Raw genomic sequence first — 115,343 nt, 5'->3', positions numbered from 1 at the left:
TTGCCCACCATGGGAGGGCAAACTGCCCTAAACTGCGCTTTAGACTTGGTTCGGGAAGGCATTTTAGAAAAATACTCTGTCGAAATGATTGGCGCCACTCGCGAAGCAATTGATAGAGCGGAAGACCGCGATAAATTTCGTCAATTAATGAAAAAAATTGGTTTAGAAATGCCGCGCTCGGCAATTGCACATAGTTTAGAAGAGGCGTTTCAAGTACAAGCACAGTTGGGATATCCTGCCATCATACGTCCTTCCTTTACTATGGGTGGTAGTGGGGGAGGTATCGCTTACAATCGTGAAGAGTTCGAAGAGATTTGTTCTCGTGGTTTAGATTTATCACCGACAAAAGAGTTGCTCATTGATGAATCCGTCTTAGGTTGGAAAGAGTTTGAAATGGAAGTCGTGCGTGATAAAAATGATAACTGCATTATCGTCTGTACTATTGAAAACTTCGACCCCATGGGCATCCATACCGGCGATTCCATTACTGTTGCACCGGCGCAGACCTTAACTGATAAAGAATTCCAACGCATGCGGGATGCAGCCATCAAAGTCTTACGTGCTGTAGGTGTTGATACGGGTGGGTCGAATGTACAGTTTGCGATCAATCCCGAAGATGGCACTATGCTTGTTGTTGAGATGAATCCCCGTGTATCCAGAAGTTCTGCTTTAGCATCTAAAGCCACTGGTTTCCCTATTGCTAAAGTAGCGGCTAAGCTTGCGGTAGGTTATACCTTGGACGAGTTGGATAACGAAATTACTGGTGGTAAGACTCCAGCGTCGTTTGAACCCAGTATTGATTATGTTGTAACGAAGATTCCACGGTTTAATTTTGATAAGTTTCCCCAAACGCCGACCACACTGACTACGCAGATGAAATCAGTGGGTGAGGTTATGGCCATTGGTTCTAATTTTCAAGAATCGCTGCAAAAAGCTATCCGTGGTTTAGAAATTGGCCGCTCGGGTCTAAATCCTTTGTTCAAAGAAGACGAAGACATGGAACGCCTACGAGGTCATTTGCTTGAACCAACTCCCGATAGATTATGGTACATCGCTGATGCCTTCCGCCTTGATCTTTCATTAGAAGAAATTTACCAAGAAACAAAAATTGATCCCTGGTTTCTAGCCCAAATTCAAGAGCTTGTTCTTATCGAGAAGACGGTGATAGGCAAGTCAATTCTTGACATCGATAAGTTGACTATGCGCCAATTGAAGCGCCGAGGATTTGCGGATGTTTATCTTGCCAAATTATTTTATTGTTCCGAGGAACAAGTACGAACCCGTCGTTTGGAATTAGGGATAACCCCAGTTTATAAACGTATCGATTCTTGCGCCGGAGAATTTCCTAGCGATACAGCCTATCTTTATTCTTGTTATGAAACTGCTTGTGAAGCACGGCCAGAAACAGGTAAGAAGAAAATAATGATTTTAGGGGGCGGTCCCAATCGAATTGGTCAAGGAATCGAGTTTGATTATTGCTGTGTTCATGCAGCAATGGCTTTAAGAGAAGCGGGTTATCAAACGATTATGGTCAATTGTAATCCTGAAACAGTTTCTACGGATTTTGATACTTCTGATCGCCTTTATTTTGAACCTTTAACACTTGAAGATGTTTTATCGATTGTTGCCGTAGAAAAACCAGACGGGGTGATTGTTCATTATGGTGGTCAAACGCCTCTTAAATTAGCGCGTCAGTTGGAGGCGAATGGGGTAAACATCATTGGTACCTCTCCCGATGCGATAGATCAAGCAGAAGATCGAGAACGCTTTCAAAAATTAGTCACTGAATTAGGTCTGCACCAACCGGCAAATGGCACGGTACGCAGCGAAGAAGAAGCGATTGCACTCGCTAAACGAATTGGCTATCCCCTAGTTGTTAGACCCTCTTATGTCTTGGGTGGGCGTGCAATGGAAGTGGTTTACCAGGAAGACGACCTTCGTCACTATTTAGCCCATGCTGTCGCAGTGTCTAACGATTCACCTGTTCTCCTAGATAAGTTTTTGAATGATGCCATTGAGGTGGATGTTGATGCGGTTTGTGATGGCGAAGAAGTGATGATTGGCGCAATCATGGAACATATTGAACAGGCAGGGATACATTCAGGGGATTCAGCCTGTACTTTACCTCCTTTTAGCCTGAGTGTGGTGGTACAGCATGATTTAATCGAACAAATTCGGCAGATGGCTTTAAAATTAGGTGTGGTGGGATTAATTAATGCCCAATTTGCTATTCAAGCCGATGATATTTATGTACTTGAAGTAAACCCCCGTGCATCCCGTACTGTTCCCTTTGTGTCTAAGGCGACGGGTTATCCTTTGGCCAAAATTGCGGCTCGCTGTAAAGTGGGCCAAAGTCTGAGGCAACAGGGGCTAAGTCATCATTATCCAATGCCTTCTTTTTATTCAATCAAGCTACCAGTATTCCCATTTATCAAGTTTTCTGGCGTTGATTCTATTTTAGGGCCTGAAATGAAATCGACGGGCGAAGTGATGGGTATTGCGAGACGTTTTGGACAAGCTTATGCTAAAGCTCAGTTAGGAGCAGGTTGTAACATCGTCAAAAGAAGACGTGCTTTCGTTTCAGTTCGTGATGCAGATAAATCGCGAATCGGCGAAATTGCAAAGCGACTCATTCAATTGGGTTTTGAAATTATAGCAACGCGTGGCACTGCTTTAGCACTTCAAGCTGCGGGGATTGATTGTCGTCGCGTATTTAAAGTGGCAGAAGGACGTCCCCATGTTGTTGATTTTATTAAAAACAATGAAATTGATTTCATTGTAAACACCACGGAAGGAAAACAAGCAACGGCTGATTCTTTTGCTATTAGACGCAATGCATTGCAGCATAAGGTTAGCTATACTACAACTTTATCAGGTGCCGAGGCGGCTTGCTTGGCGATGAAATACGAAGATCGGGAAACGGTTACCCGTTTACAAGATTTACATTAGAGGTGGATATGCAAAAGCATCCTATGACGATTCAAGGGGCAGAGGCACTTAAAACAGAATTACACCGTCTAAAAACGGTTGAACGGCCAAGCATTATAGAGGCAATCGCTACAGCTCGCGCACATGGTGATTTGAAGGAAAATGCTGAATATCATGCTGCTCGTGAACAACAAAGTTTTAATGAAGGTCGTATAAAAGAATTAGAAGCTAAACTATCCCACTGCCAGGTAGTGGATATCAGTAAATTACCGAATAATGGAAAAGTCGTTTTTGGTGCCAAAGTGCGATTACTGCACTTACAAAATGAGGCAGAAATTAGTTACCAAATCGTCGGTGAAGATGAAGCGGATATTAAAATAAATAAAATTTCTTACAGCTCCCCAATTGGCCGTGCTTTAATCGGCAAGCAAGTGGATGATACCGTCGTTGTGCAAACACCGGGTGGTTTGGTTGAGTATGAGATTATTGAAGTTAATTATCATCAGACGCAGGAATAAAACGGGCTGAGTCGCTAATTAGGTTGGGCCTTGGCCCAATCTACGTTAGCTATGATCTAGGTTTGGCGGTTTTCTCTCTTGCCGCGAATGGTGATTTTACCGACAAATCCAACCTAATCTAAGGCAGGTAATAATAAGGATTTGGTAACTTAAACCCTTTTTGCGTGTAACCACCTCTAAAATCGCTGTTTTGATCACCAATCGAAGCAATAATCGTATACCCTTGTTGAGTAATTGATTTTCTAGCTTGTAATTTGAAAGGGATAATTGAGGGTTGCTTATAATCATCAGGACGCAGGTAAAGTCCAGCCCAATGATGATAACCGGCGCGAAGCAGATTTTTCCGTGTCGCTTTCATAAGAGCCATCGAGCGACCTGTGACGAAGAATACTTCAATGCCGCGTTTACGGGCACTTTTGTACAAAGATAACATCGGTTGAATTGCTGGCGCATCGGCTGCCAAGATAGCTTGAACAATTTGCTTGTGAGTCGCGCTGAATCGATGTTGAGCAATTTTTTCGTAGTTACTTAGACTCGTTTCATCGATATCAAAGACAATGGCTAATTTCTTTTTATTACCCCCGCGCTCATTAAGGGCCGCTTGTTGCAGAATATAATTTTGAGCTTTTGCTACAACGCAGGATATTTCTTTTAGGTAATGACCAGAATCATGGTAGACCATTAGCTCATTTTTCAAAATACCTATATTAAGGGGTTCAGCATAAGAAAAAGAAGCAATAGAGAGAGCGAGGCCTAAAATAATAGTTCTAAAAGACAGTTTTTTCATCAGTAAACCGGTAAACGAATAAATGGGCATTATAGCGAGAAAAAACTGCTAGTCAATTGCGCAACTTGCTTGGCTATTAGTAAAAAATAGCTTCTTTCTTAGCCTGATTAATTTAGGGCTAAACTTGATTCATTTTCAGGTCAAGACCATTGGATCCAAATTGCAAAATAAGGTATCATTCGTCTTTTGCTTTAAATAGAACCAATTTGGTACTATATTAAAACTAGAGACTTGGTTTCCTAGAAAATGACAGGCAATGAGTAATCAAGACCTATTTGGTACTAGATAATTTGATGTGGGGGTGGTATGCTGCGCATCAGCAAATTGGCCGATTATGGAACAGTTGTTATGGTGTATTTGGCAAAGCGCGGGCAAACACTTTGTAATGCGCGTGATATTGCTTTGCATACCCATCTCACGGTGCCAACGGTCAGTAAGTTATTGAAACGGTTAACTGCCGCAGGATTATTGGCATCGGTACGCGGCGTTAGTGGTGGTTATCGCCTACAACGTTCGGCTGCTGAAATTTCAGTGGCGCAAATCATTTCTGCTCTGGAAGAGCCGCTTGGATTAACCGAATGTAGTTTGCACCCCAATACCTGCTCCTTACAAGAGGTTTGTCATATTCAAGGCAATTGGCGGTTAATCAGCCAAGCGATTGAAACCGCACTGGATAGTGTGAGTTTGGAAGTGCTGGCGAAACCATCTCTCCCGGCGGTAGATATTGACCGTATCAGGCAGTTAGCAAGCGGAGTTAGTCATGGCTAAAAGCAATGAGCAAATTAATTCCCTCCTTGAAAGGGAATATCAACATGGTTTTGTTACCGACATTGAAGTAGAAACATTTGAACCGGGTTTAGACGAAGAGGTTATTCGTCGTTTATCTGCAATAAAAGGTGAACCCGAATTCTTACTTGAATGGCGTTTAAAAGCGTTTCGACATTGGCTTACTATGCCACATCCTGAATGGTCTAGCGTACATTATCCGCCGGTAGATTACCAAACGATCTCTTATTATTCTGCGCCAAAATCAAAGACAGATGCGCCTAAAAGTCTTGATGAGGTGGATCCGGAATTATTACGGACTTATGAAAAATTAGGTATTCCACTCAAAGAACAAGAAATGCTGGCTGGTGTTGCTGTCGATGCGGTGTTTGATAGCGTTTCTGTAGCGACCACATTTAAAGCAAAATTGGCTGAGGTCGGCGTAATTTTCTGTCCTTTTTCAGAGGCAGTTCATAAATATCCTGATTTATTACGCCAATATTTAGGTTCAGTGGTTCCTTATCGTGATAATTTTTATGCGGCGCTCAATTCGGCTGTATTTAGTGATGGTTCGTTTGTCTATATTCCGAAAGGGGTACGTTGTCCAATGGAATTATCCACCTATTTCCGTATCAATGCGGCATCAACAGGGCAATTTGAACGCACGCTCATCATCGCTGATAGTGATAGCTATGTGTCTTATTTAGAAGGATGCACAGCGCCCATGCGAGATGAAAATCAATTGCATGCTGCGGTAGTGGAATTGGTTGCACTAGATGGAGCGCAAATCAAATATTCGACAGTGCAGAACTGGTATCCAGGCGATAAAGAAGGAAAAGGCGGCATTTACAATTTTGTCACCAAACGCGGTGTTTGTCGCGGCAAGCGCTCAAAGATATCTTGGACGCAAATCGAAACAGGGTCAGCGATTACTTGGAAATACCCCAGTGTTATTTTGCAAGGGGATGATTCAGTCGGCGAATTTTATTCAGTTGCACTGACCAATCATTTCCAGCAGGCGGACACAGGAACGAAAATGATTCACTTGGGTAAAAATACCCGTTCAACCATCATTTCTAAAGGAATTAGTGCAGGCCGGGCACACAATGCCTATCGTGGTTTAGTGCGCATAGCACCCACGGCAACGAATGCACGTAATTATACGCAATGCGATTCAATGTTAATGGGATCGGAATGCTCAGCTCATACTTTTCCTTATATCGAAGTAAAAAATCCAACTGCGCAAGTTGAACATGAGGCAACGACCTCAAAAATTAGTGAAGAGCAATTATTTTATTGTCAACAACGAGGTATCGATACGGAAGACGCGGTATCGATGATCGTCAATGGTTTTTGTAAACAAGTATTAAAAGAATTACCTATGGAGTTTGCAGTTGAAGCAACGAAATTATTAGGTATCAGTTTGGAAGGGGCGGTAGGTTAATATGTTAACAATCAATCAATTAAATGTTGCAATTAATGCGCAACCTATTTTAAACGGCATCAATCTACAGGTAAATCCTGGTGAGGTGCATGCGATTATGGGCCCAAATGGTTCTGGAAAAAGTACTTTATCAAAAGTATTAACCGGACACCCTAGCTATGAGGTAACGAGTGGCCAAATCAACTATTTCGGACAAGACCTATTGCCCATGGCACCTGAAGAGCGCGCCCAAGCAGGTATTTTTATGTCCTTTCAATACCCTGTAGAAATTCCAGGGGTGACCAATATTAGTTTTCTCAAATCCTCAGTGAATGCGGTACGTAGAGGGCAGAATAGACAAACGCTTGATGCGATTGAATTTTTAAGTTTTATCCGTGAGAAATGTCAGCTACTGGATATGGATGAAAGTTTTTTGTATCGTGGCATCAATGAAGGCTTTTCTGGTGGTGAGAAAAAGCGTAATGAAATTTTACAAATGATCGCACTTGAACCCAAACTTGCCATTCTTGATGAAACGGATTCAGGTTTAGATATCGATGCACTACGTATTATTTCTCAAGGTGTGAATGCCATGCGTTCGCCGGAACGAGCCATTATTTTAGTCACTCACTATCAACGACTATTGGATTATATTGAGCCTGATTTTGTTCATGTATTGGTTGATGGTCGAATCATTAAGTCAGGGGATAAATCACTGGCTCTTGAGTTAGAGGATAAAGGCTACGGCTGGCTTGAAGAGACGGAGCAAGCATGAGTGAAGTCATTGATTTTTATCAACAGCAAGCAAAACAGGAGTTATCAACGATTCCTTGGTTAGCCGAATTACAGGCAAAAGGCTTGCGTGAATTGTTGCACCGTGGTTTTCCAACGCGTCATCAAGAAGATTGGAAATATACGGTGGTGGATACGCTTTTGCAGCAACGATTTATCCAGCAGGTACAAAATCAAACAAGCGAAGTTAAACCCGATATTCAATCAGATTTTTATTTGACGCTGCAAAATGGTCAAGTCTTCAATGAGAATGAATTAGCGAGCCATTTACCAAAGGGCGTGTTGATTCAATCCTTGGCCACGGCTTTAGAACAGCATGCGGATAAAATAAAACCGTATTTAGGGCAAGTTTTACGCCATGAACATGGATTTCAAGCGTTAAATACCGCCATGTTGCGTTGTGGTGTGGTGATTTATTTACCTGCTGGAGTTTGTGTTGAGCAGCCCATTGTTCTTTCACATTGGCAAGATCAAGAAAATCAGGCTGTTCACAATCGCTTTTTGATTATCGCTGAAGAGGGTAGTCAGGCGACCATTATTGAAGACTATCGTGGTGCCGAGGCTTGTCATTATTTTACAAATACAGTAACTGAAGTCTTTGTCGCCAAAAATGCGAAATTAGTGCATTACAAAATTCAGCGCGAGGCCAAATCAGCTTATCACATTGGCCATCTTTCTGTGAAACAGAACAGTGCCAGCCAATTTGCTAGTCATTTGCTGAGCCTAGGCGGCAAATTGGTGCGCAGCGATATTAGTCTCCATTTGCAAGAAGAAAAAGCACGTTGTTTGCTAAATGGCATTTATGTGCCCACTGAAGGACAGCATATGGATCAGCATACGACGATTCATCATCTTGTTCCTCATTGCGAAAGTGAACAAGATTATAAAGGTATTTTAACTGGCCGTTCTCGTGCAGTGTTTAATGGTAAAGTCTTTGTTGCCAAAGATGCACAGCATACTCAAGCCCATCAGCAAAATAAAAACTTACTTTTATCAGCGCAAGCGGAAATTGATACAAAACCGCAATTGGAAATTTTCGCTGATGATGTCATCTGTTCTCATGGCGCAACAGTAGGGCAGTTGGATGAAGACGCTTTATTTTATTTAGCGACGCGTGGAATCGGTCGTCGTGAAGCAACCAGCTATCTTATCCGTGCTTTCGCTGCTGATAATTTACGTCTTGTGCCCAAGCCTGCGTTGGCTGATTGGATGGCTAATTTATTAAACGAACAATTGAGGTGAAACAACCATGAGTACAATACCAGCCTTAATTGAAACCTTGGATATCGAGACAATTCGTCAAGATTTTCCAGTGCTTAAACAGAAAATAAATGGGTATCCTCTGATTTATCTGGATAACGCGGCTACAACGCAAAAACCACAAGCAGTCATTGATGCAATTACGCATTACTATTCTTTTGATAATTCCAATGTTCATCGCGGGGTTCATGCTTTAAGTGTACGTGCGACTCAACAATATGAAGCAGCTCGTAATAAAGTACAGCGCTTTATTCATGCAAAATCAGCACGTGAATGTATTTTTGTTCGTGGAACAACAGAAGGGATTAACTTGGTAGCTCAGAGCTTTGTAGCGCCAAGGATTCGACCTGGCGAAGAAATTCTTATTACTCATATGGAGCATCATTCAAACATTGTGCCCTGGCAAATGATTTGTAAAAAAACGGGTGCTCATTTAAAAGTTGCGCCAATTTCTTTAGAAGGTGAAGTGCTTTTAGATGAATTTGAAAAATGCCTAAGTGAGAATACCAAATTTGTAGCGATATCCTATGCATCAAACGCGCTAGGAACGATAAATCCTGTAAAACAAATGATTGAGATGGCGCATTCCTATGGTGCCTTGGTTCTTTTAGACGGCGCACAAGCAACAGCTCATTTGCCCGTTGATGTCCAAGCCTTAGATTGTGATTTTTATGCCTTTTCTGGTCATAAAATGTATGCACCAACAGGGATTGGCATTTTGTGGGGTAGAGAACATCTGTTAGATGACATGATGCCCTATCAAGGTGGGGGGGAGATGATCAATTACGTGACTTTTGAAGCCACTGAATACGCCTCTTTACCGCATAAATTCGAAGCAGGCACTCCCAACATTTCGGGTGCGATTGCTTTGGGCGCCGCTATGGATTATCTCTGGTCTTTAGATATGGAAGCGATTGCTGCTTATGAAGCGCATTTGCTGGAGTATGCAACTAACGCCGTGAAATCAGTAAAAGGGTTTAATATCATCGGCACAGCGAAGAACAAAGTGCCGATCGTGTCATTTGTCCATGGTAAAATTCATGCCCATGATATTGGTACTATTCTGGATAGTGAAGGTATTGCGATTCGTAGCGGCCATCATTGCGCGATGCCGTTAATGGATTTCCTAGAGGTTGCCGCGACAACCCGTATTTCAATGTCGTTCTATAATACAACAGAGGAAATCGATCGCTGTGTACAAGCGCTGCAAAAAGTAAAAGAGGTATTTGCATGACGATGGAGTTACGTGAGCTTTATCAAGAAATTATCATTGATCATAATCGCAACCCGCGAAATCATCATACCATGATGGATGCGACTGCGCAGGCAAATGGATTTAATCCACTCTGCGGAGATAAGTTAACGGTTTATTTAAAAGTTGAAGCAAATAAAATTATCGAGATAAGTTTCCTCGGTTGTGGTTGTGCGATTTCGCAGGCCTCTGCTTCGCTAATGACGGAAGCTATCTGTGGTAAAACTGTGGAAGAAGCGCATGAGTTGTTTCAGCGTTTCCATACCATGCTTACTTCGGATGACGAGACGCAAGTATTTTCTCTCGATAAATTGACGGTTCTAGCTGGTGTGAAAGCTTATCCTGCTCGCGTGAAATGCGCGACCTTAGCTTGGCATACCTTAGAAGCTGCGCTTCATAAAGAAGCAGTCATTGTAAGTACGGAGTAATTATTATGTTTGGCTTGAAAAAAAAGCAGGATAATGAAACCTTAAAAGACAGTGTAGTTGCTACACTTCGAACCGTATTTGATCCTGAAATTCCAGTCAATATTTATGATTTGGGTTTGATTTACGATGTTGCTATTAACGACGATAAGCAGGTCCATATTCAAATGACACTGACCACCCCGGGTTGTCCAGTAGCACAAACTTTTCCAGGTACAGTAGAGCAGGCAGTGAATCAATTAGAATGGGTTAGTGATTGCACTGTCGAATTGGTTTGGGAGCCACCTTGGAGTCAAGAGCGAATGACGGAAGCCGCGCGACTTGAACTGGGAATTTTTTATTGATGAATGAAGAGTCACTTTGGCGGCCTTCTGCAACCATTGACACACTGCGTCAGCGAGCCGAGGTATTAGCAAAAATTCGCAGCTTTTTTAATGACCGAGGTTATTTGGAGGTGGAAACACCCTCTCTATCGCGTTTTGGCATCACCGATGTTTATCTAGCCAATATTATCGCAACGTTCAGAGGCCATCCCTATTGCTTGCAAACCTCACCCGAATACCACATGAAGCGTTTATTAGCTGCTGACAGTGGGCCTATTTTTCAATTAGCAAAAGTATTTCGTGATGATGAATTGGGTCGTTGGCATAATCCAGAATTCACCATGCTGGAGTGGTATCAGTTAAATATTGACCATCATGGGCTGATGGATGAAATGGATGCTTTATTGCAAACTATCTTGAAAAGTCCTCCGATGCGTCGAAAAACTTACCAGCAGGTTTTTTTAGAAACTTGTGAGCTAGACCCTCTGACAGCCACCGTGGCAGAACTGCAAAAATCCCTACAGCGGTTTGGGCTAGATAAGGTATTGACACCGGACGAGCCAGATCCTGATCAATATTTATTTTTGCTCATGAGTCATGTAGTGGAGCCAGCGATGGGGAAAGATCCAATACCTCTCGCCGTGTACGATTTTCCCATGTCACAGGCAGCGCTTGCTAAAGTGAACGAGGGCGTTGCAGAGCGTTTTGAAATTTATGTTCAAGGCGTTGAATTAGCGAATGGCTTTCATGAACTAACTGACGCCAACGCCCAAGCGGCTCGATTTCAACAAGATTTAGCGGCGCGTCACCTAAAAGGGTTAGCTGAACCTGCTCCTGATGAATATTTATTACAAGCCTTAGCCCATGGTTTACCCCCTTGTAGCGGGGTTGCTTTGGGGATTGATAGGCTTATAACTCTAGCCTTGAAGCAACCGGAAATTGCTAAAGCTTTGTCTTTTGATTTCGCTCGGGCGTAAATCTTTGCTTTCAAGTTCTACTGGCTAGGTTGAGGCAGATAGAAATTGACTCCCTCGCCCGCGCAATGACAAAATTATGCGCGCTTGAATCAAACTGTAATTAATATGATAATCCCGTTTGTTCAATTATTAATATCTGACTGTGGATTTAGAATGTCTTGGAATGAAAAAGAAAGGCAATTTTTATTGGCTCTCGATGAATATTATGAAGACTCTGCTTATAATAAGCGTTTTTTTAAACCTGAAAATTTCAAAAGAAATAAGTTTCTTCTCAAAGCAAAAAAATTTTTAAAAAGTGTTGATGAATTAAGAAATTTATTAACTCCAGAAAATGAAAAATTATTAGAAGGAATATTGGATAGTGCAATAGAAAGTCTAAATAATTCTTCAGCAGATCCCAGTCAATTGCATAGATGCATTGAGACCTTAAAAACCAAAATAAAAGCACAGGAAAATCTAAAGCCCTGGACGGGGGGTTATAATTTATTACTCCACTCTGCTTTTACAGGTCTTGGTATCACAGTCACAACTTTAGGATTAATCGGCACCTACCAAAGTATTCTAACGCTGGCTGGTAGTGCATTTCTTTTGGCATCTGGACCATGGGGTTGGTTAGCTTTTAGCGTTGGACTGAGTTTAGTAGGTTTTTTCATTGCAGGCATATCGGCTTATAATGCCTACAAGAACTATCGTTTTTATAACGAAACTCAGCTCAAAGAAATCCAAGAGTTCGCCAACCTATTGATTTCTAATGATGCGGAGCATGAGGCAAACACCAACGATTGCCAGATGATTGCTGACAATCTGTCATTGCATTGAAATATAATCACCAAGCTCGATGACTCTAAGGTCATCGAGCTTGGTTGCCTTCACAAGTGATAAGCAAAAGTATCCGAATCATCTTGCGCAGGATCCGTAGATTCCATTTCTGTTTTCTCCGCTGCTGAGCTAGGAGAAGTTGATTCAGAAGCTGCAAGAAGCTCAGCTGTTTCTCGGTCTGAGTTTGTAAATAGGCCGAACCTTCCGGTGGATGGCGAATCTTGCTCTCCTAATTTAGGGGATTTCCTTTCGGATGGTTGCTTTTTAGTAGGCTCGAATTTTCTTTTAGATGATTTTACGTCAGCTTGTTTCGCGCTAGTCATTATCTGTATGTTTAATTGTGCAAAGGTTAAATCTTCCCTACTAAGAGAGGCTTCTTCCAATTTTGCTTCTTTTTCTAATTCAATTTCGAGGCGCAGCTCGGCAGCAATCGACTTTTGTTTTTTTTCCTTTGCTAGAGCCAATACTTGGTCTTTATCAATCGGAGGATTTTTTAGCACCTGATCATTATAATCGATTAGATTTCTAAGATCAGTGATATCGCATTCTTGGCTTAGCAGGTTTTTAATCGCTTCATACATGTTGACATGGGGGAGTAAAGACTCTCTTAAGTCGGGATCGTCTGCATAACAAATCATTGGTCGTTTATAAAAGAGAGAGTTGACTAACTTGGGAGCATTGCTGTAGCCAGCACGATTTAACAATTCTTGAGCTAACATGGAGTCGTTTTTAATGAAAGCGCTATGGAATGAATCGACATCGACCTCTACACCCTGTTTTAATAAAAATCTTACACAAGCCCATCCTCCTGACATAATGCCTTGACAAAGAAAGGAGGTATCTGCCTTTGTTTTAGTGAGCATTTGTGGGTCAATGGCAAATAAGCGCTTAAGAATATCAGCTCTATTTCTGGCAATAACTGTTTGTATTAATTTGGGATTGTTGAGCTTGTTTCTTTCCTCGATAGCTTCTAGAAGGAGGGATATGATTTCGGAATAATCATCCCTTTGTAAAAGAAGATAATCATTAAGTAACCGCAATAGGGCTAATTCCGGATCCGCTTGATTTTTTAATAGAAATTTTATCAACTCGAGTTGTTTAAATTGAACTGCGCGGCATAACAGTGTTTCTTGGTCGGCTGATAATGGCCTATCGATCTCAAAAAAGTTATTCTCTAATACATACCTTAAGATATTCACATGACCGTGTTGAGAGGCTTCCAGCGTCGTTAGGTGTATTTCCCAATCAAATTCGGATTTTGCAGTCTGTTGGGCTTCCCTTTCTGTAGAGAATTGAAAAAGTTCATTTTCATCTTCATCCTTGTCCCTTTTACTGATTGGGGATCTCGAGACGGAATACTCTTGCAATTCAAGGCATTTTTGGTGTAATTGATTAATCCTTGCTTTAAAAATAGTAGCAGAGCCGTATCTAGCCGCAAGAGAAATGGTGCTTGGCAAATCCGCTGCTGCAATCAAGATTCTGAATGCTAAGGTTCTTCTATCCATTGGTTCTAGCACATCCAGCGTATTTATCTCTTGTTGCTCTTTTATAAACGAGTCAAACTCATTGGCCATAGTTAGTTGTCCATTGCGGACGATACGCTGGTGAAATTCTTTAAATTCCTTGTTAAGTTTCCAAGGAATTTTGTTCGGATGAGTAATTAATCCCTTCATTAATGTTAAATGACCCACTTCGGCAGCGAGCATGGCCGCTGTTTTATCTTCTTCAAAAATCGCTTCGTTAATTAAACTAGGTTTTTTTTCTAAAAGGGAATTAACGGTTTCTTGTTGATTACACAAAGTAGCCCAATAGAGCTCGCTTTTATCCCCGTCTTTTTTTAATTGTTGCTGAGAGTAAAAATAATCTAAGATCGCTTGTTGCCTAAATTGGACTGCCGTTTTAATTAAGATAAACTGATCCGCTTGTAAGTCCTGCGAAGTAAAGTTTGCAGCGTAAATATCTTGAACAGCACCTATCGCAATTAAAAAAACGTATCTTCGTGTTTGAGACGTTAAAGAACCGTATTGGTTTCTATAAAGTGTTATAAACTCATTTCGCCAGTCAAACGTGGCTGCAAAAGGACTGGGTAGATCTTCAGGGAAAAAGAGCTTAAATAATTTTTCCCAAATCCAACGGTCCTTTGTTAAGGAGTAAAAATGTGTATTAGTCAATTGTACGCTGCTTAAAAGGGATTCAGGATCGATTAATGAAAAAATACGTATCCAAATCTCTTCGGGTAATTCGATATTTTCTTGTGGCTCGGGAGAGGGTATTTTTTTATCTTTCATGTTAGTTCGTGGCTGCACATCAAAATAAGCAATTGTACTGTTATTTTTCAATTAAGAGGTAGAGTAATTTATGATAGCTGGCCTTGATTGGAGACGTCTCCAAGGCTACTAGTTAAAGTATTGCCTCAGAGCTTAAGGTTAGATTAGCCTATTTGCCAGGATCCATGGACTTCAATGTTAGGTCCTCAGTTTCTGAATCGGGAGAAGTCAATTGAGGAGGCGCAAAGAACAGAGCTGAACTTCTCCTAGCTTGGGCAGAGATGCTTAGTGTTTGCGGTTCCTCTACATCTGAGTAGGTCACCGCTGTTGTAGTTTGAGTCGCCGCTACCGCTGTTTCTCGGTTTGAGTTTGTAAACAGACCAAACCTTCCTGTGGAGGGTTGAGGATTTGGCGAATCATGATCTGCTAATTTAGGCGATTTTCTTTCTTCTTGTTTAATCTGGTTTGTGGGTTCAGTACTTTTCCGCTTACCTAAAAATCGTTTTTTGGTTTCGGGTTGTTTTTCGCTCTGCTCCTCAGTTTCTTCGTTATTTTGACTTGTTTGAACAGGTCTTTTTTTAGATTGTTGTGTTTCAGTATGCTCAGCTTTTCTTTTAGACCGTTGTACTTCAGCCCGTTTCGCATTTTCTTGTGCTAATCCCTTTTTGTAGCTTTGAAGATAAACTTCCCGCAATTGACGTTCTAAAGCAAGTGCTTTTGGAGAGTCGGTGGCAGTTAAACGCTTGAAGGCGGCTAAACCCTCGAGTGTTGAACATGGAAATCTTATACGTTTTGGATGTGCTGATCCCTTGTTGGTTACATGACGAGCGACGTAATCACTACCTCTTTGCAGACCTTTTGCACGTAGCTGAATTGTTAATTGTTCAACAATTAAATCTTCGTTACTAAGAGAGGCTTCTCCCAATTTAGCTTCATGTTCTAATTCAATTTCGATGCACAGCTCGGCGGCAATCAATTTTTTTTTCTTTTGCTTTGCTAGGGCTAACACATGGTTTTTATCAATGGGAGGACGCTTTAGCACCTGATCATTAAAATCAATTAGATTTCTAAGATCAGTGATATCGCATTTTTGGCTTAGAAGTTTTTTAATCTCTTTGTTTATGTTGAGAGATTTGACTAGCTCGGATATATTTTGGGGATCCGCACGATTTAACAATTCTTGAACTAATTCAAGGTCTTTATTACGCAGAGCGACGAGCACAGAATCTACATCTATCTCTACTCCATGGTCTAATAAAATGCTTACACAAGCCTGGTTTCCTAATGTAATAGCTTGACAGAGAAAGAGGGGAGCCCCCTTTGTTTTATTGAGAATTTGCGGATCGATAGCCAATAAGCGCTCAAGAATATCGGTTCTATTGCTGTCAATAGCTGCTTTGATTAATGGAGGATTAAATTTGTTTCTTTTCTCAATCGCTTTGACAAGGAGAAAAATGATTTCGGAATAATCAACCTCCTCTAAGCCCATAGTGCCAGAAAGTAAACTCGTTAGTGTAAATTCGGGATCGGCTTGCTTTTTTAATAAAAATATCACCAATTCCAGTTGGTTATGTTCAACTGCTCGGAACAACAGTGTATTTTGGCCGATTATTGGTTCCTCAATTTCAAAAAAGTTATTATCTAATACATACTTTATGATATTTACATGACCATGTTCTGAGGCCCCCATCATCGCTACCAGCATAACCCAATCAAAATTCGCTTTTGCTTGTTCATAAGATTCCTTCGGGGTCGGTTTGATCTTACTCTCTGTAGATAATTGCAGCGCTTTACTTTCGTCCAGGTCTTCAGTGGTTGCAGATGAGGATTCCGATTCTAAATAATTTTGCAACTGGATGCATTCATGGTGCAATGGAATAATCGATGATTTAAAAATAGCAATAGAACCATAAATAGCCGCAATAGAAATGGTGCTTGGTAAATTTCTTGCCGCATTTTTGATTCTAAACGAAAGCGGAGTAGAGTTATTCGCTTCATGCTCTTTTATAAATGAGTTAAAGCCTTCAACCATATAGCGTTGCCCATTGCGAACGACAAAATGGTAAAGTTCTGTAAATCCTAAAGCCAGAAGGTTATTGTTTGGAATAATTATTAATTTTTTCATTAGTTCTAAATGACCAACCAGGGCTGCGAGCATGGTCACAGTTTTATTTTCTTCAAAAATAGCGGCATTAATTAAATCGGGCTTGATTTTTAAAAGGGAATCAATGGCCTCATGTTGATTACACAAGGTAGCCCAATACAGATGGTCTTTATAGCCGCGTATTATTAATTGCTCCAGAACTTGAGAGTAAAAATAATTTAAGATGGCTTGTCGCTTAAATCGGGCCGCCGTTTTAATTAAAATAAACTGGTCTGCTTCTAAGTGCTGCAGAGGGATCATTGCTGCGCGAATATCTTGGATAGCACCTATAGCAATTAAAAAAATGTATTTGCAGGTTTGAGGCGATAAAGAGCCATATTGCTCTCTATAAAGCGTTATGAACACAGTTCGCCAGTCAAAGGTGGACGGTAAAGGAGCGGGGAGGTCTTCCGAGAAAAAAAGGTTAAATAATTTTTCCCAAACCCAATAGTCGTTTGCTAATCGGTAAAAGAGTTTACTAGTTAATTGCACCTTGCCTAAGAGAGATTCAGGGTCAATAAGGGAAAAAATACGAACCCAAATTTCTTCGGGTAACTCGATATATTCTTGTGGTACTGAAGGGGGTGTTTTTTGAATGAAACTGTACTTAGTTCTCATGGTTGGTTCGAGGGGTGCTTATTAAAATGAGCAATTGTACTATTATTTTTCAATAAAGAAATAGAATAATTACAATCGCTTAAGTCCAAAATGTAATTTATTTTAGAAAGCGGTCTGTCTTTAGGCTATAAGAGTTTCCCACCAAGTTTTCCCCTTCCTGCGAAGAGCAGGATCAATTATTCAGAACCCCGAACTTATTTATACTCATTAGTCAAAGCAGAAGTTAAATCTGGGTAATGAAATTGATAACCAACTTCCACTAATCGTTTGGGTACCACACGTTGTCCCTTGAGCAGTAAATACTCACCCATTTCACCGAATAAAGCTTTTATTAGATAAGCCGGCATTTTTAAAACCAACGGACGATGCATTGCTTTAGCGAGGGTGCGTGCAAATTGCGCTTGGCTGACGGGAATAGGGGCCGTTACATTGAAAGTACCTGTCAAATCAGGATGGTCGAGTAAGAATAAATAGGCGCCAACTACATCATCAAGGTGTACCCAGGAGAGGATTTGCTTACCATCGCCGATAATTGCCCCTAAACCGACATAAAAGCTAGGACTAAGTTTTTTCAACATGCCTTCCCCTTTTTTAAGTACGACACCAAAACGAGTAGTCGTTACTTGCATGCCATAATCTACGGCAGGTTGCAGCGCGCTTTGCCAACGAATGCCAATTTCACTAAGAAAATCAGGATGATTAAAGTTAATCAGACTTGTTTCATCGAAAGCTTGAGGATCGCCATTGTTTTGCGTTCCATAAATTCCAATCGCATTGGCACAGTAAAAATGGGGTTTGGCTTTGTGCTTTATTGCCCAATTAATCAAATCAGAGGTGGTATTGACACGTGAATCAATCAGGAGGCGTTTTACTTTTGGAGTCCAGCGTGACGCGCCAATGCTGTAACCACAGAGATTAATTATTGCATCATAGGAATTAGCATCCAAATCCGCTAGTTTTTCCCAAGTGCAGGTTTTTATTTTTTTTTGCGGAAATCGTTTTCGCAATACTTCATTGTCGCGTCCAAGTACGGTGATCTTATGTTTTAACTGTAGGACGTTGACTAAGTGATGTCCGATAAAACCAGAGGCTCCTGCGATCAATAAATTCATGCTCACTCCCTTAATACATCTTGGCAAATTACCAGAATAACTGTGCTGGTTATTTTTCTCAATCTAAAATGTGGTTAATGGTTTCTTAATAATCACTTTGTATAATAGTTTTAAATCCATTTCGATCTTTATCCCTATGACAATAACTGCTGGTATAGCGGAGATCAATTCTCTAGATGATGCGAAGGCTGCTTGGGAATTGTTTTTGGGGCGTTTTTTCTCCCCAGAGATTCCCAATGAGGTTGATGTCACTTTTAATCCCGAATTGCGAAAATTTACTCCACGACAAAATCATGATGCCAAAAATCAGGATCCTTCCAATGCCGATGGAAGGACAGACCACTCCGATGACTTCGATGATTTCTTGAATGGGAATGAAGTGACGATTCCGGTTGGCATGGTACTTCGACAAAAGTGCCTCGATGATCTTGAGCAAGCAATTAGAGAAGGTGATTACAAACATCGACGGTTTTCATATACCTCTTTACCTTTTTATGCCTTGTGGCTGTTTAAACAAAACAAAATAACACGTCAGCAATTGGCAACTATCTTGGCAAGAGTACAAGTTCTTCAAACTATGCCGATAAAGGAAACATTTAGGATTGTCGATGATCAAGGCCAATTTACCCAAGATGCAAAGGAAAGACTACTTCCTATTCTTAAAAAAAATGCTTATAGCGGAGGCTTAACTGACTGGCATGTGGAGCGCTTTCGTTTGCTTATGCATGCAGCACCTAAGTCAGAGCAAATGTTTTATACCTCAACAGCTAATCCCAAAATTGCACGTAACGGGGGCCTGGGAACTCAACTTGGGGATGCCCTGGCAAGAAATGGCGCTTGGTTTAGAAAAAATTCTCTGTTTACTGAGCATAATGTTGATATTCATATGTCCTTTGGCGCTATTGAAGGGTTGCAAATAGCAATAAAAGGTATTTCTGGAGCGGCGGCTGCTCGTGCAAAATTAGGTAAAGTCAGTATTGACTCAGTCAAAGAAGGGGTTGAGTATAATTACAGACAAACAGCGGTAAGTATTCCTGATAGTGGTGTTGAGGCAATAACGAAAGGTATTCATAATTATTCCTACAGCCCAATGCCTGCAGTCACTGCACATGATGTTTTTCATGCAAGATTACACAATACGATTCCACCTGAGTTTCATATGATGTTAAATCATATGGATTACATTGCTTCCAAACATACTAAGATACCGAAGTCAAAACTGCTCTGGCAGTTAGTTGATCGGGAATTTCACGCCTTTCAATTTCAGTCTATTAATTTAAATTCCCCGCAACAAGGAGCTAGGTTGTTTGTAAATCTGTTTGCTACAGACTTAGAAGAAGAACACCCTCTTTTGAAAAATGACCATTTAACTGATGAAGGCATTGCAATAGTTTGGGACATGGTCAATCAGCCTGAAAAGCCTGAAATATGGCAAAAAATTTATAAAGTAGATATAAATAGCCTAGGTGAACCTTATAAGAAACATATCTTAAAAATGAAAGATTTTGCTCAATCAGGTAGTCTTAAAATGGATGAGCATCCTAAACTTATTAATCTTAAATATCGGTTATTTTGCACGACCTCTCCAGCAGACTATAAACTGCTTTATCAAATAATCGATACAATGAAAGACGATTTATTAACTAATGGCAAAGCGAGATTACTATTTGGAAAAACTAAAACAAACAGAGTAGCTCTTAAATTCGGAGTGCCTAAGCATAGCTTTGTTATCACTGAAGAAAACGTAAAAAAATTCATACCTTTTCTCCTTAATAAATATCTTTTCCAAGGCATTGATAATCAATTTATCCAACAAGAGGCAAGAGCACTATCTGATAAAGGGGTTTTAGGCGTTACAGCAACAGCCCTTAATGAGGAGCTGCAAAAATTTTCTTCTTTTGAAGAAAAACTAGCCTTTCTTGAAAATTGTTGTATTCGAATAGTGAAGTCAGAAGCCTATGAGAGAAAACATCCGCTCGTGGATAGTTACTTTGCTTTCTTAAAAAACCCTTTGACCACCTCGCAACGACATCATGTGAGACTGCTGCAGGAAAAAATGCAAGAGCTGGTTACTGAACGACTGAATGAATTGAAGGAAGAGCCAGAAAAATTAGAGGAATTTAAGTGGCTCATGGTAAATCGAGATTCAAAACTTGCCCATGTAAACACTAAACGGTTTTATTTGCATTTCGATGTGTTATTTGCAAATAACGCCGATAGTCAAAAGTCAGTGCCGCTGAATCCTTAATATCATCGAGTTACTCAATACGACACAAGTTTTGAAAATGACATTGTTGACAAATTGAGGCATTGATAGGTTGCGGGGGGCAGTGACCTTGCCTGAATTCTTCTGCTAATTCAGTTAATTGCGCTTCCCAATGTTGTCGGTAATCAAGCCAATCTTCCTCTTTTTTTATGGGGGCTAAACCGGGTAGGGAATGATTTTCTTCACTTAAGCCTTTACAACTAAATTGCCCTGCTTTTAATTGAGCAAATACGAGCCCATTGATCGTTTGATCAAGCAATGCATAGAGTAACAATTGTGGTTCTTTAGGACGTTCCTCTTTCCATGGCAGACTTTGTGGCAAGCTGCTTTTATAATCAATTACCCATTTTTTGTCTTGCTCAATCCGGTCAAGCCTATCCACGCGAACACGAAAATCAATTCCTGCTAAATGTATCGTAAACGCTTGCTCTAGAGCTTCAACTTCAAAAGCGGGGCGTTGCCGTTCCCATTGAAGGCAAGCATGGACTAAACGCTTGAGCCTTGCTAATTCAACCTCTTGGAACAGGGATGAAAAAGAATGGGTTCGTTGATCAATTAAAGGTTCTAAAGCTGAGCGAATGGCTTGTTCGATATGGTTTTCTAATTCTTCGGCATTAAGTTCTAATAAGGTTTTTTGATTGTGTAATGCTCGCCAGAGTAATTCCATGACCTTATGAATCACCTGTCCCCGTTCTTTGGCATCAGGCCCAACTGAGGTTTCTAAAGTCGTTCTAGCATGTAAGCGATGCTCTGCGAAAGCACGGAATGGACATTTTGCTTGATTGGCTAACATCGCAGTTCCTCCTGCCGTTTTTTCACCATTAATCAAAGGAATTTGATAATTTTCTGCGAAATAAACGACTTGAGAACTAGTATTTGCTTTGTCAATTTCGCTTGCAGGAAAAGCAGGTAAATGAGCAACCAGCGGGCTAGGCATGTTGGGTTTATCATCACTTAAGCGAGGGTAGCTATAAACTACCTGAGAGCTACTATTAGCAAAGCGTTGCAAGACCTTTTTTGCCAAATCTAATTCACGTGCAGGCGAAGCATGCGGCATACAATTATCACGTTGCAATGAGAGTGGAATAAAGGCAGAAAGTCGTGCATTTTGCGGCAAAGATTGATCAGTCAAACCTGTTAACCAGAGGCTATCAAAAGAACAGCCTCCTGCTTCTAATAAGCCAAGAATTTGAATCGGCGCTTCTGCTTTTTTAGCTTGAAAAATGGTTGATTTTGCTAAATAACTGAAGGCATTAAAGGCTTCCTCCTGGGACAGCTCCACAGTGAGTAAATTAAGTTGTTTAAACTCGTCAAATAAGGCTAAAAATCGTTGATAACATTGATAATTAGCAGAACTTAGAGAGTATTCACCTGGAAAGCCTAGAGCTAGTAGGCGATTTTTAAACGCTGTAACCCATTCAGTTGGGGAAGCACTTTGAGGATAAGGGGTGATGGTTTTAACTAACTCAGCCAATTGAGGGGTTGTTTGCTTCAATTCTTTAAGTAATGCGGTTTGTTCAAATTGAAATTCCTTCAGTACCTTGCTTTCCTCCATAAGCTGGGCTCGAGCCAGCATTTCAGTTTGTGAATAAGCCAAATAAGGCGAATGAAGTAATAAACGTGCTTGATAAGTATTGAAATAATTGCCATTGAGCTGAATCCAGCAGATTGCATGGGCAACGAGTGGGTAATCGGACAAGGCTTGGCCAAGAGAAATATTAAATTGTTCTGGCGAAAATTGCTTTTGCAAAAGGCGTTGCAAGGACTGAGATTGAGTTTGTAAACCAGGAACGACAACAGCAATGCGTTTTTCACCTTTGGCGAGACAGGTTTTTATCCAATGCATTAATTGCTGATACTCATCTTGTTTGTCCTGAGCGGCATACAATTGTAGCTGGGTTGTCGTTGTGTTCAGATCATAGTGGTATAGTTGGCAACCTTGCCCGCTGAAATATTCTTGTAACGCACGTTGTTGCGGGGTGTAATCATCAAAACAGGCCCATACAAAGCTCTCTCGCCCGATATCTGTTTTTTGACAGCTTAAATAATTGGCTAATTGAGCTTCCGTAATAGCCTCTATTTGGTGGAGTTGCTGAAGTAATTCTAAAGCCCAGAGTTGGAATTGCCTTGTTTGCGGCGTCGACAAAAAAGAAGGATGGTTAAAATCAATTTGCCAATATTGACAACGAACCCAAGCATCCACCACCGCTTGTAGTAAACCCTCGTTCAAGAGCGGAGTATGATTTTTAAGAGTCTGGCGGCAAAGATAATGGAATTGTGCTGGGGTTAGAACAATAGGGTGCGAATTATTTGGGTCGTTGTGACATAAGAGCTTGAACTGAATTTGCAAAAAAGCAGAATAGGGCAGACAACGAGGTTTATCCTGCACGGATTCGTAATGAGTTTTAAAAAAATCATTCATTAATTCATTGCTTAAACGATTATTAGGAGTAATAACCGTAGCGCCATTTTCCATCAGTTTAAACAAAAGGGCTTTATCATTCATCATTGGGTGCATCAGATTATCCGTGATCTTTAGTTTCAATGCGTTGCTGATCAACGGCAATTAAACCGGGTAAGAAATGTTTGTTGAAATAAATCGCTACAAGCCCGGAAAGAGGAATAAACCAAAGTCCTATCGTCAAGCTGAGTGAAGCTAAGATTGCTCCATAAACAACGAAGTAATCTTTCACGTGGTGCAGCCGACTTACAAATATCGGATCGGAAAAATAATAATGAGCTAAAATCGCTAAACTCCCAAGAATTAGTATCAGAAATGCAAGTAAAATACCGATTAAAAAAGGACGAAACCAATGTGCTTTTTTAGCTAAAGCTTTTCCCAAAAAGCAACCAACTAAAGCGCCAATAATGAGGGCAACGAAGACAGAAGGCAATAGAGGTAGAAGCGCTTTGTCGCGTAAAGATAAGAGGGTGTATTTGGTAAATAAGCTAAATAACAGTAAATACACGGCAAAAAAAACGGCCCCAGCAAATCTGGGGCTTAGTGGAGAATAATTGTTAGCCTTTGAATTCATCATCTTGTCACTTAGTGGTTACATGTTCTCTATTTTGCTCCGCGGGTTTTACTACGGTCTCATCTTTTGTTTCTACGGGATTTTCTTTAAGTGGTTTTAGTTTTTCATGTTTAGAGTGTAGTATGTCGTAAACTAGATGCCCGCGTAAATACATTGCTGCTAAACCGGCAGCAATTGCAAGCCACAAACCTGCGACAAGAAAACAATAGAGTAATATAAATAAATAAGTAACAAACAGGTTATTGAACCCTAAGTCAGCAAAGGCTTCAGGGTGATGGGTCTTAAATAAATAGAAGAAGATTAAAGCATAAATAGGTAAAGCAGCAAGAACCATGGCAAAGCCCCAAAGAAACGCTCTGCGGCGATAGGGTTTTTGAGAATGGATAATACGCTCGCCAAAAATAGCACCAAAACAACTCGCCATGATTACTGCTAGCAGTATGGCTTGGAAAGTAGGTAATATCTGTGCCACCCCGAATGCATAAAAAAAGGCATCAATAATGATGGTTGCCACAATTGATAATAAGCCAAAATAAACTGCGGAAAGCAAGCGAGGGTTTGAAATAGATAAAGCCTCATCAATTTTTTTCATTATTTCTCCTCCAAGCAAGCAATGATTAGATAAGAATCGGTTTCCATCGCTTGTAAAAATCCATTAAGTATAATATTAGACTAAATTACGTGGCTTATTTCACCTTTAATTAAAATTAACGGTCATAAACGTTTGAATAGAGTTAATTATTTGGTAAAATTATGGTCATTGAGTAAATTTGTTGTAAGCTATGACTTTTTTTTATAAAAGTAATGAAATCATTCCAGGAGAACCGAGTCGAGCGGGGCATACTTTTTTTAAAGATGCTCAATACCTTGATGCTGATGGTTCTTTAAGAAAAATTGTTTATAAAAAAAATAAACAAGGCAACCCTCAATTATCTCGCCTTGAATTGGCATTAACTCTCGTAGCTAGGCGTTTTTTAGGGCCTGATTTGACTCCTAAACAGGCCTTAGTAAAAAACGAGGAGCAAGAAATTATTGGCCTTGCATCCGAGCACTTTTCTTACACCGCAAAAAGGCGGGAAGGCTTAGGTGTTTTTGCATCCATTGACAAAGATAATAGGCCCAAACCTGCGAACGATTCGGAAGGTATAAAAAATAACTTTAAAGAATCGTCATCACGCTACTGTATTACTTACAGAACTGTCAGTGAAGGGGAACAAATTCCGATCGCTTTTCTTGATCAATATGATCCAGGTATTTTTAATGTGTTATGGCAATTGAGAAGCAGCGGGCAAATCGAATTCGACATGAATTCCTTAGCTAGTGTGTTAACCAGTTCTTATACCTTAGAAGAAGATGATCTCCACAAAGGGAATTGGGGTTTTTATATAGTAAAAAAATTAATAAAAGGGGAGGAAAAATTTCAAGTTGTATTTTTTAAAATTGATAATGATATGATGATGGTTGATAGTGTGATGTCGCGTTACAATGCTCGTATGACAAGCTGGCTACATAACGAGCATGCTTTCGCAATCACACTACGCGATCTTACTGAATTTCCAAACCTTCTTGATTCAAAAAATTTTTATTGGCCGACTTATTTACGTTTGCTTGCAAATCCACTCGATAACAAAGCGTACTCAAATTCCGAGGAAGTTTGTGCCTTTATTGAATTAGGTAAAGACCCCGAGTTTCAACAGGCAAAATGGCGAGAATTTTATAAACATATTCTTATTCCCCAATCTATTATTGAACAAGATTTAGAAGAATTTTTTGATAAAAATAATCCGGAAGATAGAGCACAAATTGCTTTAATTACTCATGCAGTGCTAGCAAGACAAGCTATGTTAAGGGCTGTACTTTTTTCTAGCTCTCCATTTCGTGATTTTGTGACGACCATGAGTGAAGAAGATTCCCAATCAATTCAGGAAGAAATTATTAGAGATATCAATCCATCAATCCAAGAATATTTAATTAATGATATTGATGCGAATATGAATCGCTATAATTCATTCTGTGCAAATGAATTTATCGAGGGTGATACACCATTGCATCTCGCAATTCGACTAGGGGATTATCGTTATCAAGAAACTTGGCAAGCGTTTAGTGAGTTTGCGGAACAAGAAAATAGTGAAGGCGAAAAACCGTTAGATGTCGCTGTCGCAGCAATTGAAAATGTCCATTCTCATCCTCTCCATGAGGTAAGAAAAAATCCCTTTCTTATCATTCAATCCCTCCTCAAAGAAGGGGTGGAAAAAACAGATTCGTATAAAGAATTAAATAAACAACAAAGGAAAAAAATCAAAAGCTATTATTTAAATTCCACTCATAGGATAAACGCCTGTGAAGTGAGTTCTACTAAAGAATTATTAGAGCTTATGCAAGGCATTGGTGAGGATCATAATTTAAGCTTGAAAATGAAAAAAGAACATTCAGTTATCTGCATGAAAGAATTTATTAGAGCGCATAAAGATGATTCTAATTATGAAGAAATTTTATTAGATATGAAGGAAGCTTTGAACGGTTATAAAAATCCTCCAGCACCAGAGCTTCAATTTATTCGCCAACTACGAAGTCGTTTATGGATTATTCGTAAAATTAGAGGTCTTTTTGGACAAACTTCGACGCAAAGTGAACTCAATGGATTAATCAATCAAGAGTTAAATCGCTTAAATCCCAGCTGCTTTTTTTCCTGTTTTTCCTTCTTTTTCTGTCAATCCGAGACTGATATTGATTCTGAGACAATAATTCCAAATTCTCAAGAAGATGTTCCACTCATTTCTCATGAAACTGTATTAGTTATTTGACTGCTTCTAAAATAGCAGTCACTCCCATGCCCCCTGCTGTACATATAGAAATTAAGCCTCGGCCGCTGCCTTTTTGGTGTAGCATTTTGGCAAGACTTGCAACAATCCGAGCGCCTGTTGCAGCGAAAGGGTGCCCTAGAGCGACAGATCCCCCCTTGATATTTAATTTTGAGCGATCGATGGTTCCCAATGGTGCGTCCCGATGAAGGATGCGTTTGCAATAATCCTCTGATTCCCACGCTTTTAAAGTACATAAAACTTGCCCCTCAAACGCCTCATGAATTTCATAAAAATCGAAATCTTGTAGAGCTAATTTATTACGCTTTAAAAGTTCAGATACAGCAATGGTGGGGGCCATTAACAAGCCTTCACCATGTACGTAATCTACCGCTGCGACTTGAGCATCAACAAAACGGGCAAGTAAAGGATAATTAAATTTTTGAGCTAAATCTTCACTAACCAAATAGACTGCCGAAGAACCATCGGTGAGAGGAGTAGAGTTGCCTGCAGTTAAAGTGCCGGAACCGCTAAAATCAAAAGAGGGTTTTAACTTGGTCAATTTTTCTATCGTCGTATCTTTACGCAAAATGCCGTCGCGTTTTATGCCTTGAAATTCAAAAACCAAATCATCGTAAAAACCCTCATCATAAGCCTTAGCAGCATTTTGATGACTTAAAAAAGCCAATTCATCTTGGGCATTACGAGTAATATGCCATTCTTTCACCATTTTCTCAGTATGTCCCCCCATTGATAAACCTGTCCTGGGCTCCACAACCGCAGGAAATTGCGGTTTTAAATCGCTTGGACGAAAAGAAAATAATAATTTTAATTTTGTGGGAAAATCTTTCGCTTGATGCAAAGCAAGTAATTTTTGAGCAAAGGAACGCTTGAACATAATTGGCATATCGCTATTTGTATCGACACCGCCAGCAATGCCATCATCAATTTGGTAGTTGGCAATTTTAAGGGCGATTTGCAAAGTAGTTTCTAGACTCGTTCCACAAGCTCTTTGCAGCGAATATCCCGGTGTATGAGGATTGAGGTTGGAGCCAAGTACGCATTCTCGTGCGAGATTCCAATTAAAAGAGCTATTCATCACAGCGCCAAGCCCCACGTCACCCAAAACTCTATTTTCAAGGTGCATTTTTTTGACCAGTTCCTGTAAAGAAGCAAGCATCAAATCCTGAGTTGATATTTCATTATAAGTGGTCATTGACTTTACAAAGGGGGTCCTAATGCCTCCTGCGATATAGACTGGTCTTGTTTTCACCTTGAAATCCTCTTCGGGTATATTAGCTAATAATAGCTCAGCTTAAGCGAATTTATTAAGACAATTATTGGCCATCGATTAGAAAATATATTCTTTATGTGCCTATAAAGTTCATAGGAGTTGGGGGACTAAATACAATGATTAATGCATTTATTTTATAGTTGTATAAATGGTTATTGTTCTTTAGACTATTTTTTTCCAGTGCATATTAAGAGACTTCACTAAAAGATAGGATATAACATGACAAAATTAAGGAAATTTAAAACCATAACGAGTGTAGGATTAACTACAACTTTGCTATGCGCAAGTTTTGTATCGAATGCAGATAATATTTGTACTATCAATGGCTCTGGTCCTTCGGGCCCGGGTGTTGAGAATGCAATAACTAGTTCTCCTATTTATCAACATTTATATAATTCATTATACCCAGCGATACCCATTTTCACTCAAAATCTCCTTGATTTACAAAATGCACAGACCGTTCAATCAGGCCAAGACGCTACCTATGCGATACTGAAAGCGAATGCTGATAGCTTTGTTGCCAACTACAGTGCCACTAACCCCTCTGCGCAAGGTGGAAGACTGGTCATTGCAGATCCAGATGGTACTGTGGTCTATGATTCAGCAAAGAATGGAAGCAATTGCTCAGGAGCTGCGGGTCCAGCTAATACTTTCTCTTGTTATTTAGCAAAAGGAATTAATGAAAACCACAATACACGTGTCTCTTTCATGGATTCAGAAATGTGGTCATGTGGCGTTGGTGCTGAAAGAAAATTTAGTACTACGGTTAATCAAACTCAATCTTATGTAGCAGCACGTTTAGGCGCGCATTTAAATGGTGTCGGTGCTATCAGACTTGGCATTAACTCTTAAGTGACCACTACGCATTAGAATAATTATTTAATTAAGGAGTATCAGTGAATCGGAATTCGTGTTTATTCGTCTTATCAGCCACTCTTCTAGCCTCTAATGTCTTTGCAGGTACTATGGGATCTTTAGCTGCTGTACCTTCCTGGTCTTGGGTGGGCGCGGTTAGTGTAGGTCCAGTCTGGGAGAGCAGTGGTCGGACTCAAACATTAGGGTTACCAAGAACCTATATCACTCATAAATCTAACAGAACTTTAGTAGACGGTGAAGTTTTTATAGGTGTGCAAAAGCCGTTTCTCCAACAGCTTCAGGCTCAATTGGGACTTACGGTTGCTGCAACAAGTGATGCTAGGCTTTCTGGTTCAATTTGGTATGATGCAAACCCATTGTTTAATAATTATGCTTATAATTACAAACTGCAACATACTCACGTTGCTGTTAAAGCTAAATTACTAAGAGATAATGGCTATTGGTTAATTCCCTGGGTAAACGGCAGTATAGGTGTGGGTTTTAACGAATCATATTCCTTCAGAAATTCGCCAACGATATTTGAGGCCCTGCCTATTTCCAATCTTGGCTCTCACAGCACAACATCCTTTACCTATACGGTGGGTGCAGGAGTACAAAAAGCGCTGAATTCAAATTGGCAAGTTGGTGTTGGTTATGAATTTGCCGATTGGGGTCGGAGTGAACTTCGAGTGCCCACTTTCGGTCATGGCTTAAAACTCAATCATCTCTATACCAATGGAGTTTTATTTAATTTAACTTATATTGCATAAGGTCTAGGTCATGAAGACACGATTTCTATTGAAAAAAACTGGGGTGGGGTTAAGCATGCTAATGATGACAGCAGCACAGGCCGGGATTCCTGTTTGGACCTTTACTCCTTTAACACCTACCAATATCGTAGTGCCATCAAATGGCACAGCGAATGTCAAATATCAGATTACGAATCAATCCATTCAGCCGCATCTTTTAGCAATGTTGGACGTGCCCTTTGGTATCACTCAGATTAAAAACACTGCTGGAGACTGCGATCCCTTTTTTTATCTGTCAACAATAGGGCAATCTTGTACACTGAATTTAAATATTACGGGTTCTAATATGATAAGTAGTAGTATTCAGGGTGGACCTAAGGTTTGTCAGCTAAACTCTCTTGAATGTTATCAACCCGATCCATTAAGTATTTTAAATATCATTCAAGGCCCTATGACCTTTTGCTCTTTAGGTGGGTTCGGTCCTTCCGCCCCAGGTGTTGATAGCGCAATAGGTGGCTCAGCGCTTTATCAGAATTTATATTATTCATTGCTCCAAATGTCACAAACCTTCACCAATGATTTAACAGCCTTACAGAATGCACAGACTTTTCAGTCTGGTCAGGATGCTACTTATGCAGTATTGAAAGCAGATGCTGATAATTTTGTCGCCAGCTTTAACGCCACAAACCCAAGTTTACAAGGGGGAAGATTGGTCATTGCTGATCCGGATGGTACTGTTGTTTATGATTCTGCAAAGAATGGCAGCAATTGCTCAAAAGCTGCAGGTCCAGCTAATACTTTTTCATGCTATTTAGCAAAAGGAGTTAATGAAAACCACAATACACGCGTCTCTATCATGGATGCAGAAATGTGGCCTTGTGGAGGAGGGGCTGAAAGAAAATTTAGCACTACTGTTAATCAACCTCAATCCTATGTAGCGCTACGTTTAGGTCCACACTTGAATGGAGTTGGTGCTTTCAGGCTTGGTGTTAATTCTTAATGAGGTAATTAAAAGACAAAGGCTTGAGTGCCTTTGTCTTTGATTTGATAATTATTTGTTCTTTATAAGTTTATCTTCAACTTCTTTTTTCATAACAATAATTGAAATACGGCGGTTATTTGGATTTAAGGGATTTGTTTTATCCAATAAAACCGAGGAAGCAAAGCCCGTTACTTCCATGACTTTATCTTCCTGTAAACCCGATTTAAGAAGAACTCGTCTTGCCGCATTGGCTCGTTGTGTAGATAATTCCCAGTTACTTTGTGTCAAATCCTCAGGGTTGTTGTAGGGATTTGCATCCGTATGACCTTGGATACTAATTTTGTTGGGGACAGTTTTTAAAAGCTTGGTGATTTTATCAAGAATGGGTTGCATTTCTGGACTCATTTGATCCGATCCCATTGGAAACATAGGCTTATTCTTATTATCAATAAGCTGAATACGTAAACCCTCCGAAACTTCGTCCATCAATAAGCGATCTTTTAATTCGGCAAGGGCAGGATCTTTATCTACCATGATCAAAATATTTGATTTTAATTCTTTAAGTTTCTCTATTTCCTTTTGTTTCTCGTTAAGCGTTCCTTGTTTCTCCCCATCAGCTGTTTTATCAGCGGAGACTTGCCCGTCATGCTTATCTAATTTATCCCCCCCACCTTTAACTATGTTTGTCCTCGAACCCATGCTATCGCCGCCAATTAAGGCAATGCGTAGCGGCTGTTTGAAATATTCACTTATGCCATCTTTTTGTGCTTTATTTAAAGAGGCGATTAGCCACATCAATAAGAAAAAGGCCATCATTGCCGTGACAAAGTCGGCGTAAGCTATTTTCCATGAGCCACCATGGTAAGGATGGGACTCCCCCGCTTTTCGTTTAATGATAATGATGTTTTTACTTTCAGCCATAATTGCTCCATAAGGTAGAGGCTAAGCATTGAGGATGCATTTTGCACACTAGCGTTATCGATGATTGTTAAGCGGCATCGGCAGTATCTGCTTTTACTGGTTTAATTCCTTCATTAAGTTCATTGAATGATGGTCTTGCGGTTGAGAACAAGACTTTTCTGCCAAATTCAGTGGCGATAAGAGGGGGGTTACCACTCACACTCGCTAAGAGTGTGACTTTGATGCAATTCATCATCAGCAAGGTTTCACCTGAACGTTGTTCAATGGCGGTTGCTATCGGCCCAATGAAGCCATAGCCTAATAAGATCCCAAGGAAAGTTCCTACTAATGCTTGAGCGACTAAAATACCAAGTTCCGCTGGCGGGAGATTGATAGATTCCATTGTGTGCACCACGCCCAAAACCGCAGCTACAATACCAAAGGCGGGCATACCATCGGCAAGTTTAGTAATGGCGTTTACTGGAATAAGTTCTTCTTGATGATAAGTGGCTATTTCACTATCCATGAGCGATTCCAATTGAAAAGGCTGCATGTTGGAAGTGATAATTAAGCGAAAATAATCACAAATGAATTCAATGACATGTTTTTTTGTTAAAAGACGCGGGTAGTTACTAAAAATCGCACTATTCTCGGGGGCATCGATATCAGCTTCTAAAGCCATCATTCCTTCCTGGCGTCCTTTGTTCAACAAAGTATAAAGCAAACCTAATAAATCCATATAAAGTACTTTGTTTGATTTTTGGCTTTTAAAAGCAGTGGGTAAGGCTTTGAAAATGGCTTTTAAAACACTGGACTGATTACCAACGATTAGAGAGCCGATTGCTGCTCCGGTAATAATTAATAATTCAATAGGTTGAATGATTGCTTTCAAATGCCCACCAGCCAGGGCAAATCCACCAAAAACCGATAATACAATTACAATGTAGCCAATCAAGATAAGCATGTAATGTCCCTAAAATGTATATTCCCTATAAATACCCATCCTACCTGCCCTTTTAAGGGCAGATGAATTGACTACTATTTTAGATAATCATGTACAACCCGACCATAAGGTAATACTAGATCAGTGATTATATGTGCAGCTTTAACGACATGTTTTACCGGTAAGAAGGCAATAGGAGCCAGGGCATGATAGTTTAAATCCAATCGTGCAGGTCCTGTCCAGGCCCCTTTAATGACCAAATCTTCCAAATGATATTCCACCAATTCACAAATGCGGGTTGTTCCATCAACATGGGGAATTATTTTCAGTAGATAATTGGGGCCGGACATGGATTTTTTTATAGCCTCTGTCTCGAGTTTTTCATACTTGAAACCCATAGTGGCTGTCGCGACCCGAGAACTACCATAATCTAAAATACCCAGAAGGGTTTCTTTTTCCACTCTGAGGCAGGGTTGTGCTAGCTTTTTGGGAAAGCCCCAAATTTCCCGTCCACCTGAGATCGGAGGTTGGTCATCTAAATACATTGCATGAGTATAAGAGCCTGACTTTCCCTTAAAACGAACAGGGATAACTTGACCCGATTCGGTATAGTCACCAAAGCCAGTTGAATCTGGCATCCGAATCACTTCAAAATTAACTAAGGGTTCAACGACTTCTAGGGGCGCCGGTACTATCTCACGCAGTAAGTCGATATCTGTTTCGTAAGTAATAATAAAGTATTCTCTATTATTAAACTGATAGGGCCCTCGAGGGTAAGAGGGGCATGAAAAAGGCATTGCAAATGCATTCTTCTTAATTTGTGCTTCATCCATTTTAAAATTCTCCTTGACGTATTAAGTTCATTAATACTTAGCCACAATTACTCCATAAACCAACCATGACTGACTACTAATGATTGACCGGTTAAGGCATTGGAGGGGAACGCTGCGAAAAATAAAGCGGTTTGCGCAACATCCTCGACGGTGGTGAATTTTCCGTCTACTGTATCCTTTAGCATAACCTTTTTAACCACGTCTTCTTCACTTATTCCCAATTCTTTTGCTTGTTCAGGGATTTGTTTATCTACCAAAGGAGTGCGGACAAAGCCAGGGCAAATGACATTAGCATGAATTCCATATTCACCTGCTTCTTTAGCAACTACTTTACATAAACCTAATAATCCATGTTTCGCAGTTACGTAGGGTGCTTTTAATTTAGAGGCCAATTTTGAATGGACAGAGCCCATATAGATGATACTGCCGCCTTTTTTTGCTGCGTACATGTGTTTTAGACATGCTTTGGTCGTTAAAAACGCACCGTCTAAATGTATAGAAAGTAATTTTTTCCAATCGGCATAAGCTAATTGATCAATAGGGTCAATAATTTGAATTCCTGCATTACTAACAAGGACATCGATGCCACCAAATTGTTTGGCGACTGCATCAACGCCGGTGTTCACTTGATCTTCGTCAATAACATTCATTTGAACTGCCATTGCTTGACCTTTTTTAGAGTTAATTTCGTCAGCAACAACTTGGGCTTGTTGAAGATTAAGATCGGCAATGGCTACTTTTGCGCCTTCACTTGCATAAAGGAGGGCTATTTCTTTACCTATTCCACTGGCTGCGCCTGTTACAATGGCTACTTTATCTTTTAATCGCATGATTACAGTCCCTGTTTAGATATTGTTTTTACCAGTATAGCAGCGAGTTTTCTATTTTGCTTTAGTACTTAATCGCTAATTTATCAATGACTTCTAAATAAAAACCCCGGTTTTGCGCTTTTCAAACTCAGTATGAGCTAAGAGGGCGCAAAACCAGGGTTTTAACTTCAACAGCTATTAGAAGCTACTGAAAACTCCATTTCTCCAAAAACCATTACCATAACCTAATCCATAGCCATATCCGTTACGATAACCATATCCATTACCATAGCCATATCTATTACCATAGCCATATCCATTACCATAACCATATCTGTTACCATAGTTATAATTGGTATTGTAATAGCCACTTCTCCATGCATGTCGATAATATCTTCTGTCTTGAGATTGACCGATTTGGTTACCAATTAGAGCACCAGCGCCAGCGCCGATAATTGCACCGCCCCCACGGCCAACAGCATAACCAACTCCAGCTCCGGTAGCCCCGCCTGCAACGGTTCCGACTTGAGTATTAGTGCAAGAGCTCAGGGTGATGGTAGATAAACTAGCAAAAATTAAAGTAGAGATGATTGTTCTTTTCATGGTTCTTTTCCTTTTGTTAGTATTGTTGTTTCCCTCAGAAATCATATTAGTACAAAAATAAACAAAATGTTTAATAAAAAAGCAAAATATTTTTTTTAATGTCATGAAAAAACAGGCTAAGTCTTACTGGGACTGTGTTTTAAGCTTGGCTGAGTATTCTGATTGCAAAGATAAATTTTTTGGCTTGAGAAATTATTCATCCCCCAGTAGTATTGGCTTTATCGTTTGGGAAAAAGAGGGCGTAATGTTTCGAGGAAGTATAGTAGCATTGGTGACTCCAATGCATGAGGACAAAGTGGATGTGGCTAAGTTACGCGAACTAGTTGAGTTCCATATCACAGCAGGTACGCATGCTATTGTGGCTGCGGGCACTACTGGAGAAGCAGGAACCCTGTCTCATCAAGAGAAACTTTTAGTCATAAAAACGGTAATAGAACAAACTCGCGAACGCATTCCAGTCATTGCAGGTACTGCAATGAATGCGACTAAAGATTGTATCGAATTGACCAATGAAGCCATGGAATGCGGCGCGCACGCAGCCCTTATCATGACACCAGCTTACATTAAACCGACCCAAGAAGGGCTTTATCAACATTACAGTGCCATTGCCAATTCCGTGGCCATGCCAATCATTCTTTATAATGTACCGGGTCGAACCGCTTGTGATATGTTGCCTGAGACGGTCGTAAGACTTGCTAAGATTTCAAATATCATAGGAATTAAAGAAGCAACTGGTCAAATGTCTCGATTGCAGCAGATTATACGCGCGTCAGAAGGAAGTATTGATGTCTATAGTGGCGATGATCTGACTGCGGCTCAGTGGCTTTTAGCAGGTGCAAAAGGGGTGATTTCCGTCACAGCCAACGTTGCAGCCCGACAAATGGCAAAATTATGTGATGCTGCTTTGGATGATGATCATGCAGGTTGTTTACGAATTAATGAACAATTGATGCCCTTGCATCAATTATTATTTGTAGAGTCTAATCCTATTCCTGCAAAATGGGCCTTAAGTAAAATGGGTTTGATGAGCGATGAGTTGCGATTACCAATGACAACCTTGGCTCAAGAACACCATCAAGCAATGGAGCAAGTACTTCGTAACTTGCAACTTATATAGAAGAGGATAGTTGTAGTGAAAAAAAACGTTGTTCTTTTAATATCGGCGCTGCTTTTAGCGGGTTGTTCTGCTTATACTAGTAATGGTGAAAAGCAATATTTACAAAGTAAAAATGGGGCTACGGTAGCCGTGCCTCCGCCGTTGACCGATTCGAATATTAGTCATTTTTACGATCTGCCACAGCAAAATCAAAATGCTCAAGTGAGCATAACACCACCGTCGGATCCAGAACGTAAAGGTAGCTAGTTAACATACAGGATGATTATGTCAATAGAAGCAGATGGGTTAGCTGTTATCCAAGACTTATCTAGACGTATCGTTGAGGCTCAAAGTCAGATACGTATTTTAGATAGCATAAAATGGGATGAGTCAATCAAGCAGGATTTTTTTAAGCATAAAGGAAAACGCCTACCCGCTGTTGATGAATCATACTATAAAAACAGGCCACTTCCTTTTGATGCTCATGAAAAGCAAGAAGAGTTTCGTTTAATTTTACGAGACGCACAAAATCATCTTGGACAATACACGCCAATCACTCGGCTAATAAAGCGTCAGTGCGAAGAGTATTCGCGGGCTGCGCAGATGCTCAATGTGCGTGGAACGCCCGCTTTTTGTGAATTATCGATGGAATTGTACGGTAGCCCGAATGATGTTTTCTATTCCGGCGGACCGAGATTATCCGAGTTGGGTACCCTTCTTTTTGATGTGCTCAACGCGCTCGATGTGCAATTAAAATCAGAAGCGGATGTAAAACGTTATACTCCGAAACAAGCACAAGAAATGTTGCAGGAACGTTTAAGTCAATTTTTTGATCAGCATCCCGGCAGAGTGACTGTGCAAGTGAGTGATGACATGGTCGCCGATGCTGCAGCAGGTGCTGATACAATTAAGCTCAGCCAAAAAGCAATGTTTAGTGATCGGGATTTAAAATACCTTGAAGTACACGAGGGTTGGGTACATGTTGGCACTACTTTAAATGGTTCGATGCAACCTTATTGTTTCTTTTTATCTAAAGGTTCACCTTCAAGTTCGGTCATGCAAGAAGGTTTGGCTGTCATTACCGAAATAGTCACTTTTTCGTCCTATCCTGCACGCGTGCAAAAAATAACTAATCGGGTTATTGCGCTTGAAAAAGTCAGACAAGGTGCCAATTTTCTTGATATCTATCAATACTTTATAGATTGTGGTTTATCGGAAGAGATTAGTTACAATCAAGCGGTACGTGTTTTCAGAGGGAGCACACCGGAAGGAGGTCCTTTTACTAAGGATCTTTCTTACGCTAAAGGATTTTTGTTGATTTACAATTTTATGCGCTTTGCAATTAGCCAGCGTCGTATCGATACAATTCCTTTATTATTCGCCGGTAAAATAGTCTTAGATGATTTGCCCTTGTTAGGTGAATTAAAAGAGCGTGGCGTGATTTCTCCTCCTGTTTATTTGCCTCCACCATTCCGTGATTTAGCCGCTCTCGGTGCATGGATGAGTTTTTCGCTTTTTCTTAATAAATTTAGCCTTACTGAAATTCAAAAAAATTTCCGTTTTCTTTTAACCTAGATTATTTCAGGGGGAAATGACATGGGGGTGTTAGTTTCTGGTGAATGGACTGATAAGGCATATGAAACAAGCAAAAAGGGGGGATTTAAAAGAGAATCCTCTAAGTTTCATCATGCTATTTCTGAGGACCCCAATGCTAATTTTCCCGCTGAAAAAGGACGGTATCATTTATATGTGTCTCTGGCTTGCCCATGGGCACATCGCACGCTTATTTTTCGACAATTAAAAAAGCTAGACGATTTCATCGATATATCAATCGTCCATCCCCACATGTTAGAAAATGGTTGGGAATTTAAAACAGGAATGGGGGCAACAGGAGATAAGCTTTATGGCTTAGCCTATCTTTATCAACTTTACTGCAAGGCTGATACACATTACAGCGGCAGAGTGACTGTCCCCGTTTTGTGGGATAAAAAAACGAAAACAATGGTCAGTAACGAATCATCAGAAATTATCCGTCAATTTAATCAAGCGTTTAACCATTTAACCGGCGACAAGCAGAATTTTTACCCCAAAGCATTAGCTGAAGAAATCGATGCGATAAACGATAAAATCTATAATACAGTTAACAATGGTGTCTATAAATGTGGTTTTGCGGTCACGCAAAATGCTTATGAAGAAGCATTTAATGAACTTTTTGCAACTTTGGATGAACTTGATAAACATTTAAGCAAGCATCAATATTTAGTGGGTGATCAGTTAACCGAAGCGGATTGGCGTTTGTTTACCACTTTAGTGCGTTTTGATGCGGTTTATTTTGGTCATTTCAAAACGAATAAGCGAAGAATTACTGATTATTCATCCTTACAACCGTATTTGCTGCGGTTATATCACCATCCTGGAGTCAGTGAGACAGTCAATTTGACCCACATTAAGCAGCATTATTATTACAGTCATAAAATGATTAATCCGATGCAAATTGTTCCTTTGGGTCCTGAGCTTAAGTTTTAAAAACACCAAAATAAAAGGAAATAACTCTCATGAATGAGAACAACAATTCAGCGCTTATAAACTTCCGAAAAAATCATTTTTTACCCACAGCTGCACTTTACTATAAAAACCCAGTACAACTGACCAAAGCACAGGGTGTCTATACCTGGGACTCGGAAGGAAAACGTTATTTGGATGCTATCGGTGGCATTGTATGCATTTCTGCTGGCCACAATCATCCAAAGATTAAAAAAGCACTTATTGATGCGATAGAAAATGACACTATTCAACATACTAGTCTACTTTATTTGCATCAAGCACCAGTAGAAGCCGCGAAGCATTTGCTTGAAGAAGCACCAAATGGTATGGACAGAGTATCGTTTACAAATTCTGGTTCAGAGGCGAATGAACTTGCCATCATGGCGGCCCGCCATGCGACAGGAGAAACGATGGTGGTGAATGTACGGCATTCTTATCATGGCGGTACTTCTGCGACCCTCGCTTCCTGTGGGCTCTCAATCTGGCGATTCAAAGCCCAGCCAGTGACCGCTGTAACTTCAGCTCTTGAGCCATATTGTTATCGCTGCCCCTTTAAACAAAAACCTGAAAGTTGCGCTTTAGAATGTGCAAAAAATGTAGAAACGACAATCCAAAATTCAACACATGGCAAGATTGCCGCTTTTATTCTTGAACCAGTGATGGGTGTGGGCGGTTTTATTACTCCGCCTGAGGCCTATTTTTCTGAGGTTTCTCGTATCGTTCATAATTACGGCGGTAAGTATATCAGTGACGAAGTTCAAACCGGCGCTGGTCGTTGTGGCGGAGATTTTTTACTCACAAAAACACTGGGCATCGATGCAGATATGGTGACTATGGCAAAAGGTTTTGGTAATGGCGCAGCAGTTGGGGCAGTATTAATGAAAACAGAGGTCGCTGAAACCATGACTGGCAAAACCTATTTCAATACCTTCGCCGCTGATCCTCTACAAATGATCCAGGCTAAGCTGACTATGGAAATTATTAAAGAAGAACAGTTGGTTGAAAATGCCCGTATCATGGGCAATCTTCTAAAAGATGGTTTGAATCAGCTAGGGAATAAACATTCTCTTATTGGCGATGTTCGCGGTCGTGGGTTGTTGCTAGGGGTTGAATTGGTCAAAGATCGCAAAACAAAGACACCGGCAACGGAGGAAGCCTTGCAGTTAATGGAGCTTTGCAAGGAGAAAGGTTTATTGATTGGCAGAGGAGGTCAGTGGGGTTCTGTCCTAAGGATAGCGCCGCCTTTAACAATTAATCGAGAAGAAGTGAATTTTATGCTTGAAACGATAGACAGGGCTTTATCAGAGTTGCCATCAGCGTAGTTGAATGGGTTGGTATTGGCGGGAAATTCTTGTAGATCGGGCTTTGACTTACAATTTACCATTCTCGAGAAGGTATCATTTAGCAACGCTCTAAAGCTAGCTAGATGCCCAGTAATTATGCTTTAATAAGAGAATATAACCTGAGAATTTAGAGTTTATTATGACTTTTGTGATTACCGAAAGCTGCATCAAATGCAAGTACACTGATTGTGTGGAAGTTTGCCCGGTCGATTGTTTTTATGAAGGTCCAAATTTCTTAGTCATCCATCCTGATGAATGCATCGATTGCGCTTTGTGTGAGCCTGAATGCCCTGTGCAAGCGATTGTCTCCGAAGATGATTTGACTGAAGATCAGATGCAATTCAAAGAGCTTAATGCTGAACTCTCCAAAACTTGGCCCAATATTACGTCTAAAAAGGATGCACCTGAGGACGCTAAAGAATGGGAAACTGTCAAAGATAAACTTCAATATTTGCAAAAAGAGTGGGAGAAGTAATAGAGCTCGTTGATGATGTCGTTGCGCATTGTCAGCGTGTCTTAAGCGACAAAGGAAGACTTGCCACGGCTCTCCCTGGTTTCGTGGCGCGTCAGGCACAAATTGAATTATCGGTAGCTATAGCACAAACAATTACTGAGCGTTCAACTTTAGTCGCTGAGGCTGGAACTGGCACAGGAAAAACATTTGCCTACTTGCTTCCCTGCCTCTTAAATGGCAAAAAAGCGCTAATCTCAACTGCCACAAAAACGCTTCAGGATCAATTATTTCAAAAAGATTTACCAATGCTTGTTCGGGCGCTTGGTTTGTCGCTACGCGTTCAAAATCTTAAAGGCCGAGCGAATTATCTTTGTCGTTATCGTGTGCATTTGCATGCAGAGGAAGGACGGTTTGTTAGTCCTCAATGTGCCCATGAAATTTTGCATGTACGCGAAAAACTGGCGCAATTGACAGAAGGGGAGCGCTCAGAGTTACCGGAAATTAATGAAGACTCACCTGTTTGGCCCTATGTAACTTCTTCCGTGGATAATTGTCTAGGTGGGGACTGCGAATATCATCAAACTTGCTTTTTAGTCAAAGCCCGTAAGCGAGCATTGGAAGCCGATGTCGTGGTGATTAATCATCATTTATTTTTTGCTGATTCGCGCTTAAAAGAAGAAGGGTTTGGCGAGCTTTTACCCGGGGTTGATGTGGTTATTTTTGATGAAGCACATCAACTTACAGAAATTGCAGCGAATTTTAATGGCCAACGAGTTGGGACAAAACAATTTCGTGATTTAATTGATGATTTATTGCGAGAATGGCCAGTACTTGATTTAGCCAATCAGCCGTTGAAGCAATTAAGCGTACAAATGGATAGGGTCAGTGATCAATTATTGCTAGCCTTAACAACAAGCGAAGAACGATTTGCTTGGGATGAACTGAAACGCTTTAAAACCTTTGATTCAGCTTGGAAGGCCTTGCTTGATTTAGTCAATCAGCTTTCAGACTGCCTCGATTCAGCGAGCATTGAAGCGACTTCCGGTTTAGCCCGCTGCCAAAAACGATTAGATGAATTAAAAACGCTGCTACGGAATTTTGAACAGGCAGATAGTCAACAAATCCGTTGGGTAGAGCGATTTAAGCATAGTTTGGTTTTTCATGCGACGCCCTTTGATATTGCTGATGCATTTAGCCAATTATTGCTACGTCAGCAAGCCGCCTATGTTTTTACCTCAGCCACTTTAACGATGGCGTCTTCGTTTGATTGTTTTATTAAACCCTTAGGTTTATTGAAAGCAAAAACCTTAGCATTACCTAGTCCCTTTGATTATCAACAGCAGGCTTTACTTTATTTACCGCGTAATTTGCCTGATCCTAAAAACGCAAATTATTACGAATCATTGGTTGAAAGGGCTCTACCTGTTATTGAGGCCTGTGGAGGACGTTGTTTTTTCTTATTCACCAGTCATCGGGCTTTAAAATTGGTTGCTCATCTACTGGCCAATACTTTAAACTACCCACTATTAATTCAAGGTGATGAAGCAAAACCTATTTTATTAGCCCGTTTTCGTCAACTCGGCAATGCAGTGTTATTGGGCACGGCAACGTTTTGGGAAGGGGTTGATGTGAAGGGGGAAGCCTTATCCTGCGTCATTATTGACAAATTACCTTTTGCAAATCCTGCAGATCCCGTAACTCGCGGAAAGATGGCTTATTTGCAATCGCGTGGCTTGTCTGGTTTTGACGAATTATCGCTACCCAATGCGGTCCTAGCCTTAAAACAGGGTGTGGGTCGTTTGATTCGCGATGCAAGCGATCGTGGTGTTTTAATGATTGCGGACCCTCGTTTAACGGGAAGAGAGTATGGTCGCTATATTTTTGCTAGTCTACCAGCACTCCGTAAAACGCGGGATGAACAAACCGTATTAAATTTTATAGATAGCTTGGCTTTAAGAAATGAACCTGTTAGCAATTGATACTTCAACCGAATGTGCTTCTATCGCTTTACTGCGAAATGGAGAGTTACGCTCCGACGAGCAAGGCGCCCAGCGCAGTCACGCCCGTTTAATTTTGCCTATGGTGGAGAATTTATTGGCTGAGGCTGAATGGAGTTTAAGCCAACTAGACGCCATTGTTTATGGTCGCGGACCTGGCAGTTTTACCGGGCTTCGAATAGCCTGTAGCGTAGCAAAAGGGCTTGCTTATGCGCAAGATCTACCCTTATACCCCGTCAGTAGTCTTGCTGCTATAGCGAATGAAGCCTTGCAGCAAGAATCCAATCTTCAGGAAGCTGCCGTGCTTGCTGTACTTGATGCTCGTATGAATCAGCTCTATTGGGCTTATTTTAATGCTCAATCTTATCAGGTTGACGAGCAGGTTTCTTTCGTTGCAGATATTGGTTTGGAAGATGAGAAACCTTTAATTTTAGCGGGGGTAGGTTATGAATCCTATTTGCCGCAGTTTTCTCCTGCAATCCAAAAGAGAATGGATAAAATGCTTACTATTTATCCTAAGGCTGAAGCGATGATTCGCCTTGTTTTAACCGGCAAAATAGACGCTGTTAGCGCGGCGGATGCTTTACCTGTCTATATTCGCAATCAAATAACTCAAGGAGAACCTCGTGGATAATCGGTTGCTTGAAATTTTAGTATGCCCGCTTTGTAAAGGTAAATTATTGGTTAAGGATAATGAATTAATTTGCCGGTTTGATCGCCTCGCTTATCCGCTTCGTGATGGAATCCCTGTCATGTTGGAACAAGAAGCACGATTGATACCGTTAGAGGAAAAAGAACAATTATGAGTATCGATTTTCATGTGGTTATTCCGGCCCGTTATCAATCTTCTCGATTACCGGGTAAGTTGTTATTAGAACTGGAAGGAAAGACAGTCATTGAGCGAGTCTACAGACAGGTGCTTAAGGCTAAGCCTAAATCCATTATAATCGCTACCGATAGTTTAGAGATTGCAAATCATGCTGCAGATTTTGGTGCGCAAGTTCAAATGACTGCGGTTAGTCATCAAACAGGGACCGATCGCATTGCGGAGGTCATTGCTAGGGGCCAATTTGCAGGACAGGACATCATTGTGAATGTACAAGGTGATGAGCCTTTGATAGCGCCGGAGTTAATCTTTCAGGTAGCGCACAGTCTTTACAATTCACCACACTCAATGGCGAGCTTATGTTGGCCGATTGAGAGTATTGAGCAATTGCATAATCCTAATGTTGTTAAAGTAGTGCGAGATCAACATAATGATGCGCTTTATTTTTCTAGATCTACAATTCCTGCGCATCGCGATAACCCTCAAAGTACTGCTCAGATTTTTCGTCATATTGGTTTATATGCTTATAGAGCAGCTTTTCTACTTGATTTTGTGACCTGGCCGGTTTGTGAACTTGAGGCTTGTGAAGCCTTAGAACAGTTACGAGCGCTTTGGGCCGGGTACAAAATTAGAGTGGATGAAGCTTGTGTGGAACCTTTGCAGGATATTAATACTCAGAATGATCTGTTTTTAGCGCGTAAGTTGCTGAAAAATAGAGTTTGTTAGTAATATTGGTAACGACGAAGATAGCCACTGTCTTGAGGATATCGTCTATTTATCAAAGCGAATCCTCGCGACTTTGACTGCGGAATCCATGGCGCTAGCTTGCTCTGCTTTCTAGCCCTATTGAAATGGACCCCTGGTCAAGCCACGGGGATTCGCCAGTGTAAGTTGGGCCAAGGCTTGAGGTATCGTCACTTTTTTTGAACAAAAATAGGTGTTGTTCCAATCAGTAGCTCGATCCGTTCGGGCTGAGTAAGCCGCGTAGCGCTGTCTCGAAGCCTTGGTGCAAAGCACCTTCGAGTGCCTTAGGACAGGCCCTTCGAGATGTCGCTGGCGCTCCTCCTCAGGCTGAACGGTTCAGTAAAACACTGGATTTGGCTCGAAATATTATTCAAAAAAAAAGTGACGAGCCTCCAGGCCCAAGGCCTAACCAACAATTAGGTAACCCGGTAGAGACTCGACGCTCGGGCTATCAAGCCGCCGCGGCGGCGGCAGCAAATACTGGAAGAACTTCATTGCCCGTTTCTCTCAACAGCTCCTCAGTTTTACAAGCCCAAGGTGTTTTAGGTGTCGGGAAAAAGCGAGCTTTTTCGTTTTCTTCTCCTTTTAAATAGCCCCCGACTTGGTGTTTGAGCGTTTGTAATGGTTTTAAAATATAAATACGAATCCATTGAATAAACTCTGGAATCACACCCTCGGATAAACTTTCCATTTTGGTATGATGAATAGTCTGGTTTACCATGTCGATTTGTTGCAATGCATATTTTTTATCAGCACAGGCAAGTAAGCGCTCATAAGTTTCCTGTGGATTAATGATGACTATACCAGTGGCTGCTTGTTGTTCTTTTTCAGTGAGCATTCCGAGCAACTCGCTACTGATATACATTTGATTAATTTCATCAAACTTTAGTTGCATTTCTAATAATTTAAATAATCGTAGATCCACCTTATTTAAATAATCTTTGTACTCAGCAAGCCGCGCATAGTTAGCTACTGTTCCGGGGATTGCTCTTAATTCTTGAAGCTTTGCTTTTATTTCTTGATCGTCTTGGGCAAACTCATTCTCATCCCCATCTTCGGGATCGGTTTCAAGTGCACTATCTATGTATTTGTCAAGTATACGCCTATATTCTTTTTCCATCGTTTCAATGACATAAAGTGACTTTTGATAGGCGGCTGATTTTAGACGAGTCTCAATGACTTTTGCTTTTTCAAAAACTTGAGCTCGAGCATCTAAGGCCTCTTGAGCCTTGCGAATGTCTTCTTCTAAAAAAAGAATGTGGGCTTTCATTTGAGAGTTATCGGCTCTATCGATGTTTTGATATCTCTCTATAACCTCATTAATGGCTATATGGACTTTCCGATTTTGTTGGTTGAGTTCTATTATAAAAGGATTAATTTCGCTTAATCTATCCCCCAGAGCAGGGCGTTGTCTCATTAAATCAGTCAATTTTTGTTCGTAAAAACGGTTTAATAAGTGCCGTGCTTCTTGTTTATGGCTTTTTAAACCCATTAACAATTTTTCAACCACTCGCTTTACAAGATGGAGATCAGTCTCTTGTTGGGTTGTGTGCCATAATTCCTGAAGTTTAGTAGAATAAGGTTTGAGAATTTCGGCGACTTCTTCAGGTTGGTAGCAACTAGATAAGATGGCTTTAGTATCGTTAATTTCAGCATCAAGTGTCCGTAGTAAGCTATATTTGTCTATGTCATAGGTCTGTTCCAAGGCTAATATTTTTCTTGATATTATTTGTTCAAGGCCATCACTTGCCATGAATTCTTTATCTATTTGTCCCAATTTATTAAGAACTGCCTGTTGTAAATCAGTAAGTTGTGACAAGCGATCAAGTGGTGATTCAATTGATTTTAATTTCTCTTTTTCTTGCTGAAATTTAGTAAACTCCATCTTTAAAGAAGTCTCTAATTCAATCAGCTGAGTAATAATCTCATATCCCTCTTTAACCTCTGCAGACGAGCCGTATTCATTCGAAAATAGCATTAATTTAAGTTGTAAGAGATTTTTATTATAAAAAATCTTGGAAGTTAAACTATTAAATAATTCGTTGATTTTTTCTTCTTGATCAATCTGAATATCTTTTAAAATATGATAGTTTTTTATTTGTGTAATTTGAAATGAAGTTAACTTATTAGCGAGGCTGCGAAGCATAATAAGCTGTTTTCTATCTAATAATTCACTGCTTTCAGCTGAATTGGTATTTAAAAAATCATCAATAAGCTTTTTAGCATCTTTGAAGAAGGGGAGGTTAGTGGCTACAGTCGTTTGCGTTGGTGCAGGAGCGACTGATTTAAATAATTCAGTTAAAAATTCATCAATGCTTGCTTTATCAAGTACCTGTGTTTCAGGTGCATTAATGCTAAACCAATGCGCTTTTTCTCCTAGATGTTGAAGTAATCTAATTCGGAAACTCTGAATTTCGTGAGTGTTTAACGAGAGATCTTTTGCTTGTAAATCGGTGATAATTTCTTCTATAAATGCTGTAAGCTGTTTGGTAAAAAAGAGAGTGTCTCGGTCTTCTTTGTCACCTAATTGAAAGGTAGAGAAGGTTAACAAAAAACATTCGAGGGCGATTTTTGCCTTGTCTTTAGCTATATTTAATTCCTTCTTTAATTCTTCCGGGCTCCTGGCATTTGATTGAAGTATTGCCTGTCTTTCCAAAATTCTTGTTCGTAATCGTTCTTGAGCCTTGGTTAGGTTCATCATTTGCATGAGAGCTTCATTGAGTTGAGCCTGGATGTTCATCTCAGCTGAAAAACTATTAAGAAGCGGATGTGTATTTTTAATTAATTCGAAGGCTGATCGATTGAGTCTTTTAAGCTCCTGTAACCATTTCTTAAGCAGCGGATCTAGTTGAGCCAGCTCAATAAGTACCTCGTTTTCTATAGAAAACCCTTCTTGTAAGCCAGCAAGGTTTTTAAATTTATTTTGTTGCTGCTGGATAACTTCTCTCAGTGCAGCGTACTTTGCTGCTAAATCAGAAATTTCTCTTTCGACACCTGAATAATTCTCGCTAGTCGTAAAAATAACAGGTGCTTTGCGGCCAGATCCTGAATAAAGAGGTCTAATCATTTCTTGAGTTACACAAAGTTTGGAGGGATTTTGAGAAATTTCTTCCATATAGTGTGCAATTTTACCCAGCTTTGCTTCTCTTCTTTTGTCATTTTTAGATTCCCATCCAGACTTGAGTCTGTTGAGATCCGCTAAAAGAGTTTGGTTTGTTTCTTCAACCACTTTTTTGAAATGTTGTATTTGCAGCGTCAATCGCTCGAGAGGCTGAGGATTAATAGGACTGCCACTTTCATTGTATAAAGAGGGGCTCCAACCAAGTCCCTGAGTATTGGCAATTGATTTCAGGAAGGTCTCGCATTGCTGTGCGATATCTGCTTCTAGTTGAGCTAGGCTCTTGCTATATTGGTGAATAAGATGGGGCGTAATATCTTTCTCTTTTTCCCAGAGAGCTCTTAAATCATCAATCTTTTGTTTAAGTGCGGAGTCTAATTCGACCGGTAAATTAACAAGGTGTGCTAACTTTGCAATTTGGTTTTCTATTGCTTGTAAGCCCAGTAAAATTTTTTGTTTCTCTTTACCCATGGAGCACCTTGTTTAAAAATTATTATTTAGGTGCGACAAAGGTATCATTCAAAGCTTAAGAAAATCTTAAAGATATGTATCCAATGTGTAAAGAAATGGAGTCGCTATCCCATTGATTGGGGATAGGAGCCAAGTACAGTCATCATAACCGACATGGAGGTAATCTCATTCAAGGCAAGTTGAATAGGAGGCTCGGATTGATGGCCTTCGAAATCGATAAAAAAGAGGTAGGTCCAATTGCGATGACGATAGGGACGAGATGCAATTGAAGTCATATTAATTTTATATTTTTCAAGTGGAGACAGTAAATTCAATAAAGTACCAGGTTCATGAGGGGTGGAAATAATAATTGATGTTTTATCACAACCACTTGGACCAGGGAGTTGTTTTCCTAGGATAATAAAGCGAGTTGTATTATTTGGATAATCCTCAATATGCTGATGCAATTTTTGCAACTTATGTATTTCTGCAGCATTATCTCCGCAAATTGCGGCAGAATTCGGATCGTTTGCAGCAAGTTGTGCTGCCAAACCATTACTACCTACTTCTTGGAGATTGGCTTTGGGATAATGAACAGCGAGCCAATGCCGACATTGAGCTAAGGTCTGTTGGTGCGCATAAATCGTTTCTAAGGGCTTATCGGGGTCGAGGCGCACAAAATGATGACGAATACGCAAGGAAATTTCGCCACATATTTGCACGTCGGAACTGATTAGATTATCGAGGGTAATATTCACTACCCCTTCAGTACTGTTTTCGATAGGTACGACACCATAATGGACATTACCATTTTCGACCAGTTTAAATACTTCAGTAATAGAGGGCTCGGGAACGAGATTTACACTTTCACCAAAATGCTTGATAACAGCTTGTTGTGAAAAAGTGCCCTCTGGACCTAAATAAGCAATCGATAAAGGTTCTTGCAAAGCAAGGCAAGCACTCATGATGTCACGAAAAATGCGGGCGACTTCGCGATCAGGTAAGAGGCTAGTATTATTGGCAACAATCGAACGGAGAATTTGTGCTTCTCTTTCAGGACGATAATAAACAGGGCTATGTTGCAACTTCTTGATTTTAGCCACTTCTGCTGCAAAAGTTGCACGCTCGCTCAAGAGGTTAAATAGTTGCTGATCGATTTTATCGATTTTATTGCGGATGTTTTTTAGTGCTTCTTCTGTCATGGCCGCGCTGATCCTTTGTTGGGAAAGGGCAGAGAGTCTATGATTAGAATAGCATGTGCAATAATAAAACGAAATGCCAAAATCAAGCTATTTTTTTAAGGTTCTCGCATCTTGCCTTTTTTTACGTAAATACAATAAAAAAGCCGGTAGGATCATAATGATAATGCCACTACCAAAGATAAGTCGAAAATGAGCAGCGCCTCCTATATCCATACTGCTTTCAGGAGGAATAAAACCAATAAATAAAGTAATGGCACAACCTGCCAAGCCTAGTGCGCAGGTTAAATAATAACCAAAGTAGCCGCCTGGAATAACAAAAGGACGATGTAGATTGGCAAATTTGGTTTTCAAACGCCAGGCCGCAATAAACATCAATACATACATTAAGATATATAATTCCGTACTCAAAGCGGTAAATAACCAATAAATTGCGTTAATACTAGGAAATAGCAAGAATCCGCTACATAACAAAGTCACTAATAGGGCTTGCAGAATTAAGATGCGCGATGCAATACCACGATGATTTAAGCGATAAAGCCAATGAGGCAAGAAGCCATTATCTGCAGCTAGTAACAGGCCTTTTGCGGGGGAAATAATCCAATTCACCATGCTTCCTAAGCTACCAAGCAATAGCAAAATAACAATGACTGGCATCAGTGCAGTGAGGTGATAAGCTTGAAAGAAATTGGTAAACGCACGCATCACCCCATCCACCAGGCTAATTTTTTCCTGAGGAAGAACGAAAGCAATGGCGAGAGAGCCGAAAATCATTGTTGTCAAAATGAGGATAACGGACATCAACATAGCTCGAGGAAAATTATGCTGCGGATTGCGCACATTTCGCACGTGCACGGCAGCTAATTCCATACCCAAAAAGGAAGTCATGATCGCTGTCAGTGAGACCCAAGATTGGGTATCGCCCCAATGAGGTATTAAATGATTTAAATGGAGATCAATAGAGATAGGATTTCCCTTAATGAGCCAAATGGCGGCAAGAACAATAATAAAAGCCATCGGTAAAATCATACCAACTACCGCACAAAAGCTTGCAAAAGCAGCAGAGGCGCGCAATCCCGCAAGTCCTAAGAAAGTCAGTGACCAAAAAACAATTAGAATGACGCTAATCAAATAATATTTATTTTGCGCTAATTCAGGATTAATGAGATAAGCCAAAGTACCTGCAATGAAAGAAAGAATAGTAGGATACCAGACCATGGTATTGATCCATTGAAGCCAGATCGTAAAAAAAGCCGCAGTTTCACCAAAAGCATGCTTCACCCAGCTGTAAACACCCCCTTCCTCTTCAGCCCAGGTCGAAGATAACTCCGCAGAGACTAATGCGACGGGAATTAGAAAAATTATAGCGGAAAAAATAAAGAAAAAAATGAGTGAAGAACCAAACAGGGCAGTAGCAGGTAAATTACGGATACTGTCAATAGCCCCAGTAATTAATAATACTAATGCAAATACTGAAATTTTTTCAGAAGACCAGGCTTTCATAGTTGACAGTTCCAAAGAGCCATTTTGGCAAAAAGATATGCATTATAAGGGAATGATTGAATGCATGAAAAGCATTTTTTTCCGTTAGGAATAAGATTGTGGGTTATGATGGATGCAAGCTTAGATCCCATGCACTGTGATAACAATGCGACGCTCGTCTGCATGATTCCGATGTTCGCACAAATAAATCCCTTGCCATTGTCCCAGCGCCAGCTGTCCCTTGCTTATCGGGATTGTCAGGCTAGCTCCAAGTAAGACATTTTTAATATGCGCCGGCATATCATCTGCACCTTCTAAAATATGGCGATACAGTCTCTCATCGTCTGGAATTGCTCGGTTAAAATAAGCTTCCAAATCGATTGGTACATCAGTACAGGTGTTTTCGCTAATGGTGAGTGAAGCAGAGGTATGTTGTAAAAAGAGATGCGCTAAGCCAGTCTGTACAACTGGCATAGTAGTCATGCTTTGTTGGATCTCAGCGGTGATCAGATTAAAGCCGCGTGATTTCCTCGGTAAAGTGCAAAGGTTCTGCCAATAAATCGGAATCATTTTATCCATGACGGTAACCATCGCGACAGGCTGGCGAAGTGGGTAGAGTTTGCCCGCTCGTTTGCCATTCTTCAGGTGTATATAAATGCATACTCAAGGCGTGCATTCCCGTGTCTAATTCTTCAGCTAATAAATTATTAACTAGGCGATGACGAGCAATTTTTGTTAGGCCATTAAATTTTTCAGTAACGACCGTTAATTTGAAATGGGTTTCAGCTCCTTCAGGGACTTGATGTCGATTCGACTCATTAACCACCTCTAAATAATTGGGAATGAGTTCTAGGGTGAGGAGTTGATTAATACGTTCTTGCCGAGACATGATAATGCCATTTATTGGTTGAAAGTTTTTAAAGTATACCTACTGATTAACCGGTTGTCATTTTTTAGTATAGTTGTTAATCTATTTGATCTTATATATATCAGGGAAGATGATGCCAAAACTTCATAAGAAAAAAACAAGTGTTAAAATTAAAGAAGAGCACTTACAGAACTCCGATAGACATCTATGGATAGAGGCTTTAAAGCAAGCTCAGCTACCAAAGTTAATTTTTAAACACTGTCAACTCGAAGCGCTTCCATTAAGTCGTTTATTCTTTGAATTGAGGAATAAATACGAAGCCATTGAATTTATCGACTGTACTATTGTTTCTACTGACATTAATAATTCGATGCAGCTATTACTTGCTAAAATAGCAAATATGCTGAAACAAACTAATCCAATCGAATTTACTGTCATCGATACCCAACAGCACTATGATTTAAAGAAACTGCCCTGGGATGCATTAATTGATAATTTAATGAATACAAATTCGTCTTTAGTCCTTAATGTCCTGGATTTAGAGGGGCATCCTGTCCATTTAGAGATAAAAACAATTAAATGGAGAGAGTTAATTGGTGAAAAGGAAAGCCATCAAGAGTTAGTTATTCCTTTACTTGATGCTCCCCCCTTACTCATTTCTTTTTCTGAGCAAGAAGAAAAGTTAATCGTAAAACAAGGAAAATCTTCCTACAAGAAATCAGAGGATGAGGATTCAATTGAAAAATCCGCCATTAATTCACGGATTATATTTAGTTATTTAACTCAAGTTGCCTGTCTTGCAAAAACTCAGAATTTATCACTAGAGATTAATACTAATCTTGATTCATTTAATGAGTTTGTCTATATCTATGATGCTAAGTCAGGTAGAGGAGATTGCAACGCCTCTTTACACAATGATTATGGCGGTGGATATGGAAAATCCATACAAGAAGCGGCTTTAGCAGAAAGATTACCTAAATTGCTTTCAAACTTACCCCGCGTCACGCGCTTAGAAGTATTTAACTTAAATTCACGCTTGTTAAGCGAAGTAGAATTTGCTAATTCATTGTCCACCTCAGCTTTTGATGCGCTAGAAACGATGGAAATCATTGGTAACGCTGAAACCCAAGAAAGCAAAGCTCAATTTTTCAAAGCTTTAAAGGGCATGGAGCATTTACAAGAATTAGAGCTTCTAGGCCAGGTTTTGTTGGAGGCGGATATGGCTGATATAGCTTACCTTTTAATGTGTAAGGAAAAGCTTCAAAAAGTCACCTTAGGGGGAGCCAATCTTACCAATAGGGCTATTAAATGTTTGGCCCATGAGCTTAGTAGTTTAAGAAAAGCTAAGCATGTTAAAGAACTAAAAAAATTGAATTTAAGTAATAATAGCCGCCTAGATGAAGAGGGATATACGCAAGCCGCGTTAAAAGATTTTTTAAAGATATTAAAATTACTTAGACCTCAAGAAGTTGGGCATGATTTTGCTCCTAGTAAAAAGATAGATGCTTTACTGCGACCAAAAACGGAAAAGGAAGAATCTTTATATAGTAAGAGAGAAGAGTTTTCAGGAAGAGAGAAAGAAGAGTCTTATGGCACAACAGAAGAGCTTTCTTATAGTACGAAAGAAGAGTTGTCTGCCAGAAAAACAGAAGAAACTTCTTATACTGGAAATGAAGAGCCCTCGGGAGTGGAATTTTCTTTCAGCCATCCTGTTTTTGGTAACCATTTAATGCGAGTTAAATCTGATACGGAATCCTCGACCACAGGCGATGAAAGTGGCTATTCACCTCGTCCTGAAATCCAGGGAGAAGTTGAGTATTTATCCCGTGTTGCTATTTTTCGCACAGAATCACAGGTAGAACTCACAAAGAAAAGAGTGACAGAAAAAGAATATGCAAAAGAAAATGCAACGATCCCTGGTCGAATGCTATACCGAAGCCAAGATTTTCCGAGTCTAAAGGGGTCCTCGAATCGAAATGCTACAACAAGTCGATTTAGCTGCAATGTCAACCCAGTACGCCTGAAGAAAAATCCCAAAGTTGAGAGCGAGACTGATGACCCCATTATAAAAATTGATTAGGTGGTTTTTTGATTGTTCAGGGGGCCTAAGACCCCAACTTAACTTAGTGAATCCCTACGGGGATTCGCTTGATTTAAAATAAAAACACCGTGGGCTTGCTAGGCTAAGTGAAAAGTCGTTTTAGTACCTGGTAAAGAATAAAAAGATTCCTTTATGTCTAGACTGAATTTTATGGCATACTTTCGTTTCTTGAGCCTTGGGAGGTGAAGTATGAAACAGAAAGGATTAACCCTGATCGAATTAATGATTGTTATCGCGATTTTAGGAATTTTTATCTCAATTGCTATTCCAGCTTATCAAAATTACACCGTAAGAGCTCGGGTGACAGAAGGATTAAATCTGGCACAAACAGCGAAGCTTGCTGTCTCTGAATCCACAATGGATAACCATGCTTTACCTGCTTCGCAGGAAGCGACAAGTTATAAAGGTCCAGCACCCACTGCAAATGTGCAATCCATTGTCATTGGACCTCAAGGTGTTATAACTATCAGTTTTACAAAACTTGCTGGGGATGGCACCCTCGTACTTGTTCCAACTTTACAACCAACCGGTGAATTAACCTGGACTTGTAATACTGGAACACTAAAAAAAGAATATAGGCCCTCAAATTGTAGGGAATAAGTAGGTTGGCTTTGGCCCAATAAATCCATTTAAATTCCAAGAGTAAGTGGAAATGTTGGGGCAAGGCTAAGCTGGTTTGCTTAAACAGGAAGATTCAATTTGGCCTGAATTAATCAAAAGTGGTACGCAGTGCTCCGCGAATCGGATTGATAATATATCGTCGGAACCACCCTGGGCAAACATTACTATCCTGACAACTCCTAACATAAATTCTCGCGCCCCCTACAACGGAAACGTCGGGTCGGCAACTGGCGCCGTTATACATTGCGTCAGAATTTCCAAAAGAGTCGCCCATAGGATAGCCATTCTTATTCGTTACCGGTCCGCCTCCCTCCCAAGCTACACAAGCGGAACCTAGAACTAAACCTAAAATAAACACAAAACTTTTGTACTTGTTTCGGGTATTCATGCCTATTCCTTATTTAGCGATATCAAAAAAAGTATACTTTAGGATAGATTCACTAAACAACCCGTGCTTTAAATAATTCTGATCCCTGCATTTTGATTTCCTGTTTTTTAGAGATAAACTTAATTATTTCACTAATCGATTGAAATTATGGCTAGGCGATTATGTATGCGTTGTTATGTTTCTGGAAAAGTTCAGGGTGTCTGTTATAGAGCTTCTGCAAAGGAGCAGGCAGATAATCTTGGAATTAATGGGTGGGCGCGTAACTTAGCTGATGGAAGAGTAGAGATTTTTGCTTGCGGCGATGAAGAGCAGATGCAGCTTTTTTATGATTGGCTAAAACAAGGACCTGTATTAGCCAAGGTAACTGAGTCTAGACGTACCGATTTACCTTGGGAAGATTATCAAGGATTTGATACGTTTTAAGTACCCCTTTACACCTCTATTTAAAACAGGATAATCTAAAACGGGTAAGCTTAGTTAGCTTGGCTTGAAATAAGATTACCTCGTTTCTGGGATGCTCTCTTAATTAGTTATTTTAAAGGATTATTACTATGCGCTTGACCAATAATATTGGATTTATTCTTCTAGCTATTTTTTTAATCTTAATCGCAATTTCCTCACTTGTTCCTGGCGTTCCTATTCCACCTGTTCTAACTGGAATATTTGCGTTGCTTGCCGCAATTTTTATTCTCATTGGTAGGTGAAGCTAAGGGTTATTTTGGGGATTCGCCAGACAGAATCGTTGGGTCTTGGCCCTGAGGTATCGTCACATAGGTGTTGCTCCAATCAGTAGCTCGATCCGTTCGGGCTGAGTCCTTCGAGAGCCTCAGGATGCTCGGGTGCGCGTAGCGCTGTCTCGAAGCCTTGGTTGCAAAGCACTCTTCGCGTGCCTCAGGACAGGCCTTCGAGACGTCGCTGGCGCTCCTCCTCAGGCTGAACGGTTCAGTAAAACACTGGATTGGCTCGAAATATTGTTCAAAAAAAAGAGACGATACTTCAGGCCTTGGCCCAACATTGGAGAATCTCCCCTAAATTTCGCAGATCCTTTGAGAGCACTAGATTTCAGAAAGACATTGGCTTTTTGCCGCAAGAATTATCGGATAATTGGAATTGAGTCTGGCCATGTAACGATGATCCAAAAAAAGCGAAAGGTGAAAGTTGGATGAGTTGTCCTGTCGATAAGCAACCATCAGAGGTTATTAGCTCACAGGGTTGAGAATGAATTCGCATATTTTGGAATCGTGATCTTTTTTTAAAGGACTTGGTTATTGGGCGAAAACATAATTGTGCTTCTTCTACTATCTCTGCTTGTTCTTCTTTTATCCTTTTAACTTGAAGGCTAGCATTATTGGGCGTTACAGGGCGTTTTCGTTTTTTATTTTCGTCTGAGAAGGTAGGGATAGGGGGTTCTAATTTCGCACGACGTTGCGCATAAACGTTATTTAAAAAATCATCAAATAGGTCGCTTTTAGATGCGAGTGATTCAAAATAAGTAATGAGCCCTAAATGTAAATTGACACTCTCTTGCTGATTCAAAATTTCTAAGACGTGATCTAAATCTGGATTAACGTTGTAATTCATTTTTATCAGTTGTGTAATTTCTAAATTATTCATATCTTGAACAGCAGTAGTTTTTGAAAAGCCAAGGATTCGTAAATTGTTTGGATCTTTTACAATGTTTTCAAAATCACAAAGATGTATCTTCTCATCATCTGCAGCTTTGGATAAAATAATAGCTAAAGCAAATAACTCACGCGTAAACTGACCAACTGTTATTGAGCCATTTTCTGCATGTTTATACTGATTATACATTTTGTCGACCAGTCCCAAGTATATTTGAGGATGAACAGGCTCAAATCGAGAGGCTTCAAAAATATAATCAAGTTGCGAAATAATTTTGACTAAAAAAGAGTGTGCTGCATAGCGTTTCTGTTCTTCAACCTTAAAAATCAATGCATAAAGAAGTTCGTAATACCACATATAAAAAACCAGTAACAGGGAAGGTAAATATTAATGCAATTTGATTCTAGCGTAACCTTTAAATTTCTTTGTATTGTTTTTATTTATTACTAGTTCTGGAAAGGCTGGAAATTGCGGCGTAATTTTTAGTATTTCTTGTCTAAGCTCAATGGATTTTACACGATTATTTTTTAAAATGAAACGTTTCTTTGCCCTCCGTTTGCGCATAGTGAATTTTAATTTAGCTGATAACCGTTGTTTTTTGGCCTTTTGCCGCGAAGCATTGAATAGATTGAGAAGACTAAGTTCCTCTTTTAAAATGCAAATTTGGAATCTTAGAGTGTTATTTTTTAGATTGCTTTTTAAAAGATTTAAATACTTAATAAGTTGCTGTTTCTCAATAGTTGTTTTTTCCTTAAAAAAACCAAGCTTGCCTAAATACATAATAACCTCCTTGTATTAGAATTAAGCAACTAATAGGTTGAATTTCGGCGGGTATTTATAAGCTAAAGCTAGTAGACGATTTTTTATCTGTCAAACCCGGGGGGCAGTTGGACAAAAAAATTAACTCCAATTTAAATACATAAGAAATTCTTTGCTATTTTTTACATAGATCTATGATTTATAAGTTTATTTAGTGATTTATAACTGGATATCCATCAAAATCTTGTGATAGTCTTGGGGTAAATATTGAAAAAGGGAGTTTTTAATGAAAATAAGGATAGCTACAATTCTTGCTGTGTTAGTTCTTGTTAGTACCGCAGGTCTATTAAGTGCATGCCAAAAAAATACAGATGATCCCACAGTTCACAAAGGTGGAGGCTACGGCGGTGCTGGTGGAGCTGGTGGCGGCCATGGTGGCGGTGGTGCTGGTGGAAGTGGTGGAAGATAATCTTTTCTTTTTTGAAATAGCGCATCTGCAACTGGGAGAAGGTTGGTTAAAACCTCTATCCTGGTTGCAAATTAAGATGTTGTTGCTGTGTCCCGTCCGCAGTATCTAGTTGATATTCTCGATAAACTTGAATTAGATGTAATTAATTGGGTTTTATCCATTACAGAATTTATGTAAAATCAGCCGAATAGTAAAAAGGAAACGAGTTAAAAATGCGATCTCGCTACCATAATAATAAATTATGCAAGCTAATTTTTTATTTCTTCTTGTTGCTCTCCAGCATGTATCTAACCGGATGCATTGATTTAGCCGCGACACAAAGTCTTTCCAAAGATAAAAATTACTTATTTAAAAGTAACGCACGAGTTTTCGTCATGAGAGGTGGTTTGGGCGGTGTCTTTAGCACCGGTATGAACCAACTACAAAGCACCTTAGAAAGTAAATATAGAATTAGGTCAGAAAGCACTGTCTGGTATAAGGTTGACCAACTAACTAAATATATTAGCAAGAATTACGGTACTAAAGAATTGCCTGGGCCAATCATATTAGCAGGGCATTCGTTAGGAGCGAATGAACAGATAAAAGTTGCAAAAAACCTTGCAAAAGCGAATATACCTGTAGAGCTATTAATTACTATTGATGCAGTTTCGCCTCTCGAAGTGCCTCCTAATGTCAGGCATGTAGTTAATATCTACAAGCCATCTTTCGTTCCAATGTTTAGTGGTTTGCGAGTAAAAGCTATCGATCCACGGCGGACAACCATTGAAAATATTAATGTAGAAAGATTTAAAAAGGTCGCTTTAAATCATTTTACTATCGATAAAAGTGAAGAAGTTCAGGATTTAATGATTAATCGCTCGCTGGCTGCCATATCCAATTCGGAGAGACAGCCTACTTAATGAAAGCGAGCGCGGGTAAAAAAACAATAAAATCATCGAAGAAAATCTGTCTAGACTTATGTGAAGTGTATTTATTATTATGAAAAATCCCCCTTATGATTCGCCAAAAATTTGCGTTATTGGTGCTGGACCCTGCGGTATAACTACAGCAAAAAATTTATTACAACAAGGATTAACAAACTTTAGAGTATTTGAAAAACATAATCGCTTGGGTGGTAATTGGGTTTTTGATGTTAATAATGAACACTCTAGTGTTTATGAAACTACGCATATAATCAGTTCCAAACGGCTATCTCAATACGAAGACTATCCAATGCCTTTTGAGTATCCTGATTATCCGTCGCATGAAAAAGTACTCAGCTATTTTGAAGCTTATGCACAGCATTTTGGAGTGAATAAGTACATTCAATTTAATACTCGTGTTGAGCAGGTCCTGCCCTTATCTGACGATGAATGGCAAGTGATTTATGAAAATGAAACAGGCAGACATGAGGAAATTTTTAATTATGTTTTAGTAGCAAATGGCCATCATTGGGATCCAATAATCCCTAAATTTACTGGTGAATTTAATGGCCAAATAATTCATTCTCATCAATACAAAAAAGCGACGCTATTTAAAAATAAAAGAGTACTTGTGGTTGGGGGAGGAAATTCGGCTTGTGATATTGCAGTAGAAACTTCGCGTCACTCGCCGAAAACCTGTGTCAGTATGCGTCGCGGTCAGCATATTTTTCCAAAATTTGTTTTTGGGAAGCCCACCGACATTATGTTTGCATTTGTTAATTGGATGCCTTACTGGCCAAAGCAACTGCTGGCAGCAGCAATCATCCGGATGATTCAAGGCCGATATCCAAAATATCATCTGGAAAAACCCAAATGCAAGCCACAGGAAATTCATCCAACTATCAATTCTGAATTGCTCTATTTTATAAGACACGGTAAAGTTTTACCGCGCCGGGGTATTGATCGGTTAGAAGGTAATACTGTACATTTTGTGGATGGTCGCCAAGATGAGTTTGATGTCATTATTCTAGCCACGGGATATCAAATAAGCTTCCCATTTTTTGATAAAAAACTCATTGATTTTAGTACTCTCGTGAATGTACCTCTATATCACAAGATGATGCACGCTGATTTTAAAAATCTTTATTTTATTGGTTTGTTTCAACCACAGGGTTGTATTTGGCCACTTGCCGATTTTCAGGCTAAAATTGCTGCTAAAATCATTGCCGGTGATTTAGACCGTCCATCCAATCTATCCCATAAAATCAAAAAAGAAATAAAGAAATCTCGCTCGCGATTTAAAGCAAATGTTAGACATGCGTTAGAGGTAGATTATCCTTCTTTTCGACGGCAACTATTGCGAGAATTAAAAAAAGAAAAAAGCACATCATCTCACGATAAAAGCAAGTCTTATTCGACCGATAGCCAATGGGAAAATCAAACAGAACCGTCAGTGAAATTTGATTAAATAGTTCTAACCCCAAAGCCTTTGATGCGGCTTTAAGCTAATTAGACACCGGCGATAGTGTGTAGGAAAAGGGAGTCAATGAATCTGTAAAATTCCTATGATCATAATTCAATATTTCTGATTCATAATGCTCATCATGTTCAATACAAAAAGCATTTTTGAGATTTAAAATCAGAGAATCAATCTCAATTCTAGGTGCGTTGTTTTGCTCTATGATATATTTTCTATGTTCCCACCATTGCATGGCTTTATCGATTAGTTTTAATCCCGTGAAAATTACAACTAGCAGTAAAGGCACACCAACCAAAGGATTGACGAGAGAGGTAGCTGTACTTAGCAAAAGCGAGAGTGCTGAGACCACAAATAAGATACATCCCCAGACTAAGGTGGAGATCGCGTGCTGGCGATAATTCGTTTTTAACACATCTGAGGTAAAAGGCTGATCAAATTTGTCGGAGCTGGTCAGTAGATCTAGATAATTAACGAGAGCCTCGTATTCTCCGACCAAGGTTTTTTTGAAAGCTGTATTTTTGGAGGACATGAGCCTATAACTATAGTACTCGACTATGTAATCGATATCACGGCCTGCTTTCACATAATAACTCTTAGCGCTGCTCTCTTTTTCTAACAACTGTACTTTTATTTGCAATAATTGATTGGTAATACGATAAGTTTGTAAGCCTATACATGAACTGCTTTCGAAAAAGGAGAACATCATCATGAATCTCGTATTTTGGATGTTTGTATTTAACTAGAATGTTTATTTATTGTCAATTAGATAGACTAGCAGCATTAATTAGTGCTTCCGTATTTAATAAGTAAACTCCTAAGCTCTCTTGTAACTAATTAATCAATTAATAACCAATTAGCAAATTATAATCCACAATTAAAATTTGATCCCATAACCTGGATAGTATTAATAAATTATCATTGGATAGTGATAATACCACAACCCGTCCATTTTATAATCGACAGGCCCTGTTAGGCTTAGGCTTAATACGTCTAGATGAGGGGCAGAGCTTGCTTAAGCACATAATGTAGGTTGCCAACCTACGATTCAACCTCGCCGGTCAAGCCAAGTGGATTCGTTAGTTGTTATACCAATACCAACAATTCCAGCTTTATATAAACTGAATCAAAAACTGTCTATAATAAAAGTTTTGCGCTAAGGAGTTGATAATGAATACCATTTTTTCAGTCCAAGATAAGGTTGCACTCATCACTGGTGCATCTTCGGGGATAGGTAGACATTTTGCTATTAGTTTAGCAAAACAGGGCGCTCATGTTATTCTCGTTGGACGAAATGAAGAGCGTTTATTGGTCGTTGAAGACGAATGTAAAAAACAAGGTATTCGCGCTCTCTCTTTCAGCGCTGATGTTAAGAATTCTCATGCTGTTGCTAAACTAATTTCTCAAAGTAAAGACGCTTTTTCTAAAGTAGATATTTTAATCAATGCTGCTGGAATTGGTATGCGTGTTCCGACCATGGAACTGAGCGAACAGCAATGGGATGATGTTATTGATATCAATTTAAAAGGAACTTTTTTGGTGTCGCAAAGCATTGCAAAATGGATGATTGAAACAAAAACGGCCGGTAAAATAATTAATATTTCTTCCTCAGCTGCTTTCTTCTCAACACCAACTCGCGCGGCCTATAGTGCATCTAAAATTGGCGTAGAGAGTTTAACCCGAAGTATGGCTTTGAGTTTGGTTCCACATGGAATTCAAGTCAACTGTATTGCTCCCGGTTTTTTTGTAACTGAATTAACTGAAACTTATTTACAGTCAGAAACAGGAAAAAATGAGTTAGCCGCTTTGCCAATGGGTAGAGCGGCCAGCGTCACTGAACTGGAGGGTGTTTTATTACTTCTCTGCTCGAATGCCTCAAGTTATATGACCGGATCGGTGATACGCGTCGATGGCGGCTATGCTATTTCTAAGGTCTAAAATCTCATTCGTTAATAAAAAACTGCTCACACACAGGTGAGTAGTTTTTTTTAAAATCAAAGTTAGCTCATCATTGATTGAAAAAATAAAAACAACATGTATAATAAATGATCCTATTCCGGAAGGAAAAACACAGTAGCTCCTTAGAGTAAAATGAGGCAATCATGCTTTTTAAAGATTGGTGTTTGAGCCAATACGGAATTATAAATTTTTTAGAAGCTAAAATTCTAAATCGAGTATTTATTCCTCTTATTTATCGCACAATAGATCCACAATTTGTTGCTGATAATAATGGTTATCTAATTAGACTTAATGACGTACTTGGTTTGGTTATTTCTAAAGAAAATTATGATAATTTGATTTTTCATATTTATTCAGAATATCAGCAGTATTGTCCTGAAATTAATGATGAAAAAGATTTCGAAAGATTTAGAGAAATTTTTTTATTTAGACTAGGGCTAGATGCTAAAAAAGCTATAAAATATAAACAACCTTCTAATATCCAAGTCACTTTTTGCGAGGAGTCTCTAAGAGCAGTATTTACAAATCATTTCGCCAGGTATAATCCAAAATTAAAGTTAGACCCTCTAACTAATAACGACGTTGTTGAAATGCCTCCCCATTTTTTGAATGATTTATATGAGTCGTATTATCAAGGTCCTTTCGCAGAAATTAAACGCACTACTGATCTTGCTAAATTAAAAGAACAAGAAACAACTCTAAAAAAATTATTACATGAGGTGAGTCGAAATAAATTTATTTTGGATGGAATTAATAAATTATCATTGGATTATGATAATTTCGTCGATTTGTTACTTTCTAATCGAGAGGCCTGTGAAGCTTATGCACTTTCTCTAAGAGTTTTCGCAGAGGTCAATCGTGATAATTTATCATCGGCGGAATATCAAGTGTTATTAATCACCTCCACTTTTTTAGTGGCGCGTGACAAGAGAGGGGTTTTTCGTCAAAGCCTAATTACCGAGCTTGAATTTTCTGCTTACATCAGAAATCAGCTTTATGGGCAAGCTATAGAGGAAATGCTAGATATTGAGGATAATAATCCCTTACTTCATGAGCTACCTACACCTTATGACAAACAGCTCCCCGAATTAATTCAGAATAATATTCGAGATCTACTAGAAGGTAATCCTAGGGCAGTCCTGAATAAAAATTCTAGCTATGTTAGTTTGCGTTTTCTTTCCGATCAAAAAAATTATTTTGAGACTGACGAGATCCTAATTCGAGGTGGAGCACATAGAAATCATTTTGCTTTGTTTAGTATTATAAAAGTAGGCGTTCTTGAAAATGGTCAGTCAGCAGGACTCGATGATATTCCCCACCATCATGATTATTACAAAGTAGAATTTAATCTTGGTTCTAAATGTCCTGGTGTCGATATTGAAACAAAAACGGGTTGGGGTACTTTTGTGACCAAATTAACTCCCTTTACCTACGATTCTGATGGAAGCTTGATTCCTTTAAATGTGAATCCCTACACCCAACCTGAACATTATAAAGCTGCTATGGAGCAAATTACTATACCAGAATTAATTAGAGTTGAGCGAGAAATTATATTTTATCGTCCAGAGGGACGTAATAACGATGATTCGAAATCGACTCCAAACCCGAAAGAAGCTGATGAATGGGTCAGATTATTTAAATTAAGACAACTTTTAAGTGGTTTTTTCTACCTTCTACCCGTTAAATATTATATTAGGGATCCTATCGATCCTCGTATATCTTACGAACGGGTTGTCCATAATCAGAGAGGCTTTATTCAGGAAGACGGAAGCTGCCCAGCTTTTACACTAAAAAGCTGGTTAGATAGCATGCTAGGGCATGAACTTAATAGTCTTTTTAATCATTATGTGCAGCAACATAATACAAATGAGCAGGCAATTGCAGTGCGAGCCTCTCTATCGAGGGTACAAGGTAGAATAAGAGAGTTGGAGCCGCTAGAAATTAAAGGCAGTAATCGAGAAGTACAAACTTGGTTTAAAGCATTTAAAAAATACCTTGGAGAGGGAGTGCAGATGTCTGGCGTGAAACTTGAAAAAGTTGGACGGGGACCCTCATCATCCTATGTTATTAAAATTAGTAATAGTAGATTTAAAATACTCTGGGATAACTTTTTTGAAGGCTACGATAGTAAACAATATAGCAATAAAAGGAATACTCATCTTTTTTTCCCCCGAGACCTGCAACCGGGTGAAGTTCGTATTGTGAAGCGCTCAGAACATCCAGACACTGTGGTCGAAAATCTAACTATGAGACAGCATTAGATCTTTAGGAATACAAATTGCTTAAAACGACTTGCAGTCCTGCTTCAGTTAATGAAAGGTAATGATAGTTTGGGTCGGCCGTTGTTCGTTCGATCCATTCGTTAGCGATGCAAGTATCAGTTAATTGTTGTGCTTGCTCTAAATTAACTGGCTGCCCCAGTTTGTGTGAAAGTACCTCAGCGGCATCTTCATCAATACTTAAAAAAACAACTTCGCGAGTTTCCCCGCGTGCTTTTATTTCATCATAAAAAAATTTTAAAATATCAATTTCATTCATCTCATCGTCCGTGAAAGCAGTTAGTTAATCTATAGCATAAAATAATCTATTCTGCGTCGCTATGTTGATTGGGCCTTGCTCCAATATTTAAAATAATTTGTTTTAAATTTGAGACTTTATTTTATTTAAGACTTCATTGATATGAGCTTCATTATCATATTTAGTCCTTGGCCAAAAAAATCCCTTTAACCCATCTTGTTTATTTCTTGGCACAATATGAACGTGTAAATGAGGAATACTCTGACTGACGATATTATTCATCGCAATAAAACTTCCACTTGCCTCCATCGCTTTTTCAATCGCTGTGCCAAGCTTTTTGGTTAAAATAAATAAAGGGCTAATCATTGAGTCAGGCAAATCATAAAGAGTTCTAAAATGATCTTTTGGAGCAAGTAATGTATGGCCTGGGAAGAGAGGGCGGTGATCTAAAAAAGCAATAAATTGTTCATCTTCAAAAACGATATAAGCCTTTTCTTTTTTCTCAATAATTAAATCAATGATGCATTCTTGAGTCGGCATCTTGCCCTCTATTTATTTGCATAAGGAATATTGGGCCTTAGCCCAATTAATTTTCAATCTCAGCATACAAATCATAATCATCACTATCAGTAATGACAACCTCAATCCGCTCTCCAACTTTAATATTTTCAGTGGGAGGCAGAAAGACTAATCCATCAATTTCTGGCGCGTCACTTTTGCTCCTCGCAATAATTTGTTCATCATTAATTTCATCCACGAGAACAGTTTGTCTGGAGCCAATTTTTGCTTCTAATTTGTCACGACTAATATCGGCTTGAATTTGCATAAATCGATGATAACGTTCTTCTTTAAGGGCTTCGGGAACTGGATTGGGCAAATCATTTGCTTTAGCCCCTTCAACAGGAGAATATTGAAAGCAACCTACTCGATCTAAGCGTGCGTCTTGAAGGAAATCAAGTAGCTCTTCAAACTCTTCTTCGGTTTCGCCAGGAAAACCGACGATAAACGTTGAGCGGAGAGTAATATCCGGACAGATTTCTCGCCATTTGGCAATACGAGCTAGGGTATTTTCGCTGCTTGCAGGGCGCTTCATTGCTTTTAAAACTCGAGAACTAGCATGTTGCAAGGGGATATCCAGATAAGGAAGGATAAGTCTATCACGCATCAACGGGATGATTTCATCAACATGAGGATAAGGATAGACATAATGTAAACGTACCCAAATGCCAAGTTCCCCAAGCTGCTGACAGAGATCGTAGAATTGCGTTTTGATGGTTTGACCTTGCCATTCAACGGGTTGATAACGTGTATCGACGCCATAGGCACTGGTATCTTGTGAAATAACTAATAATTCTTGTACGCCCGCCTCTTTCAAGCGTTTCGCTTCAGTTAAGACCTGAGTAAGCGGATAACTTTGTAATTTGCCGCGCATGGTAGGGATGATGCAGAAAGTACATTTTTGATTACATCCCTCAGAAATTTTTAAATACGCGTAGTGTCGGGGTGTTAATTTAATTCCTTGAGGAGGGACAAGTTGCGTAAAAGGATCGGCTGGTGGTGGTAAATGTTGATGGACTGCTCGCACCACTTCTTCATAAGCATGAGCACCACTAATGTGTAATACCTCAGGGCAGGCTTCGCGGATAAGGTCAGCTTTTGCACCCAGACAGCCCGTCACAATCACACGACCGTTTTCGGCCATGGCTTCCTTAATCGTATCCAATGACTCAGTTACCGCAGCATCAATAAAACCACAAGTGTTGACTACAACAATACCTGCATCTTGATAGTTTGATACTAAATCGTATCCTTGCGCACGTAATTGAGTAATGATTCGCTCCGAATCAACTAATGCTTTAGGACATCCCAAGCTGACAAAGCCCACTCTATGATTCATAATCTCTTATCTGTAAAAAAAGTGGGCGAATTATAACGCTTCTGGGGTTGGGTTGTCTAATCCGTAAAAGCGGTTATTCCCGTAGCTTGTTCTAATTGATTTAAAAATTCATTGGTTGAGGTTTCCCCAACTAAGCGTAAATGAGGTTGTTCGTCACCTAGCTTGTTTAGAAATAAAAAAGTAGGCGGCGCAACGACATTAAATTGGCTAAGAAGTGCTCTTTCCTGCGCGTTATTGCCAGTGATATCAACTTTTACAACAACAAAATCTTTGAGCGCTTCTGTGACTCGGGGATCTTTAAACACGGTCGCTTCCATAAACTTACAAGAAGTACACCAATCCGCATAGAAATCCAACATAACTGGCCTGCCTTTGGCATTGGCTATTGCTTTTTGTAAACCACTGAGTGTTTTAACCGTTTTTTCCCCTGTTGGAGTGGTGGAATTGGCTAGCTGTAATATCTGTACACCAGCGAGAGGTTGTAGAGGATTAGTGGTGCCCATACTCGCACCGGCTAAGACCAATAAGCCATAGACCAACAATATAATGCCAAAACCTTGACGAAATTTATCGACATTGGTGAGCGACCGAGTCAATGCTCCACAATACACGCCAGAGAAAATCAGTAAACTTGCCCATAAGGCCATAACTAAGGGGCCTGGTAAGATACGTTCTAGGAGGAATATAGCCACAGCAAGGAGTAATATACCGAAAAAAGCTTTGACTAGGTTCATCCATTTTCCGGCTTTTGGTAACCATTTTCCAGCCGACATCCCAATGAGAATCAAGGGGGTTCCTATGCCTAGACCTAGAAAAAATAAAGCCGCGCTGCCTAAAGCAATATTTCCAGTATGAGCGATATAACCTAAAGCACCAATTAGGGGTGCCGTCACACAAGGAGATAAAATAAGTGTTGATAAGCAACCCATAATTGCCGCACTTAAATAATGGCCGCTGGATTGACTTCGACTGGCATGGGCTAATTTTGCTTGCCATGAAGTAGGTAAACGTAATTCATAAAAACCGAACATGGATAATGCTAACAGGACAAACATAAAGCTAAAAAGTCCGATAATCCAGGGCGCTTGCATAACTACTTGTAAATTGCTGCCAATTTTAGCCACCAAGGCGCCAACGATGGCATAGGTAAGTGACATACTCAAAACATAGCTTAGGGAAAGGAAAAAAGCTTTTCGTGTGGAAAGATCTTTACCATGACCAACAATAATGCCAGATATGACAGGAACCATAGGTAATATACAGGGTGTAAACGAGAGTAATAGACCAAAACCAAAGAAACTAAGAATGACCATTGTCCAATGATGAGTAATGAAAACGGCCTCGACTTTATCTACTGGTTGTTCTTGGGTTGCTGGTTGTGCATCTGGTGTTTTTGTCTCCAAATTGACATTATTTAATGCCAAATTCTTATCAATGGTTAATTTTATTTGTCGGGTCTCGGGTGGGTAGCAAAAACCATCATCTGCACAGCCCTGAAATTGGACATCAAGCAAACTTTCCCCAGATTGCTCCCCAAGAATGGGGACCGGGAGTGATAATTGATTGCGATAAACTGAATAGACTCGTCCTTGCTGATCCTTTTTTGTTGTAGCCGCAGGGAAAAGAACAGTTCCTAAACGGGTATTGCTATTAGAGGGTTCGGATAATTTAATGCGATCGCTGTAAAGATAATAACCCGGTTTGATTTGCCAATTGATAACGAAAGTATTGGGATCGACTTGTTTCGTTCCTACCTGAAAGATTTCAGAGGCTGGCAGCGGAATGGCATAGCTCATGAAGGAAGCAAGCCACAATACTGTAAATAAAAAACATTTCTTCATGCTATGCCTATTTGTCTGTAAAATTGTAGACCATTGTAGTTCCAGTCCAAAAAAAACCAAAATTTTTTTTCCATTTACCCTTGAAAGTTGTAATTGTTGTCCCCATCTGCCAGTCATCAGCAATGCATCTAGAGATTATGCAGGGCTAAAAAAGTCAGAGCTTACTCTGAAAATTATAGGCGATTAATTAAATCAGGAGAGAACTAATATGAAAATTCGTCCTTTACACGACCGTGTTGTTGTTCGTCGTTTGGAAGAAGAACGTACCACAGCAGGTGGTATAGTAATTCCAGATAGCGCTACTGAAAAACCAATGCGTGGGGAAGTTGTTGCGATTGGCGCTGGTAAAGTGTTGGATAATGGCGATGTTCGCGCCTTAGCTGTTAAAATAGGTGATGTGGTTCTGTTTGGTAAGTACTCAGGTACCGAAGTCAAGGTATCAGGACAAGAATTAGTAGTGATGCGTGAAGACGACATCATGGGCGTTATTGAGAAGTAATTTAGATTAAAGGAGATTATTAGAATGGCTAAAGAATTACGTTTTGGCGACGATGCTCGTCAACAAATGCTTGCTGGTGTGAACGCATTGGCTGATGCAGTTAAAGCAACTATGGGTCCAAGTGGACGTAACGTTGTTTTGGAACGATCTTTTGGTGCACCCACTGTAACTAAAGATGGTGTTTCTGTAGCAAAAGAAATCGAATTCGAAAACCGCTTCAAAAACATGGGCGCACAAATGGTTAAAGAAGTTGCTGCTAAAACTTCTGATACTGCTGGTGATGGTACTACTACTGCTACTGTTCTAGCTCGCGCTATCGTTGTTGAAGGCCACAAAGCAGTTGCTGCTGGCATGAATCCTATGGATTTGAAACGCGGTATTGATAAAGCGGTTACTGCTGTAACTAAGAAATTGCAATCAATGTCTAAGCCTTGCAAAGATGGTAAATCAATTGCACAAGTTGGTACTATTTCTGCTAACTCTGACCAAGCAATCGGTTCTATCATTGCTGAAGCGATGGAAAAAGTGGGTAAAGAAGGCGTTATCACTGTTGAAGATGGTAATGGACTTGAGAACGAATTATCTGTTGTTGAAGGTATGCAATTTGATCGTGGTTACATTTCTCCATACTTCATCAACAATCAACAAAACATGAGTGCTGAGCTTGAGCATCCTTTCATCCTCTTGGTTGACAAAAAGATTGCTACAATTCGTGACATGTTAACTGTTTTAGAAGCAGTTGCTAAATCAGGTCGTCCTTTATTGATTGTTGCTGAAGACGTTGAAGGCGAAGCTTTAGCGACTCTAGTTGTTAACAACATGCGCGGAATCGTGAAAGTATGTGCTGTTAAAGCACCTGGTTTCGGCGATCGTCGTAAATCAATGTTACAAGATATTGCTATCCTCACTAACGGTGAAGTGATTTCTGAAGAAGTAGGTACTAGCTTAGAAGGCGCTACTCTGGATAGTTTAGGAACTGCAAAACGCGTTGTTGTTACCAAAGAAAACACCACAATTATTGATGGTGAAGGTAAAGCAACTGAGATCAACTCACGTATTGCACAAATTCGCGCGCAAATGGAAGAAACAACTTCCGATTACGATCGTGAAAAATTACAAGAGCGTGTTGCTAAATTAGCTGGTGGTGTTGCAGTAATTAAAGTAGGTGCTGCTACCGAAATCGAAATGAAAGAGAAAAAAGCTCGTGTAGAAGATGCTCTTCACGCAACTCGTGCTGCTGTTGAAGAAGGTATCGTTGCTGGTGGTGGTGTTGCGCTAATCCGTGCTCAAATAGCATTAGATGGTTTGAAAGGCGACAACGCTGATCAAGACATGGGTATCAATATCCTCCGTCGTGCAATCGAGTCTCCTCTACGTCAAATCGTAGCTAATGCTGGCTATGAGTCTTCTGTAATCGTTAATAAAGTTGCTGAAAACAAAGATAATTTTGGTTTCAACGCAGCAACTGGCGAATACGGTGACATGGTTGACATGGGTATTCTTGATCCAACTAAAGTAACTCGTACTGCATTACAAAACGCAGCGTCTGTTGCTAGCTTAATGTTGACCACTGAGTGCATGGTTGCTGACCTACCTAAGAAAGATGAAGGTGCAGGTGGCGCTGGCGACATGGGCGGCATGGGTGGAATGGGCGGTATGGGTGGCATGGGCATGATGTAAGCCTTTTCCCCTCTGTTCAAAAAACCCGCCTTTAGGCGGGTTTTTTATTTTAATTTCTATGCACGACGCGCATAAAAAGCAATGGATAAAATCACGAGAACCATGCCTGCACATTGCAGCGTTGAGAGTTGTTCTCCGAGAATTAACCAAGCGAGAATGACGGTAGCTACTGGCATGACTGCTGTTGAAAGTGACGCCATGATCCCATCCACTTGCTGCACACCACAATACCAAAAAACATAAAATAATCCTGAGCTTAGTCCTAAAGCAACTAATATTAACCAAGTTGAAGGGGTTAGCGTTAAAGAATTTAAGGGGACAAAGGCATTGAAAGGAAGCAAAATTAATGCATTAATCCCATTAATTATAGAGGAGATCAAAAAGACTGGCAGTCGGTTTGAATGGAGCTTACATAAAACATAGTAGGTTGCTTCCGGGAGCAGTGATAATAAAACAATCGCATCGCCAAAAAAGGAATGATTTTCACCAAGGCCCTGCCATTTGTCCCAGGCAATCACTAGAAGCCCGAGAGTCGCAAAAAGGATGCAAAGTCCTTTTTTCGTGGAAATTTTCTCTCGGAGAATCACCCAGGACATCAGCGCGATAATTGCCGGCAAGGCGCTCGTGATAATGCCGGCCAGATTAGCATCCGTGTAATGCAATCCTAAAAGCATAAGACAATTGAATAAAATTCCGGCTGTGAGAGCCTGAGCAAAAATAAAATACCAATCGCGCCGAGTGAGTTCTAATAAATAATGACGCAGACTAAATTGTTTTGCCGAAGTGAGCCAATGCAAAGGGAGAAGAATTAAAGCAGCTAAGCTAAAACGAAGAGTTAACATGAATAAAAGAGGCAGAGAGGAGACAAGGCATTTGGAAAAAACAATGTTGAGGCCGACCATCGTCTGCGCAAGAATAAGAAAACAAATTCCTTGCAGGAAGGAATAGGTTTTATTTGAAGTCATAAAAACCCTTATATTGCTCATTGATAAGCACAAAGAATAGCAGTAATTTCTGCGATTGTTCTTATCTTTTTAGCGCATCTTCTTTGCAGCAAGCGTCATTTCTCGCCATTGAGATGGGCTATAACCAAAAGTTTGAGTAAACCGCCGACTAAAAGCAGAGAGGTTCTCATAACCGAGTTGATAGGCAATCGCTTCAATAGAAAGCTGTTCTGTGCCGAGGAGAATTTGTGCATGGGATAGTTTTTGGGCTCGCCAATATTCAGCAATGGTTTGCCCGGTCATTTTTTTAAATCGTCGCTGGAGTTGACTTGCACTGAGATGGCAAATTTTTGTCAAAGTTTCGATATGAATAGGTAAGACAAAATGATTATCAATCCATTGCTTCACTTGCAATACTCGGGTGTCGACAGTTGGCATTAAGGTTTGAGACAGCAATTTGAGTAACAAATTTTGGACTAGATAATCGGAGGAGTCATCCGTATTTTCTTGAAGTAGATAGCTTTGCACAAAATGCAAAAATTTTAAGGTAGCTGTTGGGAGTTCAAGAAAAGCAGGCGTGAGTTGAGTATTCGCAATAAAGTTTGGCTCTTTAAGATCAAGCACTAAAAATCGATTTCCTCGACTGGCTGCAAAACAATGTATCTCATGAGGAGCGACAAAAGCAGCAGTATTCGTATGCACAAGACCGAAGTGATTACCCGTTTGCAACTCCATAATGCCATTAATTGGAAAGACCAACTGCGCAAAATCATGGCTATGGCTGCAATTGTAAGTTTCGTAAGAACGAAGAGAGAGCAGTGAGCAAGTTGAAGGCATTATTATAATCTTTAAGGTCAAAAAATAAATTTATTGGTCATTATATCACCAAAAATGATTGTAATTATGTTATAGTAGAGCCTTTTAATAATCCAGGGAAATTTTTTATATGTCGTTGTCAGATAAATCGGATTCAAAAGGCAATCCACGAACTTCAGAGGTTGAGATCAATCTAAGACCCAGCGGAGAACAATCTTTTTTCGAAAAAACGGCTGTTCAAAAGGATCAAATTCAGATTCAATTGCCGGAACTGGAAGAAGCGATAAACCGCTAAGACCCCTCTCCAAATTTTCCTGCGAAGAATATCGTCTTTTTAGTTTAATTTCTGTCGTGGGCGAGGGGGTGTAAAGAGACAGGCTCTAATACCTCCTTCTCCATACTCCCTCTCCCGCGTGCGGGCGAGGGCAAATTTCTAAACGACACGCCATAAAGAATCAAGAAAATATTGCTTCGAATCGGTAAAATTCCTGACAATTTCGAAACCTGTCGCCTGGGCCAGTTTGGCGACCTGGGAAAAAGTATATTTATGTGATGATTCGGCGTGAATTGCTTCAAACTCTTTAAAGTTGAACGATTTTTTCAACGCATCAATATAAACAATTTGAGCTTTATTACTGATTAAATAACTTTCCATGGCCTTCAAATACACATTATAAGTCCCGTAATGATAAAAGGAATCAATATTGAAGTTGGCTCCTAGTTCATTGTTCATGCGCCTTAAAAGGTTTAAATTGAATTCACGAGTAATCCCATCTCGGTCGTTATAAGCCCTCATTAATACATCTATATTTTTGAGCAAATCAAAACCAATAAATACATAATCTCCCGGATGAAGAAAACTTTTCATCATTCCTAGAAATTCTTTAGTAGAATTTAAATCAAAATTTCCAATACTTGAGCCCAAAAACAAAACAAAATTTCGTTTTCTCGATGTCGATCCTAGCCATTTTATGCCGTTTAAATAATCTACATTCAAAGCAACGGTTTCAAGAGTGGGTAATTGTTCATTAAATTGATCAATAATTTGAGTAAGATATTTTCTTGAAATATCAATGGTATAATAACTAAAAGATAAATTTTCATCCAAAAAATGATCAATAAGCAGGCGCGTTTTTATCCCTTCCCCAGGGCCTAATTCGATGAGATTAAAATTTTCATTCTTCAGCAAATCGGCCAAGTCGTTTTTGTAATGGTCTAAAATATCTAACTCACAACCAGTTAGATAGTAATCTGGATGATGAGTAATTTGATTAAATAATTCACTCCCATATTCATCATAAAAATACTTTGAATTAACCTCTTTATTTGATTTAGAAAGACCATGAAGAATATCGTGAATAAATTCCTGTTTATCGTTATGACTAACCTTTGCATTATCTAGTGCTGGAGTCTTAAATTTTGCAGACATTTCATCCCCTCCTTAATTTGTTCTCGCTAAGCGAATTCCGCTAAACTGCCAGCGTTTTTCTGGTTGAAAAAAATTACGATAACTTGCTCTTATATGTGATTTCGGAGTGGCACAACTGCCACCTCGCAGCACCATTTGATTCGTCATAAATTTTCCATTGTACTCCCCCAATGCGCCTTTAAGTGGCCTAAATCCGGGATAGGGCGTATAAGGACTGGCTGTCCATTCCCAAAGATCGCCAAAAAATTGCTGCGCCTGTAGCGAGTGTTGAGTCGAAGCGGGTTGAGGATGGTATAAACCATTCTCCATAAAATTGTCGTTTCTCGGTGCTATCCCCGAGGTAACGACAAAATGCTCCCACTCTTCTTCCGACGCTAATCGTGCTCCACGCCATCTTGCATAAGCATCTGCTTCATAGAAACTGATATGACTAACAGGCTCTGCCGGACTTAATGGTATAAGTCCATGTAAGCTAAAAACATGCCATTCATTATTTTGATTGTGCCAATATAAAGGGGCCTGCCAATTATTCTTAAGAACGCAATCCCAACCATCTGCAAGCCACCAGCAAGGTTCTTTGTAACCACCGGCTTCGATGAACTCCAAATATTCTTCATTGGTGGTTAATCGAGAGGCGATTGCATAAGGAATCAGAAATTTTTTATGGTTTGGCAGCTCATTATCAAAACAAAAATCCATCCCACGGTGACCGATTTCCACCAAACCACCTTCCACATCCATAAAAGTTAATTTGGAACTAACCGCAGAAGTAGCATCCTGGACTGCTGCCTGATAGAGCGGAAAATTAGGGTCGTAAGAAAAGTTGTGTTTAACATCCATTAGCAACAGTTCTTGATGTTGTTGTTCGTGATGGAGTCCGAGTGTTAGTAGCGTGTTTATTGCATCAAATTGTGCTTCCGCGATTTCAGTCAAAAGGTCCTGCATATGCTTATCAATATATTTCCTGTAGGCATAGATTTCTTCAACGGTTGGGCGTGACAACAGACCTCGTTTAGCTCGTGGGTAAGGATTGCCTATTCCCTGATAATAGGAGTTAAATAAATGATGAAAAGAAGGGTGAAATGGTTTGTAGCTTTTTAAATAATGACTGAGTATAAAGGTTTCAAAAAACCAACTACAGTGTGCTAGGTGCCATTTCGGTGGACTTACATCTTCAATACTTTGAATGACATAGTCTTCCGTCGCCAATGGTTGACATAAGCGTTCGGTTTGCTGGCGCACTGTTTTATAGGCACCATTAAGATGTTCGGTTTTCATCTGATAACCCTACAAGCCTTCCGTGGATAACTGCGTTAGCTAAATTATAGTCGGGTTTTGAGAACTATTGGTAACCCTAGTTTAGATTGAGCCTTGAACCAACAACAAATTCAGACACCTCAAAGAATGAAAGGTTGTTGGCCCAAGGTCTAATCTACTATACCAAAGCCGCAGTCTTTTCTCGTTCCCATTGTTTTAAAGGAGAGAGAGAGGGATTAGCCATGGCTTTGACAGGTAAATAAAAAGTTTGCTCCAAGAGAAATTGCCCGCTTAAAGCTGCATGAGAGACATGATCAGTAAATACAATCCAGGTACTTTGAGCGGGAAAATCAACTCGTTGCTTTTTAACTGTTTGTTGATATTCATCACTCAATTTCATGTTGTCGTGTAAATTGAGTTGATAATGGTCGTAAGCAGAACGCAAGGTTTTTGTGGCTTTAATTAGATGTAATAGTTTAGCGCGCTTATAATTGTAGTTTCGAATGTCTGGAGCAAAGCGTTGAAGTACCTGAGTAAACGGTTCTCCCAAATGCCAAACTCTAGGTTCATTAAAAGGATTAACATTAGAAAAAACACGCAGGATGCGTCTTCCATTCACAGGCGTTGCCGGAAAAGAGTCAATATGAAGACGCGTATCATCTTTGCGTTTTGAGCTGACGCGTCCTTTGATTTCTGCAGGGCGGTAACTGGTTCTACCCCAAAGTAAACCATCTTGATATTGTGGTAAAACAGTGTCAATTAGTTCTCTTGCGAATTCTGCATAGCGCAGCATGAAGGCTTTCAGGGTATCCGTTAAATTGGCATTTTTTTGAAAACCCCCTAAGCGATTATTGCGGTAATCAAAACTTACATTTTTATGTTTGCCGTCAAGAATTTTATCGGAAACTAATTCAGTTTTTTCATGAGGTTCTAAATGAAAAGGGTAGGACGGGAAATAAATGACCTTCCCTGATTCTAATGAGGCGAGAGCAAATTTTTTGCTGTCAGTGCTTAATGTGTCTAAGTCATCCACATCGATAGTATGTAGCAGTTGGTCCATTAATGCCCTCACCAGTTGTATAAAAAAATCAAGTCTAACAAATTTTGGAAGTAGGGAGAAATTTTGTTAGCACTTTCTTGCTTCTCTACCTTCTCTCGCACAAGGAATTTGTCATGAATCAACTCCTGTCTCTTTAAAGAAGAAAGAAGAACTATTGGATTGAGAATCTAAAACGGTTGCGTTTTGATTTTTAGCTGAATTTTCTTTTCGAGCCGCTTCAAGCAGACCAACAACCCAGGGTTTCCATATGAACCTTAATCGGGCACTATTTTAACCAACGATGAACAGATTGCATTAATTAATGATTTGACACCCCGTATTGATAAGAAAAGACCGAGTGCAGGCTAAAAAAAATCACTAATGTACAATATGAATTTAACTTGCTCTTACTTGGGTCAAAATATATCATCGTGAATATTTCGGGATTCAAAGGAGCATAAATTGAAAAAAAGCGTACTCTTTAATTTTATAAAAAAAGATCAACTTAATCTTCCTGAAGATATTCAATTAAAATCCGATAGAGAAGATCGTCCTTATTGTTTAGTTCAGTTACCTCTGGAAGATATAATTCTTAAGTCCCAGCAAGATTTTTATTCTTTGCAAGAGCATCACATAAGTATTTATGAAGAAATGAGCGAGTCGGAATCGGTCATTAGTCAATATCATTACACGGCTATCTTTAAAAATGGAAACGGAGAAAAATGTAAATTACATGTGTATTACGATAGTAGTGACAGAGTGACAGGAAGGCCTAGTTTTGCTATTCAACGAGATAGTGAATGGGAAAAAATCTCTACCCCTGATTTAGAGGCGGAATTTGAAAAGCTTGCAAGAGAAAAATGTATTCCTTTTATTTCTTTCACGAAAGAAAAATTAGCCCATCACCTAGCTGAACTTGAAGAGCAATACACTCAACAAGAAATGGCGGCAGCAAGATTGTCTAGGGAGCCATCTAAACTGGCAAAATATAGAGAGGCATTATTGACGCTTGAAGACTCATTAAATGCCTTAATTCCTTTATGTAAACATGATAAATACAAGAATGTATTAAAATTAATAAGAAAAATTCGCTCCACAGTTGAAGAGGAATTAAGTACACCACTAGCAAAGCCAGCAATGCCGTCTGTTAAAGCGGTTAATACTGAGCCATCTACTAATTCTGAACCCGATGTTGTCTCTGCAAAAAGTAAAAAGAAGAAAAAGAAAGCGAAGGGACATGCGGGAGAATTTAATCGACAAGTTAATGAATTAAACATGGGCTATAAGCCTTTGGCGGCAATGAAATTTGAAGAAATTTCGCCAAAAGATATCGATGCTTTATTAGCACTTCATGAAAAATCCAGTATGATTTTTTTAGAATTAGATGATAAAAAAGGCCTTAGTATTACTGTCTTAAATAACTTAAGAATCATAGAAGATAAAGTTGAAAAGTTAGGGGGCAAAATGCTTGAGGCTTTACTTGCTAGTAAACGATTTGATGAGGCGAAGAGACTTATTCCCTTTCATCTTAAGCTTCATAAAGAAAAACTTATTGAACAGAGTTTAACTGAAAGTAATTTTGAGCTTTTGAGCTTTTTAGTTGATTATTGCGGAGTAGAACTCAGTCAGCCAGTGACAGTCAATGACAAAAAATATATATCGATTATTGAATTTGCCGCTGCTAATGGCAATGAAAATGGCCTATTCCTGCTAGGTGTTTTGGGGTCCTTTCTTGAAAAGGAGTTCTCTCCAAAAGGAGACGTTAACGAATGGTCTGAATCATTTAAAAATGTTAACAATATGGTGGCTTCGCTCCCCTCAGAACAGGCTGCATTCATTCAGTTTGGAAAAGAATTAGGGAAAATTTTCGTAGCAGAGAATCCAGAATTACTACCGGAGATACACAAGGCAATGGGGCTTCCTCGCCGTCAGAGGAGCAACCATTCTCATCGCCATGCAACCAATAGACATGGCTTCCATCATCATCCTGTGACTCCTCACTCGAGTCGTCCTGCAGTCAGTGACACTTCGACGCCATTAAATATCGATAAAGAGTTAGAAAACTTAGGAGAATGTTTAGTTATGTAGAATTTCCAGATTTATTGTCAAGCTGTCTTTGCTTTAGAATGGAATCCTTATATCGGGCACATCACAGATAGTGTGATGTTATGCCCCTTATTTTTTGAGATTCCGATAGAATTTATGCACACCCTAATGCTAATAGGAGTCGCCTACATAGGTAATGTGGTATCCAGGCCTTGTTTTATAAGCGCAGGCTTAGGAAGCGCGAGCAAGAAATTTGAATATTATGAGTAAGTATTTAGTTATTACTGATAGTGATTTTTTCTTCATCAGTGTCCTTATGCTCAGAAGTGACTTGCGTGGAGTTAAAAATTACTTGTAATTCTTGTTCTATTTCGAGCATATCCCGTACTTAGTTGTAGCATATTCTCATCGTTATTCTCTTTAATCTCCCATTCTTTTTCTTTTTCCTGAGGATTTTCATGAGCGTTTGGATTAGCTCGCATGTCTTCCTCCAGGTCAATTGATTTCATATTTGTATTTAATATGCACATATAAACTAAACTAATTAAGTGGGTATTAATGAACCCAGGGTGAGGAAGGGGAGAAATTTGATTGAAATAGCCACACAACTTTGCAAGATTGTGGAGAATCACATATTATTTTTAAAATACTTGGATAATGTTAATAATGAACTGTAATAATAGAACAGCAATTTTCCGTTTTATAGTCTGGTTTTTTCTAGCTAATACACTCCTCTTTTGGTTATTAGGCTTTGAGTATCTAAAAGCAATTTTACTATCAAAAACCTTATTTATTAATACAGTGGCAAATTTTACCAGCATAGGCGGTAAAATATTCGTCATTTTTTTCGCTATTATAAATTATCTAAGTTACATGATGTTACTAGCTTTTATTCCTGCTACAGTCTTAATTTTGATTGCTTATTGTTTGCCTAATCGTTGGCTCATTTGGGCTTTAAGTATCCTGCTGAGTACAGTCAGTATTGTGTTTTTAATTGCGGATACGCGCATCTATTTGATGTTCAAGTTTCATCTTAATTTTTTGATCCTATCGTTAGCTTTTCATACCCAATGGAATGAAGTTTTTGATTTTTCTGCACGAGAATTAACCTACTGTGCGCTACTTATTGCTGCAGTTTGTCTGATAGAAATCTGCTTAGCGTGGTTGGTTTGGAAGAAAATTGTTTTGGCCGAGCGCTTAAAGGTTGGCCATTCAATTGCTTATATTTGGCTTGGTGGTTTTTTATTTAGCTATTTTACTTTGGTATTATCCATCGCGAAGTATAATAATCTTTTTAGTCAGCAAATCCCTAATTTACCCCTTTATAATCAGATTGTTAGTTATTTAATTCCTGATAAAAATGCTAAGCAAATTTTAAATCGATATAGTGAAAGTAATTTTGCGCAGCCTATCTTTTCTAATGACAAATTAAATTACCCGCTCCACACAATGAGTTGTGATAAACAAATTCATCCTTACAACATTATTTTAATCATGGTGGATTCGCTGCGTTTTGATAGTTTACAAAAAGAATATATGCCAAATGTCGCTCAATTTGCTAAAAAAACTTGGCATTTTCAAAACCATATGAGTGGTGGAAACTCTACTCAACCAGGATTGTTTTCAATTTTTTATTCGATACCAAGTAGCTATTGGACCGCTGCATTAAAGCAACAAGTTCCAGCAATTTTAACGGACTTATTGATTAAATACGGGTATTCAACCCACGTTTTTTGGTCGAGTGTTTTATATAATCCTCCTTTTGATAAAACCATTTTCACTGGGTTTAATGATCTCGATATTAATGGTTCGCATAAAGATAATGTTGGCGACAAGGATAGAGATATCACGCAAAAAGCGATTGATTTTTTAAACACTAAAAATCATAAAAAGCCATTTTTTCTTTATCTTTTCTATGACGCACCTCATGGTTTTTGTCGCCAACAAAAATTTCCCGCACCTTACCAGCCAATCGAAGAGGAATGTTCGCGCATTAACTTAACCAATGAAATTAATCCTTTGCCTTTTTATAATCGTTATTTGAACGCGGTTAATTTTGACGACCAAGAAATTGCGAAGGTATTAAACCGGATTGAGCAACAAGGATATTTAGATAATAGTATCGTTATTTTTACGGCCGATCATGGACAGGAATTTAACGATAATAAACAAAATTATTGGGGTCATGCTGGAAATTTCACTCAAGCACAAATCCATGTGCCCCTTTTTATTCATTGGCCTGGCCAGTCACCGCGTTCAATAGAATACCTTACAACCAGCTATGATATTGTTCCAACTTTAGTGAAGCATTTATTTAATTGCAATAATCCCACACATGACTACAGTATTGGTCAAGATTTGCTGATTGAAAAAGGGCGCTTGCCTTTTTTTATATCAGGTAGTTATATAAACATGGGAGTAGTTGAGCAAGATCGCCTGACCACGTTGCAAGTATCTGGAGACATTACAATTACCAATCCAAGAGCAGAGCCAACCATTAACGCCGAACCGCGGGTGGAGCGTATCAAAAATGCATTGACAATTATGCGTCAGTATTATGCTAAATAAATGAGCTGAATCTGCTGCCTTAGCGAATCTGCAACTTCTAGTTCCTAGCTGAAACACTCTTAAGTTGTACTAATCGATGAGGGCGACCTCATCGGCTTTAAAAGCAACTAATCTAAGCAATATTAAGTTATCTCTCTCTATTTAAAAGTGTAGAAACAAACAATATAAGAAAGTTTTGCTTATAATTGAGAGAAGGAGCTATTCTGGAATAGGTGAGGGACAAGCGATGAAAGGTGCTGAACTCTTGGTTGCTGCTCTTGAAAATGAAGGCGTAACCCACATTTTTGGTATTCCTGGCGAAGAAAATCTTGACGTAGTCGAAGCCATTCGTAAATCGTCTATCAAACTCGTGTTGACTCGACATGAACAAGCGGCGGCTTTTATGGCTGCCACCTATGGTCGATTGACAGGTAAAGCTGGGGTTTGCATGACCACACTAGGCCCAGGCGCACTGAATCTCGCCACAGGCGCGGCTTATGCTCTTCTTGGAGCAATGCCTCTCATCATGATTACTGGTCAGAAGGGGGTTTTATCTTCGCATCAGGCGAGATTCCAGATGGTCAACACGGTAGCTACCATGCATCCCCTCACCAAAATGTCTCGTCAAATTGTTTCGCCTTCCATGATCCCGACTATAGTACGTGAAGCTTTTCATCTAGCACAAGCGGAAATTCCAGGGCCAGTTCATTTGGAGCTGCCCGAAGATATTGCAGCTGAGAAAATTAAAAAGGTTGCTCTCATTCCATCGCATTCTATTGAATATCCAGTAGCGAGTGAGGGAGCTTTAAACCATGCCGCCGAACTGATTAAACAAGCTAAGCGCCCTTTAGTTATGTTAGGTGCCGCAGCTTCGCGGCCAAGAGCCACTAATCATCTATCCCAATTCATTTTACGCACAAAATTGCCGTATTTTACTACACAGATGGGGAAGGGAACCATTTCTGGAGCAACAGAATTTTATATGGGGACAGCAGCACTTTCAGCTCGCGATTATGTCCATGAGGCCATAGAACAAGCCGATCTCATCTTAACTATTGGTCATAGTACAGTAGAAAAACCGCCTTTTATTATGGGCACGTCCAAGCTACAAGTGGTGCATGTCGGGTACGTATCAGCGACGGTTGAACAAGTTTATTGTCCCCAAGCAGAAGTGATCGGTGATTTGGGCCCCTCCTTGCAATTACTTGCGGATAGGCTGGAAGGCAAGCTTCCTCATGCAGATGCTCTCCTTCATTTAAGAGAAGGCATTTTGAGTAAAATTACGGCTAGAGCGACTGAAGATCGTTTCACCCCCCAACGTTTAGTCCATGATGTTCGACTAGTGATGCCCCCTGATGGAATTGTCGCACTAGATAATGGGATGTATAAAATTTGGTTTGCTCGAAATTATCGGACACAAATGGCGAATACGCTTTTACTTGATAATGCGCTTGCCACCATGGGTGCCGGTCTCCCTTCAGCCATTATGGCTGCTTTATTATATCCTAAGCGTCGAGTGATGGCGGTTTGTGGAGATGGTGGTTTTATGATGAATAGCCAAGAATTAGAAACGGCAGTCAGGCTTAAATTAAACTTAGTAATAGTTATTATAGAGGATAATGCTTTCGGAATGATACGTTGGAAACAAGCGGTTGATCATTTCCCAGACTTTGGCATGACTTTTACTAATCCTGATTTCGTAAAATATGCCGAAGCTTATGGCGCACAAGGTGTAAGAGTTGAAACGATTGAAAGTTTTCGCTCCATTCTGGAGAGCGCTTTTAGGGCTGGAGGCGTTCATCTTATTGTTTTTCCAATTGATTATTCAGAAAACAAACGTGTTCTTGTCGATGAATTGCAACAACGATTACCGCCAAGGAAGGGGGAGTGATGAAAAAAACACTGCAGGTAGTACAGGCCTTCGATCGATCTTTGATTGCAGAAATACCTAGTGATGATGCTAAAGCACTTGAAGAAAAGCTTAAGACAGCTGCCCTCACTTTAGGAAATCGAGCTAACTGGCTTAAACCCCATGAGCGTATAGCCATTCTTAAACGTGCTGCGCAATTATTAACATCTGACCAAGCTAAATTTGTAACGCTTATAGTGCAAGAAGGGGGCAAACCTTATACGGATGCGGCAATTGAAGTAACTCGGGCTATAGATAGCTTAAATGATGCGGCTGAGGAATTACGACAGTTTGCCGGTAAAGAAATTCCGATGGGACTCACGCCTGCAAGTGAGCAGCGTTGGGCTTTCACTGTTAAAGAACCCATTGGCGTTGTGGCTGCTATTTCGGCCTTTAACCATCCGCTAAATTTAATTGTTCATCAAATAGCTCCAGCGATCGCTGTAGGTTGTCCAGTGATTATTAAGCCTGCTCCAGTTACCCCTTTATCTTGCCTAGAACTAGTCAAATTGTTACGGCAGGCAGGTCTAGCAAAGGGTTGGTGTCAAACTTTTATCACTGAGGACAATGCCTTAGCTGAACAGTTTGCAACTGATCAACGTATTGCTTTCTTGAGTTTTATTGGCTCAGCTAAGATTGGCTGGCATTTACGCTCTAAACTTGCCCCCGGGGCTCGTTGCGCCTTAGAACACGGTGGTGCTGCACCAGTGATTGTTGATCAAAGCGCTGATTTATCTAAAACCATTCCCTCCCTTGTCAAAGGGGGTTATTACCATGCAGGTCAAGTGTGTGTTTCAGTACAGCGGATCTTTGTTCATAAAACGATTAGAGCTCAATTTATGGATGAGTTTGTTAAACAGGTCAACGCACTTCATGTCGGTGATCCCCATTCAAAGGAAACAGAAGTGGGGCCTCTTATTCATCCGCGAGAAACAGAACGCGTTAGCTCCTGGATTGACGAAGCTGTAGCAGGAGGTGCGAAGCTGTTTGGTGGAGGTCGTCTTTCTGAAACGACTTTAATTCCTGCTGTATTGTTAAATCCACCCGCTGATGCCAAGGTTTCACAATTGGAAATCTTTGGTCCTGTCACCTGTGTTTATGAATTTGAAGACATCGATGAGGCGATTGAAATTGCGAATGCTTTGCCCTTTTCTTTTCAAGCCAGCATCTTTTCTGAGAATTTGACACCGGCCCTAAGAGCCGCAGAATATCTTAACGCTTCGACCGTTCTTATTAACGATCATACCGCTTTCCGTACCGACTGGATGCCTTTTGCTGGGCAAAAACAATCAGGTTATAGAACCGGAGGAATCCCCTGGACTATGAGAGATATGTCTCAAGAAAAAATGATTATTTTTAAAAAGTGATTAGATCAGATTTAGCGTAACTATCCTTGAGAGTTTCTTTCTATATGGTAAAGGGGATTCCCGCGGCTTTGGCCGCGTGGTCCCTGTGCTTGATCACAAGGGGTTTCTAGCCCTATTAAGAGAAACCCTGGGATCGCGCCCGGGGACTCCAAACGCTCTAAGACAAGTAAAAAGAATTGGTTGGATCTCGTTCCTCTTCTTCTTTATCTTGGTTGTGATAAAAGAAAGTATTTTGATATCCATTTGGGGGACAACGAACTAAACCTAATTCAGAAGCTAAGAGAGCGATCGGACTTTTTGTTTTTTTGGCTTCTCTTTCTTGACTCTCAACTTCCTTTTCACCACTTAATACTGTCTCATCAAGGACTTCGCTCTTGCGTTTATTAGAGAGCGGGACGGTTGATGAAAGCAATACATAATGGTCTTTTATAGGGGTGCGGAGGAATTGATCGGGTTCACTTTGAATCTCAGAGCGATTAAGCGAGATGTAATAAGCTTTTAAATGTTTTGGATTCTGTTTAATAATATTTTCTAAAGTTTGCACATGGGTAGGATCGATAAAACCAAAATCAATCCATTGAACAGTTTTTGGCAAGCCCTGTATAGTTTCACTCAACCTTTTCCAAAATCCTGTTTTATTGTGGTTTCTGTCAAAATAGCTATGTACAAAACCTACACAAGTGATGTGGGAAGGTAATGCCTCTAGTTTGCTGCGGGGTACATTATAACCTAGGTCAAGGGTAGTTGCACTCTCAGGTATCTGATTAATTTCCCTGAAGGTGGAAGTTTTCGAAATACTTCCCCCATGAACTTTTGGAATTAAAAAATCTAATAAGGATTTAAGATCCTTATAATCAGTATCTTGTATACCATATCTAGCGACATAAAAATTATCTTTATCAACTTGAACTATCGGGTCTTGTTGTGAAGATCTTTTAATTTCAAATTTACCATGCATGTTTTAAGATCCAAAAGGCTAAAAAAAACACATAATAACACAAAAAAACAAAATACTTATTTTTTTGCAATAAGTCCCATAAAATTTAGAAACACTCAAACAGGCTTTTTCCTTAATGCGCTTATGCTAAATAATTTCTTTAAGCCAATACCTGGCAATATCGATGCGACGGCTTATCCAAATATCTGAGAATTGTTTTATATAATCAATAAATTGCTTTACAGCCATGCAGCGCCCGGGATGACCGCTGAAGCGGGGATGTAAACCAATCGACATCAGTGTTTGTCGATTCTCCTGGTATAAATAATCAAAACTATTTTTTAAATGATGAAAGAAATCATCGCCGTTAGCAAATCCAGCTGAAGTTCCAAAGCGAAAATCATTGCAGTCTAAACTATAAGGAATAATTAAATGATTTCCCACGAAATAAGGATAATCATCAGCATAACTATCTGAATCATAGAGAAAACCACCAAGATCTATTAATAATTCACGTGTGCGTCGGCTGTGACGGCCAGTGTACCAACCCTCAACTTGCTTGCCGGTGAGCTCTTTGATGGTTTCCACACAACGCTTGATGTGATTTTTTTCTTCTTTCATGGAAAGAGACTCATAATCAATCCATCGCCATCCATGTCCCGCTATCTCATGATTTGCGGAACGAAGATAAGTAGAAAAGGTTGGATTGAGCGAGAGCGCTAAGCCAGTGACGAAAAAAGTGAGGGGAATGTTCTCTGAATCAAATAAGCGAATTAAACGCCATAAACCAGCTCTGCTTCCGTACTCAAAAAGTGATTCCATACTTAGACTGCGCATACCCTCAGGTTTTTGCACAAACGGAAATTCACCGCCATAGATCTCGGCGGTTTTATCCCCATTGATAGGAGTTAGCTCTGCCCCTTCTTCATAATTAACAATAAAATTGATGGCTATTCTGGCACGATTTGGCCATTGAATTTCTGGTTTATTGTCGCCATACCCAACTAGCATCCTTGACATGATTTATCCTAATTCAAAAGTAGTAATACCATAGATCTCATCCATAGGAAGAGCAGGTTCGCCCTTTAAATACATGCGTACCGTTTCAAAAACCTTTTCAAATTGGTAGCGCTTAACAAGAGCGAGGGCGTGCCTATTATTTTCTGGAATATCTAAAAAAACGGGGCCTTCTTGGGCATGATTAATTAAAGCAAGGAATAATTCATCGGCAATTTTTTCATTATTGGCAAACAAAGGACCGATTTTATACCCTTCTCGACAGGCTCTCAGCACACCATAGCCACACAATTGATTATCCTGAAGATAACCTAAACTTGCTCCTTCGGGTTGATTAATCCAACACTTGAGAAAATGAGTTCTAGACGCTGGAAAATGTTGGCGATCATAGGCAACCAACGAAGCAAAATGTTTTTTTGTAATGGGAAAAATGGCAGGGAATCTAGTCCTTGTTTTATTTGCCTTGCCGCTATAGCGAGCATTCGAGTGAGCCCATTTATATCCGAGTTGCGCGTATTTGTCGTGCATAGACCTGACCCCGTCAATGCCCGCATTTCGGGATCCGATATAGGCTAGACGTTTTTGGGTGAGTTCTAAGCCATACTGCTGCCCGCGGTAATGCTCATCGACAATATACAAACCACAAAATGCAAAAAATTCGTCATAAATGACTGCGGAACCTACAGCAATGATTTTTCCGTCTAATTTTCCAGCAAAAAAGCCTCTGGGATCGGTTTGGTAGAAATAATCCGCATCATGTAAGCCTGGATTCCATCCTTCTCTAGCAGCCCACTCAATAGCAAGTTTGACTTCCTCCTTGGTCATGCATTCAATGCGATAATGCTTGGGCATGTTAATCCTGAAATCAAGTTTATTAGTAATTATAGTAAGAATGCCGTTATTGTGGATAAACTGAAGTGACTAAACCTATTAATTGGCTCTAAGTTTTTGTTGACAATTGGAATTGATATGTCTTTAATCCGTTCGTGCTGAGAGGCGTGTTAGCGTCGTCTCGAAGCATTATAGTCCAACACTACAAAGGAGCTAACAACATACCAATTCCATTTGTGAGTAAAATGTAGATCCAATCGGTAGGCTTTGATCGCAGGACCCATCGAACTATGTTGTTCACCTGTTTTAATCAAGTGACCTGATCTTTACAAAATAACTTCCCTAGTTTTCCAAGATCAGCCACAATTTACTCATTCTAAAGATTTAACCAATCTGAGCTTTTCAGGACGAATCTGTGATACCGCTTTTATTTTCAATTAACTTATTTTTAAGTGCATTCTTATTATTTGTTATTCAGCCTCTAGTTGCGAAACTGTTGCTACCTATCTATGGTGGAACTCCTGCAGTTTGGACTGTATGCATGTTGTTTTTTCAATTCCTGCTCTTGCTCGCTTATGGCTATGCTTGGCTACTCAGTCGTTTTGCACGTTGGTGGGTTTGGCGTGTTTTACACGGATTATTGGTTTTGCTAAGTTTAATGGCTTTGCCTTTGTCATTTACACCCTCTTCCAATAGTGGCTCACCGGATTTAGCAATCTTAAATTATCTAATCACCCATTTAGGATTACCTTTAATTGTTATCGGTGCTTCAGCGCCATTATTGCAATTTGCTTACAGCCAGACACGCGCTAAGTATGCGAGCGATCCTTATTTTTTGTATGCCCTGTCCAATATTGGCAGTTTACTCGCTTTATTAGCTTATCCTTTTGGGGTTGAACGTTATCTGGGTTTAAAGCTGCAATTTGATTATTGGAAGTTGGGTTTTGCGATTTATGCGATCTTTTTATTTATCCTATTGGTCACTATTCCCAAACAGAAATTGTTAGAGTCGAGCGATGAAAAAAGTCAGTTCTCTTGGAGAATACGACTGTGTTGGATTGGCTACAGCTTTATCCCTTGTAGTTTGATGTTAGGAGTTTCTTTTTATATCTCGACTGATATTGCCGCGACGCCCTTATTTTGGGTTATTCCCTTAGCGATTTATTTATTATCTTTTATCATTAGTTTTGCGCAAAAACCGATTATTTCGCATGAATGGGTGATGAGAAATACCTTATTATTTATTATTTTCCCCGTCCTAGGTTTTATTGTCGGTATTCATATGCTGCTAACTTGGCAGCTTATCCTGTTTCATTTAGCGAGCTTTTTTATGCTCGCCCTTTTATGCCTTGGTGAATTGGTAAGAATAAGACCGTCGACCAGTCAGTTAACCAGTTTTTATTTTTGTATTGCGTTGGGAGGGGCATTAGCCGGTTTATTTAATGGTTTATTAGCACCACGACTTTTCTCTGGATCCTATGAATATCCGTTGATTTTTGCTGCGGCAATGCTTTGTATTTCTTTACCTAAATCGACCGGAGTAGGCAGCACTGTTTTTATTTTATTTGCCCTAGAGCTTATAAATTATTTTTTGCCAAATCAACTTTGGTTGAAGACGAATCATATTCTCGAAATTTTAGCCTTAAGTCTTATTCTGATTTGGCCTAAAAACAGTCTAAACCTGTTTGGGGGCATGGCGATTTTATTTGTCTTTCTATTTAGTCCCTGGTTTAAATCAATGGAAACGCTAACTCAGCAGCGTAATTTTTATGGGGTGAAGCAAGTTCTTTCGGTTAATGGAGCTCATGTGTTAGTGAGTCAGAATATCTTGCATGGTTTTCAATTCACGCAAGATCAACCTGACAATTCTGCAATGGCTTATTATAACCCCGTGCTGTCAGCTGTGCAGCATTTACAAACAAGGCATCCTGCTTTGAATGCGAGTTTAATCGGCTTAGGCACGGGAATGATGGCTTGCCAGTTTCGAGCTAACGATAGGCTTGAGATTATTGATATTGATCGGCAAGTGATTAATATCGCTAGCAATACTAACTATTTTACTTATTTACGTGATTGTCCGCCGAAAATATCAGTCATTGAAGGTGATGGCCGGATTGTTTTGCATGATAATCCAGAGACTAATTTGGATCTTGTTGTTGTCGATGCCTTTTCTTCTGATGCGATTCCCACTCACTTGTTAACCCTGGAAGCCTTTAAATTATATCAACATAAAATTAAGGAGGATGGGGTAATTCTGGTAAATATTAGTAATCGTCATTTACATCTACTTCCCATCATCATTACAGCGAGTCGAGAGCTGGAATTGATTGTATTGCACAAACAACAAGCTGAAAATTATTTTGAAGGGAAATTTCCTGCTGAATGGGTATTATTGACTACTAATCAAGCCATGGCTGTTGAATTAATGCAGAATTCGGGATGGCGTTTTGCTGCGGAAGAAGGCAGTCGTTGGTTGTGGACAGATGATTATTCGAATCTTGCTCCTTTAGTGAATTGGGGGAAGGCTAGGGTGGTCTAATTCGAAGAGCTGTTTCAGTTCATGCGAATTAAGTCTGCGACGGATTCTGTTGCTTTTCATGCTTTGTATAAGATTCCTGTCGCACTTCGAGTTTTATTCGAAAATCTGAGAGTTCTTTTTTAAATTTGAAAAGAGTCACATCTTCCGTATTACCTATACGAGTAATCGCCTTCTCACAAGTTTGGATACTTTCTACTAAACTTTCCTCTGCTTTGAGAAGATTATTATTACCCCTATAGGATCTTTCAAGGTTAGAGTAAATTCTTGCTTTTAAATCATAAAGTTTAACTAGCTCAGTTATGTCAACACTGGGATTTTCCTCGAGTATCTTACAGGCCGAGAGCACTTCCTCATAAGCAAGACAGGCCTTGGCATAATTCTTACTGACAAGAAGGTTATCGGCTAATTTTTTAAATATCCCTATTTGATGAAATACGCCTTTTTTTATAGTTTCATCCTCCGGTGAGGAGGCATGAGCTGCAAAAAAAGTAGCTAATGTTTCTTTGTGAATTTTTATATCGGATAATTTATTTAGTCTGGACTGATAGGCTTGTTTTACCTCCCTGATATGAGCTTCAATCTGGTTTCCTGTAGGTACATAATCAGTCATTGTAGTATAAAAAGCCTGGCTATTTACCTGGATTTTTCCCTCATTAAACCTAGTTGCGTTCACTAAGCCATTAGCACAAACAATACCGTTATATATCCCTGTTCCTTTGCGATACTCTGCACTCATTAAGGCGTCCCCACAAGCAACTACAGGAAAAGGATAAGGGCCTGCTTCTAAAATCGGATTTTCAACTTGATGAGGGTCAACGTAAAAAGAACTAAATTTCAGTGTTGAGCCGCCTTCAATCTCAAAATCAATAGTTTTTCCTGTTTTTAATTTAAGCATTGTGGCTAACCACTCTTTTTTTGGGAGTTCAGGAGCACGAGCTAGCTCATCGGGCATTTCAAAATAACAACAAAAACGTTTTTCTTTTTCACTGTATTCCCAGCGCCTTATATCCCAATGAGGTATATCATTCATAGTCCATCCTTGTTCTCTTAAGGATTCAAATTGCAAAACCGTATTAACAGGATTAGCCTTGCTGTTATAGGAACGTAATAACTCTGCATCCTCATTGCTTAACGTAATAAAAGCAATAAAATTAGTTTTCACCGGATTTGTTGCAATTTTAGAAATTGTAAAAGGGGCTGGGGCCTTGTTTGATATTATATAATTGACGACCTGTCTATTTTCTCCTGTGCAATCAATCAACATATCACAGGGTATCAGGTTTGTAGTTCCTTCCACCTCGACAGCGTTGCTTTTTATACTTTTAAAATTTGCCTTAGTGAATATTACACCTAAGTCTTTCGCTTTTTTATATAAAACTCTCTGAATATCGCTAATATAATAGGTTTCTGGCGAGGAAGCCGCTAAAGGAATTTCCACATCAATTCCAATTCTCTTAAGTTGCCTGGCAATTGTTTCTCCAGCTTGAATTGCCACAACTCCAGGCCTTGTGAAATTATCCACATACTTATCGATGACTTGTACAGGATATCCCTTTTTAGCCAAAAGAATAGCAGTATACAAACCTACAGGCCCGGAACCAGCAATTATAATAGGCATAATCAAAACCAAGTTTGTCAACTTGGTTAAATTATAGACAATGCGTGGGATAGGGTAAGTCGAATAGCTGGTTTTTATCAAGGCAATCAACTATAGTTACATTAGTTAAATAGTCCAAAGATAAGGGGTGTCAATTGTGTTTAAACCGTTGGAAAATAGCATTACCCCTGTTAATAGGGCTGTTTTTTTAAAATTTATTGAAAACGATGCCCCTTTTTATTCAAAATTAGAGCTCTATGATAATGATGATTTAGTATCAGATTGTAGCTTTAAACCTCAAGAGCGAAGTCAGATTAAAGAAAATTTGAGCAGTTTTGAAAGCCTCATGAATGCATTAAAGGAACTTAATAATGAAATAAATAGTGTTCATTTAGGCAAATTCATCGAGCTTATCGAATCCTATAATGAAAACCCACAAAATCGACCTTTTACATAACACCCTGTCTACTTTGTTTAAGCCTAACTATTAGCTAATTTTGCTTTCTTCCACAATTCAATCATAAATTCAGTGGACTGACCTTTCAGGCTTGTTAAACCTTGCTCTTTCGCAATGGTTTTTAAAGCCTCCATTCTGACTCCGAATTTTTTAGCCACTTTCGCCAGGGTTTGTTCAGGATCAAAGCCCGCAAAAAGACATAATGAGATTGCTGTGTGAAGTAAGTCGCCGATTTCTTCTTGAACGCGATGAGACGGCTCATTGTTAGCAATAGCTTCCCTAATTTCATCGCATTCTGAAAGGGCTTGTTCAATAATCATTTCTTCATGCGGCCAATCAAAACCGAAATTTCGTGCATCATTTTCGATGATAATGAGTTCGTGTAAAGGATTATTTAATTGTTTAGCCATGGCGTTGTTCCCTTTATCTGACCGCTAATCTCTAGAAAAACCTGCAATTTCATGAGGCACATAAGGGGCTTCCAGTGAGCGTATTTCTTCTTTAGTTAATTTTATGCCAAGTGCTTGCACCGCATCTTCAAGATGATGAGGTATTGTTGCGCCAATGATCGGTGTGCTTATGGCAGGATTGTTGAAAAGCCAAGCGAGAGCAACCTGGGAAGGGGTAATTTCTCTTTGCTGAGCTATGCGATTCACCTGTTTAATGACCTGATTGTCTGCTTCGCGGCTGTGATCATATAGTTTTTTACCCACCTGATCGGTTTGCGAGCGTATAGTGGCTTGGCTTTCTAACGAACGAGCTAGTCGTCCGCGTGCAAGAGGACTCCAAGGTAAGATAGCAATCTTTTCTTCCTGGCAGAGAGGAAACATTTCACGCTCTTCTTCTCGATAAATCAGATTATAATGAGGCTGCATGGAAATAAACCGCTGCCAATGATGTTGATCAGCAAGATAAAGGCTTTTAGCAAATTGCCAGGCAAACATGGAGGAGGCGCCTATGTATCTTGCCTTTCCCGCTTTGACCACTTCATCCAGGGCCTCCAGCGTTTCTTCAATGGGAGTTTTATAATCCCAGCGATGAATTTGATAGAGATCGATATAATCGGTACCTAGTCGTTTTAGGCTTTGATCAACTTCATAGAAAATAGATTTTCTTGAAAGGCCGCCGCTACTAGGATCTTCTTTAATCATCGGGAAAAAAATTTTTGTAGCAATAACCACTTCACTGCGCTGCGTAAAATCTTTAAGTGCTTTCCCAAGAATACGCTCACTTGCTCCAAAGGAGTACATATTGGCTGTGTCGAAAAAGTTAATTCCCAAGTCCAATGCTTGTTTGATAAAGGGGCGTGAATCTTTCTCATTAAGAACCCAGGAGTAATGACCGCTCGTCGGATCCCCATAACTCATGCATCCGAGACAAAGTTTAGAGACTTTTAGATCCGATTGACCTAATTGCAGGTACTCCATAAGTTCTCCTTGTATATAACTACTTATCCTAGAGAAATGTTGGCCAAGTCCTAGCCTACTAGGGACTTCCGCGAAAGCGGGGAGCTCGCATCAACCAGCGCCGAGCCTTGTCCCAACATTTTTTCATTCAAACCCTTTCTTATATTTCCGCTAAATTCCCTTTCGTTTCCAACCAAGCTTTACGGTCCGAGGCTCTTTTTTTAGCAAGCATCATATCCATCATAGCCATAGTTGTTTCTTCATTGTCAAGAGTCAATTGCACGAGACGTCGTGTGTTGGGATCCATTGTGGTTTCACGCAATTGTATAGGGTTCATTTCGCCCAGTCCTTTGAAGCGTTGGACATTGATTTTTCCTCGTTGGGTTTGCGTGAGGTGGGCGATTATTTTTTCTTTTTCTTCATCATCTAAAGCATAATGCACAATTTTGCCAGCATCTATGCGATACAAGGGGGGCATGGCAACAAAAACGTGACCCGCTTGGACGAGTGGTTTAAAATGTCGCAAAAATAAAGCGCATAACAACGTAGCAATATGAGCTCCGTCAGAATCTGCATCGGCGAGGATGCATAATTTTCCATACCTTAAACCACTTAAATCATCCGAGCCTGGATCAATTCCGACCGCAACGGAAATATCGTGAATTTCTTGCGAAGCAAGAACTTGGGAAGATTCAATTTCCCAGGAGTTCAGGATTTTTCCGCGAAGGGGCAAGATGGCCTGGAAATCCTTATTACGCGCTTGTTTCGCTGAGCCGCCCGCCGAATCTCCTTCAACAAGAAACAACTCAGCTTGACTTAAATCTTGTTGAAGGCAATCAGCCAATTTTCCAGGTAAAGCCGGGCCTTGGCTCACTCGTTTACGAGCGACTTGTTTCGCTTGGCGCAGACGTTTTTGCGCGCGCTCAATCGCAAAAGCGGCAATCGCTTCGCCTTGATTACGATGTTGATTAAGCCAGAGCGCGAAGGCATCTTTTACCACATTACTGACAAACGCCGCTGTTTGTCGTGAACTTAAACGTTCCTTTGTTTGGCCTGCAAATTGAGGCTCTTTCATTTTAACAGATAATACATACTGACAAGGTTCCCAGAGATCATCCGCCGTTAATTTCACACCGCGTGGGAGTAAATTGCGTAACTCACAAAAGGCTGACAAGGCATCATAAAGCCCTGCACGTAAGCCATTAACATGAGTCCCGCCTTGCACAGTGGGGATTAAATTCACATAACTTTCGCTCAAATTACCATTAGGAGTAGATACCCAGGCGAGAGCCCAATCGACTGTGGCTTCTTCGCTTGAAAATTCACCGGTAAAAGGTTCCTCAGGGAAATAATCCGAAGGTAGTGATTGACGCAAATAGTCCGCAAGGCCCTTTTCATAGCACCAATGCAGTTGTTCATTGTTGGTTTTGTTGATAAAAGTCATCGATAAACCAGGACAAAGAACTGCTTTCGCTCGTAATACATGAGTGAGTTGTTTAACCGATATCTTGGTCGTATCAAAATACTTGGCGTTAGGCCAAAAGCGAATTGTTGTTCCCGTATCGCGTTTTTTTGTGACGCCGGTTTCATTGAGTTCTTGTTGCTTGTCGCCGTTGGCAAACGCCATATGATAAATAATGGCATTACGCTTAATCGTCACCTCTACACGTTCTGACAGGGCATTGACCACGGACACGCCAACACCATGCAAACCGCCCGAAAAGCTATAGTTTTTGTCCGAAAACTTTCCGCCGGCATGCAGACGAGTCATAATCACTTCGACGCCGGTTAAACCAAGTTGTGGATGAAGATCCACCGGCATGCCTCGACCATTGTCTTCTACTTCGACTGAGCCATCTTCATGAAGCGTCACGATAATTTGACTTGCGAAGCCTGCAATCACTTCATCAACACTATTATCAATGACTTCCTGAGCTAAGTGATTAGGTCGGGTTGTATCCGTGTACATCCCGGGGCGACGTTGAACTGGTTCTAGGCCACTTAACACCTCAATCGCTTCGGCTGTGTAATTTTCAGACATTGATGAATACTCTTAGTAAAATTCTATTTTAACACGAAAATAAACGGTTCATTAAAGATTGTAAATAAAACAAAATGAATATTTATTGCTCAACTACGATATTTGGAAATTTGTCGGCATAATTTAATGGTTTCTTTGCTAAAGCAATTGCAGTTCTCATAGCAATTTGCATAAATGACTGTGCTAAATCGCCATCAAGATTAGCTGCAGTCGGTTTCCCTTCATCGCATTGGCTACGGATTTGACTATCTAAAGGTAACTGGCCAAGTAGTTGAACATGAAAATTTTCACTCAATTTCTGTCCACCGCCCGCGCCAAAAATCGCTTCTTGATGTCCACATTGACTGCAGCGATGCAGAGACATATTTTCCACCAGACCTAAGACTTCAATATTTGTTCTTTCAAACATTTTAATAGCTTTTTGTGCATCTAAAGTTGCTACATTTTGTGGGGTGGTGACGATGACAGCACCCGTCAAAGGAATTTTTTGTACCAGACTTAATTGAATATCACCTGTACCAGGCGGTAAATCGATAATCAAATAATCTAAGTCATCCCACAAAGTCAGATCAAGCATTTGGATAAGTGATTTAGCAAGCATCGGTCCACGCCAAATCAATGCTTGTTCGCTGTCGGTTAAATAGCCAATCGACATCGCTTGTATGCCATGGGCGGAGACAGGTAAATAATGCTCGCCACTTATTTGCACTGGCTCAGTTTTACCCAGCATGAGGGGAATACTAGGGCCATAAATATCGGCGTCAAGAATCCCTACCTTGGCACCTGCTTTTGCAAGAGCAATCGCTAGATTCACGGCCACTGTCGATTTACCAACACCGCCTTTACCCGAGGCAACGGCAATTGTATTTTTTACACCTCGAAGGCCTTTGCCAACTAATTGCGTACGATGAGCTTTGATAAAAGGTTCAAGGTTTATTTTAATTGAATACTCAGGAAGCGCTTGATTCAAAGCACTGTGCAATACAGGTAATAGAGCAGTTTCAAAGGGTTTTGTCGGAAAGCCGGCGTGCAAGGATAAATTAATTTCCTTTCCTGCTGGGGTTAATTTTGCTTGCATAGCTAGCTGATGGGTATTTAAACCAAGTAATTTATCTGGAGTATTGGCAAGTATTTCAGTGATGCGATTTTCTAAGTTCATTTGTAAGTTCCACTTTTTAGCTGACATTATATAAGTCAATCCAGAAATGAGCTAGCTAGCTAGCATTAACTATCTTCTCTAAAGCCACCTCATACTTCCACGTAACCCAATGACCACTGGATAAATAGTAAAGACCGCAGTGTATAGGTTCTAGCGAATAAGTGGCTAATAATCGCGCATAATGAGTGACTTGTTGATGATGCTCCTTTTGCGTTATTTCGGCTTCATTGCCTGTTTTAAAATCAATAATCCAACGAATGCCATTTTCAATAAATGTGCGATCGATTATTCGTGTGCTTGGCAAACCTTGCTCGTTGATCAGCAGTTCATATTCGTTACGTTCTTCGTGATGCACTTTACTAAGCCATTGACCAATTGGGTCGCTAAACAAATGAGTGATTTGGCGACGAAGTGCGTTAAAGGCTTCTTCTTGCTCCATTTGAGTAAACCCTAAACTTTTAAATTGTTTGGCAATCATTTTCCAAGGTAATTCCTCAATATTGTTGGGATGATGGTTGCAAATCCATTGCAGTAATTCGTGAGCGACAATCCCTATCTGTCGTGCTGTCCCATGAGAAATTAAAGACATTGATTTCTGAGGTTGAAAATCTAAAGTAGGGGCCGGATGAAGATAAAAATCGATGGGTAAGCGATAGAGGGAAGGAAATAATTGTTCCGATTCATGTTCCAGATCTTCTGCGTTTGGAGCTAAAAATTCTTGATTTTTCAGAAAGCTGCGGAAGCTACCTTTGGTTTCTTTATCGTTGTTATCAAAAAGATAAAGACGCTTTTTAGCCCGTGTTGCGGCAACATAAAACAAGCGTTGTAGCTCATATTGATCTTTTTCAGTAGCTAATTTACCCAGATAATCATAGAGTAAACATTGTTCTTGGTGAGCTGCTTTTATGGGCGAAACGAGCAGCAATTCTTCCTGTTGTTGACTGGGTAATTTTAGCCAGCGCAGCAGGGGCTGATCGCTAGTCTGGGATTTCGCACTTAGGCCTGGCAAAATAACGCAGTCGAATTCTAATCCCTTCGATTTATGAATGGTCATCACTTGTAAGCGTGAGGGATTAACGCGCTGGGAATAAAGTTTATCAAATTCAATTTTAAAATAGTCAAAATCGGGGAGTTGGCCCGCTTGGGTAAAGCGTTCAAGTAATAACCAAAATTGTTCTAAATCTTCCAGTTGCAACCCATCAAGAATTTTATCGCCATGTAAGTTTTTAAGCGTTTGAGCTATCCAATCCACTAAAGATTGTTGATGGCGACAAGCAAGTGCATCGCGCATGACTGCATAAATAAATTGAGCACGAGTACGACCGTCTTCAGTTAACTGTGCTAAACATTGTGGTTGCGATAAAGCGTAATAAATCGATTTTTTTCGATCGAAATTAGCCAGTAAGTGAAGATCAGCAAGCGAAAAACCCCCGAAAGGACTACGCAATAAAGCGAGCCAAGAAAGGCGATTAGCTGGTAATAATAGAGCTTGAGCCAATGACCAAAGATCACGTAAATGGGGAAGTTTTGCTAAAAGTTCAATTTCAACGCCTTGAAATGGGATTTGTTGTTCACGCAATAAATGGACAATTTCGCTTAATTGGCGGCGGGAACGCACCAAAATAGCGATTTCATCGTCGGGATAATTTTTCAATTCTTCAGCAATGAATGTCACTAATGCTTGAGCTTCTTGGCGGCGATTGGGGAATTGCCACGCTTTAATATGGCTATTATTGCTGTCAACTTGAACATTCACAGAGTGATGAAAAGAAATGGCCCCTGATTCAATATCGTCGTATTGCGGGAAAATAGTTTTAAATTGTTGATTAACCCAATCAACGATGGTTGCGGTTGAACGAAAATTGCAACATAACTCTAAACTCTCTAAATGGACGGGACCAATTCCCGTTTGCTTCGCTTTTAGGAAAAGACCAACTTCCGCTTGCCGGAAACGATAAATCGATTGCATGGGATCACCCACAACAAATAAAGTACGCCCATCATCAGGCTGCCAGCCTTGTACTAATTTGGCTAGCAATTGAAATTGTTGAATCGAAGTGTCTTGGAATTCATCAATGAGTAAATGCTGAATCGTATTATCAAGATAAAGCGCTAGGTCTGTGGGGTGTTCGTCATCTCCTAAAGCCAACAATGCCTGTTGAGAAATTGCACTAAAATCCACTTCGTTTTGTTCAGAAAAAATCAAATGCAAATGGCCTACTAATAAGGGAAGTAAAATAAATAAAGCTTGTAAAACCTGCCATTGTTCAGGATTGTAATGCGGTGAGGGTAGGTTTTTAATTTTGATTAAAGCCTCAAGAAATCCCTGACTCTCATCGAGTTTGAGCAACAGCGTTTTAGAGTTAGACTTCAGTTTATCGTACAAGGCGTCTTCGCAATTACCTCGTTTTAGTCCAACATGATGGTCAAAGCCTTTTCTCAATTTATCGTCAGAAGTGAGCAGTAAAGCGGCTAAACCTGCTGCAATCTTGCGATCCATCTGATCAAAACTCACCCAGTCACGTAAAAAATATCGAGAATTGTCGGGGTTGGATTCCACACAGGCCATCTGATTTGCGAGCGAGCACAATTCGTTACCTAATTCCAAAGGAATCGTCTGTTGAAAACGCCTCAACTCATGTTGTTCAATGAAAGCGAGCATTTGTTCATAATTCGCTTTATTGTGTTCGCGTGCTGAGTAGAGTGAGCCTAGCCATTGGTCGCGAGTGGCAAGTAATTCGCTGAATAACTGCAGCAGTCGATCTTGGCGATTATCTAAATGTTCCAACAAATGTTTTAAAGGTAAATGAAGGTTTTGATCAGCTACAGCATGCGTAAGGCAAGCTTTAGCGGCGGCTCGGTAATGAGCATCGGGATTGTCACTGATTTCTGCGAAAGGAATTTGTTTCTCGGCTAAGGGAATTGCATGACAAATTGTTTGGCATAAGGAATCAATGGTAATGATACGTAATCGACCCGGATAATCCAATAATTGCCACCCAAGTTTGTTCGATCGAGCAAGGGCTTCGCCAGCGTAACGGTAAGTTTGTTCCTGATGCGGCGAAGTGGCTTTTGTGCCCTTAGCCACTTTTTGTAAGGCCAATAAAATGCGCTCACGCATTTCACTGGCTGCTTTGCGAGTAAAAGTGAGCGCCACAATTTGTTCAGGCGCATTTACCGTACTTAATAGCCGCAAATAACGTTGCGTCAAAATTTCGGTTTTCCCTGATCCTGCTGGCGCTTGTACAATAAACGAGAGCCGAGGATCTGTGGCTTGTGCGCGCTGTTGGCTGTCCTTAAGCATAGTCTGATTAATCCAATACTATTTCTTGTGCAGGGGCTCTAAGATTATAGTTTGAACTCATACTATGTCCGTAAGCACCGGTATTCGCTATTAACAAAATATCTTTTTCCTGCGTTTTAGGCATAAGCCGATCGTAGCCCAAAGTATCTCCAGATTCGCAAATGGGGCCAACAATGTGAGCAAAACCTATTTTCTCATCCTGAAAACGGCTTAAATTGACAATTTCATGATAAGCCCCGTAAAGAGCAGGGCGCATCAGCGTATTCATGCCTGTTTCGATGCCTATAAAATGCGTTTTACCTTTTTCTTTGCACTGAGTCACTTTGGCGAGAATAACACCGCTTTCAGCAACAAAGAAACGACCTGGTTCCAACCAAAACGACAGATGAGCAAAACTGGACTTGACTGCCATTAGCGAGGCATCCAGGGCTGCTAAATCGAGCGCTTGCTGGCCTGGTTTTTCAACGATACCTAAACCGCCGCCTAAATTAATGATGCTAACCTCGGGAAAATGAGGAAGTAGGGAAGTCAGCATCACTGCTGTCTGCTGCCAAAGCTCAGGAGTTAAAATACCGGAGCCAGAATGAGTATGTAACCCAATGACTTTAACCTGGGTTTGCTTTACTAGTTCAGTGAGTTGAGGTAAATCGCTACGAGGTATACCAAATTTTGATTCATTACCACCCGTACAGACATATTTATGATGCCCCGCGCCGCTACCTGGATCAATACGCAATAAAATGCATTGATTTTTAAAGAGTTCAGGCCAATTTTCCAGTGGATATAAATTATCGACCGTTACATAACAGCCTAAAGCTAACGCAAAAGCGTATTCGTCTTTGGCCGCAAAATTAGGAGTGAAGAGAATTCGTTGATTGTCAATGTTTGGAAATAGGGCCATTACATGCCTTAATTCTTCGATAGAAACACATTCAAAGCTAATCCCTTTTTCATATAAAGTTTGTAAAATTGCAGGGTGTGGGTTGGCTTTAATGGCATAAAATAAGCGGTCGATTGATTTTAAGCTGAGTAATTCCTCCGCTTTAGCTGCCTGGGTTTGACGATGATAGACATAGCAGGGGGAGTGAGTACTGGCCAGATTAAGCAAGCGTTCCTGTTCATTTTCCCACCAAGGTTTAGTTTTTGCTCCGTTATTACCAAATTCTTCTTGCCAGCTTTTGGAGTAATAAAAGCTTTGCGGATTATTTTCAATCAATAGCGCATGGAGTTTTTGGCATAATTTATCGGCTTGCCCCTCATCCACCACGAAGGTTAGGTTCAGATCATTTGAGGCTAAAGACATAAGGTAAATTTGTTGAGCATCAAAAACCTCAAGCGTCGGACCTAATTGTGGAAGAACAGTACGAATATGATGGCCTACTAAACTGACGGCGCTACAAGCTTCAATGAGTTTTGCCCGACCGAAGCGATTTAGATCTGCTAATAAAGCGTCTAGAGAAGCTCGATCGCGAAGTCTTGCACTAGTATCTAATGAAAGAGTTACGTTAAATTCGGATGAAGAGAGCAGGTCAACGGAAAACCCATGCAATTTAAATGCACCAAAGATATCCGCTAAAAAACCTACCTGCTGCCACATGTTGAGTGTATCAATCGAAATCAAGATAATGCTATTTTTGACTTGGATGGATTTAATGGGTGGTGCTTTGTCGTCACTTTCTTTTGAAATGCGGGTTCCAGAATGTTCTGGTAGACGAGTGAATTTAACCACCATGGGAATTCCCGCTTTACGTACCGGCGGTATGCAATTGGGATGCAAAACCTTTGCACCCATAGTGGCAATTTCCTGGGCTTCATCATAATTTAATTGTTTAAGAAGGCGCGCATGGGGTAGCTGATGGGGGTTTGCAGTATAAATTCCTGGGACATCAGTCCAAATTTCACAAGCACTTGCTTCTAACAGTGCAGCGAGTAAACCTGCTGTAGTATCCGATCCTCCACGGCCTAGCAATACGGTATCGCCATGAGGATTCGCGGCGAAAAAGCCTTGAGTGATAATGACTTCTGCACCGCTAGTAAGTAACTTTTTTCTAAGTGCAGGGTTTGCCTCAGAATTACAACGTGCAGCCAAATAGTTAATTGTATCCCCCCCAGGAATTGGCGTAGAAACTAACGCTTCACGCACATCAAACCACAGACAATTCATTCCTTTATTGGCGATAAAAGCGTGTCCTAAGCGAGTCATCATTAATTCACCGAGACTAAGAATCTGTGCACGGGTTTTAGCAGGCGCTTCTTTTAAGAGAGCGATACCGGTGAGCCATTGCTTTAATTGATTTAAATCAACACTTATCAGATCTGACGGTACTTTTAAGGCTTCGGTTAGCTCGAGATAACCCTGAGTGATTTCTTCTTCTATTTTCTGATGTTGGTTGAGAAGTGCTGCTTCGATTGCTTTTTCTAATTTATTTGAAGCTTGAGTGAGTGCTGAACAAACGATAATAGGCTGAACGCCACTAGCAATATGCTGCTGCGTGATCGCAGCAATATTTTCCCAGGTTTGAAGTGAAGAGACACTGGTTCCACCAAATTTGGTTACGACTTGTTGCATGATAAATCTCGAGCAAAAAAAGAACACATTAACATGGACTAGAAAGCAATTACAAGCAAGTTTTCCAAATAAGAAATGGCATTAAATATCCATCATGAGCTAAATATTTTCATATTGGATTTTATATGAATTGCCAATGATTATATTAACAATTTTTTTCAATAATTGGTTGAAAAGCTATCCAATTCATTTATTATCACTGTCTGTTTTTTTGCAATATTCAGGAATGCATATTTTAATGGTAAGGAGTCTGGAGTGAAGAGCATGCAGAGACCCATAAGAACTATCGCTAGTGCAGCCGTTTTAGCGATGATGGCCAATAGTGCCGCTAATGCAGGGAGCTTTTCCCTGTACACTGAAAGTAGACCGGCTGCAATTGGTAACTACGCTGCAGGTATCGCTGCGGAAGCTGCCGATGCTTCAACAGGTTGGTATAACCCCGCGGGTCTGGCTTTGCTTCACCGACAAGAGATCGTGACCGGTGAGGTAACTGCGTTTGTTTCAGCAAAACTCTCAGGTGCAAGTACCTTTGCAACACAAGGGTTACCAAATTATACACAATCGTTTACAAACTTAAGCGGTGGTAAAATGGGTTATATCCCATCATTCCATTATGCCTTACCATTTGGTCAAAATATGGCCTTTGGTTTAAGCTTTGTTGCGCCATTCGGTTTAGCCACTCAGTGGGATCGTGTAGGACCTGTACGTTATGCGGCAACCTCAAGTAACTTAATCACTGCTAACCTCTCACCGGAGATAGGTGGTCGACTAACTGATCATTTTGCTTTAGGTTTAGGTATCGATCTCCAGTACGCTAGAGTAAGATTTCATAGCGTTCTTGGCGCGCCGACTTCGCTTTTGCAGTTTAATTTACCTTACTTCCTGGATTCATTAAGCTACAACAAAGGTCATTCTTATGGCGTAGGTTTTCATGCAGGCGGTATGTTACTGTTTCAACAAGACCATACTCGTATTGGTTTAAACTACCAATCTCAAATGAGACATCGGTTCAATGGATTTAGCCGTTTACAAGGTCGATTAGCGAGCTTAGGACCTAATCTTACACCATCTGCGGTATTGGCTGCTGATGGTGAGGCAATCTTCTGGAGTGATACTCTAACAAGTAACAATATTATATTCCCAGATGTGACTACCTTAAGTTTTTATCAAGATATTAATCCTAGACTTGCAATTTTAGGTTCTGCTGTTTACACCGGGTGGAATTCGCTAAAAACATTGGAGTTACAACGAGTTGCTGCTTATGCACCTCGATTAGCTCAGACTTTGGTCAATTCGACTACGACTGAAAACTATCGTAACGCTTGGCGTTTTGCTTTAGGGGCTAATTATCAACTGACCGATGTATTAATGTTGAGAGTAGGTGGCGGTTGGGATCAGACTCCGACCAGAAATGAGTTTCGAGATATTCGTATACCTGATACTAACCGTTGGGCTACTTCAGTGGGTGCGCATTATCAATTGCAACCAAACGTTGGTTTCGATTTAGGCTATACCCATCTATTCTCTGCAGGTCGCTATAGTGTTAACCGCACTAATGCCGTGGGAGCGACTAGCACTTATAATGTTGATGCAAGCATTAAAGCGCATGCCGACTTAGTTGGTGTACAAGCAGTTTGGGTTCTTGACCAACCAGCTCCTATGATTGCCCCAACTAAATAACTTGAAGGCAATTAAAAAACCACGCACTAGCGTGGTTTTTTTTTGCAAAGTAGCAACGGGTTTGAATGTAGAATTCCTGACCGTTGCTAGGTTAGGATTAGAATCTCTTCAATAATTTTGCGAGATCCTTGGCAAAATAAGAAATAATAAGATCAGCCCCCGCGCGTTTAATGGCTAACAGGCTCTCAACCATAGCTTGCTCTTCGTTGATTAATCCATGAAGGGCTGCATTTTTTATCATGGAATATTCTCCACTGACTTGATAAGCACATAAAGGTATTTCGGGAAAATGTTGTTTAACTCTGTAGATGACATCAAGGTAGATCATGGCTGGTTTTACCATGAGTAAATCAGCACCCTCTGCTAAATCCAGCGCGGCTTCTCTCAATGCTTCGTTAGAATTGGCAGGATCCATTTGATAGCTTTTGCGGTCACCAAACTGAGGAGTGCCTTGAGCGGCTTCACGGAAAGGACCGTAGAAACTTGAACTGTATTTAACCGCGTAACTCAAAATTGCTGTATTAGTATGACCTGCTTTATCTAAGGCTTGACGAATTGCAGCGACCATTCCATCTGTCATACTGCTGGGAGCTACCCAATCCGCACCTGCATCGGCATGGCTTACTGCTTGTTGAGCCAATAATTCCAAGGTCTTATCGTTATCTAATTTCTGACCCTGTAAAGTGCCGCAATGGCCATGGTCCGTGTATTCGCAAAAACAGACATCAGTAATAATTAAAATATCCTTATTGACTTCACGAATGACCCGCACAGCTCGCTGAATTATGCCATCGGAGTGAAGCGAGGCACTGCCAATCTCATCCTTATGGCTAGGAATGCCAAAAAGTAAAACCGCTCTAATACCTAATTCAGCGAGTTGGTTTATTTCAGCAGCTAAGTCATTGAGACTTAATTGAAATTGCCCTGGCATACTTTTAATTTCTTGTTTGGCTGAAATTGTTTCTGAAATAAATAAGGGCGCAATAAATTGTTGCGGATGTAATCGCGTTTCCTGTATTAAAGCTCTCACAGCAGGACTGCTGCGTAATCGTTTTAAACGTACTGGAAGGTGCAAATCAGTCATTTTATTTCCTCTTCAGGATTGAGTTTTCACCAAAATTGGGCCAAGGTCAAACCAAATGATTAGCAAAACAAAAAATTCCTTAACTCCTAGGCTTCGAATCTTTTGCAGCATCGCGAGTATACAATAAATCGATACCACTAGCTGTGGCACTGGCATTCACTTGGATACTGAAAAATTTATTTAACAAATAAGTTAGGGTAAATACATTCGAATCAGCTTGCGCTAAACCAAAATTATAACTCACATAAATGCGTTTAGTTACCGATTTACCAACTACCACAGTATCGGATTCCGTGATTTCATTGGTTTGCTGATTATACTTGGTATTGCTTTTTATATTCAAATCCACACCCAGTGATTGCTTTAACTGTGAAAGCAGTTGTGCCCCTTTGGTGCCGGCACCTAAATTCATTGAGCTAATCGCATTGAGCAGAAGTTGTCCGCCTGCTTGGTTAGCTTGATTAGCGGGTTTACCTAATAAAAGCATGGATAAAATGTCTGCCTGAGAGAGGGTAGACGGATCAGAGAATAGTTTTATTTTAGTTGCGCTTAAACGTCCACTAACCTCAACCCCAACAATCATTTCCCTACTAAAGTCTAAATTTTGTATATTGGCTGATTTAAAATCAAACAATTGATTTGAACCAGTAAAAGAAGCATTTTTATTATTAAAGCGACGTATGGCTCGGACACTGATGCCTGGATTATCAATTGAACCCCCGGTGAAGATTAACTGGCCTTGATCAATCGTTAGATCTTGGCCATAGGCTTTATATTTACCGTCACGTATGGTTAATTCACCACTGGCATTGAGTGGGCCTTGGGGCAATTGCAGTAAGCGAATACTCCCATCAAGAAATCCATGCAAGCCTTTCATGTCGATAACAACGTTTTCTCCCATCGCTAAGCGCAGATCAGTATTAATATGGAAAGGATTGGGCGTCGATTTCGCTCCAACAAAAACAGCATCTTCCGATAAACTAGTCGTGCTAGTGAAAGTCTGTGGTTTAATTTGAGCGTTTGGAATTAAGATTTGTCCCGTCATATCAATTGCATTAGGCTTAACATAAATGACTAATTGTGGTGATAAATTGATGACGTATTCGGCTGTATTAATGAGTGGAAAATCATCGCCGTTGAGCTTAAGTGAACCCGTCATTTCAGGCGTAAAATCACCACTACCTTTTAAAGATAATACCCTTCCCTGGGAGGTGAAAGATCCTTGGGTTGTCCAGCGTTTATTTCGGCTTTGAAGATTAATTTGAATGGGAGCTAAATTAAGTCCTAGCTTGGGGATAGCGAGTTTTGCTTTATCAAGATTGAGCGTTCCTTCCATCAGCGGTTTACTGATGGTTCCACTGAGATTAATTAGGGCATTTAATTGGCCTTCAATTTTGCTGGCTACGCTGCTAAATTGTTCGAGAAAAGCAAGGGAGTTGACCTCTAAACTTAACTTTCCTTTGAGTGCTTGTTTTTCACTTAATCCCTGGTCTAAACGAAATTTTGGCAAATCCAAGGTTAAAGCAAGAGACTTATACTTATCCAAGGTTAAATTTCCAATAATGTTTAAACGACTAGGCGTTAATTGCGCATAGAATTCTCCTCCAGAAAATTTTAAAACTTCTGTAGAGTTTTTTTCATCTAATTGAAAATTTCCTGGAAGAATCATTAACTTCAATTCGCCGTTTGTGGGACTCGCAATTGTTGCATTAGCTCTCAGTTCAGTTTGTAATGATTTCAGACTAGGATGAAGCAAATCGGGTTCAGGAATTATTGCCTTAAGCTTCCATTGGTAGGGTAAGGAACCTTGTATTTGAATTTGATTAGTTCCAAGTGTAGCTTGCGCCTGTATTTGACGATTTTGATAATGAAGATTTGCTGTTAATAAATTGCCGAAATATTGCGTCGTTAACAGCGAACTTATGACTAAGTTAGGGAAGGAATCACCTGTTAATTCGGTATCCAGTTTCAGTTGTTCAAAGGGTTGTTCTGCGATTTTAACATCGAAGCCTTTCGCTTGGATTTTACCTTGAATTTTAGGGTTTGTTTTTTCATCGTAAGCAAAATCAAGATTAATCTCACCCCGAGCTAGCTTAATAGTTCCCTGAGAATGGATGGTTTGTTGGCTTGTCTTGCCAACAAGCTGGATATCTGCAGGAATCGGTGATATGACGCTTGCAACAAGAGTAAGATTTATATTAGGAATAGTCCCATCGAGATGTAAGTTTCCTTCCGGAATTTCAAGCATTTGGTCTTTATCGAGAGGCCAGATAAACTGATGCCAAGTCGCTTGATTGTGAATTTCTTTTCCGTATCTTAAAGTCCCATTAATTAGCGTGCCTTTAGGATTAATCATCTCCCCATGCCAATGATAGAGAGAGAAATCACCGCCTAATTTTATAAATCCCTGGATATTTTGCTTGCTGTTAGTTGACTTAACTTGTAACTGAGCAGATAAAGGATAGGGAAATTTTGGTTGAACTTGTCCGTCTAAACTAAAGTCCATGTTATTAAAATTCAAAAAAAGTTTGTTAACTTTCCAAAGCCGATTTGTCAGCTCTGCCTGCAGCATAAGATTAGAAATTTGATACTTGCTTTCATTATGAGTAATTTGAATTTTATCAATGGAAGCATCATTAATTTTAATGTCAATTGGCAGTTTGAAAGCGCTCGTTTTAGTTAATTTTTCTTCTTTATTCTTTAAGAATAAAGATAAATTTTTTGCATGAAGGGATTCAATTAATAATTGATGATGAAACAGCGATTTCCATTGCCATGTTATCATAAAATCTTTTAGGTTGACTTGAGAATGATCGTCTTGATAATGAAGGCGAGAAAATGAAAAATGATTGATAAGTTTACCCTGAGGGTTTTCAATAGTTAATTCACCAGGCGAAATAATTTTCGCTAATTTTGTACTGAGTAAAAATCCCGATTTGGTAGTCAATAAAAAGAGGAAAAAGGCAATAAATAGAATAAAAAGAATCGCTAAACTTTTTATAGACAATTTAAGAGCAGTACCTAAGTTGCGCATCATAAATCAGGTCCCATGTTAATGACTAGTTTGGGGCTTTTTGAATGATGCCCTTGGGTTCCTAACGGCAGAGCAATTCCGACTTTGATAGGTCCCATCGCTGATAACCACATCAGCCCAATACCGATGTCATTTTTCATTTTTCTTGCCTTCGGTCTATAAACATCGCCACTGTCCAAAAAACCAATTAAATACCAATTTTCTTTTGTTTCTTTTTGAATCTCTAAACCACCATAGGTCAAAATTTTTCCAGGACCAATGGAGTTATATTTATACGCTTTTAAATTTTCTGCACCACCAAGTAACAATGCGAGAGATAAAGGTAGTTTATTAATGTTATTGATTTGTGTTACAGCTTGAATGGTATGAAAATAAAAACGCGTTCTAATTTGCGGAAGGCTTAGAGCTGCTTTTGCATTAATTGATGCTTGAAGGAAATTTTCATTCGAAAGAAACGCTTTGCTGGCTCCTAAACCCGTTACATTAATGTTATATCCCGAAGGAGAAAAAAGATTATTTTTTATATTAATCCAAGTGAAACTAGCCTTTGGAAATATTGCACGTTTATTTTCTTCAGGTTGACGATAATAATGATAATCATCATAAAGACCATTGATTGATAAAACCCGTTGAAAATAAGGCAAGTTATGATGCTGTGCCAAAGAAATTAAAACTGATTTACTGTACCCAGTATCATAATTCAAAGCCGATAAATTACTGTTAATATGATATTGATCAACGACCGGATTTTTACCTGGAATAATGTATTGCGTTTTTAACGCAGATTGCGCAAATGAACCTAAGGCCATGAGATTAAATTTATGGCCAGCACGATTTAAAGGGACAATATGATAACCGGCACGTCCACGCGGCCCTGTATCTGTACCATAACCCACACCGAAAGAGTAGCTCGAACGGGGAACAGGTTCGAGATGAACATGAACAGGAATATAACGTTCCTTAACACCAATCTCAGGTTTAACCGCTACGCTGCGAAAATAGCCACTACTGACTAACTGGGTATTAAACGTCAATATTTGATCGGTAGAATAGGGTAGGCCGTAGTTAAATGGCACGTAGCGATTCAGTAATTCAGGTGAGATATTAGTCGGATCAAATTTTACCTGGCCAAAATAGTATTGCGGACCCGTATCAAAGATCAGATTAATCTGCGATCCATTGTTATTAATGTCGATGAGCATTTCTGCTTTTTCAAAGGATGAATGCAAGTATCCTTGCCGTTCAGCAGCGTCGGATAAGCGTTGTTTTGTTTCCTCATACTTTGCGCTATTTAAAGGTTGTCCAACTGCGATAGGTAAATTGTTTAGCTCTTTTCTAACTTCAGGATTAGAGGCTCCCTCACCTTTAAGATTGATATTAATATTGCTAATCAGCATCGGCGAGCCAGGAATAACCTGGATTTGCAAGGGTTGTCTTCTGAGGATAATTAAAGGGTTGAAATAACCAAAGGGTTGCATGGCTTGCGTTATCTGTTGACGAAGCTCTTCGTCAGTTTCTCGCTCTAAAGGTCTAGTCTGTGCAACTTCCATTAAACGAGATTGAATATTAGTCAATAATTTTCCTTTCACCCCGATAATATGAAAATTCATTTTGGGTGTTGCTGCTATTAAGAAAGGCAGGCTTATAAGCACCCAGAGTAGACGTATTTTTTTCATGCAAGTCCAGTCACTGCACAATCAGCTTCCATGACTTTTAAGCGATAGACTAATTCAAGTGCTTCTCGGGGCGACAAATTATCAGCCTCTATTTTTGCCAACTCTTTAAGAATTGGTGAAGAGGGTTGTTCAATGAAAATGGGCAGTTGCTGTTTTGTCTGAGTTTGGATCTGATTGAGATGGTGATTAGCGAGCTGTAAAACCTCTTCGGGGATTCCTGCCAGTTGAGCAACTTCTAAACCATAGCTGCGATTCGTCGAACCTTCTTCCACATGATATAAAAAAACGATGCGACCGTTTGCTAGGGTAGCTTGTAAGTGAACATTTCTAATACAGTTAAATTGTTCAGGTAACTCGGTTAACTCAAAGTAATGAGTAGAGAACAAGCTGTAAGCTTTTATGGCGTTAGCAAGGTGAATACAGGTCGCATAGGCAAGAGCCATCCCATCGTAAGTACTTGTTCCACGGCCTATTTCATCAATTAAGACTAGGCTTTTATTGGTAGCTTGACGAAGAATATAAGCTGTTTCTGTCATTTCCACCATGAAAGTGGATCGGCCAGAGGCTAAATCATCAGAAGCACCAATGCGTGTAAAAATGCGGTCAATGGGTCCTATTTTTGCCTGTTTTGCAGGGACGTAGCTGCCGGTGTGAGCGAGCAGAACAATCAAGGCAGTTTGTCGCATATAGGTGGATTTTCCACCCATATTGGGACCGGTAATGAGAAGCATATTTTTACTGTTGTTTAAAATTAAATCATTAGCAATGAACTGCTCCTGTAATGCTTGTTCGACAACAGGATGACGTCCTTCGATAAGATGAATACCTGGCTCTGCCGCAAATTGAGGGCTAGACCAATTGAGAGCTTGGGCTCGTTCGGCAAAAGTGGCTAATACATCAAGCTGAGCCAGTGCATGAGCTAAGTGAGTAAGTGGTTTGATGAATTGTTGTATTTCCTCTAACAAATTGTCATATAGCCATTTTTCTCGAGCCAAGGCTTTCACTTGAGCGGATAATACTTTTTCTTCGAATTCTTTTAATTCCGGGGTGATGTAGCGCTCAACGTTTTTTAACGTTTGTTTACGTTGATAATTCAGGGGTGCCTTTTCAGATTGATTACGTGATAGCTCAATGTAATAACCTTGTACGCGATTATAGCCAAACTTGAGCGTCGATAATCCTGATCGTTCTTTCTCTGCGGTTTCTAGTTCGATAAGCTTGTCTGTGGCATTATTGCTCAACATTCTTAATTCATCGAGTTCTTCGTCAAATCCTGAGGCAATAACTCCTCCATCCCGAATTAGCATGGGGGGATTCTCAACGATTGCATTGCATAAAAGCTCATGAAGTTCCGGTTGCAGCACTAAATGATGGTCTAATTCTTTTAGTAGTTTTGATTGATTTGGTACAAGGACATTGCTGATCTCGGGAAGAAGAGCCAGTGTTTCTCTAAGGTGAATAAGATCACGCGGTCTTGCTGACTTCAAAGCAATTCGCGACACAATCCGCTCTACATCGCAAATTTGCCTTAGCAAAGGATGTATCACCGGAGCTTGTTGTTTTTCAATGAATTCTTTGACTGCATCTTGCCGTTGCAGAATTAAATTGGCTTGATTGAGAGGTCTCCCTAGCCAGCGTTTGAGTAAGCGGCTACCCATGGCGCAGGCTGTATAATCAAGGACAGATAGTAAACTATTTTCCCGCCCCCCTTGATTGTTTTCAAAGATCTCTAAATGCTTTTGTGTGGAGGCATCGAGTTGCAAAAAGTTTTCATTTTGTTCCAAAGTAATCTGCGTTAGATGAGGTAGGGCTTGGCGCTGAGTATTTTGTAAGTAGGTTAATAAACAACCGGCAGCCGGGAAGGCGATAGCATAGTCTTTTTCGCCAAAAGCACTTAAGTTTTGCACGGCAAACTGTTCACAGAGTAGTTGCTGGGCACGCTTTAAATCGAATTCCCAAGCTGGGCGAGTTTTTACTGTAAAATGGGAAAGGGCTAAGGTCTGTTGCGTTAGGATTTCTGCAGGCTGTAGACGATTGATCTCCGCCCAAAGTTGAGCCTCATCTTTTACTTGTAATAAATGAAAACGGCCGCCACTTAAATCAACCCAGGCTAAACCAAATTGTTTATTTTGCGTGTGAATAGCAAGTAATACATTATCTTTTTGAGCGTCAAGCAGTGCTTCGTCGGTTACCGTTCCAGGAGTGATGATGCGGGTCACTTGGCGTTCGACGGGACCTTTTGATGTGGCTGGATCACCAATTTGCTCGCAAATAGCGACGGATTCGCCTTTTCTGATTAATCGGGCCAAATAATTTTCCACAGCATGGTAGGGAACCCCTGCCATGGGGATGGGTTTATCTGCAGATTGACCACGATGGGTTAGCGTTAAATCAAGCAGTTTGGCAGCACGTTTAGCATCATCGTAAAAAAGTTCATAAAAATCACCCATACGATAAAGTAGAAGCATATCAGGGTATTCTGACTTGATGCGTAAATATTGTTGCATCATGGGAGTATGAGTTACAGACATAGTTTTATAAGGCACAAAAAATTTTTAGAGATTCTAGCAAAGGCTCCGGTTTAAGTCAGTAAATTGAGTTAGGATTTGGGGGGCAGGTTCAACCAATGTTGGGCCAACCTACATTTTTAGCGAAATTCAACCCGGCAACAACCTCCGATATCGGCAGTTCAGCTACACTTAAAACAAGTAATTTCTTCAGTAGGAATTATCATGACAAGGAAATTAGCAGACAGTGGACCTGGGAATTTTCATCTTTTCCATAAGGGACAATCCATTGATGATTTAATTATTCAGTACATGCAGGATAATCATGTTCCTGGACTGGCTTTATCTATCACGCAGGCACCTTATATCACACGAATAGTTGGGTATGGCTTAGCAGATAGTGAGAAAAAGCTTCTTGTTGCTTCTAATACTCTATTTAACATTGGCCAATTAAGTCATGCGTTTACGGCTGTGGCAATCATGCAACTGAAACAGCAAGGCAAGCTTAAGTTAGATGAATGGATAACGGCTTATCTTTCTGATGTACCTCTATCCTGGTCTTCGATAACCATTCGGCATTTATTAACACATAGCTCCGGTTTGCCAAGTTTTAACAATGAGCCTTTTGATTCCAGTCAAGATTATTCTTTTAGCGACCTTGTGCAATCATTGGCTGATAAGCCTCTTCTATTTCCGCCAGGTTCTAAAATGAATCCTAGCGCAAGCGATTACTATTTTCTCGGAAAGATTGTTGAAAAAGCTAGTGGTCTGTCTTATGAAGAGCATGTAACTAAAAATCAAATTGAACGTCTCGGTTTAAAACATACTTTTTTTATTTCCAATGTTTCTAGCGCAAATAATGAGCTTAATAATGGCTCCAATCCGTTTAAACACAGTCAATTTTTAATCAATGCGAATTTTATAAATCCCAGTGAATTAGCCCAAGGTTATGGGGACAAAGAGGGTAAATTTGTTCCAAGCACGACATTAAATTGGTCTAGTAGCTATGCCGACAGTGGCATCGTTGCTTCAGCTGAAGATCTTAGTCTTTGGGATATTGGACTTGCTGGGGGGATTTTATTAAGCGACCCCGAGGATAGAAAATTTGTGTACCAACCGATTAGTTTAAGCGATGGTCAAATGATTCCAGCAAATTGTGGCTGGTTTTTTCCGGGTTCTAAAGGTTTTATGGAAATTAAAGGCAATACACCTGGTTTTTCGGCATTTTTAGGTCGTTTTACGGCATCTACAGAACTTTTAGGAATTGCCTTATTGACCAACAAGGATAATTTGCCTGATCTAGATCTCTTAGCCCGAAAAATTCTGACCGCTTTTGAGCCCAAACTGGGAGCGCCTAACGAGGCTGCAGCATGGTCTGAAACTTTACAAAGTCCTTATTCTGTAACCCAAACATTAGACCGGGTCATGAAGATAATTAAAGGCCAAGGAGGAACTGTTTTTGCTCAAATCAGCCACAGTGAGGCGGCAACAAAAGCTGGACAAACACTTTTACCGACCGAGGTGCTTATTGTAGGGAATCCTGCAAAAGGAACTCAACTTATGCAAACTAATCCGGCGTTTGCTTTAGACTTGCCTCTGCGCATCATGGCGACTGAAGATAGCTTAAGACAAGTTTGGCTCAGTTTCACTGATCCTCTCCTTTTGGCAAAAGAATACGGCATCAGCGAAGAACAATTGCCTGTACTGCGTCAAATGTCTATTGGCTTTCATAAAATATGTGAAAAAGCGATTTCGCCTGTCACTTTAGGTTAAATTAAAAAATTAATGTTAATTTAAGATTTGCCGATAATTCGACTATAATGACCTCAAGACGTTGATTTTTTTAGTAAGTATATTGGTAATCAGCGTTTTTAGAAGTCGTCATCCTAAGGGATGAGCTTAAATGGCTAACAAAGCCTAAGTTAGGACAGGGAGAATTATATTTTGTATCAATTACTTTGTAAGTCCTTCACTTAAGGTAAATTTTTGTTAGACTATTAAGGGTATTAATGCCTATGATCAACTACGGAGAATGATTATGAAACGTTTGGCCCTTCTAGCAGTTACTGCCTTTGTAGCAGTTTTAATTTCTGCTTGTGGTGAAAATGCAGAAAAGAAAGCAGAAACAGGTGCTACTAATTCTGTACAGCAACAAGGTACAGATACTACAGGTACTACAGGTACTACTGGAAATACTGGTACTGATACCAACCAAAGTGGTCAATAAGTTTTTTCAAAGTCAGTTTTTGAAAACCCCGCTTTTGCGGGGTTTTTTTTGGCCTCTTACTCGAGATTGATAATGGATGATTTAGCGAAATTAGTGCAGAAGCTGTCAGATCAATTACGTACCCGACTTTTAAAAATTGCTACAGCCGAATCCTGTACTGGGGGGTTGATTGCCGGATTGTTAACTGAATTACCAGGAAGTTCTCTGTGGTTTGAGCGAGGTTTTGTCACTTATAGTAATGAAGCAAAGCATGACATGTTGGGTGTCAAATCAGATTTAATTCATACTCATGGCGCAGTCAGCCAATTAGTTGCAGAAGCAATGGCTTTGGGGGCGCTTAATCATAGTCCTGCTCATTTTTCCTTGGCAGTTACCGGAATCGCCGGCCCTGATGGCGGATCGCTAGAGAAGCCTGTCGGCACCGTTTGGTTTGCCTGGGCTATGGCTAAGTTCCCAGTACGAAGTCTGCATTGCCATTTTCATAATGCTTCACGACAAGAAGTACGCCGTCTTGCCTGTAAACAGGCTTTAGAGGGAGCGCTTTCATATCTCATCGAGCATAATTAAGCAACTAGCTAAATTGCTCTTTATAGAATTTGTTGTATTGGATTAAAAGTGATAATGATTCAGTTTCACAAAGCTTCAATTTGCTGATGCAGATAATCGCAAGTACTCATTTGCTGCGGACCAATAACTATGTATAATTTCCGCTTTGCACACAACATGGGTGACCCTTATGGAAGACAATAAACAAAAAGCGCTAAGTGCAGCTCTCGCTCAGATTGAACGCCAATTTGGTAAAGGCTCTGTAATGCGTATGGGCGATAGCACTGTCGCGCGCGACATAGAAGCCATTTCAACAGGTTCCTTAGGTCTTGATATTGCCTTAGGAATAGGCGGCTTGCCGAAAGGGCGAGTTGTTGAAATTTATGGTCCTGAGTCTTCCGGTAAAACAACTTTAACCTTGCAAGTCATTGCTGAATGTCAAAAAAAGGGTGGAACCGCTGCCTTCGTTGATGCGGAACACGCGCTTGATCCAAACTACGCGGCGAAACTAGGTGTTAATGTAGATGAGTTGTTGGTTTCACAGCCTGATACTGGAGAGCAAGCTTTAGAAATTACCGACATGCTTGTCCGCTCTGCTGCTGTTGATGTCATTATTATTGACTCTGTTGCTGCATTGACTCCCAAAGCTGAAATCGAAGGGGAAATGGGCGATACTCATGTGGGCTTACAAGCAAGATTGATGTCTCAAGCTTTACGTAAACTAACAGCCAATATCAAACGTTCCAATACATTAGTTATTTTTATTAACCAAATTCGCATGAAAATTGGGGTGATGTTTGGTAACCCTGAAACAACAACCGGGGGTAATGCACTGAAGTTTTATGCTTCGGTTCGCCTTGACATCCGTCGTGTAGGCGCAATTAAAAAAGGTGAAGAAATATTAGGTAACGAAACACGAGTTAAAGTGGTTAAAAATAAAGTGGCTCCTCCTTTTAAAACAACTGATTTTGATATTTACTACAATGAAGGAATCTCTCGTGAAAGCGAAATCATTAATTTAGGCGCTCAATTAGGGCTTATTGAAAAATCAGGTGCTTGGTATTCCTACAAACAAGAAAAAATTGGTCAGGGTAAAGAAAATGTGCGTGTATACCTGAGGGAAAATCCACAAATCGCTGCCACTTTAGAACAGCAAATTAGAGCAGAGTTATTGGTGAAAAAATTACCAATAGCAGAAGCTGAAGTATTTGAGAGTGTGGATGACTAAAGCTTTTGACTGTGCAATGCGCCTATTATCTAGGCGCGAGCACAGTGCTCATGAGTTGGCAGTTAAATTAGCGCAAAGAAGTTACGGTCCTGAAGAGATTTCTGAGGTAATTGCCAAATGTCAGCGTCTAGATTTGCAATCTGACGACCGTTTTGTTGAATTGTTGTGTCATACTCGTATTCGTCAAGGTTGTGGCCCTTTAAAAATCAGTCAGGAATTACAAGCTAAGCACATTGATCGTGAATTGATTAACAATGCACTTGAGCGAGAACAAGAGAATTGGGTAACTTATGCCTTAGCGGTCTGGCATAAAAAATTTAAGCATCAGGACGATATACCTTTTAGTGAATTACAGAAACGACAACGGTTTTTATTATACCGTGGGTTTCCAACGGACGTTATTGCTAAGGTTATTGCTGAGATAAGCTAGCGCTGGCAATCATAACAACATTGCTTTTTGCGAACCTAAGCACAATTACGTAATTATTAATGATAAGACGAATGTAAGAGCATGAAAAGTTCAGAAATTAGACAAGCATTTTTTGATTATTTTGCTGCAAGAAAGCACAAAATTGTAGAATCCAGCCCACTTATACCTGGTAATGATCCCAGCTTATTGTTTACCAATGCGGGCATGGTGCAGTTTAAGGATATTTTTCTTGGTTTGGAGACACGCTCTTACCATCGAGCAGTCAGTTCACAACGCTGTGTTCGTGCGGGTGGTAAGCATAATGATCTTGAGAATGTAGGCTATACAGCTCGTCATCATACCTTTTTCGAAATGTTGGGAAATTTTAGTTTCGGCGATTATTTTAAG

General features: G+C 39.9%; 96 protein-coding genes and 1 pseudogene (2 of these 97 running past the window's edge). 51 read left to right on the top strand and 46 right to left on the bottom strand.

Annotated features, from left to right (window positions below):
* Together carB and greA are read left to right on the top strand one after the other, a co-directional pair.
* Positions 1 to 2,949, top strand: partial view of a carbamoyl-phosphate synthase large subunit gene (gene carB / locus Ldro_RS11090; RefSeq protein ID WP_058496480.1) — the 3' portion only. It extends 258 nt beyond the left edge of the window; 2,949 of the gene's 3,207 nt are visible here — the last part of the coding sequence; its start codon lies off the left edge, out of view; its stop codon occupies positions 2,947 to 2,949.
* An 8-nt stretch (positions 2,950 to 2,957) separates the two neighbouring features.
* On the top strand, positions 2,958 to 3,446 hold the full coding sequence (gene greA / locus Ldro_RS11085) for a transcription elongation factor GreA (RefSeq protein ID WP_058496479.1): 489 nt from the start codon (positions 2,958 to 2,960) through the stop codon (positions 3,444 to 3,446).
* A 118-nt stretch (positions 3,447 to 3,564) separates the two neighbouring features.
* On the opposite strand, the gene Ldro_RS11080 is transcribed toward greA, so the two are convergent.
* Positions 3,565 to 4,233 (bottom strand): HAD family acid phosphatase, encoded by a 669-nt coding sequence (locus Ldro_RS11080; protein WP_058496763.1) that lies wholly within the window; start codon positions 4,231 to 4,233, stop codon positions 3,565 to 3,567.
* Positions 4,234 to 4,539: 306 nt separating this feature from the next.
* Between Ldro_RS11080 and Ldro_RS11075 the strand changes: the two genes are divergently transcribed.
* The 9 genes from Ldro_RS11075 to Ldro_RS11035 all read left to right on the top strand — a co-directional run bounded on the left by Ldro_RS11075 (position 4,540) and on the right by Ldro_RS11035 (position 12,269).
* Positions 4,540 to 5,001 carry an SUF system Fe-S cluster assembly regulator gene (locus Ldro_RS11075; protein ID WP_058496478.1) on the top strand — a complete coding sequence of 154 codons (462 nt, stop codon included), beginning with the start codon at positions 4,540 to 4,542 and terminating at the stop codon, positions 4,999 to 5,001.
* Entirely contained in the window at positions 4,994 to 6,442 is a 1,449-nt protein-coding gene (sufB, locus tag Ldro_RS11070; protein WP_058496477.1) for a Fe-S cluster assembly protein SufB, read from the top strand. Before Ldro_RS11075 ends, sufB begins: the two co-directional genes overlap by 8 nt.
* A 1-nt stretch (position 6,443) precedes the next feature.
* Positions 6,444 to 7,196 carry a Fe-S cluster assembly ATPase SufC gene (gene sufC, locus Ldro_RS11065; RefSeq protein ID WP_058496476.1) on the top strand — a complete coding sequence of 251 codons (753 nt, stop codon included), beginning with the start codon at positions 6,444 to 6,446 and terminating at the stop codon, positions 7,194 to 7,196.
* Positions 7,193 to 8,455: a Fe-S cluster assembly protein SufD gene (sufD, locus tag Ldro_RS11060; RefSeq protein ID WP_058496475.1), complete on the top strand. Its 1,263-nt coding sequence runs from the start codon at positions 7,193 to 7,195 to the stop codon at positions 8,453 to 8,455. Before sufC ends, sufD begins: the two co-directional genes overlap by 4 nt.
* A 7-nt stretch (positions 8,456 to 8,462) precedes the next feature.
* Positions 8,463 to 9,707: a cysteine desulfurase gene (locus tag Ldro_RS11055; protein ID WP_131764200.1), complete on the top strand. Its 1,245-nt coding sequence runs from the start codon at positions 8,463 to 8,465 to the stop codon at positions 9,705 to 9,707.
* The gene (gene sufU, locus Ldro_RS11050; RefSeq protein ID WP_058496474.1) at positions 9,704 to 10,153 is read left to right on the top strand and encodes a Fe-S cluster assembly sulfur transfer protein SufU; all 450 of its coding nucleotides are present in this window, start codon (positions 9,704 to 9,706) and stop codon (positions 10,151 to 10,153) included. The genes Ldro_RS11055 and sufU overlap by 4 nt, the downstream gene beginning before the upstream one ends.
* A gap of 5 nt (positions 10,154 to 10,158) precedes the next feature.
* A complete protein-coding gene (locus Ldro_RS11045; RefSeq protein WP_058496473.1) occupies positions 10,159 to 10,494 on the top strand; it encodes an SUF system Fe-S cluster assembly protein in 336 nt (111 codons plus the stop codon).
* Positions 10,494 to 11,450 (top strand): elongation factor P--(R)-beta-lysine ligase, encoded by a 957-nt coding sequence (epmA, locus tag Ldro_RS11040; RefSeq protein ID WP_058496472.1) that lies wholly within the window; start codon positions 10,494 to 10,496, stop codon positions 11,448 to 11,450. Before Ldro_RS11045 ends, epmA begins: the two co-directional genes overlap by 1 nt.
* A gap of 153 nt (positions 11,451 to 11,603) precedes the next feature.
* A complete protein-coding gene (locus Ldro_RS11035; RefSeq protein WP_058496471.1) occupies positions 11,604 to 12,269 on the top strand; it encodes a hypothetical protein in 666 nt (221 codons plus the stop codon).
* 50 nt (positions 12,270 to 12,319) lie between these two features.
* On the opposite strand, the gene Ldro_RS11030 is transcribed toward Ldro_RS11035, so the two are convergent.
* The 3 genes from Ldro_RS11030 to Ldro_RS11020 form a co-directional block, all read right to left on the bottom strand.
* Complete coding sequence (locus Ldro_RS11030; RefSeq protein ID WP_131764201.1) at positions 12,320 to 14,557, bottom strand: F-box-like domain-containing protein; 2,238 nt, start codon at positions 14,555 to 14,557, stop codon at positions 12,320 to 12,322.
* A 148-nt stretch (positions 14,558 to 14,705) separates the two neighbouring features.
* Complete coding sequence (locus Ldro_RS11025; RefSeq protein ID WP_058496469.1) at positions 14,706 to 17,297, bottom strand: F-box-like domain-containing protein; 2,592 nt, start codon at positions 17,295 to 17,297, stop codon at positions 14,706 to 14,708.
* Positions 17,298 to 17,491: 194 nt separating this feature from the next.
* Complete coding sequence (locus Ldro_RS11020) at positions 17,492 to 18,409, bottom strand: TIGR01777 family oxidoreductase (RefSeq protein ID WP_058496468.1); 918 nt, start codon at positions 18,407 to 18,409, stop codon at positions 17,492 to 17,494.
* A 136-nt stretch (positions 18,410 to 18,545) separates the two neighbouring features.
* On the opposite strand from Ldro_RS11020, the gene Ldro_RS11015 reads away from it, so the two are divergent.
* Positions 18,546 to 20,657 carry a hypothetical protein gene (locus Ldro_RS11015; protein ID WP_058496467.1) on the top strand — a complete coding sequence of 704 codons (2,112 nt, stop codon included), beginning with the start codon at positions 18,546 to 18,548 and terminating at the stop codon, positions 20,655 to 20,657.
* Between the two features lie 10 nt (positions 20,658 to 20,667).
* Here Ldro_RS11015 and Ldro_RS11010 read toward each other — a convergent pair whose 3' ends face one another.
* Genes Ldro_RS11010 through Ldro_RS11000 form a run of 3 tightly spaced genes read right to left on the bottom strand, consistent with a single transcriptional unit; the run spans position 20,668 to position 24,302 of the window.
* Positions 20,668 to 23,184 carry a PD-(D/E)XK nuclease family protein gene (locus tag Ldro_RS11010; RefSeq protein WP_238584007.1) on the bottom strand — a complete coding sequence of 839 codons (2,517 nt, stop codon included), beginning with the start codon at positions 23,182 to 23,184 and terminating at the stop codon, positions 20,668 to 20,670.
* Positions 23,185 to 23,197: 13 nt separating this feature from the next.
* A complete protein-coding gene (locus Ldro_RS11005; RefSeq protein WP_058496465.1) occupies positions 23,198 to 23,713 on the bottom strand; it encodes a hypothetical protein in 516 nt (171 codons plus the stop codon).
* A 4-nt stretch (positions 23,714 to 23,717) separates the two neighbouring features.
* The gene (locus tag Ldro_RS11000) at positions 23,718 to 24,302 is read right to left on the bottom strand and encodes a hypothetical protein (RefSeq protein WP_058496464.1); all 585 of its coding nucleotides are present in this window, start codon (positions 24,300 to 24,302) and stop codon (positions 23,718 to 23,720) included.
* 190 nt (positions 24,303 to 24,492) lie between these two features.
* Between Ldro_RS11000 and ankK the strand changes: the two genes are divergently transcribed.
* Positions 24,493 to 26,514 carry a Dot/Icm T4SS effector AnkK/LegA5 gene (ankK, locus tag Ldro_RS10995; protein ID WP_058496463.1) on the top strand — a complete coding sequence of 674 codons (2,022 nt, stop codon included), beginning with the start codon at positions 24,493 to 24,495 and terminating at the stop codon, positions 26,512 to 26,514.
* On the opposite strand, the gene Ldro_RS10990 is transcribed toward ankK, so the two are convergent.
* On the bottom strand, positions 26,507 to 27,784 hold the full coding sequence (locus Ldro_RS10990; RefSeq protein WP_058496462.1) for an acetyl-CoA C-acetyltransferase: 1,278 nt from the start codon (positions 27,782 to 27,784) through the stop codon (positions 26,507 to 26,509). The genes ankK and Ldro_RS10990 overlap by 8 nt on opposite strands.
* 240 nt (positions 27,785 to 28,024) lie before the next feature.
* Here Ldro_RS10990 and Ldro_RS10985 point away from each other — a divergent pair, with 240 nt between their 5' ends.
* The 3 genes from Ldro_RS10985 to Ldro_RS10975 are packed head-to-tail and all read left to right on the top strand — an operon-like array spanning position 28,025 to position 30,409.
* The gene (locus Ldro_RS10985; RefSeq protein ID WP_058496461.1) at positions 28,025 to 28,657 is read left to right on the top strand and encodes a hypothetical protein; all 633 of its coding nucleotides are present in this window, start codon (positions 28,025 to 28,027) and stop codon (positions 28,655 to 28,657) included.
* Positions 28,658 to 28,701: 44 nt separating this feature from the next.
* Complete coding sequence (locus Ldro_RS10980) at positions 28,702 to 29,430, top strand: outer membrane protein (RefSeq protein ID WP_058496460.1); 729 nt, start codon at positions 28,702 to 28,704, stop codon at positions 29,428 to 29,430.
* A 10-nt stretch (positions 29,431 to 29,440) separates the two neighbouring features.
* On the top strand, positions 29,441 to 30,409 hold the full coding sequence (locus Ldro_RS10975) for a hypothetical protein (protein ID WP_058496459.1): 969 nt from the start codon (positions 29,441 to 29,443) through the stop codon (positions 30,407 to 30,409).
* A gap of 51 nt (positions 30,410 to 30,460) precedes the next feature.
* Here Ldro_RS10975 and motB read toward each other — a convergent pair whose 3' ends face one another.
* The 5 genes and pseudogenes from motB to Ldro_RS16795 all read right to left on the bottom strand — a co-directional run.
* Complete coding sequence (gene motB / locus Ldro_RS10970) at positions 30,461 to 31,312, bottom strand: flagellar motor protein MotB (protein WP_058496458.1); 852 nt, start codon at positions 31,310 to 31,312, stop codon at positions 30,461 to 30,463.
* Between the two features lie 67 nt (positions 31,313 to 31,379).
* The gene (motA, locus tag Ldro_RS10965) at positions 31,380 to 32,255 is read right to left on the bottom strand and encodes a flagellar motor stator protein MotA (RefSeq protein ID WP_058496457.1); all 876 of its coding nucleotides are present in this window, start codon (positions 32,253 to 32,255) and stop codon (positions 31,380 to 31,382) included.
* Positions 32,256 to 32,329: 74 nt separating this feature from the next.
* On the bottom strand, positions 32,330 to 33,067 hold the full coding sequence (locus Ldro_RS10960) for an acetoacetate decarboxylase (protein ID WP_058496456.1): 738 nt from the start codon (positions 33,065 to 33,067) through the stop codon (positions 32,330 to 32,332).
* A gap of 47 nt (positions 33,068 to 33,114) precedes the next feature.
* On the bottom strand, positions 33,115 to 33,897 hold the full coding sequence (locus tag Ldro_RS10955; RefSeq protein ID WP_058496455.1) for a 3-hydroxybutyrate dehydrogenase: 783 nt from the start codon (positions 33,895 to 33,897) through the stop codon (positions 33,115 to 33,117).
* 321 nt (positions 33,898 to 34,218) lie between these two features.
* Positions 34,219 to 34,479: pseudogene (locus tag Ldro_RS16795) on the bottom strand (glycine zipper domain-containing protein); the annotation flags it as partial.
* Between the two features lie 244 nt (positions 34,480 to 34,723).
* Here Ldro_RS16795 and dapA point away from each other — a divergent pair.
* The 10 genes from dapA (at position 34,724) to kdsB (ending at position 43,465) form a co-directional block, all read left to right on the top strand.
* Positions 34,724 to 35,596, top strand: coding sequence for a 4-hydroxy-tetrahydrodipicolinate synthase (gene dapA, locus Ldro_RS10945; protein ID WP_058496761.1), 873 nt, complete (start codon positions 34,724 to 34,726; stop codon positions 35,594 to 35,596).
* Between the two features lie 15 nt (positions 35,597 to 35,611).
* Positions 35,612 to 35,842, top strand: coding sequence for a hypothetical protein (locus Ldro_RS10940; RefSeq protein ID WP_058496454.1), 231 nt, complete (start codon positions 35,612 to 35,614; stop codon positions 35,840 to 35,842).
* Between the two features lie 18 nt (positions 35,843 to 35,860).
* A complete protein-coding gene (locus Ldro_RS10935) occupies positions 35,861 to 37,150 on the top strand; it encodes a flavohemoglobin expression-modulating QEGLA motif protein (RefSeq protein ID WP_058496453.1) in 1,290 nt (429 codons plus the stop codon).
* 21 nt (positions 37,151 to 37,171) lie between these two features.
* Positions 37,172 to 38,101 (top strand): glutathione S-transferase family protein, encoded by a 930-nt coding sequence (locus Ldro_RS10930; RefSeq protein ID WP_058496452.1) that lies wholly within the window; start codon positions 37,172 to 37,174, stop codon positions 38,099 to 38,101.
* Positions 38,102 to 38,130: 29 nt separating this feature from the next.
* The gene (locus tag Ldro_RS10925) at positions 38,131 to 39,441 is read left to right on the top strand and encodes an aspartate aminotransferase family protein (RefSeq protein ID WP_058496451.1); all 1,311 of its coding nucleotides are present in this window, start codon (positions 38,131 to 38,133) and stop codon (positions 39,439 to 39,441) included.
* Positions 39,442 to 39,601: 160 nt separating this feature from the next.
* Complete coding sequence (gene fdxA, locus Ldro_RS10920; protein WP_058496450.1) at positions 39,602 to 39,937, top strand: ferredoxin FdxA; 336 nt, start codon at positions 39,602 to 39,604, stop codon at positions 39,935 to 39,937.
* Positions 39,925 to 41,895, top strand: a complete 1,971-nt coding sequence (locus Ldro_RS10915) for a DNA repair helicase YoaA (protein WP_058496449.1) — start codon at positions 39,925 to 39,927, stop codon at positions 41,893 to 41,895. Before fdxA ends, Ldro_RS10915 begins: the two co-directional genes overlap by 13 nt.
* Positions 41,876 to 42,547, top strand: coding sequence for a tRNA (adenosine(37)-N6)-threonylcarbamoyltransferase complex dimerization subunit type 1 TsaB (tsaB, locus tag Ldro_RS10910; protein WP_058496448.1), 672 nt, complete (start codon positions 41,876 to 41,878; stop codon positions 42,545 to 42,547). Before Ldro_RS10915 ends, tsaB begins: the two co-directional genes overlap by 20 nt.
* A complete protein-coding gene (locus tag Ldro_RS10905; RefSeq protein WP_058496447.1) occupies positions 42,540 to 42,719 on the top strand; it encodes a Trm112 family protein in 180 nt (59 codons plus the stop codon). The genes tsaB and Ldro_RS10905 overlap by 8 nt, the downstream gene beginning before the upstream one ends.
* Positions 42,716 to 43,465 (top strand): 3-deoxy-manno-octulosonate cytidylyltransferase, encoded by a 750-nt coding sequence (gene kdsB / locus Ldro_RS10900; protein ID WP_058496446.1) that lies wholly within the window; start codon positions 42,716 to 42,718, stop codon positions 43,463 to 43,465. The genes Ldro_RS10905 and kdsB overlap by 4 nt, the downstream gene beginning before the upstream one ends.
* A 469-nt stretch (positions 43,466 to 43,934) precedes the next feature.
* Here the strand turns inward: kdsB and Ldro_RS10895 are convergent, their stop codons facing one another.
* From Ldro_RS10895 to Ldro_RS10875, 5 genes are all read right to left on the bottom strand, one after another.
* A complete protein-coding gene (locus tag Ldro_RS10895) occupies positions 43,935 to 47,072 on the bottom strand; it encodes a hypothetical protein (protein ID WP_058496445.1) in 3,138 nt (1,045 codons plus the stop codon).
* A gap of 104 nt (positions 47,073 to 47,176) precedes the next feature.
* Positions 47,177 to 48,253: a prephenate dehydratase gene (gene pheA, locus Ldro_RS10890; protein ID WP_058496444.1), complete on the bottom strand. Its 1,077-nt coding sequence runs from the start codon at positions 48,251 to 48,253 to the stop codon at positions 47,177 to 47,179.
* 87 nt (positions 48,254 to 48,340) lie between these two features.
* Positions 48,341 to 49,753, bottom strand: coding sequence for an APC family permease (locus tag Ldro_RS10885; protein WP_058496443.1), 1,413 nt, complete (start codon positions 49,751 to 49,753; stop codon positions 48,341 to 48,343).
* A gap of 120 nt (positions 49,754 to 49,873) precedes the next feature.
* Positions 49,874 to 50,302: a secondary thiamine-phosphate synthase enzyme YjbQ gene (locus tag Ldro_RS10880; protein WP_238584014.1), complete on the bottom strand. Its 429-nt coding sequence runs from the start codon at positions 50,300 to 50,302 to the stop codon at positions 49,874 to 49,876.
* Position 50,303: 1 nt separating this feature from the next.
* Positions 50,304 to 50,621 (bottom strand): BolA family protein, encoded by a 318-nt coding sequence (locus tag Ldro_RS10875; protein ID WP_058496442.1) that lies wholly within the window; start codon positions 50,619 to 50,621, stop codon positions 50,304 to 50,306.
* Positions 50,622 to 50,730: 109 nt separating this feature from the next.
* On the opposite strand from Ldro_RS10875, the gene Ldro_RS10870 reads away from it, so the two are divergent.
* Positions 50,731 to 52,680: a leucine-rich repeat domain-containing protein gene (locus Ldro_RS10870; RefSeq protein WP_131764205.1), complete on the top strand. Its 1,950-nt coding sequence runs from the start codon at positions 50,731 to 50,733 to the stop codon at positions 52,678 to 52,680.
* A 210-nt stretch (positions 52,681 to 52,890) separates the two neighbouring features.
* Positions 52,891 to 53,301, top strand: coding sequence for a pilin (locus Ldro_RS10865; RefSeq protein WP_058496440.1), 411 nt, complete (start codon positions 52,891 to 52,893; stop codon positions 53,299 to 53,301).
* Between the two features lie 109 nt (positions 53,302 to 53,410).
* On the opposite strand, the gene Ldro_RS10860 is transcribed toward Ldro_RS10865, so the two are convergent.
* On the bottom strand, positions 53,411 to 53,710 hold the full coding sequence (locus Ldro_RS10860; protein WP_058496439.1) for a hypothetical protein: 300 nt from the start codon (positions 53,708 to 53,710) through the stop codon (positions 53,411 to 53,413).
* A 147-nt stretch (positions 53,711 to 53,857) separates the two neighbouring features.
* Here Ldro_RS10860 and Ldro_RS10855 point away from each other — a divergent pair, with 147 nt between their 5' ends.
* Both Ldro_RS10855 and Ldro_RS16550 read left to right on the top strand, forming a co-directional pair.
* Positions 53,858 to 54,133, top strand: coding sequence for an acylphosphatase (locus Ldro_RS10855; RefSeq protein WP_058496438.1), 276 nt, complete (start codon positions 53,858 to 53,860; stop codon positions 54,131 to 54,133).
* A gap of 128 nt (positions 54,134 to 54,261) precedes the next feature.
* The gene (locus tag Ldro_RS16550; protein ID WP_164480609.1) at positions 54,262 to 54,414 is read left to right on the top strand and encodes a hypothetical protein; all 153 of its coding nucleotides are present in this window, start codon (positions 54,262 to 54,264) and stop codon (positions 54,412 to 54,414) included.
* Between the two features lie 358 nt (positions 54,415 to 54,772).
* Here the strand turns inward: Ldro_RS16550 and Ldro_RS10850 are convergent, their stop codons facing one another.
* A complete protein-coding gene (locus Ldro_RS10850) occupies positions 54,773 to 55,690 on the bottom strand; it encodes a hypothetical protein (RefSeq protein WP_058496437.1) in 918 nt (305 codons plus the stop codon).
* A gap of 30 nt (positions 55,691 to 55,720) precedes the next feature.
* A complete protein-coding gene (locus Ldro_RS10845) occupies positions 55,721 to 56,113 on the bottom strand; it encodes a hypothetical protein (protein ID WP_058496436.1) in 393 nt (130 codons plus the stop codon).
* A 265-nt stretch (positions 56,114 to 56,378) separates the two neighbouring features.
* Here Ldro_RS10845 and Ldro_RS10840 point away from each other — a divergent pair, with 265 nt between their 5' ends.
* From Ldro_RS10840 to Ldro_RS10830, 3 genes are all read left to right on the top strand, one after another.
* Positions 56,379 to 56,561, top strand: coding sequence for a hypothetical protein (locus Ldro_RS10840; protein WP_058496435.1), 183 nt, complete (start codon positions 56,379 to 56,381; stop codon positions 56,559 to 56,561).
* 212 nt (positions 56,562 to 56,773) lie between these two features.
* Entirely contained in the window at positions 56,774 to 57,460 is a 687-nt protein-coding gene (locus tag Ldro_RS10835; RefSeq protein ID WP_058496434.1) for a hypothetical protein, read from the top strand.
* A gap of 79 nt (positions 57,461 to 57,539) precedes the next feature.
* Complete coding sequence (locus tag Ldro_RS10830; RefSeq protein WP_065235928.1) at positions 57,540 to 58,931, top strand: flavin-containing monooxygenase; 1,392 nt, start codon at positions 57,540 to 57,542, stop codon at positions 58,929 to 58,931.
* Positions 58,932 to 58,968: 37 nt separating this feature from the next.
* On the opposite strand, the gene Ldro_RS10825 is transcribed toward Ldro_RS10830, so the two are convergent.
* The gene (locus Ldro_RS10825) at positions 58,969 to 59,652 is read right to left on the bottom strand and encodes a hypothetical protein (protein WP_131764206.1); all 684 of its coding nucleotides are present in this window, start codon (positions 59,650 to 59,652) and stop codon (positions 58,969 to 58,971) included.
* A gap of 458 nt (positions 59,653 to 60,110) precedes the next feature.
* Between Ldro_RS10825 and Ldro_RS10820 the strand changes: the two genes are divergently transcribed.
* Together Ldro_RS10820 and Ldro_RS10815 are read left to right on the top strand one after the other, a co-directional pair.
* Complete coding sequence (locus Ldro_RS10820) at positions 60,111 to 60,878, top strand: SDR family NAD(P)-dependent oxidoreductase (RefSeq protein ID WP_058496432.1); 768 nt, start codon at positions 60,111 to 60,113, stop codon at positions 60,876 to 60,878.
* 164 nt (positions 60,879 to 61,042) lie between these two features.
* Positions 61,043 to 63,160, top strand: a complete 2,118-nt coding sequence (locus tag Ldro_RS10815) for a hypothetical protein (RefSeq protein WP_058496431.1) — start codon at positions 61,043 to 61,045, stop codon at positions 63,158 to 63,160.
* A gap of 4 nt (positions 63,161 to 63,164) precedes the next feature.
* Here Ldro_RS10815 and Ldro_RS10810 read toward each other — a convergent pair whose 3' ends face one another.
* From Ldro_RS10810 to dsbD, 4 genes are all read right to left on the bottom strand, one after another.
* Complete coding sequence (locus Ldro_RS10810; RefSeq protein ID WP_058496430.1) at positions 63,165 to 63,437, bottom strand: thioredoxin domain-containing protein; 273 nt, start codon at positions 63,435 to 63,437, stop codon at positions 63,165 to 63,167.
* Between the two features lie 102 nt (positions 63,438 to 63,539).
* Positions 63,540 to 63,956, bottom strand: coding sequence for an HIT family protein (locus Ldro_RS10805; RefSeq protein WP_058496429.1), 417 nt, complete (start codon positions 63,954 to 63,956; stop codon positions 63,540 to 63,542).
* 46 nt (positions 63,957 to 64,002) lie between these two features.
* Positions 64,003 to 65,313 carry a 30S ribosomal protein S12 methylthiotransferase RimO gene (rimO, locus tag Ldro_RS10800; protein ID WP_058496428.1) on the bottom strand — a complete coding sequence of 437 codons (1,311 nt, stop codon included), beginning with the start codon at positions 65,311 to 65,313 and terminating at the stop codon, positions 64,003 to 64,005.
* 56 nt (positions 65,314 to 65,369) lie between these two features.
* On the bottom strand, positions 65,370 to 67,154 hold the full coding sequence (dsbD, locus tag Ldro_RS10795) for a protein-disulfide reductase DsbD (RefSeq protein ID WP_058496759.1): 1,785 nt from the start codon (positions 67,152 to 67,154) through the stop codon (positions 65,370 to 65,372).
* A 208-nt stretch (positions 67,155 to 67,362) separates the two neighbouring features.
* On the opposite strand from dsbD, the gene groES reads away from it, so the two are divergent.
* The gene (gene groES / locus Ldro_RS10790) at positions 67,363 to 67,653 is read left to right on the top strand and encodes a co-chaperone GroES (protein WP_058496427.1); all 291 of its coding nucleotides are present in this window, start codon (positions 67,363 to 67,365) and stop codon (positions 67,651 to 67,653) included.
* Positions 67,654 to 67,677: 24 nt separating this feature from the next.
* Positions 67,678 to 69,333, top strand: coding sequence for a chaperonin GroEL (gene groL / locus Ldro_RS10785; RefSeq protein WP_058496426.1), 1,656 nt, complete (start codon positions 67,678 to 67,680; stop codon positions 69,331 to 69,333).
* A 56-nt stretch (positions 69,334 to 69,389) separates the two neighbouring features.
* Here the strand turns inward: groL and Ldro_RS10780 are convergent, their stop codons facing one another.
* On the bottom strand, positions 69,390 to 70,298 hold the full coding sequence (locus Ldro_RS10780; RefSeq protein ID WP_083497954.1) for a DMT family transporter: 909 nt from the start codon (positions 70,296 to 70,298) through the stop codon (positions 69,390 to 69,392).
* Between the two features lie 69 nt (positions 70,299 to 70,367).
* Positions 70,368 to 71,114, bottom strand: coding sequence for an AraC family transcriptional regulator (locus Ldro_RS10775; RefSeq protein ID WP_058496424.1), 747 nt, complete (start codon positions 71,112 to 71,114; stop codon positions 70,368 to 70,370).
* A 109-nt stretch (positions 71,115 to 71,223) separates the two neighbouring features.
* Here Ldro_RS10775 and Ldro_RS16350 point away from each other — a divergent pair, with 109 nt between their 5' ends.
* Positions 71,224 to 71,388, top strand: coding sequence for a hypothetical protein (locus tag Ldro_RS16350; protein WP_157066487.1), 165 nt, complete (start codon positions 71,224 to 71,226; stop codon positions 71,386 to 71,388).
* Positions 71,389 to 71,526: 138 nt separating this feature from the next.
* Here the strand turns inward: Ldro_RS16350 and Ldro_RS10770 are convergent, their stop codons facing one another.
* The 3 genes from Ldro_RS10770 to Ldro_RS10760 form a co-directional block, all read right to left on the bottom strand.
* Positions 71,527 to 72,522 (bottom strand): L-histidine N(alpha)-methyltransferase, encoded by a 996-nt coding sequence (locus Ldro_RS10770; protein ID WP_058496423.1) that lies wholly within the window; start codon positions 72,520 to 72,522, stop codon positions 71,527 to 71,529.
* 12 nt (positions 72,523 to 72,534) lie between these two features.
* A complete protein-coding gene (egtB, locus tag Ldro_RS10765) occupies positions 72,535 to 73,800 on the bottom strand; it encodes an ergothioneine biosynthesis protein EgtB (protein WP_058496422.1) in 1,266 nt (421 codons plus the stop codon).
* A 157-nt stretch (positions 73,801 to 73,957) separates the two neighbouring features.
* Positions 73,958 to 74,839, bottom strand: a complete 882-nt coding sequence (locus Ldro_RS10760) for a Kdo hydroxylase KdoO (RefSeq protein ID WP_058496421.1) — start codon at positions 74,837 to 74,839, stop codon at positions 73,958 to 73,960.
* Positions 74,840 to 75,280: 441 nt separating this feature from the next.
* On the opposite strand from Ldro_RS10760, the gene Ldro_RS10755 reads away from it, so the two are divergent.
* Positions 75,281 to 76,906 (top strand): hypothetical protein, encoded by a 1,626-nt coding sequence (locus Ldro_RS10755; protein ID WP_058496420.1) that lies wholly within the window; start codon positions 75,281 to 75,283, stop codon positions 76,904 to 76,906.
* Between the two features lie 299 nt (positions 76,907 to 77,205).
* On the opposite strand, the gene Ldro_RS16345 is transcribed toward Ldro_RS10755, so the two are convergent.
* Positions 77,206 to 77,346, bottom strand: a complete 141-nt coding sequence (locus tag Ldro_RS16345) for a hypothetical protein (RefSeq protein ID WP_157066486.1) — start codon at positions 77,344 to 77,346, stop codon at positions 77,206 to 77,208.
* A 184-nt stretch (positions 77,347 to 77,530) separates the two neighbouring features.
* Between Ldro_RS16345 and Ldro_RS10750 the strand changes: the two genes are divergently transcribed.
* From Ldro_RS10750 to Ldro_RS10740, 3 genes are all read left to right on the top strand, one after another.
* Complete coding sequence (locus Ldro_RS10750; protein WP_058496419.1) at positions 77,531 to 79,432, top strand: DUF3413 domain-containing protein; 1,902 nt, start codon at positions 77,531 to 77,533, stop codon at positions 79,430 to 79,432.
* Between the two features lie 226 nt (positions 79,433 to 79,658).
* Positions 79,659 to 81,302 (top strand): acetolactate synthase large subunit, encoded by a 1,644-nt coding sequence (locus tag Ldro_RS10745; RefSeq protein ID WP_058496418.1) that lies wholly within the window; start codon positions 79,659 to 79,661, stop codon positions 81,300 to 81,302.
* On the top strand, positions 81,302 to 82,687 hold the full coding sequence (locus tag Ldro_RS10740; RefSeq protein ID WP_058496417.1) for an aldehyde dehydrogenase family protein: 1,386 nt from the start codon (positions 81,302 to 81,304) through the stop codon (positions 82,685 to 82,687). Before Ldro_RS10745 ends, Ldro_RS10740 begins: the two co-directional genes overlap by 1 nt.
* Positions 82,688 to 82,844: 157 nt before the next feature.
* On the opposite strand, the gene Ldro_RS10735 is transcribed toward Ldro_RS10740, so the two are convergent.
* From Ldro_RS10735 to Ldro_RS10725, 3 genes are all read right to left on the bottom strand, one after another.
* Positions 82,845 to 83,645: a hypothetical protein gene (locus Ldro_RS10735; protein WP_058496416.1), complete on the bottom strand. Its 801-nt coding sequence runs from the start codon at positions 83,643 to 83,645 to the stop codon at positions 82,845 to 82,847.
* Positions 83,646 to 83,771: 126 nt separating this feature from the next.
* Positions 83,772 to 84,644, bottom strand: coding sequence for a polysaccharide deacetylase family protein (locus tag Ldro_RS10730; RefSeq protein ID WP_058496415.1), 873 nt, complete (start codon positions 84,642 to 84,644; stop codon positions 83,772 to 83,774).
* Positions 84,645 to 84,647: 3 nt separating this feature from the next.
* Complete coding sequence (locus Ldro_RS10725) at positions 84,648 to 85,493, bottom strand: GNAT family N-acetyltransferase (RefSeq protein ID WP_058496414.1); 846 nt, start codon at positions 85,491 to 85,493, stop codon at positions 84,648 to 84,650.
* Positions 85,494 to 85,887: 394 nt separating this feature from the next.
* Between Ldro_RS10725 and Ldro_RS10720 the strand changes: the two genes are divergently transcribed.
* Complete coding sequence (locus Ldro_RS10720; RefSeq protein WP_058496413.1) at positions 85,888 to 88,011, top strand: spermidine synthase; 2,124 nt, start codon at positions 85,888 to 85,890, stop codon at positions 88,009 to 88,011.
* 28 nt (positions 88,012 to 88,039) lie between these two features.
* Here Ldro_RS10720 and Ldro_RS10715 read toward each other — a convergent pair whose 3' ends face one another.
* Positions 88,040 to 89,629, bottom strand: coding sequence for an FAD-dependent oxidoreductase (locus Ldro_RS10715; RefSeq protein ID WP_058496412.1), 1,590 nt, complete (start codon positions 89,627 to 89,629; stop codon positions 88,040 to 88,042).
* Positions 89,630 to 89,765: 136 nt separating this feature from the next.
* Here Ldro_RS10715 and Ldro_RS10710 point away from each other — a divergent pair, with 136 nt between their 5' ends.
* Entirely contained in the window at positions 89,766 to 90,065 is a 300-nt protein-coding gene (locus Ldro_RS10710; protein WP_058496411.1) for a hypothetical protein, read from the top strand.
* A gap of 23 nt (positions 90,066 to 90,088) precedes the next feature.
* Here Ldro_RS10710 and Ldro_RS10705 read toward each other — a convergent pair whose 3' ends face one another.
* From Ldro_RS10705 to Ldro_RS10680, 6 genes are all read right to left on the bottom strand, one after another.
* On the bottom strand, positions 90,089 to 90,475 hold the full coding sequence (locus Ldro_RS10705; protein ID WP_058496410.1) for a MazG nucleotide pyrophosphohydrolase domain-containing protein: 387 nt from the start codon (positions 90,473 to 90,475) through the stop codon (positions 90,089 to 90,091).
* A 24-nt stretch (positions 90,476 to 90,499) separates the two neighbouring features.
* Positions 90,500 to 91,492, bottom strand: a complete 993-nt coding sequence (locus Ldro_RS10700; protein WP_058496409.1) for an aldo/keto reductase — start codon at positions 91,490 to 91,492, stop codon at positions 90,500 to 90,502.
* A gap of 139 nt (positions 91,493 to 91,631) precedes the next feature.
* A complete protein-coding gene (parE, locus tag Ldro_RS10695; RefSeq protein ID WP_058496408.1) occupies positions 91,632 to 93,512 on the bottom strand; it encodes a DNA topoisomerase IV subunit B in 1,881 nt (626 codons plus the stop codon).
* Positions 93,513 to 93,594: 82 nt separating this feature from the next.
* Positions 93,595 to 94,671, bottom strand: coding sequence for an iron-sulfur cluster carrier protein ApbC (gene apbC, locus Ldro_RS10690; protein ID WP_058496407.1), 1,077 nt, complete (start codon positions 94,669 to 94,671; stop codon positions 93,595 to 93,597).
* A gap of 55 nt (positions 94,672 to 94,726) precedes the next feature.
* Positions 94,727 to 97,975 carry a UvrD-helicase domain-containing protein gene (locus Ldro_RS10685; protein WP_058496406.1) on the bottom strand — a complete coding sequence of 1,083 codons (3,249 nt, stop codon included), beginning with the start codon at positions 97,973 to 97,975 and terminating at the stop codon, positions 94,727 to 94,729.
* A gap of 7 nt (positions 97,976 to 97,982) precedes the next feature.
* Complete coding sequence (locus Ldro_RS10680; RefSeq protein ID WP_058496405.1) at positions 97,983 to 100,544, bottom strand: bifunctional aspartate kinase/diaminopimelate decarboxylase; 2,562 nt, start codon at positions 100,542 to 100,544, stop codon at positions 97,983 to 97,985.
* 255 nt (positions 100,545 to 100,799) lie between these two features.
* On the opposite strand from Ldro_RS10680, the gene Ldro_RS10675 reads away from it, so the two are divergent.
* Positions 100,800 to 102,224 carry an OmpP1/FadL family transporter gene (locus Ldro_RS10675; protein ID WP_058496404.1) on the top strand — a complete coding sequence of 475 codons (1,425 nt, stop codon included), beginning with the start codon at positions 100,800 to 100,802 and terminating at the stop codon, positions 102,222 to 102,224.
* A gap of 97 nt (positions 102,225 to 102,321) precedes the next feature.
* Here Ldro_RS10675 and hemB read toward each other — a convergent pair whose 3' ends face one another.
* The 4 genes from hemB to mutS form a co-directional block, all read right to left on the bottom strand.
* The gene (gene hemB / locus Ldro_RS10670; protein ID WP_058496403.1) at positions 102,322 to 103,308 is read right to left on the bottom strand and encodes a porphobilinogen synthase; all 987 of its coding nucleotides are present in this window, start codon (positions 103,306 to 103,308) and stop codon (positions 102,322 to 102,324) included.
* A 79-nt stretch (positions 103,309 to 103,387) separates the two neighbouring features.
* Positions 103,388 to 106,345, bottom strand: coding sequence for a translocation/assembly module TamB domain-containing protein (locus Ldro_RS10665; RefSeq protein ID WP_058496402.1), 2,958 nt, complete (start codon positions 106,343 to 106,345; stop codon positions 103,388 to 103,390).
* Positions 106,342 to 108,018 carry an autotransporter assembly complex protein TamA gene (locus Ldro_RS10660; RefSeq protein WP_058496401.1) on the bottom strand — a complete coding sequence of 559 codons (1,677 nt, stop codon included), beginning with the start codon at positions 108,016 to 108,018 and terminating at the stop codon, positions 106,342 to 106,344. The genes Ldro_RS10665 and Ldro_RS10660 overlap by 4 nt, the downstream gene beginning before the upstream one ends.
* On the bottom strand, positions 108,015 to 110,549 hold the full coding sequence (gene mutS, locus Ldro_RS10655) for a DNA mismatch repair protein MutS (RefSeq protein ID WP_058496758.1): 2,535 nt from the start codon (positions 110,547 to 110,549) through the stop codon (positions 108,015 to 108,017). Before mutS ends, Ldro_RS10660 begins: the two co-directional genes overlap by 4 nt.
* A 201-nt stretch (positions 110,550 to 110,750) precedes the next feature.
* Here mutS and Ldro_RS10650 point away from each other — a divergent pair, with 201 nt between their 5' ends.
* The 6 genes from Ldro_RS10650 to alaS form a co-directional block, all read left to right on the top strand.
* Positions 110,751 to 112,298, top strand: coding sequence for a serine hydrolase (locus tag Ldro_RS10650; protein WP_058496400.1), 1,548 nt, complete (start codon positions 110,751 to 110,753; stop codon positions 112,296 to 112,298).
* A gap of 265 nt (positions 112,299 to 112,563) precedes the next feature.
* Positions 112,564 to 112,752 carry a hypothetical protein gene (locus tag Ldro_RS10645; RefSeq protein WP_058496399.1) on the top strand — a complete coding sequence of 63 codons (189 nt, stop codon included), beginning with the start codon at positions 112,564 to 112,566 and terminating at the stop codon, positions 112,750 to 112,752.
* Between the two features lie 72 nt (positions 112,753 to 112,824).
* Complete coding sequence (locus Ldro_RS10640; protein WP_058496398.1) at positions 112,825 to 113,319, top strand: CinA family protein; 495 nt, start codon at positions 112,825 to 112,827, stop codon at positions 113,317 to 113,319.
* Between the two features lie 169 nt (positions 113,320 to 113,488).
* A complete protein-coding gene (gene recA, locus Ldro_RS10635) occupies positions 113,489 to 114,526 on the top strand; it encodes a recombinase RecA (protein WP_058496397.1) in 1,038 nt (345 codons plus the stop codon).
* Positions 114,519 to 114,956 (top strand): recombination regulator RecX, encoded by a 438-nt coding sequence (recX, locus tag Ldro_RS10630; RefSeq protein ID WP_058496396.1) that lies wholly within the window; start codon positions 114,519 to 114,521, stop codon positions 114,954 to 114,956. The genes recA and recX overlap by 8 nt, the downstream gene beginning before the upstream one ends.
* Positions 114,957 to 115,037: 81 nt before the next feature.
* Positions 115,038 to 115,343 carry the 5' end (the start) of an alanine--tRNA ligase gene (alaS, locus tag Ldro_RS10625; RefSeq protein WP_058496395.1) on the top strand. It continues 2,283 nt past the right edge of the window, so the window shows 306 of its 2,589 coding nt (coding positions 1–306); the start codon lies at positions 115,038 to 115,040; its stop codon lies beyond the right edge, outside the window.

Origin of the sequence: Legionella drozanskii LLAP-1, assembly GCF_001467585.1 — a bacterium.
In the GTDB taxonomy this organism is placed as follows: Bacteria; Pseudomonadota; Gammaproteobacteria; order Legionellales; family Legionellaceae; genus Tatlockia; species Tatlockia drozanskii.
The sequence above is the reverse complement of the archived record's forward strand: the minus strand, read 5'-3'. Positions and strand labels throughout refer to the sequence as shown.

What these genes read in the sequence shown, in the direction of transcription:
- greA (WP_058496479.1), top strand. Translation starts at nt 2,958, where the DNA reads ATGCAAAAGCATCCTATGACGATTCAAGGGGCAGAGGCACTTAAAACA.
- Ldro_RS11080 (WP_058496763.1), bottom strand. Translation starts at nt 4,233, where the DNA reads ATGAAAAAACTGTCTTTTAGAACTATTATTTTAGGCCTCGCTCTCTCT.
- Ldro_RS11075 (WP_058496478.1), top strand. Translation starts at nt 4,540, where the DNA reads ATGCTGCGCATCAGCAAATTGGCCGATTATGGAACAGTTGTTATGGTG.
- sufB (WP_058496477.1), top strand. Translation starts at nt 4,994, where the DNA reads ATGGCTAAAAGCAATGAGCAAATTAATTCCCTCCTTGAAAGGGAATAT.
- sufC (WP_058496476.1), top strand. Translation starts at nt 6,444, where the DNA reads ATGTTAACAATCAATCAATTAAATGTTGCAATTAATGCGCAACCTATT.
- sufD (WP_058496475.1), top strand. Translation starts at nt 7,193, where the DNA reads ATGAGTGAAGTCATTGATTTTTATCAACAGCAAGCAAAACAGGAGTTA.
- Ldro_RS11055 (WP_131764200.1), top strand. Translation starts at nt 8,463, where the DNA reads ATGAGTACAATACCAGCCTTAATTGAAACCTTGGATATCGAGACAATT.
- sufU (WP_058496474.1), top strand. Translation starts at nt 9,704, where the DNA reads ATGACGATGGAGTTACGTGAGCTTTATCAAGAAATTATCATTGATCAT.
- Ldro_RS11045 (WP_058496473.1), top strand. Translation starts at nt 10,159, where the DNA reads ATGTTTGGCTTGAAAAAAAAGCAGGATAATGAAACCTTAAAAGACAGT.
- epmA (WP_058496472.1), top strand. Translation starts at nt 10,494, where the DNA reads ATGAATGAAGAGTCACTTTGGCGGCCTTCTGCAACCATTGACACACTG.
- Ldro_RS11035 (WP_058496471.1), top strand. Translation starts at nt 11,604, where the DNA reads ATGTCTTGGAATGAAAAAGAAAGGCAATTTTTATTGGCTCTCGATGAA.
- Ldro_RS11030 (WP_131764201.1), bottom strand. Translation starts at nt 14,557, where the DNA reads ATGAAAGATAAAAAAATACCCTCTCCCGAGCCACAAGAAAATATCGAA.
- Ldro_RS11025 (WP_058496469.1), bottom strand. Translation starts at nt 17,297, where the DNA reads ATGAGAACTAAGTACAGTTTCATTCAAAAAACACCCCCTTCAGTACCA.
- Ldro_RS11020 (WP_058496468.1), bottom strand. Translation starts at nt 18,409, where the DNA reads ATGAATTTATTGATCGCAGGAGCCTCTGGTTTTATCGGACATCACTTA.
- Ldro_RS11015 (WP_058496467.1), top strand. Translation starts at nt 18,546, where the DNA reads ATGACAATAACTGCTGGTATAGCGGAGATCAATTCTCTAGATGATGCG.
- Ldro_RS11010 (WP_238584007.1), bottom strand. Translation starts at nt 23,184, where the DNA reads ATGATGAATGATAAAGCCCTTTTGTTTAAACTGATGGAAAATGGCGCT.
- Ldro_RS11005 (WP_058496465.1), bottom strand. Translation starts at nt 23,713, where the DNA reads ATGATGAATTCAAAGGCTAACAATTATTCTCCACTAAGCCCCAGATTT.
- Ldro_RS11000 (WP_058496464.1), bottom strand. Translation starts at nt 24,302, where the DNA reads ATGAAAAAAATTGATGAGGCTTTATCTATTTCAAACCCTCGCTTGCTT.
- ankK (WP_058496463.1), top strand. Translation starts at nt 24,493, where the DNA reads ATGACTTTTTTTTATAAAAGTAATGAAATCATTCCAGGAGAACCGAGT.
- Ldro_RS10985 (WP_058496461.1), top strand. Translation starts at nt 28,025, where the DNA reads ATGACAAAATTAAGGAAATTTAAAACCATAACGAGTGTAGGATTAACT.
- Ldro_RS10975 (WP_058496459.1), top strand. Translation starts at nt 29,441, where the DNA reads ATGAAGACACGATTTCTATTGAAAAAAACTGGGGTGGGGTTAAGCATG.
- motB (WP_058496458.1), bottom strand. Translation starts at nt 31,312, where the DNA reads ATGGCTGAAAGTAAAAACATCATTATCATTAAACGAAAAGCGGGGGAG.
- motA (WP_058496457.1), bottom strand. Translation starts at nt 32,255, where the DNA reads ATGCTTATCTTGATTGGCTACATTGTAATTGTATTATCGGTTTTTGGT.
- Ldro_RS10960 (WP_058496456.1), bottom strand. Translation starts at nt 33,067, where the DNA reads ATGGATGAAGCACAAATTAAGAAGAATGCATTTGCAATGCCTTTTTCA.
- Ldro_RS10955 (WP_058496455.1), bottom strand. Translation starts at nt 33,897, where the DNA reads ATGCGATTAAAAGATAAAGTAGCCATTGTAACAGGCGCAGCCAGTGGA.
- dapA (WP_058496761.1), top strand. Translation starts at nt 34,724, where the DNA reads ATGTTTCGAGGAAGTATAGTAGCATTGGTGACTCCAATGCATGAGGAC.
- Ldro_RS10935 (WP_058496453.1), top strand. Translation starts at nt 35,861, where the DNA reads ATGTCAATAGAAGCAGATGGGTTAGCTGTTATCCAAGACTTATCTAGA.
- Ldro_RS10930 (WP_058496452.1), top strand. Translation starts at nt 37,172, where the DNA reads ATGGGGGTGTTAGTTTCTGGTGAATGGACTGATAAGGCATATGAAACA.
- Ldro_RS10925 (WP_058496451.1), top strand. Translation starts at nt 38,131, where the DNA reads ATGAATGAGAACAACAATTCAGCGCTTATAAACTTCCGAAAAAATCAT.
- fdxA (WP_058496450.1), top strand. Translation starts at nt 39,602, where the DNA reads ATGACTTTTGTGATTACCGAAAGCTGCATCAAATGCAAGTACACTGAT.
- tsaB (WP_058496448.1), top strand. Translation starts at nt 41,876, where the DNA reads ATGAACCTGTTAGCAATTGATACTTCAACCGAATGTGCTTCTATCGCT.
- kdsB (WP_058496446.1), top strand. Translation starts at nt 42,716, where the DNA reads ATGAGTATCGATTTTCATGTGGTTATTCCGGCCCGTTATCAATCTTCT.
- Ldro_RS10895 (WP_058496445.1), bottom strand. Translation starts at nt 47,072, where the DNA reads ATGGGTAAAGAGAAACAAAAAATTTTACTGGGCTTACAAGCAATAGAA.
- pheA (WP_058496444.1), bottom strand. Translation starts at nt 48,253, where the DNA reads ATGACAGAAGAAGCACTAAAAAACATCCGCAATAAAATCGATAAAATC.
- Ldro_RS10885 (WP_058496443.1), bottom strand. Translation starts at nt 49,753, where the DNA reads ATGAAAGCCTGGTCTTCTGAAAAAATTTCAGTATTTGCATTAGTATTA.
- Ldro_RS10880 (WP_238584014.1), bottom strand. Translation starts at nt 50,302, where the DNA reads ATGATTCCGATTTATTGGCAGAACCTTTGCACTTTACCGAGGAAATCA.
- Ldro_RS10875 (WP_058496442.1), bottom strand. Translation starts at nt 50,621, where the DNA reads ATGTCTCGGCAAGAACGTATTAATCAACTCCTCACCCTAGAACTCATT.
- Ldro_RS10870 (WP_131764205.1), top strand. Translation starts at nt 50,731, where the DNA reads ATGATGCCAAAACTTCATAAGAAAAAAACAAGTGTTAAAATTAAAGAA.
- Ldro_RS10865 (WP_058496440.1), top strand. Translation starts at nt 52,891, where the DNA reads ATGAAACAGAAAGGATTAACCCTGATCGAATTAATGATTGTTATCGCG.
- Ldro_RS10860 (WP_058496439.1), bottom strand. Translation starts at nt 53,710, where the DNA reads ATGAATACCCGAAACAAGTACAAAAGTTTTGTGTTTATTTTAGGTTTA.
- Ldro_RS10855 (WP_058496438.1), top strand. Translation starts at nt 53,858, where the DNA reads ATGGCTAGGCGATTATGTATGCGTTGTTATGTTTCTGGAAAAGTTCAG.
- Ldro_RS16550 (WP_164480609.1), top strand. Translation starts at nt 54,262, where the DNA reads ATGCGCTTGACCAATAATATTGGATTTATTCTTCTAGCTATTTTTTTA.
- Ldro_RS10850 (WP_058496437.1), bottom strand. Translation starts at nt 55,690, where the DNA reads ATGTGGTATTACGAACTTCTTTATGCATTGATTTTTAAGGTTGAAGAA.
- Ldro_RS10845 (WP_058496436.1), bottom strand. Translation starts at nt 56,113, where the DNA reads ATGTATTTAGGCAAGCTTGGTTTTTTTAAGGAAAAAACAACTATTGAG.
- Ldro_RS10840 (WP_058496435.1), top strand. Translation starts at nt 56,379, where the DNA reads ATGAAAATAAGGATAGCTACAATTCTTGCTGTGTTAGTTCTTGTTAGT.
- Ldro_RS10835 (WP_058496434.1), top strand. Translation starts at nt 56,774, where the DNA reads ATGCGATCTCGCTACCATAATAATAAATTATGCAAGCTAATTTTTTAT.
- Ldro_RS10830 (WP_065235928.1), top strand. Translation starts at nt 57,540, where the DNA reads ATGAAAAATCCCCCTTATGATTCGCCAAAAATTTGCGTTATTGGTGCT.
- Ldro_RS10825 (WP_131764206.1), bottom strand. Translation starts at nt 59,652, where the DNA reads ATGATGATGTTCTCCTTTTTCGAAAGCAGTTCATGTATAGGCTTACAA.
- Ldro_RS10820 (WP_058496432.1), top strand. Translation starts at nt 60,111, where the DNA reads ATGAATACCATTTTTTCAGTCCAAGATAAGGTTGCACTCATCACTGGT.
- Ldro_RS10815 (WP_058496431.1), top strand. Translation starts at nt 61,043, where the DNA reads ATGCTTTTTAAAGATTGGTGTTTGAGCCAATACGGAATTATAAATTTT.
- Ldro_RS10810 (WP_058496430.1), bottom strand. Translation starts at nt 63,437, where the DNA reads ATGAATGAAATTGATATTTTAAAATTTTTTTATGATGAAATAAAAGCA.
- Ldro_RS10805 (WP_058496429.1), bottom strand. Translation starts at nt 63,956, where the DNA reads ATGCCGACTCAAGAATGCATCATTGATTTAATTATTGAGAAAAAAGAA.
- rimO (WP_058496428.1), bottom strand. Translation starts at nt 65,313, where the DNA reads ATGAATCATAGAGTGGGCTTTGTCAGCTTGGGATGTCCTAAAGCATTA.
- dsbD (WP_058496759.1), bottom strand. Translation starts at nt 67,154, where the DNA reads ATGAAGAAATGTTTTTTATTTACAGTATTGTGGCTTGCTTCCTTCATG.
- groES (WP_058496427.1), top strand. Translation starts at nt 67,363, where the DNA reads ATGAAAATTCGTCCTTTACACGACCGTGTTGTTGTTCGTCGTTTGGAA.
- groL (WP_058496426.1), top strand. Translation starts at nt 67,678, where the DNA reads ATGGCTAAAGAATTACGTTTTGGCGACGATGCTCGTCAACAAATGCTT.
- Ldro_RS10780 (WP_083497954.1), bottom strand. Translation starts at nt 70,298, where the DNA reads ATGACTTCAAATAAAACCTATTCCTTCCTGCAAGGAATTTGTTTTCTT.
- Ldro_RS10775 (WP_058496424.1), bottom strand. Translation starts at nt 71,114, where the DNA reads ATGCCTTCAACTTGCTCACTGCTCTCTCTTCGTTCTTACGAAACTTAC.
- Ldro_RS16350 (WP_157066487.1), top strand. Translation starts at nt 71,224, where the DNA reads ATGTCGTTGTCAGATAAATCGGATTCAAAAGGCAATCCACGAACTTCA.
- Ldro_RS10770 (WP_058496423.1), bottom strand. Translation starts at nt 72,522, where the DNA reads ATGTCTGCAAAATTTAAGACTCCAGCACTAGATAATGCAAAGGTTAGT.
- egtB (WP_058496422.1), bottom strand. Translation starts at nt 73,800, where the DNA reads ATGAAAACCGAACATCTTAATGGTGCCTATAAAACAGTGCGCCAGCAA.
- Ldro_RS10760 (WP_058496421.1), bottom strand. Translation starts at nt 74,839, where the DNA reads ATGGACCAACTGCTACATACTATCGATGTGGATGACTTAGACACATTA.
- Ldro_RS16345 (WP_157066486.1), bottom strand. Translation starts at nt 77,346, where the DNA reads ATGCGAGCTAATCCAAACGCTCATGAAAATCCTCAGGAAAAAGAAAAA.
- Ldro_RS10750 (WP_058496419.1), top strand. Translation starts at nt 77,531, where the DNA reads ATGAACTGTAATAATAGAACAGCAATTTTCCGTTTTATAGTCTGGTTT.
- Ldro_RS10745 (WP_058496418.1), top strand. Translation starts at nt 79,659, where the DNA reads ATGAAAGGTGCTGAACTCTTGGTTGCTGCTCTTGAAAATGAAGGCGTA.
- Ldro_RS10740 (WP_058496417.1), top strand. Translation starts at nt 81,302, where the DNA reads ATGAAAAAAACACTGCAGGTAGTACAGGCCTTCGATCGATCTTTGATT.
- Ldro_RS10735 (WP_058496416.1), bottom strand. Translation starts at nt 83,645, where the DNA reads ATGCATGGTAAATTTGAAATTAAAAGATCTTCACAACAAGACCCGATA.
- Ldro_RS10730 (WP_058496415.1), bottom strand. Translation starts at nt 84,644, where the DNA reads ATGTCAAGGATGCTAGTTGGGTATGGCGACAATAAACCAGAAATTCAA.
- Ldro_RS10725 (WP_058496414.1), bottom strand. Translation starts at nt 85,493, where the DNA reads ATGCCCAAGCATTATCGCATTGAATGCATGACCAAGGAGGAAGTCAAA.
- Ldro_RS10715 (WP_058496412.1), bottom strand. Translation starts at nt 89,629, where the DNA reads ATGCCTATTATAATTGCTGGTTCCGGGCCTGTAGGTTTGTATACTGCT.
- Ldro_RS10705 (WP_058496410.1), bottom strand. Translation starts at nt 90,475, where the DNA reads ATGGCTAAACAATTAAATAATCCTTTACACGAACTCATTATCATCGAA.
- Ldro_RS10700 (WP_058496409.1), bottom strand. Translation starts at nt 91,492, where the DNA reads ATGGAGTACCTGCAATTAGGTCAATCGGATCTAAAAGTCTCTAAACTT.
- parE (WP_058496408.1), bottom strand. Translation starts at nt 93,512, where the DNA reads ATGTCTGAAAATTACACAGCCGAAGCGATTGAGGTGTTAAGTGGCCTA.
- apbC (WP_058496407.1), bottom strand. Translation starts at nt 94,671, where the DNA reads ATGAACTTAGAAAATCGCATCACTGAAATACTTGCCAATACTCCAGAT.
- Ldro_RS10685 (WP_058496406.1), bottom strand. Translation starts at nt 97,975, where the DNA reads ATGCTTAAGGACAGCCAACAGCGCGCACAAGCCACAGATCCTCGGCTC.
- Ldro_RS10680 (WP_058496405.1), bottom strand. Translation starts at nt 100,544, where the DNA reads ATGCAACAAGTCGTAACCAAATTTGGTGGAACCAGTGTCTCTTCACTT.
- hemB (WP_058496403.1), bottom strand. Translation starts at nt 103,308, where the DNA reads ATGACTGATTTGCACCTTCCAGTACGTTTAAAACGATTACGCAGCAGT.
- Ldro_RS10665 (WP_058496402.1), bottom strand. Translation starts at nt 106,345, where the DNA reads ATGATGCGCAACTTAGGTACTGCTCTTAAATTGTCTATAAAAAGTTTA.
- Ldro_RS10660 (WP_058496401.1), bottom strand. Translation starts at nt 108,018, where the DNA reads ATGAAAAAAATACGTCTACTCTGGGTGCTTATAAGCCTGCCTTTCTTA.
- mutS (WP_058496758.1), bottom strand. Translation starts at nt 110,549, where the DNA reads ATGTCTGTAACTCATACTCCCATGATGCAACAATATTTACGCATCAAG.
- Ldro_RS10650 (WP_058496400.1), top strand. Translation starts at nt 110,751, where the DNA reads ATGACAAGGAAATTAGCAGACAGTGGACCTGGGAATTTTCATCTTTTC.
- Ldro_RS10645 (WP_058496399.1), top strand. Translation starts at nt 112,564, where the DNA reads ATGAAACGTTTGGCCCTTCTAGCAGTTACTGCCTTTGTAGCAGTTTTA.
- Ldro_RS10640 (WP_058496398.1), top strand. Translation starts at nt 112,825, where the DNA reads ATGGATGATTTAGCGAAATTAGTGCAGAAGCTGTCAGATCAATTACGT.
- recA (WP_058496397.1), top strand. Translation starts at nt 113,489, where the DNA reads ATGGAAGACAATAAACAAAAAGCGCTAAGTGCAGCTCTCGCTCAGATT.
- recX (WP_058496396.1), top strand. Translation starts at nt 114,519, where the DNA reads ATGACTAAAGCTTTTGACTGTGCAATGCGCCTATTATCTAGGCGCGAG.